This window comes from Pseudomonas sp. ZS1P83, from assembly GCF_054897825.1.
In genome coordinates this window covers 4,739,173-4,854,515 of sequence record NZ_CM142706.1, presented here as the reverse complement: position 1 = coordinate 4,854,515, position 115,343 = coordinate 4,739,173, and the positions used below count along the sequence as shown (strand labels likewise).

The following is a 115,343-nucleotide window of genomic DNA, read 5'->3' as shown; positions in this document are numbered from 1 at the left end:
ACTCATCTATACCCGTCGCGGCACCTATGCGCCGGTGGACAAGCTCGACCTGATCCTGGGCCGCATCAGCGGTCACCGTGACGGCTTCGGCTTCCTGGTTCCGGACGACGGCAGTGACGACCTGTTCATGAGCCCGGCGCAAATGCGTCTGGTGTTTGATGGCGACCGTGCGCTGGCCCGTGTTTCCGGCCTCGACCGTCGCGGTCGCCGCGAAGGCATGATCGTCGAAGTAGTATCCCGTGCCCACGAGACCATCGTTGGCCGCTACTTCGAAGAGGGCGGTATTGGTTTCGTCGTCGCGGACAATCCGAAGATCCAGCAAGAAGTGCTGGTCACGCCGGGCCGTAACGCCAGCGCCCAAATCGGTCAATTCGTCGAAGTGAAGATCACTCACTGGCCGACGCCGCGCTTCCAGCCGCAAGGCGATGTGGTCGAAGTCGTGGGCAACTACATGGCGCCGGGCATGGAAATCGATGTCGCGCTGCGCACCTACGATATTCCTCACGTCTGGCCTGAGGCTGTGCTGAAAGAAGCCGCCAAGCTCAAGCCTGAAGTCGAAGAGAAAGACAAAGAGAAGCGCATCGACCTGCGTCATCTGCCGTTCGTGACCATCGACGGTGAAGATGCTCGCGACTTCGATGACGCGGTCTACTGCGAAGCCAAACCGGGCAAGCTGCGCCTGTTCTCCGGCGGCTGGAAGTTGTACGTGGCCATTGCCGACGTCTCCAGCTACGTGAAAATCGGTTCGGCGCTGGACAATGAATCTCAGGTTCGCGGCAACTCGGTGTACTTCCCCGAGCGCGTGGTGCCGATGCTGCCTGAGCAACTGTCCAACGGCCTGTGCTCGCTAAACCCTCACGTTGATCGCCTGGCCATGGTTTGCGAGATGACCATCTCCAAATCCGGCGAGATGACCGACTACTGCTTCTACGAAGCGGTGATTCACTCCCACGCTCGCCTGACCTACAACAAGGTCAGCGCCATGCTGGAAACGCCGAAAGTCACCGAGGCTCGTCAGCTTCGTGGCGAGTACAACGACGTTTTGCCGCACCTCAAGCAGCTGTACTCGCTGTACAAGGTGTTGCTGGCGGCCCGTCACGTGCGTGGCGCAATCGATTTCGAAACGCAGGAAACCCGGATCATCTTCGGGACCGAGCGCAAGATTGCCGAGATCCGTCCGACCGTTCGTAACGATGCGCACAAGCTGATTGAGGAATGCATGCTGGCGGCCAACGTGGCCACCGCCGAGTTCCTGAAAAAGCACGAAATCCCTGCGCTGTATCGTGTCCACGATGGTCCGCCACCGGAGCGTCTGGAAAAACTGCGCGCTTTCCTTGGCGAACTCGGCCTGTCCCTGCACAAAGGCAAGGACGGCCCATCGCCGAAGGATTATCAGGCGCTGTTGGCAAGCATCAAGGATCGTCCGGATTTCCATCTGATCCAGACCGTCATGCTGCGTTCGTTGAGCCAAGCCGTGTATAGCGCCGATAACCAGGGCCACTTTGGTCTGAATTACGAAGCCTATACCCACTTCACCTCGCCGATCCGCCGCTACCCGGACTTGCTCACGCACCGGGCGATTCGCAGCGTCATCCATTCGAAAATGGACACGCCGCACGTTCGCCGTGCTGGCGCGATGACCATTCCGAAAGCGCGCATCTATCCGTACGACGAAGCGATCCTGGAGCAGCTCGGCGAGCAATGCTCGATGAGCGAGCGCCGTGCCGACGAAGCGACCCGCGACGTAGTCAACTGGCTCAAGTGCGAGTTCATGAAGGATCGTGTAGGCGAGTCGTTCCCGGGTGTGATTACCGCCGTGACCGGTTTCGGCCTGTTCGTCGAGCTGACCGACATCTACGTCGAAGGCCTGGTGCACGTCACCGCGCTGCCGGGCGATTACTACCACTTCGACCCTGTACACCACCGCCTGGCCGGTGAGCGGACCGGTCGCAGCTTCCGTCTTGGCGATACCGTTGAAGTGCGCGTTATGCGCGTTGACCTCGACGAGCGCAAGATCGACTTCGAGATGGCTGAAAAAACCATCAGTGCGCCGATCGGTCGCAAGAAGCGCGGTACTGAAGCGACTGCACCCGCTGTCCCCTCTACAAAAACAGCTGCAGAACCGGCCCCGGCTAAAACCGGTCGTCGTCCTGCCAAGGAAAAGGCTGCCGAAGCCTATCGCCCAAGCGATGCCGCGGCGAAAAATGCCGAGCTGCGCAAAAGCCGCGAAATGAAGCAGACGTTGCTGTCTGAAGCGAAAAGTGGCGGTAAAGCGGCGTCTGGGGGAAAGACCGGACGGTCGGTGCCTGACAAGGTCCCCGGCGGCAAACCAGCCAAACCGAGCAAACACCGTAAAGGCCCGCCAAAAGCGGGTTCCGCTCCTGCTGCCAAAAGTGGCGGGGCGCGTAAACCTAAGGCCAAGTCATGAGTCAGTTGGAAAAGATCTACGGCGTGCACGCTGTAGAAGCGTTGCTGCGTCACCACCCGAAACGCGTCAAGCAGATCTGGCTGGCTGAAGGCCGCAGCGATCCGCGGGTCCAGACGCTGATCGAGCTGGCGAACGAAAATCGCGTAGCCGTCGGCAACGCCGAGCGTCGCGAGCTGGATGCCTGGGTCGACGGCGTGCACCAGGGCGTGGTCGCGGAGGTGAGTCCGAGCCAGGTCTGGGGCGAAGCAATGCTCGACGAGCTGCTCGATCGCACCGAAGGCGCGCCGCTGCTGCTGGTGCTCGATGGCGTGACCGATCCGCACAACCTCGGTGCCTGCCTGCGTTCTGCCGATGCGGCGGGTGCGTTGGCGGTGATTGTTCCGAAGGACAAGTCAGCCACGCTGACCCCGACGGTACGGAAAGTCGCCTGTGGTGCGGCGGAAGTGATTCCGTTGGTCGCCGTGACCAACCTGGCGCGCACCCTGGAAAAACTCAAGCAGCGCGGCTTGTGGGTCGTCGGTACGGCGGGCGAGGCTGAGCAGAGTCTGTATCAGCAAGACATGACCGGCCCGACCATCCTGATCATGGGTGCTGAAGGCAGCGGGATGCGCCGCCTGACACGCGATCTTTGCGACTACCTGGTGCGCCTGCCGATGGCGGGCAGCGTCAGCAGTCTCAACGTTTCCGTGGCGACTGGCGTTTGTCTGTTCGAGGCCTTGCGTCAGCGCGGTGTAAAAGCTGCCGGAACCGCCAAGAAGTCCTGATCCTGCTCAATAGATCATTCCCATGCTCCGCGTGGGAATGCATCCATCGACGCTCCGCGTCATCCAATTGCTGATTGTTCAAATAATCACCAATTGCCTTGCACCTCTTCTGTCCCTTCTCTACAATTGCGCCCCTTGCTGTGACGGCAGGCACGCATGTGTCTATCGCAAGCAAGTCCATAAGTGTCATTCACTCCTTGTCTGACCGCTTTTGAGCGGCAGGCTACAACCCGTAAGGAGCATTCATGCGTCATTACGAAATCATCTTTTTGGTCCACCCGGATCAAAGCGAGCAAGTCGGCGGCATGGTAGAACGTTACACCAAGCTGATCGAAGAAGACGGCGGCAAAATCCACCGTCTGGAAGATTGGGGCCGTCGTCAACTGGCCTACGCAATCAACAATGTTCACAAGGCTCACTACGTGATGCTGAACGTTGAGTGCACTGGCAAGGCCCTGGCCGAGCTGGAAGACAACTTCCGCTACAACGATGCAGTGATCCGTAACCTGGTCATCCGTCGCGAAGAAGCCGTAACTGGCCAATCCGAGATGCTCAAGGCTGAAGAAAACCGCAGTGAGCGCCGTGAGCGTCGCGACCGTCCTGAGCACGAAGGCGCTGAAAGCGCTGACAGTGATGACAGCGACAACAGCGATAACGCTGACGAGTAATCCACGGACCTTTTGAGGAGCCTATTACATGGCACGTTTCTTCCGTCGTCGTAAATTCTGCCGCTTCACCGCTGAAGACGTGAAAGAGATCGATTACAAAGATCTCAACACTCTGAAAGCTTATGTATCCGAGACCGGCAAAATCGTTCCAAGCCGTATCACCGGTACCAAAGCACGTTATCAGCGTCAGCTGGCCACCGCTATCAAGCGCGCCCGCTTCCTGGCCCTGCTGGCCTACACCGACAGCCACGGCCGCTGAGACCGGGCAGTCGACACGTAGCAAAGGATTGAATGCATGCGCGCCTTAGCTGAGTTCATCATGCGCGGCCGTATGCAGGCCACTCTCGTAGTGGCCGGGTGCGCAACATTGCCGTTGTTGTATTGGTTGGGTGCTGCCGCTGGTTGCCTTGTGCTCCTGCGGCGCGGATTGAAGGACGCCATTGGTGTTCTTGCTCTGGGACTGCTACCGGCGTTGATCTGGTGGCTTTACTCCGACGACCCACGGGCACTTCTGGTGCTGCTGGGGTCTTCGAGCCTTGCGTTGGTTTTGCGCGCAAGCGAGTCCTGGAACCGCGTGCTGCTGGTCAGCATAGCGATGGGAGTGGTGTTTGCAGTGGTGCTGGGGACAGTTTTTGCTCCCCAAATCGAAATGCTGGCGCAGGCCTTGATAAAGGTCATGCCGTCGCTACTCGGTGATGTCTACCAGAAGTTGTCGGTAGACGAGCAAGCGCATTTTGCGTCCCTGATTGCACCGGTCCTGACCGGCCTGATTGCGGCTTTGTTGCAAATCGTCAGTGTGCTGAGCCTGCTTGTCGGGCGCTACTGGCAGGCGTTGTTGTACAACCCGGGTGGTTTTGGTCGCGAGTTTCGCGCCATCCGATTCCCGCTTTTGCCGGCGATGTTGCTGCTGGCGTGCATGCTTCTGGGGCCGAATATCGGTCCTCAGATGGCCATGTTGACGCCGTTGTGCAGTGTACCGCTGGTGTTCGCCGGGCTAGCCCTGATACACGGGCTGGTGGCGCAAAAGCGACTGGCCAGATTCTGGCTGGTGGGGTTGTACGTGACGCTGTTGCTGTTCATGCAGCTGATCTATCCGTTGCTGGTGGTCTTGGCCATCGTCGACAGCCTGATTGATTTTCGCGGTCGTTCGACGCCGAAAGACGTCGATAGCGCGAACGGTGAAGGTTAAAAGTTAAGAGGATTTTCACATGCAACTGATCCTTCTGGAAAAAGTCACCAACCTGGGCAACCTGGGTGACAAAGTGAACGTTAAGGCTGGTTACGGTCGTAACTACCTGCTGCCTTACGGCAAAGCTACCGCTGCGACCGCTGCCAACCTGGCTGCGTTCGAAGAGCGTCGCGCTGAGCTGGAAAAAGCCGCAGCAGACCGTAAAACTTCGGCTGAAAGCCGTGCCGCCCAACTGGCTGAGCTGGAAGTGACTATCACTGCCACCGCTGGTGACGAAGGCAAGCTGTTCGGTTCGATCGGTACTCACGACATCGCTGATGCACTGACCGCCTCTGGCGTTGAAGTTGCAAAAAGCGAAGTTCGTCTGCCGAACGGCACCATCCGCAACGTAGGCGAATTCGACGTAGCCGTGCACCTGCACGCCGAAGTTGAAGCCACCGTACGCGTTGTCGTGGTAGCAGCTTAAGCAGCACTTGTCGGCTGGCACCCTCGGGTGCTTGCCGGTAACATCGGGCACGATCCTGTTTACAGGTCGTGCCCTTTGTCTTTCTGAAACCCCTGCTTTTCTTAAATAATCCAAGTGGCCATGAACGATATCTCCGCTCCTGAGCAATACGATCTGCACACCGCTGCCCTGAAGGTGCCGCCGCATTCCATCGAGGCCGAACAGGCCGTGCTCGGTGGTTTGATGCTGGACAACAACGCCTGGGAACGCGTGCTTGATCAGGTCTCGGACGGCGATTTCTATCGGCATGACCACCGTTTAATCTTCCGCGCGATCGCCAAACTGGCCGATCAGAACTCGCCGATCGACGTCGTGACCCTTGCCGAGCAATTGGACAAGGAAGGTCAGACCTCGCAGGTCGGCGGCCTTGGTTACCTGGGTGAGCTGGCGAAAAACACGCCGTCCGTCGCCAACATCAAGGCCTATGCGCAAATCGTCCGTGCACGGGCAACGTTGCGGCAGTTGATCGGCATCGCCACCGAAATCGCCGACAGCGCGTTCAACCCGGAAGGCCGCACGGCTGAAGAGATTCTCGACGAAGCCGAACGCCAGATTTTCCAGATCGCTGAGGCCCGGCCAAAAACCGGCGGCCCGGTGAGAGTGAACGAACTGTTGACCAAAGCCGTCGACCGTATCGATGAGATGTTCAATAGCGATAATGCGATTACTGGCCTCTCCACCGGTTATACCGACCTTGACGGCATGACCAGCGGCCTGCAACAGTCTGACCTGATCATCGTCGCCGGTCGTCCGTCGATGGGTAAAACCACCTTTGCGATGAACCTGGTGGAAAACGCCGTGCTGCGCAGCGATAAGTGCGTGCTGGTCTACTCGCTGGAGATGCCAGGCGAATCGCTGATCATGCGTATGTTGTCGTCCCTCGGTCGAATCGATCAGACCAAGGTCCGGTCCGGTCGCCTGGACGAGGACGATTGGCCGCGCCTGACGTCGGCTATCAGCATACTTAACGAACGCAAGCTGTTCATCGACGATACGGCCGGTATCAGCCCGTCGGAGATGCGTGCGCGGACCCGACGCCTGGTGCGTGAGCACGGCGATGTGGGCCTGATCATGATCGACTACCTGCAATTGATGCAGATCCCAGGGTCGAGCGGCGATAACCGGACCAACGAGATTTCTGAAATCTCCCGCTCGTTGAAAGCTTTGGCCAAGGAATTCAACTGCCCGGTGGTGGCGCTGTCCCAGCTCAACCGCTCTCTGGAGCAACGACCGAACAAACGCCCGATCAACTCCGACTTGCGGGAATCCGGAGCGATCGAGCAGGATGCTGACGTAATCATGTTCGTGTACCGGGACGAGGTTTACCACCCGGAAACCGAGCACAAAGGCATCGCCGAGATCATCATCGGCAAGCAGCGGAACGGCCCGATCGGTACGTCACGACTGGCGTTCATCGGTAAGTACACCCGCTTCGAAAACCTGGCGCCGGGCAGCTATAACTTCGACGACGAGTAAGTTGCCGAGAGTCGCAATTTCCGACCATAGCCGTCGGAATTGGTTATTTTTTGTGCTATATTCCGCGCCCGCGATTTTTCATCTCAACACCGGTCATCGTCATGCAAACAGCCAAGCCGTTATTTGACTATCCCAAGTACTGGGCCGAATGTTTCGGTCCAGCGCCATTCCTGCCGATGAGCAGGGAGGAGATGGATCAGCTTGGCTGGGATTCCTGCGACATCATCATCGTTACCGGTGATGCGTACGTTGACCATCCGTCGTTTGGCATGGCGATCATTGGCCGGCTGCTGGAGTCGCAAGGCTTTCGCGTCGGGATCATCGCTCAGCCAAACTGGCAGTCCAAAGACGACTTCATGAAGCTCGGTGAGCCGAACCTGTTCTTCGGCGTCGCGGCCGGCAACATGGACTCGATGATCAACCGCTACACCGCCGACAAAAAAATCCGTTCCGATGACGCCTACACCCCCGGTGGCTTGGCGGGCAAACGTCCGGACCGCGCGAGCCTGGTTTACAGCCAGCGCTGCAAGGAAGCCTACAAGAACGTGCCGATCGTTCTTGGCGGCATCGAAGCTTCCCTGCGCCGCATCGCCCACTACGATTACTGGCAGGACCGGGTGCGCAACTCGATCCTGATCGACGCCTGCGCCGATATCCTGCTCTACGGCAACGCCGAGCGCGCGATCGTCGAAGTCGCCCAGCGCCTGTCCTACGGTCACAAGATCGAAGACATCACCGACGTGCGCGGTACCGCGTTCATCCGTCGCGATACGCCGAAAGACTGGTACGAAATCGATTCCACGCGCATCGACCGTCCGGGCAAGATCGACAAGATCATCAACCCGTACGTGAACACCCAGGACACCGCTGCCTGCACCATCGAGCAGGAAAAGGGTCCGGTTGAAGATCCAAGCGAAGCCAAGGTCGTTCAGATTCTGGCCAGCCCGAAAATGACCCGCGACAAGACGGTGATCCGTCTGCCGTCGGTTGAGAAAGTTCGTGGCGACGCGGTTCTTTATGCTCACGCCAACCGCGTGCTTCACCTTGAAACCAACCCGGGCAACGCCCGTGCACTGGTTCAGAAGCACGGCGAAGTCGATGTCTGGTTCAACCCGCCTCCGATTCCGATGACCACCGAAGAAATGGACTACGTGTTCGGCATGCCCTATGCGCGCATTCCGCACCCGGCGTACGGCAAGGAAAAGATCCCTGCCTACGACATGATCCGTTTCTCGGTGAACATCATGCGTGGCTGCTTCGGCGGCTGCACCTTCTGCTCGATCACCGAGCACGAAGGCCGGATCATCCAGAACCGTTCCGAAGAGTCGATCATTCGCGAAATCGAAGAGATCCGCGACAAGGTGCCAGGCTTTACCGGCGTCATTTCCGACCTCGGCGGCCCGACCGCGAACATGTACCGCATCGCGTGCAAGACCCCGGAAATCGAATCCGCGTGCCGCAAGCCTTCGTGCGTATTCCCCGGCATTTGCCCGAACCTGAACACTGACCACTCGTCGCTGATCCAGCTGTATCGCAGCGCTCGTGCCTTGCCGGGTGTGAAGAAGATTTTGATCGCGTCTGGCCTGCGTTACGACCTCGCAGTCGAGTCGCCGGAATACGTCAAAGAGCTGGTGACCCACCACGTTGGTGGTTACTTGAAGATCGCCCCGGAACATACCGAGGAAGGTCCGCTCAATCAGATGATGAAGCCGGGCATTGGCAGCTATGACAAGTTCAAGCGCATGTTCGAGAAGTACTCCAAGGAAGCCGGGAAAGAGCAGTACCTGATTCCGTACTTCATCGCCGCTCACCCGGGCACCACCGACGAAGACATGATGAACCTGGCCCTGTGGCTCAAGGGCAACGGCTTCCGTGCCGACCAGGTGCAGGCGTTCTACCCGTCGCCGATGGCCACCGCCACCGCGATGTACCACTCGGGCAAGAACCCGCTGCGTAAGGTCACTTACAAGAGCGACGCCGTGACCATCGTCAAGAGCGAAGAGCAGCGTCGTCTGCACAAAGCGTTCTTGCGTTATCACGACCCTAAAGGCTGGCCGATGCTGCGTGAAGCGCTGACCCGCATGGGCCGCGCCGACCTGATCGGGCCGGGCAAGAACCAGTTGATCCCGCTGCACCAGCCGGCGACCGACAGCTACCAGAGCGCCCGTCGCAAGAACTCGACACCCGCCGGCAGCCATAAAGTGGCAGCGGAAAAGACCACCAAGATTCTGACCCAGCACACTGGCTTGCCACCGCGCGCCAGCGATGGCGGCAACCCGTGGGACAAGCGTGAACAGGCCAAGGCTGCGGCATTTGCCCGCAACCAGCAGGCGGCCAAGGACCGTAAGGATGCGGCCAAAGGCAAGGGGCCAAAGCCTGCGCGTAAGCCGGTTGTGCCGCGTTAATCGCCGTACCGCATTGCAAGACGCCAGCCTCAGAGCTGGCGTTTTGCTTTCTAGCGAGGGGGCGGCCTGTTTGCTAAGGTGACGTGCACTTCAGTGGCAGCCAGGAAAACGGGTCTCCCGGCACACGCCAAACCCCGTGGGAGCCGGGCTCGCCCGCGATGATGGCGGCACAGGCAATAAAGATCTCACCCCCCGATTATCAAGGACGATTCACATGAGTAACCCCTTACCGGGCATCGGCATGGACTACAGCCCCTCCCAGTTCATGGCCCGCCAACGCATCGAAAGCCAGATCAACCTGCCACGCCTGTTCGCCGCCATCGACGCCGATCCCGGAATCGTCGGCGCGGGCGTGGTGTACATCGATGCCGAGTTCAACGTAGTGACCCTGCGCGAATTCAAGCCGATTTGCAGCATCAAGCCCAAGCGGATCATTTTGCGGGAGGCGCAGAAGTACATTGCGCCTGCGCAGTTTGTCCAACAGGTTCAGGACAATCCCAGAGAATCACGACTGGTCGCAGAGGCAATCAATACCACTTTGTCCTGCGCCGGAGCGGTGCTGGGTTGGATTGTCGTACTCAGTGGGTCGGTTGCGGTTCCCTTCAGCGCCGGGGCCAGCTCGGTGGTGGTGGCTCTGGGTTATACCGCTGCGACCGCCAGTTCGGTGCAGTGTTTTGTCGGTGCGATCCGCACGGTGGCAGAAGTGGCCAACCCGCAGTTCAACGACAAGCTGGACAGTGAGGCGTGGTACCAATACGCCTCGATCGGTCTGGACGCGGCCTCTCTGCTGGGCGTGGGGGCTTCCACCTTGACCACTATAAAACTGGTAAAAGTGGCTAAGGCCACCACCGGTAAAAGTCTGCGTGAAGTCTTGCGTGGGTTGACTCGCCAGGAAAGGTCGAAGTTGACCAAAGAGTTGCTGAGCATCAACGATCCGCGGCTGACGCCGAAGATGCTCAAGCTCAAGCAACTTGCCGGCGAGCTGCCCAAGCGCTTCACTCCGACCCAGCTGAAACACGCTACGGTTACCCAGATCAAGGATTCCCTGGGCGCGGCGATTGGCCTGACCGGCAGCAGCTTGTCGGGCAATGTCAAAACTATTGCCGTCGGCTTGTACGAAGAACTGGAGGAGTAATGGACGACTTGAGTCTGTCGCGTTTTCTGGCGCGTTATTTCCCAACCTTCATTGGCGGCATTTTCGCGGCGCTGTTCTCATTGGCCTGTGCTATTCCCTTGATGGCGGCGTCCTATTTCGCCAGGGCCTCAATCGGTGAACAAGCGACCTGGTCGGTGGTGGGAGGCGCAGCGGTCACAATGGTCGTGGTGCATTGCAATTTCATGGTGGTGCGCGGCAGGCCGCAGTGGGTGTGGGGATTGGTCGGGGTGCTGGTTCTATGTCTGCTGGGCGTATTGCCGACCATCGTGGATCGTCCGCATAAAGTCATCTATGTATTGGCCGTGTTGTTTCCGTTGCTAGGCCTACTGCTACTCAACAGCAAACGCCACCGAGAAATGCGCACCCAACTGGTTGAAATCCGCCGCCAGCGCGAGTTGATCAAGCACGCTTCCAAGGCATCGCGCACGCAACGTTGAGTCGATTCGCCCACCGATCCGCCACATTTATGTGCGCTCCTGCGCGCACGAAAGCGAGCAATGCGCGCTTTTAGTGCTCTACTGCCTTGAGTAACGGAAGAAAGGGTCCGACCTGCCTGCATGGCATAAGTCTTGCGCCGCTTTCGATAACGTCCAGGCTCGCAGGAGGCACGCCGTGTCGATCCATGTCGCATTGCACCACGTCACGCATTACCGCTACGACCGCGCCGTCGAGCTCGGTCCGCAGATCGTTCGTCTGCGCCCGGCGGCCCACAGTCGCACGCGGATACTTTCCTACGCGCTGAAAGTCTCTCCCGACCAGCACTTCATCAACTGGCAGCAGGACCCCCAGGGCAATTACCTGGCGCGGTTGGTATTCCCGGAGAAAACCGATGAGCTGCGGATCGAAGTCGATCTGCTGGCGGAGATGGCGGTCTTCAATCCGTTCGACTTCTTCCTTGAGCCCTACGCCGAAAAGATCCCTTTCGCTTACGCCGCGGATGAGCGCAAAGAGCTGGCGCCGTACCTGGAAACCTTGCCCCTGACGCCAAAGTTCAAGGCTTACCTGGACGGTATCGACCGCACACCGCTGCCCAGCGTCGATTTCCTCGTCGCGCTCAATCAGCGCCTGAGCGAAGACATCGGCTACCTGATCCGCATGGAGCCGGGCGTGCAAACGCCCGAACACACCCTCGAACAGGCTTCCGGTTCCTGCCGCGACTCGGCATGGCTCTTGGTGCAACTGCTGCGCAACCTCGGTCTGGCGGCGCGTTTCGTCTCCGGTTACCTGATCCAGCTCACCGCCGATGTCAAAAGCCTCGACGGCCCGTCGGGCACTGACGTGGACTTCACCGACCTGCACGCCTGGTGCGAGGTCTATTTGCCCGGTGCTGGCTGGATTGGCCTGGACGCGACGTCAGGGCTGTTTGCCGGTGAAGGACACATTCCGTTGGCCTGTAGCCCTGATCCGGGCTCTGCGGCACCGATCAGTGGCTTGGTTGAACCGTGCGAGTGCGAATTCACCCACGAAATGTCGGTGGAGCGGATATGGGAAGCACCGCGGGTGACAAAGCCCTACACCGAAGACCAGTGGCTGGCGATCCAGGCCTTGGGTCGGCAGATCGATGCCGACCTGCTCGAGGGTGACGTACGCCTGACCATGGGCGGCGAACCGACGTTTGTGTCCATCGACGATCCGGACGGCGCCGAGTGGAACACCGCTGCGCTCGGGCCGGACAAGCGGCGTCTGTCCGCCGAATTGTTCCAGCGCATGCGCAAGCACTACGCGCCCAAAGGTTTGGTGCATTTCGGTCAGGGCAAGTGGTACCCCGGCGAGCAATTGCCGCGCTGGTCGCTGAACTGTTATTGGCGCCGCGACGATGTGCCGATCTGGCACAACAGCGCGCTGATTGCCGATGAGCAGCAAGACTACGATGCTAATGACGAGTTGGCCGGGCGTTTTCTGGCGAGTGTCGCCGAGCGCCTGAAAATTCCCACACGGTTTGTATTTCCGGCCTACGAAGACAATTTCTATTACCTCTGGCGCGAAGGCACGTTGCCGCAGAACGTCAGCGCCGAAGACTCACGTCTCGAAGAACCGTTGGAGCGTGCGCGCCTGCGCAAAGTCTTCAGCCAAGGCCTGGACAAGGTCATCGGTCAGGTCCTGCCGCTGGCGCGCACCGCCAAGGGTGATCAGTGGCAAAGCGGCCGTTGGTATCTGCGCGACGAGCATTGCCGACTGGTGCCAGGGGACTCGCCGCTGGGCTATCGCTTGCCGCTTGGCTCGCAGCCTTGGGTGAAAGCGGCGGAGTACCCGTTCATTCATCCTGTGGACCCGAATCAGGATTTACCCGCACTGCCCGACACTGCGCAACTTCAGCGCCAAGGCGAGTCTGCGGTTGCTGATGAACGCACGCCAAAGATCGACGAATCCGCCGACTGGCTAACCCGCACGGCGTTCTGCGCGCAAGCACGAGAAGGGCGGTTGTACCTGTTCATGCCGCCGTTGGAGCGGGTCGAGGACTACCTGGAACTGGTCAGCGCCATCGAAGCCACCGCCGAGGAATTGCATTGCCCGGTGTTGCTGGAAGGCTATGAGCCGCCGAGCGATCCGCGGCTGAGCAACTTCCGCATCACGCCCGACCCGGGTGTGATCGAGGTCAACGTGCAGCCGTCTGCCACGTGGGATGAACTGGTCGAGCGCACCGAATTTCTTTACGAAGAAGCGCGCCAGACCCGACTCACCACCGAGAAATTCATGATCGATGGCCGGCATACCGGCACCGGCGGTGGTAACCATTTCGTACTGGGAGGCGCGACACCGGCTGACTCACCGTTTCTGCGCCGTCCGGATTTGCTGCGCAGCCTGATCAGCTACTGGCATAACCACCCGTCCTTGTCCTACCTGTTTTCGGGATTGTTCATCGGCCCGACGTCTCAGGCGCCACGGGTCGACGAGGCACGCAACGATGCGTTGTATGAACTGGAAATCGCCTTCGCCCAGATGCCTGAGCCGGGTGAGGAGTGCGCGCCGTGGCGGGTGGATCGGTTGCTGCGCAACCTGCTGATCGACGTGACCGGCAACACCCATCGTGCCGAGTTTTGCATCGACAAACTGTATTCACCGGACGGTGCTACCGGTCGCCTTGGATTGCTCGAATTGCGCGCGTTTGAAATGCCGCCCCATGCGCGCATGAGCCTGGCTCAGCAATTGTTGCTGCGGGCGCTGGTGGCTCGGTTCTGGCGCGAGCCTTATGCGCCGCCGAAACTGGCACGCTGGGGCACCGAGCTGCACGATCGTTTTCTGTTGCCGCACTTCATCGAACAGGATTTCGCCGACGTTATCGTCGACCTTAATGCCGCCGGTTATCCGGTGCGGGCCGAGTGGTTTGCGGCGCATCTGGAGTTTCGTTTTCCCAAGGTCGGCGATTACGCGGTCAGCGGCATAGCGCTGCAATTGCGTCAGGCGCTGGAACCTTGGCATGTGCTGGGAGAGGAGGGCGCGGTCGGCGGCACGGTGCGTTACGTGGATTCGTCGCTTGAACGCTTGCAGGTCAAACTCACTGGCCTGCCACCGCAGCGTTACGTGCTGACCTGCAACGGCATTGCGGTGCCATTGCAACCCACCGGGCGGGTTGGCGAATTTGTGGCTGGCGTACGATTTCGTGCCTGGCAACCGGCCAACTGCCTGCAACCGACCATCCCGGTCCATGCGCCGCTGGTGTTCGACCTGCTCGACACCTGGATGCAGCGCTCGCTGGGTGGGTGTCAGTACCACGTTGCCCATCCGGGCGGACGCAACTACGACAGCTTGCCGGTGAACGCCAATGAGGCGGAGAGCCGCCGAATGGCGCGTTTCTTCCGCATCGGACATACGCCGGGGAAACTTCCTATACCCAATATGGAAATTAACGACGAGCTACCGATGACTCTCGATTTACGACGTTTCTAAACCGTACGCGACGCTCGGATTTTTCGTATATCCGGGCGTCATGAGCCTGCGTTAGTCTGACCGTTCTTTGCTGTCTGCCGAGCTTTCCATGCCTGACCTGCTTGACCGCTACCCGCTGACGGCGGGCACCTATCACGAACTGCTCGACGACAGCGGCGCCGTGCGTCCGCATTGGCGTCGGTTGTTCGACCAATTGCAGCGCAGCACGCCAACACAATTGGTGCAGCGTCAGGCCCTGCTGACCCGGCAGATCCAGGAAAACGGCGTGACCTATAACGTGTACGCCGATCCCAAGGGGGCCGATCGGCCGTGGGAGCTCGATCTGCTACCGCACGTGATCGCTGCTGATGAATGGCAGCAGTTATCGGCCGGGATCGCTCAGCGGGCACGCTTGCTCAATGCGGTGCTGGCAGATTTATACGGGCCGCAACGGTTGATCGCCGAAGGTTTGCTGCCTGCCGAGCTGGTTTTCGGTCACAACAACTTCCTCTGGCCCTGTCAGGGCATCACGCCACCCGACGGGGCTTTTCTGCATCTGTACGCGGTGGATCTGGCGCGTACGCCTGACGGTCGCTGGTGGGTCACGGCGGACCGGACCCAAGCGCCGTCCGGTGCCGGTTACGCCCTGGAAAACCGCACCATCGTGTCCCGGGCCTTTCCCGAGCTGTACCGCGACCTGAAAGTGCAGCACCTGGCCGGGTTCTTCCGCACGCTTCAGGAAACCCTGGTGCGACAGGCACCAAGTGATGACGAAGCGCCGCTGATCGTGCTGCTGACACCGGGACGTTTCAACGAAAGTTATTTCGAACACCTCTATCTAGCGCGCCAGCTTGGTTATCCACTGGTGGAGGGCGGCGACCTGACGGTGCGCGACGCTACGGTCTACCTGAAAACCCTGAGTGGATTACGCCGGGTCCACGCGATCATGCGGCGGCTCGACGATGACTTCTGCGACCCGCTTGAGCTGCGCACCGACTCGGCCCTTGGTGTGCCGGGGTTGTTGGAGGCGGTACGCCAAGGGCGAGTGCTGGTGGCCAATGCCCTCGGCAGCGGTGTACTTGAGTCGCCGGGATTGTTGGGCTTCCTGCCGAGGATCAATCAATTCCTGTTCGGCGAAAAATTGATCCTGCCTTCCATCGCAACCTGGTGGTGCGGTGAAGCGCCGGTGCTGGCTCAGGCCCTGGAAAAATTGCCGGAGTTGTTGATCAAACCAGCTTTTCCGTCACAGAGCTTCGCTCCGGTGTTTGGTCGCGATTTGAGTGAAAAACAGCTTCAGGCACTGGCCGAGCGCATGCAGGCCCGGCCTTATGCTTATGTCGCGCAAGAATTGGCTCAGCTCTCTCAAGCCCCGATTTGGCAGGCTGAGGAGCGTCATCTGCAACCCCGGGCCATCGGCATGCGCGTGTACGCGGTGGCCAGCCGTGATGGCTATCGGGTGCTGCCCGGCGGCCTCACCCGCGTTGCCGCCGAGGCTGACGCTGAAGTGGTGTCGATGCAGCGCGGTGGCGCGAGCAAAGACACCTGGGTGTTGGGCGATCGCCCGCCGAGCGGTGAGCAATGGAAAACCCAGCGTACGATCGGTGTGTACGACCTGGTGAGACGCGATCCGTATCTGCCGTCGCGGGTGGTGGAAAATCTGTTCTGGTTCGGGCGCTACTGCGAGCGCTGTGATGACAGTGCGCGGTTATTGCGGATCATGCTGGCGCGTTATGTCGATGGCGATGACCCGCAAGCCCTGGAGGCGGCGGTGGATCTGGGCGAACGGTTGATGTTGTTGCCCGATGAAGGCGAGTTGCCGGAGCGTTTATTGGCGGCATTGCTCGGCGATGACTGGCCGTTCAGCCTGCGCTCCAACCTGCAACGTTTGCAGTGGGCGGCCTCGCAAGTGCGCGGCAAGCTCTCGCGGGAAAACTGGCAGGCGCTGGTGGAGTTGCAGCGCGAGGCCATGGAGCTGGAAACCGAAGAGCCGGATTTCGGCGAATTGCTGGATTTCCTCAACCGTCTGGTGATGTCCCTGGCGGCGTTGTCCGGTTTCGCCCTCGACGACATGACCCGGGACGAAGGCTGGCGCTTTCTGATGATCGGCCGCCGGATCGAACGTCTGCAATTTCTCAGCGCCAGCCTGGCGGCATTTCTGCGCGGTACCGGTGCTTTCGATCAGGCCGGACTGGAATGGCTGCTGGAACTGGGCAACAGCAGCATCACTTACCGTTCGCGGTATCTGGCGGTGGCGCAACTGATTCCGGTGCTCGACCTGTTGCTGCTCGACGAGCAGAACCCCCACGCCGTGTTGTTCCAGTTGAAACTGGTGACTCGTACCTTGAAACGCTTGAATGACGACTTCGGCGTGCCTCGTGAAGCGGGGTTGCCGCTGTTGGTGGAACGCTTGGCACAGTTCGATCTGGGATGCCTGGAGAACCCGCTGTTCGGCGCAGCCAGCGTTCGGGCGGCCATTGAGGGGCTGGCCGACCTGTTGCAAGAAATCGCCGACGCCAGCGGGCAAGTGTCGGATCGTCTGGCCTTGCGCCATTTCGCCCATGTCGATGACGTCAGCCAGCGCACGGTGTCCGTCTGATGGGCGCCCACTACCAGATTCTCCACGACACCCATTATCACTACGACAGCCCGGTCTCGCTGGCTCAGCAGCTCGCGCACCTGTGGCCGCGAGCGTGTGCCTGGCAGCGTTGCACCGAGCAGCAACTGCAGATCAGTCCCGACCCGACTTCGCGCCGCGATGAGTTGGATGTGTTCGGCAATCCGCTGACCCGGTTGGCGTTCGAGCGGCCGCACGATGAATTGCTGGTCAATGCCCGGCTCACCGTCGAAGTGCTGGCCCGGCCGGCGCTGGATTTCAATCAATCCCCCGCGTGGGAAGAAACCCGCAACGCGCTGACCTACAGCAGTCAACCGCTTTCCCCGCAATTGCTGGAAGCGTGTCGTTACCGGTTCGAATCGCCCTACGTGCATTTGAAGCACAACTTCGTCGAGTTCTCGCAAAGCTGCTTTCCACCGGGGCGGCCACTGATGCTGGGTGTACAGGCGCTGATGGAAAAGATTTTCAGCGAATTCACCTTCGATGCCGAAGCGACTCAGGTGGCAACGCCGCTGGTGGAAGTGTTGGAGCGCCGGCGCGGCGTTTGTCAGGACTTCGCTCACCTGATGCTCGCCTGCGTACGCTCCCGTGGGTTGGCGGCACGCTACATCAGCGGCTACCTGCTGACCCAGCCGCCACCGGGCCAGCCGCGACTGATCGGTGCCGATGCTTCACATGCCTGGGTTTCAGTGTTTTGTCCGGTGCTCGGCTGGGTGGATTTCGACCCGACCAACAACGCGCGACCAGCGCTGGAACACATCACTTTGGCCTGGGGCCGGGATTTCTCCGATGTCTCACCGTTGCGTGGGGTGATTCTGGGTGGCGGCAACCATGACCCCGAAGTCCGTGTCACCGTAATGCCACTGGATTAATCGAGATCCCACAGGGGAATGCGCGGTGATTTCTGGATGGGGTATTTCAGATTGGCCTGTGAGGGTCAGCAGCGTGACTGCTGACCCTGGACACAGATCCGGTGGGCCTGATCAGATCATCGGGCCCTGAGGGTCTCAGGCGTCGGGTGCCTGATCTTTCGGTGCTTCAACATCACTTTCTGCAGCCACTTCACTTTCTGCATCTGGGTTCAGTGCGGCGGCTTCTTCTTCAGCTGTAGCTTTCTTGCGCTGAAGCTTTTCCTCTTTCTTCTGCTCCTTTGCCAAGTCTCTCTGACGTTTGGCGAAGGAATAATTAGGTTTAGCCATGGGCGATCCTCTGGGGTCGAAGGTGAGGTTGAGCGGCGCATATTCTGCCCTGTATCGATGCCGAGCCGTTAGCTGGGTTTTTGCTCGGCCCATTTTGGCGGTACCGAGGGTTGCCAGGCGTCCAGTGCATCAAGCAGGGTTTGCGGCGATTCGCTCATTTGCAGCATGTCACGGTGCGGTTCGCGAACGAAGCCTTCGCCGACGATATGATCGAGAAAATCCGTCAATTTGCTATAGAAACCGTTCACTTCCAGCAGCCCCAGCGGTTTGCCGTGGTAACCGAGCTGGCCCCAGGTCCAGACTTCGAACAGTTCTTCCAGCGTGCCCAGGCCGCCGGGCAGGGCGATAAAGGCATCACTGAGCTCGGCCATCCGCGCCTTGCGCGCATGCATGCCGTCGACCACTTCCAGGCGAGTCAGGCCGCTGTGGCCGATTTCTTTGTCTTTGAGGCTTTGCGGGATGATTCCGATCACTTCACCACCGGCCGCCAGCGCAGCATCAGCGACAATTCCCATCAGCCCGACGGCACCGCCGCCATAGACCAGGGTCAGCTTGCGCTCGGCCAATGCTCGCCCCAAGGCGACAGCCGCTTCACGATAGGCCGGGTTGGTGCCAGTGCTGGCACCGCAAAATACACAAACGGACGCTAAAGGCATGCCTTACTCCATGGTCAGTATGGCCACAGAGTAAAGGCAGGCACGCGGCGTTCCAAGGTCTAAACTTCGCGTTCAGGTGTTTCATAGGTACCGCTGGCGCCACAGGCGTAGGCGGCGAGCAAACTGCACAACAGGCTATTAAGGGACATGACAGTTCCAGATAAGTGATGACGACCTGATGATAGGGCCGCCCCAGGCGTCTGGCTGGTAGATTGTTTCGATAGGTGTCATAGCCCGAAAGTTGTATACAATTTTTGATTCAGGTCATAGGAACTTGTGAAGATTTCAGGCAGTCTTCTGTCCATTAGCACTGTTGTTAACCCCGCCTTGGAGATTCACCATGTTTGCCAAACTTGTTGCGGTATCCCTCCTGACATTGGCCAGCAGCCAATTGATGGCTGCCGAGTGCAAGGTCACTGTCGACTCGACTGATCAGATGTCCTTTGACACCAAGGAAATCAGCATCGACAAGAGCTGCAAGACATTCACCGTGGAGCTGAAACACTCCGGCAATCTGCCGAAAAACGTCATGGGTCATAACTGGGTGCTGAGCAAAGAAGCTGATATGCAGCCGATCGCTACCGATGGTCTGGGGGCAGGTATCGACAAGAACTACCTGAAAGAAGGTGATGCCCGCATCATCGCTCACACCAAAGTCATCGGCGCTGGCGAAAAGGATTCTGTGACCTTCGACGTGTCGAAGCTCGATGCTGGCGAGAAGTACGGCTTCTTCTGCTCGTTCCCTGGCCACATCTCGATGATGAAAGGCACTGTTGTCCTGAAGTAATCAAACTGAACTCATAAAAAAAGCGTCCACTTGGGGCGCTTTTTTTGTGCCTGACGTTTGACCGAGTCATCGTTCTTCGCGGGCAAGCCTCGCTCCTACAAGTACGGAATTGTCCTTGTAGGAGCGAGGCTTGCCCGCGAAGGCGTCCGTACAGACCGCGCCCAATTCAAGGTGCAAACGGCATCACACGCTTGTGATGCGTCTTTTTGTACGTGTCGCAGATGATTTTGAATGCTTCCTCGCGCACCGGCTCGCCGTGCAGGAACGCGTCAATTTCGGCATACGTCACCCCGTGAGACGCTTCGTCCGGCTTGCCCGGCGACAGGTCTTCAAGGTCGGCAGTCGGGATTTTTTCCACCAGCGACTCCGGTGCACCGAAGCTGCGGGCGATGTCCCGGACCTGGTTTTTCACCAGACCGCTCAGTGGTGCCAGGTCGCAAGCGCCATCACCGAACTTGGTGAAGAAACCCATCACTGCTTCCGCCGCGTGGTCGGTGCCGATCACCAGACCCTGGGCCGCGCCGGCAATGGTGTATTGGGCGACCATGCGCATCCGCGCCTTGGTGTTGCCAAGCACGAAATCCACCGAGACCGCATGCTTGCCTTCAAACGCCGCGACTTTGTTCGCCAGGGCTTTTACTGCCGGGCCTATGTTCACGGTGTGGCGCTCATCCGGGGCGATGAAGTCCACCGAGGCCTGGGCGTCATGTTCGTCGAACTGGGTTTCGTACGGCAGGCGCACGGCGATGAACGTGTAGTTGTTGTCGCCGGTGCGCGTGCGCAGTTCGCGCAGGGCACGCTGGGCCAGCAGGCCGGCGGTCAGGGAATCGACGCCGCCGCTGATGCCCAGCACCAGGGTCTTGAGCCCGGAATTGACCAAGCAATCCTGGATGAAGGTAATCCGCCGGGCGACTTCAGCCTCGAGGGCGGCCTGGTCGGCGAACGGCGGCTGGACCTTGAGCTGTTCAGCAATCTCACGCTGTTCGGCTTGCATGAATTCACTCCTTGCTAGAAATGCTGGATGTACTGGAAAGGGCGGCAGGTACTTTGAAAACGTGTCGCAAATAGGCGACGAAATTCGGGTCTTTGCAGTGAGTCTTGCCAGGCTCATCGGAAATTTTTGCCACGGGCTGGCCGTTGCAGGCGGCCATTTTAAGCACGATGCTCATCGGTTCGACACCTGGAATATCGCACGTCAGGTGGGTGCCGATGCCAAAGCTGACATTGATCCGACCGCGCAATGCCCGAAAAATCTCCAGGGACTTGGGCAGCGTCAGGCTGTCGGAGAACACCAGCGTCTTGCTCATTGGGTCGATGCCCAGCTTGTGATAGTGAGCGATGGCCTTTTCCGCCCACAGCACCGGATCACCGGAATCATGGCGCAAACCGTCAAAGAGTTTGGCGAAGTACAGGTCGAAATCGCTGAGAAAGGCATCCGTGGTAATGCAGTCGGTGAGGGCGATCCCCAGCAAGCCGCGGTACTCGCGAACCCAGCAATCGAGGGCGGCAATCTGACTGTCGATCAGCCGTGGGCCGAGTTGCTGGTGGGCCATGATCCATTCGTGGGCCATGGTGCCCAACGGCTTCATGTCCAGCTCCCGTGAAAGGTGCACGTTGCTGGTGCCGACGAAGCGTCCGGGGAAGTCGTGCTTGAGCACGTTCACCACTTCTTCCTGCACGCGATACGAGAAGCGACGACGAGTGCCGAAATCGGCTACCTGCAGTTCAGACAATTCGTCTGCGCTGGCGTTGGCAGTCAGCCAGTCGAACTTTCGATAGAGCTGCTCGCGCGCCTGTTCCAGCACGACCTCACGGTAGCGATAGCGGTTGCGCACCTCGCTGACGATGGACAGCAGCGGCACTTCGAACAGGATCACGTGCAGCCATGGTCCGCGCAGGCGGATGAACAGCTCGCCGTTTTCGATGCCGGTGTGGACGTAGCGCAGATTGAAGCGGAACAATCCGAGAAAGCGCAGGAAATCCGGCTTCATGAAGCTGATGCGCTCCATGAAACTCAACTGGTCGGCGCTTAGGCTCAACTCGGCGAGGCGTTCGATCTGGAAACGAATCTCCGCCAGGTACGGGCGCAAATCTTCGCTGTTACGGCAACGAAATTCCCATTCGACTTCCACGTTCGGGTAGTTGTGCAGCACCGCCTGCATCATCGTCAGTTTGTAGAAGTCGGTGTCGAGCAGGTTCTGCACGATGCGATCGCCAAACACGCTCTCGCTCATTACGGGGTTCTCCAGGCTGGCCGCGGCCCGTGGCAGCGACGTTGCAGCTGTTTCAATGAATGGGCTAGTGGCGCATATCAGAGGTGGGGATTGCCAGCGATTTTTTTGGCTGCAGCAGATCCCACCGGGATTTTGTGTAGCTTCAAATTTGCGGTATGTCCGGATTATCGATTTGCTCCAGCATCCACTTCACAAAATCCCGCACTTTCGGCACTTCCGCCGAATGCTCTGGATACGCCAGGTAATAGGCATCGGTGCTGGGCATCGCGTGCTTCCAGGGGATGACCAGTTTGCCGTCGGCCAATTCCTCTTCCACCAGAAATCGCGGCAACAGCGCCACTCCGCAGCCGACCTGGGCTGCGCGGATGCACATATAAAAGGTTTCGAAACGCGGGCCGTGGTAGCTGTGTTCGGTGTGGTAGCCCTGACTGTCGAACCAGTCGTGCCAGGCCTGGGGCCGGGAGGCGTTTTGCAGCAGGACCAGGTCGGTGAGTTGCGTAGGATCGGTGAAAGGCGTGTCCGGCAGGCTGCCCGGTGCGCAGACCGGCACCAACTCTTCGCCGAACAGCTTCAGGCACTCAGTGCCGGGTCGAGAGCCTTGGCCGAAGTAGAATGCCAAGTCGCTGCGACCTTGCAGCAAATCGTCGGCTTCCTGCTCGCTGCACAAGTCCAAATGGATCGAGGGATGGCGTAAACGCCAACCCTTCAAGCGGGGCACGAGCCAGCGAGCGCCGAAGGTCGGAGGCGTCGAGACGCGCAGGACTTCGGTTTCACCGCCGTAGGAGCGCAGGTAGTGAGTCGACATCTCGACCTGTGTGAGGATTTTTCGTACCTCCACCAAGTACAAATCACCGGCCGGGGTCATTTGCAGGCGTCGACGCACCCGGCGGAACAGCAGGTGCTGCAATAATTCTTCGAGTTGCGCGACCTGTTTGCTGACAGCGCTCTGGGTCAGGTTCAGCTCTTCAGCGGCCCGAGTGAAGCTCAAATGCCGGGTCACTGCCTCGAAACACTGCAGTGCGGTGATCGACGGCAGGTAGCGTTTATTCAGCATGGGTTGTCCTTTTTCTTGTTTCTTTCTTATCAGCAATTCGCAGCATGAATAAACGGAATGATATCTCTCTTAAAGGTCGTTTGTTGGGTAACCTCCGGAGCGCTAAAACTACAGGTCTGATCAGTCGTGATTTTCCGGCTGCACACATTCTGTTTTTCGCTTGAGGAGTGACCCATGGTTGCCGCATTGCTTGATCGTCTTGGTGTGAACCCGGCCCTGTACCAGAACGGCAAAGTGCCGGTGCATTCGCCGATCGATGGCAGCCAGATTGCCGCCGTGAACTGGGAAGGTGCCGCTGAAGTCGAGCAGCACATCAGTCGTGCAGATCATGCGTTCGAACTGTGGCGCAAGGTCCCGGCTCCGCGTCGTGGTGAACTGGTGCGTCAACTGGGCGATATCCTGCGTGAATACAAGGCCGACCTCGGCGAGCTGGTGTCCTGGGAAGCCGGCAAGATCACTCAGGAAGGTCTGGGTGAAGTTCAGGAAATGATCGACATCTGCGATTTCGCCGTCGGCCTGTCCCGCCAGCTGTACGGTTTGACCATCGCTTCCGAGCGCCCTGGCCACCACATGCGCGAAACCTGGCATCCGCTGGGCATCGTTGGCGTCATTAGCGCCTTCAACTTCCCGGTCGCGGTCTGGGCCTGGAACACCACACTGGCGCTGGTCTGCGGCAACCCGGTGATCTGGAAACCGTCAGAAAAAACCCCGCTGACCGCACTGGCCTGCCAGGCCCTGTTCGACCGCGTACTGAAGAACTTCAGCGACGCGCCACCGCACCTGAGCCAAGTCATTATCGGCGGTCGCGATGCCGGCGAAGCCCTGGTCGATGACCCGCGTGTCGCGTTGATCAGCGCCACCGGCAGCACCCGCATGGGCCGCGAAGTAGCGCCGAAAATCGCCGCACGTTTCGCTCGCAGCATTCTGGAACTGGGCGGTAACAACGCAATGATCCTCGGCCCAAGCGCCGACCTGGACATGGCCGTACGGGCAATTCTGTTCAGTGCCGTCGGCACCGCCGGTCAGCGTTGCACCACGCTGCGTCGCCTGATTGCCCATGAATCGGTGAAAGAAGAAATCGTCACCCGCCTGAAAGCCGCTTACTCCAAAGTGCGCATCGGCAACCCACTGGAAGGCAACCTGATTGGCCCGCTGATCGACAAGCACAGCTTCGAAAACATGCAGGACGCGCTGGAGCAGGCCTTGAGCGAAGGCGGCCGGGTGTTCGGCGGCAAGCGCCAACTGGAAGACAAATTCCCTAACGCTTATTACGTCTCGCCGGCCATTGTTGAAATGCCGGAGCAGAGCGATGTGGTCTGCAGCGAAACCTTCGCGCCAATTCTGTACGTGGTCGGTTACAAGGATTTCGACGAGGCCCTGCGCCTGAACAATGCCGTGCCACAAGGCTTGTCGTCGTGCATTTTCACCACTGATGTGCGTGAAGCCGAGCAGTTCATGTCGGCCGTGGGCAGCGACTGCGGCATCGCCAACGTCAACATCGGCCCGAGCGGCGCGGAAATCGGCGGGGCGTTTGGCGGTGAGAAAGAAACGGGCGGCGGTCGTGAATCCGGCTCCGATGCATGGCGCGGCTACATGCGTCGTCAGACCAACACCGTGAACTATTCGCTGGAGTTGCCGTTGGCTCAGGGTATTACGTTCGACTAAAGGGCCTCTTCGCGGGCAAGCCTCGCTCCTACAGGACCGTGTTTGTGGCCACAATTTGCAACACAACACAAAAACCCGTAGGAGTGAGGCTTGCCCGCGAAGCTTTTGCTCTGTTTTTTGTTAGGTTTCTGTTGGAGTCTGGCAATGCCGTTACGCGAAGAGTGTCTGTGGGAAAAACTGACGCCGCAAAGGCCTGACAACGGGTTGCTCAAGGGCGAGGTGACGGTGGATGTCTGCGTCATCGGCGCCGGCTTCACCGGTCTGTCGGCGGCGGTGCATCTGCTGGAAAAAGGCAAAAGCGTCTGCGTACTGGAAGCCCATCGCGCCGGTCATGGCGGTTCGGGGCGCAACGTCGGGCTGGTCAATGCCGGAATGTGGATTCCACCGGACGAGATCGAAGCCGGGTTCGGCGAGGCGGTGGGCAGTCAGCTCAACCGCATGCTGGGTGCGGCACCGTCCCTGGTGTTCAGCCTGGTCGACAAATACAACATCGATTGCCAATTACGTCGCGAAGGCACGCTGCACATGGCGCACAACGCCCGTGGCGAAGCGGACTTGCGCAGTCGCGAAGCACAATGGAAACGTCGTGGCGCGCCGGTCGAACTGCTGACCGGTCAAGCCTGCGAACAAGCAACGGGCACCCAAAAGATTGCCGCTGCACTGCTCGATCGACGTGCTGGCACGATCAATCCAATGGCTTACACGACGGGGCTGGCCAAAGCGGCCATCGGACTCGGCGGTCAGTTGTTCGATCATTCCCCGGTGACCCGGCTCGAACGTCAGGGCCAACGCTGGTCGGTACAAACCGCTCAGGGTTCGGTGCTTGCCGAGCAAGTGGTGATTGCCTCGAATGCTTACACCGAAGGTGACTGGACGCAATTGCGGCGCAACTTCTTTCCCGGTTATTACTATCAAGTGGCCTCGGTCCCGCTGACCGAAGAGGCTGCGCAGCAAATTCTCCCTGGTGGCCAAGGCTCCTGGGACACCCGTCAGGTACTCAGCAGTATTCGTCGAGATAAAGACGGTCGTCTGCTGCTCGGCAGCCTCGGTAATGGCAATCAAAAGCCAACCTGGTTCCTCAAGGCCTGGGCCGACCGGGTTCAGCAGCACTATTTCCCTTACCTCAAACCGGTGGAATGGGAGTGCACCTGGACGGGTTGCATTGCCTTCACCCCCGATCATTTGATGCGTTTGTTCGAGCCGGCGCCCGGTTTAGTGGCAGTCACCGGCTACAACGGCCGGGGCGTCACGACTGGCACTGTGGTCGGCAAAGCCTTCGCCGATTATTTGTGTGACGGTAATCCTCAAGCGCTACCGATTCCCTTTGCACCCATGCAGCCATTGGCGGGCGCGGGATTGCGCAGCTGTTTGTACGAGGCCGGATTCTCGCTGTATCACGCAGGCCAGTGCTTGCGGATCGTTATTTGATTGTTGAAATTTGTTGCAGAAAGCGGCGCTTTTTCGCGCAGCGACTAGCCTGTAAAAGGTGCGGGTTGTAGCAGTCCCGCACCAGCAGTGTGCACTTCGGTGACGCACGTTGTTACAGGCTGGTTGCACGTCGTTTGGCGCCGCGGTTGCAATGATGGCGCGCTCGGGTTGCGCCTTTAAAAATAAATGGTTTCACCTTCCGCGGTTTAGACGGTTGCACGCCCAATGAAAATGGGATCAAAACAGTCGAAATAACAATAAAGCAGCGACTTTTTTCAGAATAAAAAACCGATGGCACGACCCTTGCTCTGAGCATTCAGTGAAGTCGCAGTGCCAACTAAAAAAAACCTTGGAGCACCACCTCATGTCCCAGACGTTTTACAAGAAAGGCTTTTTGGCCCTCGCAGTGGCAACTGCGTTGGGCGTGTCTGCGTTTGCACAGGCTGATGTGAAAATCGGTGTGGCGGGGCCGATGACAGGCGCCAACGCGGCATTTGGCGAGCAGTACATGAAGGGTGCACAGGCTGCGGCCGATGCGGTCAACGCAGCGGGCGGCGTAAACGGGGAAAAAATCGTACTGGTCAAGGGCGATGACGCCTGCGAACCGAAACAGGCTGTGACGGTCGCCAAGGACCTGACCAACCAGAAAGTCGCTGGCGTAGTCGGTCACTTCTGCTCCTCCTCGACGATCCCGGCTTCGGAGATCTACGACGAAGCGGGCATCATCGCGATCACTCCAGGCTCCACCAACCCAGCCGTTACCGAACGCGGCCTGGGCGCCATGTTCCGTATGTGCGGGCGTGACGACCAGCAAGGTATCGTGGCCGGCGACTACATCGTCGACGTGCTCAAAGGCAAGAAAGTCGTGGTTCTGCACGACAAAGACACCTACGGCCAAGGCCTGGCGGACGCCACCAAGGCTCAATTGGTCAAGCGCGGCGTAACGCCGGTGTTGTACGAAGGCCTGACCCGCGGCGAGAAAGACTTCAGCGCCGTGGTGACCAAGGTCCGTGCGGCCGGTGCCGATGTGGTCTACTTTGGCGGCCTGCACCCGGAAGCCGGTCCACTGGTTCGCCAACTGCGTGAACAGGGCCTCAAAGACGTCAAGTTCATGTCCGATGACGGCATCGTGACCGACGAGTTGGTGACCACCGCCGGTGGCCCGCAGAACGTTGACGGCGTGTACATGACCTTCGGCGCCGACCCACGCCTGCTGCCAGACAGCAAAACCGTAGTGGACGAGTTCCGCAAAAAAGGCACCGAGCCTGAAGGCTACACCCTGTACGCCTACGCTTCGGTCCAGACCCTGGCGGCTGCCTTCAATGGCGCCAAGTCCAACAAGGGCGAAGAGGCTGCCAAATGGCTGAAAGCCAACAAAGTTCAAACCGTGATGGGCGAGAAGACCTGGGACGCCAAGGGCGACCTGAAAGTCTCCGACTACGTGGTTTACCAGTGGGACAAGGACGGCAAATACCACCAACTGGAAAAACAGAAGTGATATGAATTGCTGATTACCCGGCGCCTTGTGCGCCGGGCAATCAATCAACATGTCCGTGCAGTACCTGTCTTTTCTCGTAGAGTTGCACAAACCGTGTTGCGTCGGCGGCTGAACCCCGGTCCGTCGTACCCGGCTTCTGTGCAGTCTCTCAAATGCGTGAGATTGCGTTATGGATGGTATTTTCCTGCAGCAACTGGTCAACGGCCTGACCCTCGGGTCGGTCTATGGCCTGATCGCCATCGGCTACACAATGGTCTATGGCATCATCGGCATGATCAACTTCGCCCATGGCGAGGTTTACATGATCTCTGCGTACCTCGCGGCGATCAGTCTGGCTCTGCTGGCTTACTTCGGTATTGAATCCTTCCCTCTGCTGATGCTCGGCACACTGGTCTTCACCATCATCGTCACGGCGGTGTATGGCTGGGTCATCGAGCGCGTCGCCTACAAACCGTTGCGCAACTCCACACGACTGGCACCGCTGATCAGCGCCATCGGTATTTCGCTGATCCTGCAAAACTATGCACAGATCGCCCAGGGCGCCCGTCAACAAGGCGTACCCACCCTGCTGACCGGTGCATGGCGCGTTGATGTAGGCACAGGCTTCGTCCAGCTCACCTACACCAAGATCTTCATTCTGATCGCAGCGTTTGCCGGGATGGCCCTGCTGACCTACGTCATCAAGTACACCAAGCTCGGCCGTATGTGCCGCGCCACCCAGCAAGATCGCAAGATGGCCTCAATTCTGGGGATCAACACCGACCGGGTGATTTCCTATGTGTTCATCATCGGTGCAGCGATGGCGGCCCTGGCCGGCGTGCTGATCACCATGAACTACGGCACGTTCGACTTCTACGCAGGCTTCGTCATCGGGATCAAAGCGTTCACTGCCGCGGTACTCGGCGGGATCGGTTCGCTGCCTGGCGCCATGCTCGGTGGGATTATTCTGGGGATCTCCGAATCACTGTTCTCAGGTCTGGTGAACTCGGACTACAAAGACGTTTTCAGCTTCTCGCTGCTCGTTCTTGTTCTGGTCTTTCGGCCTCAAGGCCTGCTCGGCCGTCCTCTTGTGTCGAAGGTGTAAGCGATGTCTTCAACCACTAAAAAAACCATTGATATCAAAAGAAGCCTGGTTGACGCGATTCTCGCCGGCCTTGTGGCCCTGATTGTGTTCGGCCCGATTGTCGGCATCGTCCTCGACGGCTATGGCTTCAACCTGCAGCCGACACGCGTGGCATGGATTGTCGCCATCGTCATGGCTGGCCGCTTTGCCTTGAGTCTGTTTCTGCAAACCCCGAAGGGTCTGAGAATTCTCGAAGGCTTTGAAAGCACCGGCTCCGGGGTTCATGTACTGCCGCCTGATTACAAATCCCGGTTGCGCTGGATCATCCCGCTGTTGATCGTCATTGCCGTGGTGTTCCCGTTTTTCTCCAACTCCTACCTGCTGGGTGTGGTCATCCTCGGGCTGATCTACGTTTTGCTGGGCTTGGGTCTGAACATCGTGGTCGGCCTGGCTGGCCTGCTCGACCTGGGTTACGTGGCGTTCTACGCCATCGGTGCCTACGGTCTGGCGCTCGGTTACCAATACCTCGGTCTGGGCTTCTGGACGGTGCTGCCGCTAGCGGCGATCACTGCTGGCCTTGCCGGATGCATCCTCGGTTTCCCGGTGCTGCGCCTGCACGGTGACTACCTGGCGATCGTGACGCTGGGCTTCGGTGAAATCATCCGGTTGATCCTCAATAACTGGCTGTCCCTGACCGGCGGCCCGAATGGCATGGCCGCTCCGTTGCCAACCTTCTTCGGCATCGAGTTCGGCAAAAGGGCGAAAGAGGGCGGGGTGCCGTTCCATGAGTTTTTCGGCATTGCCTATAACCCGGACGTGAAGTACTACTTCATTTATGCGGTGTTGTTCCTGGTGGTGCTGGCCGTGCTGTACATCAAGCACCGCTTGACCCGCATGCCGGTCGGTCGCGCCTGGGAAGCCTTGCGTGAAGACGAAATCGCTTGCCGCTCCATGGGCCTGAACCACGTACTGGTCAAACTCTCGGCGTTCACCATCGGTGCATCGACGGCCGGTCTGGCGGGCGTGTTCTTCGCCACCTACCAAGGCTTCGTCAACCCGACCTCGTTCACCTTCTTCGAATCGGCATTGATCCTCGCCATCGTCGTACTCGGCGGCATGGGCTCGACCATCGGCGTGGTGATTGCGGCATTTGTGCTGACCGTCGCCCCGGAACTGCTGCGTGGTTTCGCGGAATACCGCGTACTGTTGTTCGGCGTCCTGATGGTGTTGATGATGATCTGGCGACCGCGCGGCCTGATTCGGATCAGCCGTACCGGTGTGACACCGCGTAAAGGAGTAGCGCCATGAGCGAAGTCGTACTCTCGGTCGAGAAGCTGATGATGCACTTCGGCGGCATCAAGGCGTTGAACGATGTCAGCCTGAAGGTCAAACGCAACTCGATCTTCGCCCTGATCGGCCCCAACGGCGCCGGCAAAACCACCGTGTTCAACTGCCTGACCGGGTTCTACAAAGCCTCGGGCGGCAAGATCGAACTCAACGTGCGTGGCGAGCAGACCAACGTCATCCAATTGCTGGGCGAGTCATTCAAACCGATCGATTTCGTCTCGCCGAAATCCTTTGCCACTCGGCTGTTCTACAAGATGTTCGGCGGCACCCACTTGGTGAACCGTGCTGGCCTGGCGCGGACGTTCCAGAACATTCGTCTGTTCAAGGAAATGTCGGTACTGGAAAACCTGCTGGTGGCCCAACACATGTGGGTCAACCGCAACATGCTGGCCGGGATCCTCAACACCAAGGGTTATCGCAAAGCCGAAAGCGATGCGCTGGACCATGCGTTCTACTGGCTGGAAGTGGTGGACCTGGTGGATTGTGCCAACCGTCTGGCCGGTGAGCTGTCCTACGGTCAGCAACGCCGTCTGGAAATCGCCCGGGCCATGTGCACCCGGCCGCAGATCATCTGCCTCGATGAACCGGCCGCCGGCCTCAACCCTCAGGAAACCGAAGCGCTGAGCGCGATGATCCGGCTGCTGCGCGACGAGCACGATCTGACCGTAGTGCTGATCGAACACGACATGGGCATGGTAATGAGCATCTCCGACCACATTGTGGTGCTGGACCACGGCATCGTCATCGCCGAGGGCGGCCCCGACGATATACGCCATGATCCGAAAGTGATTGCAGCCTACCTGGGCGCCGACGAAGAGGAATTGGTATGAGTAAACCCATCCTCGAACTCAAGGAGCTGGACGTGTTTTACGGGCCGATCCAGGCCCTGAAGAAAGTCTCGCTGCACATCAATGAAGGTGAAACCGTCAGCCTGATCGGCTCCAACGGTGCCGGCAAATCTACCCTGCTGATGTCGATTTTCGGTCAGCCGCGGGCGGCTGACGGGCAGATCATTTATCAGGGTGTGGATATCACTCACAAGTCATCCCACTACATCGCATCCAACGGCATCGCTCAATCGCCGGAAGGCCGGCGGGTGTTCCCTGACATGACGGTCGAGGAAAACCTGCTGATGGGGACCATTCCTATCGGTGACAAGTACGCCAAGGAAGATATGCAGCGCATGTTCGAGCTGTTTCCGCGGCTCGAAGAACGGCGAACCCAGCGGGCCATGACCATGTCCGGCGGCGAGCAGCAAATGCTCGCCATCGCCCGTGCGCTGATGAGCCGGCCCAAATTGCTGTTGCTCGATGAGCCGAGCCTGGGATTGGCGCCGATCGTGGTGAAACAGATCTTCGCGACCCTGCGGGAACTGGCGAAAACCGGCATGACCATCTTCTTGGTGGAGCAGAACGCCAACCACGCCCTCAAACTGTCGGACCGGGCGTATGTGATGGTCAACGGCGAGATCCGCCTCACGGGCACCGGCAAGGAACTGCTGGTTAACGAGGAAGTGCGTAACGCCTATCTCGGCGGTCACTAAACGGCTGAGCGCATAAAAAACGCCCTGACGAATCCACGTCAGGGCGTTTTTTTATGCCGGTCGTAAAGGGTTTTTGAAATTGTGGAAAACAATATTCACAAGCTCTCAAAGCGCGACATAAAGCCGCTGCAAATAGTTGTTTTATCACGGTTTTGACTTGTCCCCGTTTGCTGTGGAGCTGGCTGTGAATAAGGTGGGAGTAGCTGGCTGAAAGCCTTTGAAACCGTGGCTTGCAGAGTTGTGGTTGTTTTTTGATCAGGCGTTTTTGCGAGACCGTGAGCGGGCTTTGTCAACCTTTTTGTTGATGACGAAAGTAGGCCGAAATGCGCTGACGCTGCCTGTGGATAAGTCTGTGGTTAAACTCTGGAAGGACTCGGCTGAAGGCCGTAGTTACTGGCTTCGCGCCATCGTCGGTACGGCCGGTCAATCGTGCAAAATGCCATGGGCTACACAGCCGGCGCTCCAGGGTCAAGCAAAAAAATTTCCAATTTGCCCGCAAAGCCTTGTGCACAGCGGCTTACAGCTTTTCCAGTTGCCCCCGGAAACTGTGGACCGGCCTGTGGATAAGGTGCGCGCACATGGCTGAAAGCCACGGTGTGTAAGGTGTGGCAAAGCTTGGTCGTTTTTTGTACAGCGTCTACGGTAGTTGCCGCTGCGGGCAAGGCCGGGCATGCTGCCTGCTGATTTTCTATTCCAGTGGCTGCCGATCAGCCGAAGCAAGGAGAACACGATGTCCAACACCCTGTTTATTACCGGCGCGACCTCCGGTTTTGGTGAAGCCTGCGCCCGTCGTTTTGCCGAGGCTGGCTGGAAACTGGTGCTGACCGGCCGTCGTGAAGAGCGCCTCAATGCGCTGTGCGCCGAGTTGTCGAAGCAGACCGAGGTCCATGGCCTGGTGCTCGACGTGCGTGATCGCAAGGCCATGGAGGAGGCGATTGCCAACCTGCCGCCGTCCTTTGCCAAACTGCGCGGGCTGATCAACAACGCCGGCCTGGCCCTGGGCGTTGACCCGGCGCCCAAGTGCGACCTTGACGATTGGGACACCATGGTCGATACCAACATCAAAGGCCTGATGTACAGCACTCGTCTGTTGTTGCCACGCCTGATCGCTCACGGTCGCGGCGCCGGCATCGTCAACCTTGGCTCCATCGCCGGCAACTACCCGTACCCGGGCAGCCACGTGTATGGCGCGAGCAAAGCATTCGTCAAACAGTTCTCCCTGAACCTGCGCTGCGACCTGCAAGGTACGGGCGTGCGGGTCAGCAACATCGAGCCGGGCCTGTGCGAAAGCGAGTTCTCGCTGGTGCGTTTCGCCGGTGATCAGGAGCGTTATAACGCCACCTACGCCGGTGCGGAGCCGATTCAGCCGCAAGACATCGCCGACACCATTTTCTGGGTGCTCAATGCCCCGGCGCACATCAACATCAACAGCCTGGAACTGATGCCGGTGAGCCAGACGTGGAGCGGGTTTGCGATTGAGCGTAATGCCAAGGCTTAAGACCGCGTAACGGCCATCGCGGGCAAGCCTCGCTCCTCCATGTCCACGGTGATTCTGTAGGAGCGAGGCTTGCCCGCGAAGGAGATTTCTCGGTCAGCGAAGATAGTCGACCAGCCCGCGATAGCAGGTTGCCAAGTGATAAGGCGTGGTCGATGGCATGTCCCGACGGGTCACGTCGCCGTTCTCATCACGACATTCATGCCAGCCACCGGCATGCAGAGAATGTTGCTGCAACGCCTGCAACTGGCGCAGAACCGCGGTCTCGCTGTCTGGCCGTAAGGTCAGGGCGCGCAGGTATTCAGCCTGGGCCCAGATGCGTTGGGTGCCATCTTTGGAGTGGCCATCCAGATCGAGCATTGCCCGCACGGCGCCGGTCCGTTGATCGACGCCCAGTTGCTCGGTGTACGCAAATGCACGCTCCAGCGAAACATGCAGTGTCGAACCGCGCAGCAACGAAGACGACTCCAGCAGGAAATACCACTCGAACTGATGCCCCGGTTCAAACCAGTTATCCACAGCACCCAGCGGTTTCTCCATCAACACACCGTGTTGCGGATCGATAAAACGCTTCTGCATGGCTGTGCATAACTCGACGAGCGCGTCTTGCACGACAACGTCTTCTCGCACCGACAGCGTGGCGAGGAAGGCTTCGGCCAAGTGCATCAGGGGATTTTGCAGCGGCCCGGTCTTGAGCGAGGACCCGTCACGGTCGAGGCTGGCTTCGTACAGGCCGTCGCCTGTGGCAAAGCGCTGTGCGACCACTTCCAGTGCGGCGTTAAGCGCCGACTCCACCCGCGGCTCGCGGACTTTATCCCAGTAATGGGCGCAGGCGAACAGGATGAAGGCGTGCGTATAGAGGTCTTTGCGCTGATCCAGCGGCGCGCCCTGCGGGTCGATGCTGTAGAACCAGCCGCCATGCTCGGCATCGTGGAAATGCTGCTGCAAGGAACGGAACAGCGCTGCGGCGCGCTCTTCGGCGGCGGGTACCTGGCCGATCAGGCTGGAAAACAGGTAGAGCTGCCGCGCGCAGGCCATGGCCCGGTAGCGTTGGGGAGGCAACGGTTGATGCTCGGCGTCTAGCGCCTCATAGGGCAGCGCCATGTCGGCATTCCAGCCGGGGCCTTGCCAGAGCGGCACGATCACGTCCAAAAAGTGCTGTTGCACCGCGGCAAACAGAGCGGTCAATTCAGGCTGGGAGGCGGAGCGGGAAACAGGCGGCATTGGCTGGCGTCGTCACGGCAGGGTTAATTGCGCGACATGTTAGCAGAGTGAACGCGTCGATCGTTCCCACGCTCTGCGTCACTAGTGTCCGGTAAAAAACGAGGGGGGAGCTTGCTCCCTCTTGCTGTTGGCGGCTGTGAGGCATAATCGGTTTTTTCAGACTCGATTTTGACTTATGTTTTCCAGCACCCGTTTAAGCCAACTACTCAGTGCGATCCCGCGCCAGTTTTTCCAGCAATCCATCGAAACACACCAAGCTGATCGCTACGTCAAACGCTGCACGACCTGGCAATTGCTGGTGACACTGATCAGCGGCCATTTGACCCGAGCCTCAAGCCTGCGATCCTTGGCGACTATCTCCGAAAATTTCGGCCCGCATAGCTACCATCTTAATGCCGGCCCTATTGCCCGCTCGACAATGTCCGATGCCTTGAACAAGCGTGACTACCGGCCATTACAGGACCTTTGTGGGTACCTGATGAGCGCCGTCAGCCGCCAGCAGCGCAAGGAGGTCGGGGCCATGGTTAGCCTGATTGACTCCACGTCGATCACCTTGCGCGGACCTCACTTCGATGGCTGGACAGCCGCGACGAAAACCCGCATCACCCAAGGCCTCAAAGTGCATGTCGGGCTGGATCTGGCGCAGCTGGCCCCGGTGTACGTGAACATTACGCCTGCCAACGTCAACGACCTGAGCGATGCACTGGAAATGCCGATCCAGACCGGCATGACGTATGTTTTCGACAAGGGCTACTGCGATTACAACTGGTGGCACGAGTTGCAGACCAAAGGTGCTTTTTTCGTCACCCGCCTGAAGAAAAACGCCAATATCAAAGTGCTGCATGAGCACTCGACCGTGACTGAGCAAAGCTCGGTCATGACCGATGAAGTCGTCCAGTTTGGCAAAAAGCATTTGGCCGGCAAACGCCTGAACGACTATTGGGAAAAGTCGGTAAGACGCGTCGTGGTTGAGCGCGAGGGGCATGCGACGCCGTTAGTTCTGGTGACCAACGACTTCACGAGGACAGCTGAAGAAATCGCGTCCTTGTACAAAGATCGTTGGCAGATCGAGCTATTTTTCAAGTGGATCAAACAACATCTGAAGCTCAAACGCTTTTATGCCTACTCCGAAAATGCGGTGCGTTTGCAGATTTACAGTGCCTTGATCAGCTATCTGTTACTGCAAATACTCCATCGTCGCTCAGGATTTACCGGCTCGTTGTTCGAACTGACGGTTCGCATAGTTCATGTCCTGTTTGAACGGCCCGGAACCCCAGTATTGAGGGATCGACGAAGGCAGGAGCGAGAAAAGTTGAAGGCTGCCCAAGGCAGCCTTCAACTATGAAGCATGTTTACCGGACACTAGTGACGCTCTGCGTGGGAATGCAGCCCGGGACGCTCCGCGTCCCTTTCGAAGCGGACGCGGAGCGTCCAATGAGGCATTCCCACGCGGAGCGTGGGAACGATCACGGTCGGCTTAGCCCGCCAGCAACCACACGCCAGTCGCTGCCGAAGCTGCACCCGCCAGTCGAACCAACGGCGCCGCTGCTCGAGGCAACACCCGCACTACGGCGTAACCCAATCCATGCAACGCAGCCGTCGCTGCCACAAAACCTGCGGCATACGCCCAGGGGCTCGACATGTCCGGCAATTCCAAACCATGGGCCACGCCGTGGAACAGCGCAAATAACGCCGTCGCCAGCACCCCCAGGCTCAACGGTGGACGCACTGCCAACGCCACCGCCAGACCCAGCGCCAGCACCGACGCCGCAATCGCGCTTTCCAGCGCCGGCAGGTTCAACCCTTCAAACCCCAGCAACCCGCCGATCAGCATGATGCCGACGAACGTAGATGGCAGCGCCCAGCGTGCAGCGCCTTTCTGCTGCGCGGCCCACAAACCGACCGCAACCATCGCCAGCAAGTGATCAAGGCCACCGATCGGGTGGCTGATGCCGGCGATCAAACCGTTGTCGCCGTGCCCCGGGTGGGCGAAAGCGATGGCTGGGGTCAGCAGCAGGGCCATGGCGCCCAGAATGCGTTTAAGTGTCATGGATAAGCGTCCTTGTTGATAAAAGTTGATCGTGTTCACGCCGCTGTCAGCAGGCCCTGGCGTTCGATGAAGGCGATGATCTCTTCCAGGCCCAGACCGGTTTTCTGGTTGCTGAAGACGAATGGCTTGCCGTTGCGCATGCGTTGGGTGTCGCTGTCCATCAACGCCAGCGACGCACCCACCAGTGGCGCGAGGTCGACTTTGTTGATCACCAGCAGATCCGATTTGCAGATGCCCGGCCCACCCTTGCGCGGCAGCTTGTCGCCGGCCGAGACGTCGATCACGTAAATGGTCAGGTCGGACAGTTCCGGGCTGAAGGTCGCCGACAGGTTGTCTCCACCGGACTCCACAAGGATCAGGTCCAGTCCCGGAAAGCGGCGGTTCAGTTGATCCACGGCTTCGAGGTTGATCGAGGCGTCTTCGCGAATCGCCGTGTGCGGGCAGCCACCGGTTTCCACACCGATGATTCGCTCCGGCGCCAGGGCTTCGTTGCGCACCAGAAAGTCGGCGTCTTCGCGGGTGTAGATGTCGTTGGTGACCACCGCCAGGTTGTAGCGGTCGCGCAGCGCCAGGCACAGGGCCAACGTCAGTGCGGTTTTGCCGGAACCGACCGGGCCGCCGATGCCGACGCGCAGAGGTTGTGTGTTCATGTGATTCTCCAAAATAAAAGGCCCTAGGAACGGAACAGACGGCTGTACTGGCGCTCATGGGCCATGCACGCCAGGGACAGGCCGAAAGCAGCGCTGCCATAGTGTTCGGGGTTGATTCGGGTGGCGTTCTGCTGAGCCTCTTGCAGCAGCGGCAGCAGTTCGCTGGTCAGGCGTTGAGCGGCTTGCTGGCCCAGCGGCAGGGTTTTCATCAGCACCGCCAGTTGGTTTTCCAGCCAACTCCAGAGCCACGCCGCCAGCGCATCCTGCGGGCTGATAGTCCACGCGCGAGCGGCCAGTGCCCAGCCGAGGGCGAGGTGCGGCTCTGGGCGTTGTGCAAGAAAGGCGCGGGCCGGCGCATCAAGCTCCGGCAAACCGTTGAGCAGTTGTTGCAAGGAATAGCCCATCTGCCGACTCTCCTGATGCAGCTCCCGGGTTTCTCGGCTGGCGCGATGTTCTTCGCAGCGTTGCAGCAGTTCGCCCCAGTTTTCCTCGGCTGCGGCCACGCAATGAGCGAGCAGCAGTGGCGCCTCGAAGCGTGCCAGGTTCAACAGCAACTGATCGCTGATCCAGCGCCGCGCACTGTCGGAATCGCTGACGCGGCCGTTATCCACCGCCATTTCCAGGCCCTGGGAATAGCTGTAGCCGCCAATCGGCAGCTGTGGGCTGGCCAGACGCAACAGCGCCCAGGCTGGGTTCATAAACGTACGCCGAACTGGTGCAGTTTCGGCGGGTAGTTGAAGTCTTCATCGCCGTGGCGCGAATGGTGATGGCCGCCGCCATAGGCGCCGTGTTCCGGCTGAAACGGCGCTTCGATGTTTTCGACCTTGGCATCAAGCTGTTCGAGCATGGCCTTGAGCACGTAGTCGTCGAGCAGGCGCAACCAGCCATCACCGACTTGCAGGGCGACGTGGCGGTTGCCGAGGTGATAGGCCGCGCGAGTCAGTTCGAAAGCATCGGCGCAGGTGACGTGCAGCAGTTGTTCGGCTCGGGCGCAGACGCGGACGATGCGCCCGTCTTCGGCTTGCAGGTACTCACCGTCGTACAGCGGTGGCTGACCGCGCTCCAAAAACAACCCGACGTCTTCACCCTCGGCACTGAAGCAGCGCAAACGGCTTTTGCTCCTGGCTTCGAAGGTCAGGTGCAACTCGGCGGCCCAGACGGGTTGAGGGTCGATTCTGCGATGAATCACCAGCATCGGAAAGCTTCCAGCAATGGACAATGCTTAGGCTAGAGCAAGGGGCTTGCCAACCGGGTGATACGTAGGAAATGCCTGTCGGAGCTCAGCAAGTGCTTCAGGACGCTGCGGCGATTTGGATGAATTTGGTGCGTACCTTTTTCGGCTGCACCAAGTTGAGGCTAGGGTTTCAAGATCGTTCCCACGCTCTGCGTAGGATGCGAGCCAGTGACGCTCCGCGTCACATACCGGAGCGGACGCAGAGCGTCCATTGAGGCGTTACCACGCGGAGCGTGGGAACGATCATCAGTGACAAAGGTGGTTACTCAGTACTACCGAGCCCTTGCCAATGCTTGAGGCCGATAAAGATGAAGCGCAACTGCTGAGTGATTTTCGCCTGCGGCGTCAAGTGCTCAGGCAATGCCTGCGCCGGTGGATCAATGATGTCGGGCAAGGTCGCGAACACGCTTTTGACGATCAGGTCGGCCATGACGCTCAGGCCCGCGATGTCCAGGTGTTGCAGTTTCGGCATCAAGGACAAGTCGGCCGCCAGGTCCGAGCTGATGTCTTCGCGTAAACGGCCGATGGCCAGCCGCACCGGCAGCGAACCACCGTACTGCTCGCGGGCGAGGAACAGGAACTGCGATCGATTGGCCGTGACCACGTCGAGAAAGATCCGCACCGAGGCGTCGATGATGCCGCCCATGACGAATTCGTTGTGGCGCACCAGGCGAATGGTTTCGCGGAAGGTCTGACCGACTTCACTCACCAGTACCAGGCCGAGTTCATCCATGTCGGCGAAATGCCGGTAGAAACCGGTGGGTACGATCCCGGCGGTTCTGGCGACTTCGCGCAGGCTCAGGCTGCCGAATCCTCGGCCGCATTCCATCAAGTGGCGGGCAGCCTCCATCAGGGCGTTGCGGGTCTGTTGTTTCTGTTCGGCGCGGGGCAGCATCGCAAGGGTGTTTTCTGAATAGGACAGCGGCGCACTCTAGCAAATCGGCTTTGCCGGCGTCGAACGACTATCGGGGGATCAAGCGGGGAAGTGAGGCATCTATAACGTTAAAAGCCCAATCCGGGGATTGGGCTTTTTTTCAGGGCCGCCATGGGCTTAGCTCAAAGCGCTGTTACGTTCGATGACACGGTCACCACCACCTTCGGCTAGAGTTTGACCTTGTGGGGTACGGTCGGAACCGTCAGCAGCCAGGGTTTGGCCTTGTGGAGTACGATCGGAACCGTCAGCAGCCAGGGTTTGGCCTTGTGGGGTACGGTCGGAACCGTCAGCAGCCAGGGTTTGGCCTTGTGGAGTGCGATCGGAACCGTCAGCAGCCAAGGTTTGGCCTTGTGGAGTACGGTCCGAACCATCTTGGGTGATCAGACCTTTTTCTTTCAGGCGATCATTGCCACCTTCGGCAACGGTTTGGCTAAACACCGAGTGGCTGGACTTCACTTGCGGAGTAGCCTGGTCAACAGCTGGCAGGGCAAAAGCTGTGCTGGCCAGCATCGAGAGGGTAAGGCTAAGCAGTAATTGGCGTTTCATGATTGGGTGCTCCGTAGGAGGGCGATAAAATGGGTACGAGGGCAATGCTACTCTCGATAAGTTGATATAAAAGTTCATAAACGCAATGGTAATAATCAACGGAATTGATTGTTCCGCTGTAGCGCTCTAGAACGGGCGTTTCCGTCGAACGTTTTTGCACTGAGATGGGTATTTTCGACCCCACCTTCGGCTCGCAAAAGTGCGGGTCGGTAACGCCGGATGAGGGAGCAGTGTGTCCCCGACCGATTATTTGAGCGTTAAGCGGCATTTCGGTTAAACCTGCGCGCCATTTCCCAGTCCTAGATTCCATGGCAGGCCGGTTCTGGCCTAACGTTTCAAACGTGCGTCGCAGTCAGGGCGCTCAGTCGTATCAGGAGCCCTGTGCAATGACGCGCACTCGTAAAATATTTATCTGGACCATCGCCAGCCTCGTTGTCCTGCTGGCCGTACTGGTTCTGATCATCGTGTTCTTCGATTGGAACCGGATCAAACCACCGCTTAACGCCAAAGTTTCCGAAGAGCTGCACCGCCCGTTCGCCATCAACGGCAACCTCGCGGTGGTGTGGCAGCGTGAGCCCGACGAGGGCGACTGGCGCGCCTGGGTGCCGTGGCCGCATGTCGTGGCGCAAGACTTGAGCCTGGGTAATCCGGACTGGTCGAAGACACCGCAGATGGTCACCCTCAAACGCGTCGAGCTGCGCATCTCGCCCCTGGCCTTGCTGGCGCAGCGCGTGGTGATCCCGCGTATTGACCTGACCGAACCGAATGCCGACCTCCAGCGCCTGGCCGACGGCCGTGCAAACTGGACGTTCAAGTTCGATCCGAAAGACCCGAACGCCGAGCCTTCAAACTGGGTACTGGATATTGGTGCGATCGGCTTCGACAAGGGGCACGTCACCCTCGACGACCAGAGCCTGAAAACTCAGCTCGATGTGCTGATCGACCCGCTGGGCAAACCGATTCCGTTCAGCGAAATCGTCGGCAACAAAGCGGCGAAAACCGCGCAGGAGAAGGGCGCTACGCCTCAGGATTACGCGTTCGCCCTAAAGGTCAAAGGCCAGTACCACGACCAGAAACTCGCGGGCGAAGGCAAGATCGGCGGCCTGCTGGCCTTGCAGGACGCGGCCAGACCGTTTCCGCTTCAGGCTCAAGTGAAGATCGCCGACACCAGCGTCGAACTGGCCGGCACCCTCACCGATCCACTGAACCTCGGTGCCTTGGATTTGCGCTTGAAACTGGCCGGCACCAGCTTGGGCAATCTTTACCCGCTGACCGGCGTGACCCTGCCGGACACACCGCCGTACGCGACCGACGGGCACTTGATCGCCAAGCTTCATGAAGCGGGCGGCGCGGTGTTCCGTTACGAAGAATTCAACGGCAAGATCGGTCAGAGCGACATTCATGGCAGCCTGGCCTATGTCGCCAGCCAGCCGCGACCGAAACTCAGCGGCTCATTGCTATCCAATCAACTGCTGTTTGCCGACCTGGCCCCGCTGATAGGCGCCGATTCCAACGCCAAACAAAAGGCCCGCGGCGGCGAGAGCAAGCAGCCGGTTGACAAGGTGTTGCCGGTCGAGGAGTTCAAAACCGAGCGCTGGCGCGACATGGACGCCGACGTCGAACTCACCGGCAAGCGCATCGTCCACAGCGAAAAACTGCCGTTCAACGATCTTTACACTCACTTGGTGCTCACCGACGGCGTCCTTAGTCTTGAACCCCTGCGTTTCGGCGTGGCCGGCGGCAACCTGGATGCTCAGATTCGCCTCAATGGCCGAACCGAACCGTTGGAAGGCAAGGCCAAGCTCACCGCACGCAAATTCAAACTCAAGCAGCTGTTCCCGACCTTTGAACCGATGAAAACCAGCTTCGGCGAGCTCAATGGTGATGCTGACATCGCCGGTCGTGGCAACTCGGTGGCCAAACTGCTGGGCAGTGCCAATGGCAATTTGAAAATGCTGATCAACGATGGCGCCATCAGCCGCGAGTTGATGGAGCTGGCCGGGCTCAACGTCGGCAACTATGTGGTGGGCAAGATCTTTGGCGACAAGGAAGTGAAGATTAACTGCGCCGCCGCCGACTTCGACATCAAGACTGGACTGGCGACCACACGTCTGTTCGTCTTCGATACCGAAAACTCGATCATCTACATCGATGGCACGGCAAACATGGCGACTGAGCAACTGGACCTGACCATCACCCCGGAATCCAAGGGCTGGCGATTGATTTCGCTGCGTTCGCCGCTTTATGTGCGGGGCAAATTCATCAAGCCTGATGCGGGTGTGAAGGCGGTGCCGCTGATTTTGCGTGGAGCGGGAATGGTGGCGTTGGGTGTGATTGCCGCACCGGCGGCAGGATTGCTGGCGCTGGTGGCACCGAGCGGTGGCGAACCGAATCAGTGTGCGCCGTTGCTTGAGCAGATGAAGGCCGGCAAGGCGCCCGTTACCGTCAAACCAACCAAGTAATTCGTTGGTGGAGATCGTTCCCACGCTCTGCGTGGGAATGCCTCAATGGACGCTCCGCGTCCGCTCTTGGGACGCAGAGCGTCCCGGGCTGCATTCCCACGCAGAGCGTGGGAACGATCAGTCACAGGGACTAAAGGCCTTTCAGAAGGTCGGCCATGTCATCGGCATGCTCTTCTTCCTGCGCCAGGATGTCTTCGAAGATGCGCCGTGTGGTCGGGTCTTTCTCGCCGACGTACTGAATGATCTCGCGATAGCTGTCGATGGCAATTCGCTCGGCGACCAGGTCTTCGTAGACCATCTCTTTAAGTGAATTGCCGGCCACGTATTGAGCGTGGGAGTTTTTCGACAGCAGGTCAGGGTTGAACTCCGGCTCGCCACCCAGTTGCACGATACGCTCGGCCAGTCGGTCGGCGTGTTGGGCTTCCTGGGTCGCGTGTTCGAGGAATTCGTCGGCGGCGACCTGGGCTTTCAGGCCGCTGGCCATAAAGTAGTGGCGCTTGTAGCGCAACACGCAGACCAGTTCGGTGGCCAGCGATTCATTGAGCAGGCGCAGCACTTCTTCACGGTTGGCGCTATAGCTTTCGGTCACCGCGCCGTTCTCGACGTTCTTGCGGGCACGTTCGCGAAGGGTAGTTACATCGGACAAATGCATGTCGCTCATCTCGATCTCCTGGAGGCTAATCCGGTTTGCGTCACCCTCTATAGCAGTGATCGCTACCTAGGGTGTGAGTGATGAGCACAGCGAAAAGTTTTATGTAATTTGGCAATCGCCAGCCTGGCGCGAAGCAATCACGCCAGGGCATGCCTGGACAGCAACGCCTCCTCGCGCAGCCAGGCAAAAAACGCCCGGACCGGCGGATGTCGTTCACGTCCCGGCACGCAGAGGGCGCTGTATCCGGCGCCATCAACCTGGATTTCGCCCCGATACGCCACCAGCAAACCGCTGGCCACGCTCTCGGACACCAGAATATTGCTCGCCAGTACCAGGCCTTGCCCGGCAATCGCCGCTTGCAGGGCGTAATGTTCCTCGTCGTATTCACGGACCGCTGGCTGCCCCGCAAGCCAGGACTCGCCGGACTGCGCGCACCAGGCCTCCCAGCCATGGGCGTACAGCTTTGAGTTATGCCAGCGCACGCTGATCAGCGTCGGCGCTCGACTGGCGGCGAGGGTAACTTGCTCGGGTGAGCCATAGACGCCGAAGGATTCGTCGAATAGACACAGGCCATAAAGGTTCGGGTAATCATCGAGGCTGTAGCGCAGCACCAGATCGACGCTGGCGTCCTGATGCAAATCGATGACTTCGCAATGGGTATCGAGCCGCAGGCTGATGTTCGGGTGCCGGGCGTAGAACCGACCCAGCCGCGGCACCAGCCATAACGCGGCGAACGCGGCGGTCGTGGAAATCGTCAGGCTCGCGCCGCTGCGTTGCGGGCGCAAGGTGTCGACACTTTGCGCCACTTCAAGCAAAGCACCGTGCAAGCTGTGGAACAGCCGTTCGCCACAGTCAGTCAGGCGAACTTGCCGTGGTAACCGCTCGAATAATGGCACGCCGAGCCAGGTCTCCAGCGAACGAATCTGATGGGAAACCGCCGTCGGCGTCACCGAGAGCTCTTCGGCGGCTGCCTTGAAGCTCAGCAGGCGCGAGGCGGATTCAAAGGCGCGCAGGGCAGTCAGCGGCAGTGAAGCAAACATTGAAAACTCCATGGATGAAATGAATTCATCCAGACTGATTTTTGCTCATTTGAAGAGGGTCGGCCACGCGATTCAAGCTGCAAGCCACAAGCAGTTTGAGTTTAGTCCTTGAGGAGATACAGATGAGTACAATTCTTGCCGTGCACGCCAGCCCCCGGGGCGACCGCTCTCACTCCCGGCGCTTGGCCGAGGTATTTCTGTCAGCCTGGCAGGCGGCCAATCCGCAGTCGCACCTGACCCGTCGCGAAGTCGGTCGGGCGTTGATTCCGCCGGTCAACGAGGCTTTTGTGGCCGCCGCGTTTTACCCCGAGCCCGATGCGCGGCCGCTGTCGATGCAGGCCGACCTGGCGTTCAGCGATGAACTGGTGGGCGAATTGCTCGGTCACGATTTATTGGTGATCTCAACGCCCATGCACAACTTCAGCGTGCCCAGCGGCCTCAAGGCCTGGATCGATCAGATTGTGCGGTTGGGGTTGACCTTCAATCACACCCTGGACAACGGCGTGGCCCAATACGAGCCGTTGGTGCAGGGCAAAAAGGCGTTGATCGTCACCAGTCGCGGCGGGTTCGGTTTCGGGCCCGGTGGGGAGCTTGAGGCGATGAACCATGCCGATCCATTGTTGCGAACGGCGCTGGGGTTCATCGGCATCACCGACATTACGGTCGTGGCCGCCGAAGGCGAAGAATCCGAGGCGCGCACCTTCCAGATCTCCGCAGCCGAGGCCGAGCAGCGTTTGCTGGCGCTGGCCAGGGAGTTCTAGATGGCCTGGTTGTTTTTGCTGATCGCCGCTGGCTTCGAAATTACCTTTGCCATGGGCATGAAGTACGCCGAAGGCTTCACCCGGCTCTGGCCGTCGATGATCACCGTGGTAGCCGCGGTGGCCGGGATTTATTTCCTGACCCTGGCCATACGCGAGTTGCCGGTGAGCATCGCTTACCCGATCTGGACCGCCATCGGCTCACTGGGCACGGTGTTTCTCGGGTTTGCGCTGCTCGGCGAAAGCCTGACGGCAGTCAAGTTGGTGTCGGTCGGGTTGATTGTGGCGGGGGTGGTGGGGCTTAAGTAGGGCGGGATGTCATAGACTGGTCGTCGAGTTGTCATCTTCGATGCCGATGCTTGGCTGATCTCTTGCTTTCAGCCTTGCGTCACCTCATCGATCACAAGGAAGTTCGCCCATGTCGCAAGGTTCCGCCACGCGTTACCCGTTAGTGCTGGTTCCGGGAATGCTCGGGTTTATCCGTCTGCTGCTCTATCCGTACTGGTACGGGATCATTTCGGCGTTGCGCCGCGGTGGGGCGACGGTCATTGCGGTGCAGGTCTCGCCGCTCAATTCAAACGAGGTACGTGGCGAGCAATTGCTGGCGCGGATCGAGGAGATTCTGCGCGAAACCGGGGCCGAGAAGGTCAACCTGATCGGCCATAGCCAGGGCTCGCTCACCGCCCGTTACGCCGCCGCCAAGCGCCCGGATCGGGTGGCTTCGGTGACGTCGGTGGCCGGGCCCAATCACGGTTCAGAACTGGCGGATTACCTGCACACACACTCTCCGGGAGACAGTGCCAAGGGACGTTTGCTCACCGTTTTGCTGCGGTGGATCAGTGCGCTGATGAGCGTGTTGGAAACCGGTTATCGCGGTCCGAAATTGCCGGTTGATATCCATGCCTCCCATCATTCACTGACGACTGAAGGCGTGGCGCTGTTCAATCAGCGTTATCCACAGGGCTTGCCTGAAACCTGGGGCGGGCACGGGCCGGAAGAAGTCAACGGGGTGCGGTATTACTCCTGGTCCGGGACCTTGCAGCCGGGGAAAACTGATCGGGGACGTAACCTGTTCGATGGGACTAATCGCAGTTGCCGGTTGTTTGCCAAGACCTTCGTTAGAGAAGTCGGGCATTGCGACGGGATGGTCGGGCGTTACAGCTCGCATCTGGGAACGGTGATTGGTGATGAGTATCCGATGGATCACTTCGATATCGTCAATCAGTCATTGGGTTTGGTGGGGAAGGGCGCGGAGCCGATTCGGTTGTTTGTCGAGCATGCGGCGCGGCTGAAAGCGGCCGGGGTTTAGACCGCGTTATCGTTCTTCGCGGGCAAGCCTCGCTCCTACATGACATCGATCCCTTGTAGGCGCGAGGCTTGCCCGCGAAGACGTCGTCTCAGGCAACACTAACCTTACGACCGAGCACGGCGGTCCAGCGCTCGGAAAGAATCACCCCACCCAGCGTCAACATCCCGCCTACCAAGTGATACATCGCTAACTGCTCATGCAGCACCACCGCCGCAATCAGCGCGGTAATCAACGGCAGCAGATTGAAAAACAACGTGGTCCGGCTCGGCCCCAGGCGGATCACGGCCTGCATCCACGCCAATGGCGCGAGCATCGAGGCCAGCAGGCAGGCGTAAAGCACCAGCGGAATGTTCTGCAGCGTCGGGCCGATCTTCGGTGAGGCGAGGAATAGCGGAAACAGCACCACCACGGCCACCCATACCTGCAAATACAGCAACACCAGCGGCGGCAACCGCAGCTGCCATTTTTTCAGCAGCGTGCTGTAGATCGCGTAGGCCAACGTGGCGATCAGCATCATGGCGTCACCCAGGTTCACCCCGTGCTCAAGCAGCGCGCCGAGGCTGCCGGACGAGACGACCACCAAAACCCCCGCGAACGACAGCACTGCACCGGCCAGTGCTCCAGCGGTCAGGCGCTGGCCGAGGCTGACAATGGCCATGGTCAGTGACATCAACGGCATCAGCGACAGGATGATCCCCATGTTGGTGGCCGAGGTCAGGGTTGCGGCGAAATACGCGAGGCTTTGATAAACCGCCATGCCGAGCACGCCGAGGATGAAAATCTTGCCCAGGTTCGGGCGGATCGCCGGCCAATGGTCGATTACCGGTTTGAGCATGAACGGCGTGAACAGCAATCCGGCCAGTAGCCAGCGGTAAAAACCGATCTCGGCGGGGAAGATTGCCCCGGCTGACATTTTGGTGATCACGGTGTTGCCGGCCCAGATGAAAATGGCCAGCAGGGGATAAGCGTATTGCATGGGAAAAACCAGAGCGTTAATGAGGGGTGATTATCGCCTGTCTGGATGCAAGCTTATACTTCGATCCAGACAACCTGCCCCTGATGACGGACATAACCGCCCCTTGGCGGAGTGGGCCGCGCAGATTCATGTCAGCGAACGCACGCTGGCGCGGCGGTTCGTGCGTGAACTGGGCATGAGTTTTGGCGAGTGGCGGCAGCGGTTGCGGTATCTGGCAGCCATCGAAGCACTGGACAGCCACCGCAGCATTCAGGACATCGCTTTCGACACGGGTTACAGCACCGGTTCAGCGTTTATCGCGATGTTTCAACGCCAGGCAGGGTGCACGCCGGAACAGTATCGACGCAGCCACCTTGAGAGCAGGAAGGTGTAACAGGCGTTGTCTACACTCCAGAGCGAGGCCGTGCTCCTCGGTGCGGCAACAAGGAGAAAACTCCATGAAGATGTTGCGTGTCCCTTTGTTGATGATGGGTTTGCTGCTCTGCTCCCAAGGATTTGCCGCCACTGCTCAACAGAACAAGATGACCACCTGCAATGCCGACGCTACCGCAAAAACCCTCAAGGGCGATGAACGTAAAGCCTTCATGAGCACGTGCCTGAAAGCGACGCCGGCGGCCAACGACGCAAAAGCGTTGACCCCGCAGCAGGAGAAGATGAAAACCTGTAACGCCGATGCGGCGACCAAAGCGCTCAAGGGTGACGAGCGCAAGACCTTCATGAGTGATTGCCTGAAGAAAAAATAAGCACCGGGAAGGGGATATGTGGGGGCTGTGAGGGCCGCTTCGAGAGCAAGCCCGCTCCCACATTTGACCGGCGTACGCAGTTCCACTGTGGGAGCGGGCTTGCTCGCGAAGAGGCCGGCAAGGACGCTGAAAAAAGTCGCCAGCGCCCCCACTAAAGTCGGCCTACACAATCCCTAGTGCTGGCATCAGAACGCTGGCAGACTGCCAATCCTTTTACGCCGTTTGTTTTGAGGCTGTATGCCAACGTTTTCTCAACGCCAAGTCTTGCTGTTAATCAGTTGGGTCATCATTTTCGGCGGTTTGTTGCTGGTGATACCGCTGCGGTTGCTGCCCAGTCTGCTGGCCGGGTTGCTGGTGTTCGAGCTGGTCAACATGCTCACCCCGCAATTGCAGCGGCTGATCGAAGGTCGGCGTGCGCGCTGGCTGGCGGTGGCGTTGTTGGGGACGTTAGTGGTCAGTGTGTTGACGCTGATCTTTGCCGGTGCCATCAGTTTTCTGCTGCACGAAGCGGAAAACCCCGGCGCTTCTCTCGACAAATTCATGGGCGTAGTTGATCGCGCGCGCGGGCAACTGCCGCCGTTCATCGACGCCTATCTGCCCGCCAGCGCCGCCGAATTCCGCGTGGCAATTGGCGAGTGGATGAGCAAGCACCTCAGCGACTTGCAGTTGGTGGGCAAGGATGCGGCGCACATGTTTGTGACGCTGCTGATCGGCATGGTACTCGGGGCGATCATTGCCTTGCAGCGCGTGCCGGACGTGACCAAACGCAAGCCATTGGCCGCCGCGCTGTTCGACCGCTTGCACCTGGTGGTCCAGGCGTTTCGCAACATCGTGTTCGCCCAGATCAAGATTTCCCTGCTCAACACCTTCTTCACCGGAATTTTCCTGGTGGTGGTTCTGCCGATGTTCGGGATCAAGCTGCCGCTCACCAAAACCCTGATCGTACTGACCTTCCTGCTTGGCTTGCTGCCGGTGATCGGCAACCTGATGTCGAACACGCTGATCACCATCGTCGGCTTGTCGCTGTCAATCTGGGTCGCCCTGGCGGCGCTGGGTTACCTGATTTTTATCCACAAGCTCGAATACTTCCTCAACGCGCGCATTGTCGGCGGGCAGATCAGTGCCAAGTCGTGGGAGTTGCTGCTGGCGATGCTGGTGTTCGAGGCCGCGTTCGGCCTGCCGGGGGTGGTGGCAGGGCCGATTTATTACGCGTATCTGAAGAGTGAGTTGAAGCAGGTGGGGATGGTTTGATCAGGTAGGTATCGATCGTTCCCACGCAGAGCGTGGGAACGATCACTGCGGGATCAGTCCATGTTGCCGTAACGCTTCATCGCCTCAATCGCCAAGCCACTGCCGATACTGCCGAAGATGTTCCCTTCCACATGCTGCGCGTTCGGCAACATCGCCGAGACGCTGTTACGCAGTGCAGGAATTGCGCTCGAACCACCGGTGAAGAACACCGTGTCCACCTGATCAACGCGTACGTTAGCGTCGTTCAGCATTTGCGTGACGCTGTTGCGTACGCGCACCAGCAGGTTGTCGATGGCCGACTCGAACAGTGCACGGCTCAACTCCACGCTCAAACCCGGTTCGATGCGGTCCAGCGGTACATGGCGGCTATCGGCGTGGGTCAGCTGGATCTTGGTTTCTTCCACTTCCATGGCCAGCCAGTGACCGGCGCGTTGGTCGATCAGCTTGAACAGGCGATCGATGCCGCCGGTGTCTTCGATGTCGTAGCGCATGCTGCCCAGCGACAGGGTCGACTTTTGCGAGTACACCGAGTTGATGGTGTGCCAGGTCGCCAGGTTCATGTGGTGGCTGGTCGGCATGTAAGCGCCGCTCTTCATCCGGCTGCCGTAGCCGAACAGCGGCATCAGGCCTTGCAGGCTCAGCTGCTTGTCGAAATCGGTCCCGCCAATGTGCACGCCACCGGTGGCGAGGATGTCATCGTGGCGGTTGTCGTGGGTACGGCGTTCAGGGGACAGGCGCACCAGCGAGAAGTCGGACGTACCACCGCCGATGTCGACGATCAGTACCAGCTCTTCTTTTTCGATGGTCGACTCATAGTCGAATGCCGCCGCAATCGGTTCGTACTGGAACGAAACGTCCTTGAAACCGATGGCCCGGGCCACGTCCACCAGGGTGTTTTCGGCTTCCTGGTCGGCCATTTCATCGTCATCGACGAAGAACACTGGACGACCCAGCACCACTTCCTCGAACTCCCGACCGGCGGCGGTTTCGGCGCGTTTCTTCAGCTGGCCGATAAACAGCCCGAGCAAATCCTTGAACGGCATCGCGGTGCCGAGGACGCTGGTGTCGTGCTTGATCAGCTTGGAGCCCAGCAGGCTTTTGAGCGAGCGCATCAACCGGCCTTCATAGCCTTCCAGGTACTCGTGCAGCGCCAGGCGGCCGTACACCGGGCGGCGTTCTTCCATATTGAAGAAGACCACCGAAGGCAGGGTGATCTTGTCGTCCTCCAGCGCGATCAGCGTTTCCATGCCGGGGCGCAGCCAGCCGACGGTGGAGTTGGACGTGCCGAAGTCGATACCACAGGCACGGGCTGGAGATGCGTTTTTCATGTCTTTCGAGTTCCGGTTAAAAAACGGCCGCGCAGTGTATGTCAGTGCGGCGCAGATTCGAAGGCCGACTATCCGCTAAATCTCAGCTATTAGCGCCTTGAAAGACTATCCTTCGCCCCAAACTTGTCTGCAGTGGGCCTGGCAGCCACAGGACGGTCGCAAGAACCGCCCACCGCTGCCGATAAACTTCTGATGCGCTGCCCGGTCTCAAGCTTGAGATCGGTCAACCTGGCGGCGGGCAATGAGCGCATGCTGCCAGTGGTGGCGTGATTTTGATAACGGATGGTGATTCCCGCGATGGACTTCAAAGATTATTACAAGATTCTCGGTGTGGAGCCGACCGCGGACGATAAGGCGATCAAGGCCGCCTATCGCAAGCTGGCGCGCAAATACCACCCCGACGTCAGCAAGGAAAAGGACGCCGAGGCCAAGTTCAAGGACGCCTCGGAAGCCTATGAAGCATTGAAAAACGCCGACAAGCGCGCCGAATACGACGACTTGCGCAAATACGGCCAGCACGGCCAACCGTTCCAGGGCCCGCCGGGTTGGCAGGGGCGTGGTGCAGGCGGTTTCGGTGGTGGTCAGGATACGGGCGATTTTTCGGACTTCTTCAGTTCGATCTTCGGCAACCGTGGCCCTGGTTTTGGTGGTGGACAGTCGGGCCGTAGCGCCGGGCGTCGAGGGCAAGACGTGGAAATGGAACTTGGGATCTTTCTGGAAGAAACCCTCTCGAACGAATCGAAGAAGGTCACCTTCCAGGTGCCGCAGTACAACGCTGCCGGCCAACATGTGAGCAACACCAGCAAAAGCCTGAACGTGAAAATCCCGGCCGGTGTGAGCGATGGCGAGCGCATCCGCCTCAAGGGCCAGGGTGCACCGGGCGTTGGTGGCGGGGCCAATGGCGACCTGTTCCTGATCATTCGCTTTGCGCCGCACCCCAAGTTTGACGTCGAAGCCGAAAACCTGATCATTACCTTGCCATTGGCTCCGTGGGAATTGGCCTTGGGCGCCGAAGTTGCAGTGCCGACCCTGACGGGCAAGATCAATCTCAAGATTCCGGCCGGCAGTCAGAACGGCCAGCGCATGCGTGCCAAGGGCCATGGATTGCTGAACAAGGCCGGTCATCGCGGTTTTTTGTTTGTACAACTCAAGGCCGTCATGCCTAAAACCTCGGACGACGAGGTCAAGGCGTTGTGGCAGGAGCTGGCCAAAAAATCGGCTTTCAACCCGAGAGAACACTTCTGATCCCAGAGACGGAGTAGCCCATCATGAGCAACCCCCTGATCGTTCAACTGGACATGGCAGAATTCTGTGAGGCGACCGACCTGTCGGACGTCTACGTGATCGAAATCGTCGAACACGGCATCCTCGAACCTCAGGGCAACCACCCCAAGGATTGGCGTTTCAACGATTATGAGCTGGCACTGGCCAAGCGCGCCGCCAAGCTGCGTCGCGAACTGGAACTGGAGTGGGAAGGCGTCGCCCTGGCGCTGGACCTGCTTGAAGAAGTCCAGCAACTGCGGGCCGAGAACCGCATGCTCAAGCAGCGGCTGGGGCGGTTGGTGGTGGAGTAATCGTTCTGATGTTTTTGTGGCGCCTGCCAGGTCGCTTTCGCGAGCAGGCTCGCTCCCACAGGGGAATGCGATCAACTGTGGGAGCGAGCCTGCTCGCGATGAACGATGACGCGGTCTCCCGCTGTCAGACCTTCCTGGGTAACACCACGGTAAACAGCGTGCCATCCGCCTCACTGGAACTGACCTCGATCGTCCCGGAATGGGCGTTGACCACTTCCTTGACGATAAACAGACCCAAACCGAGGCTGGTGGATGGCTGGCCGATTTCTTCGTCGGCGCTACGCACCAGTGGATCGAAGATCGTACCGATAGCGTCCTCGGAAATCGGCGTTCCGTAGTTATGCACCGTCAGGCGAACCGTGTCGGGTTCGCCGCTGAGGGTGACCGTCACATCGCGCTTGTTCAAACCATGCTGTAACGCATTGCCGATCAGATTCTGCAACAGTTGATCAAGCCGCCCGGCATCCCAGACGCCTCGGGTATCTCCCAGCACGTTCACTGTCGGATCGCACTCGGGGTTGCCCGCGCAGGCTTCAGCTATCGCGGCATGCACCGCATCGGCCAGGTCCATGGGCGCCGGTTCGATTGGCAGGTTCTTGCCCAGGCGACTGCGCACAAGCTCCAGTAAATCGCTGACCATCACCGCCATGTGCCGCGCGCCGCGCTTGATATTGATCGCGCAAGTCAGCGCATCGCCTTCGAGCGGCGCTTTGCGCAGCAGCAACTCTGTGGACATGCTGATCGCTTGCAGCGGCGCGCGCAGATCGTGGCCGAGGATTGCCAGGAAGATATCCCGTGAGCGATTGACCTGCTCGGCATAGGCCGCCGTCGATTCGGCGAGGGCTTCGTCGATCGCTTCGTTGAAACGGATCATGTCCTGGAGGTACGCCAGGTCCGGCGAGTCCAGGCTGTTGACCCACAGACGAATCACACAAGCCCGCAGGTGGCGGAATTCGCTGGTCATCTGCACCAGGTCGAAGCCCACGGTATGCCGCAGTTCGCCATGGCTGGCGCCAGCCTCATCCAGACTCGGGGTTTTTTCCGGGCCTTCACCCTTGGCCTTGGCGAGTTGTTCGCTGGCGGTTTGCGCGGTGCTCATGTCCCGCGCGGCGGCCAGCAGAATTACCTTGGCGTGATCGCGCAAGGCGGCTTGATCCATATTCTCGGCCGCCGGGGTGATCGTTCTGGCGAACTGCTCCCATTCATCGACGATACGGTCTACATGTTGCCGGATGAATTCGGGTAGGCGCATGACCGGGTTCCTGGGCATTTTGGAGGCTAGACGTATCGCATAGTAGCGTCTTTTGGGCGGAAAAAAACTACCGCTGACGCAGAGGCATACCCAAGGTTTTCAGGGGCTGTATATATGTGTTTTTAGTACTTTGATTTTCGAAAGAATGGCGCCTGTTCAGGTGTTTAACCAACCGTTATTCGGTCTTTTTTTTTTTGAGCGTGTGCATAGTCTAGTGGTTCTCAAATTCATTTTAAGGTTGTTGAACCATGTCTGATTTGCAAGGAAGCCAGAGGCCTGAATCTCCATCTGTTTCAAGTACGGAGGATAAAGGTGTTCATTATCATCGAGTGATGCAGGTCATTCCCCAAGCGATACGTAACGCATCGCCGACACGACTCAACTCCCTCATGAATCTCAAGGCTGATATACCCGAGTGGTACATGAGTGCACGGGATATTGACCGTGATTATCTAAAGGAACTGCTAAAAGATCGTTGGCGATTGCAGGGTGAGCTGGATCAGGTCCTGAATGATCTACAGCATGATATCAATGCCTTTGCCCAACCTCTGCTCAGGTCAGCATTGAAAGCCAGCTTCGACATTGACGAAGACCCGAATAGCCTTTCGCTGCATCTAAATGTACCGAGCAAAATTATCTTTGATATCGATACCGGTGCCAGTGTTATCAGGCGTTCGTCGTTGCTCGCCGCAGCGCTGCATAATTTCGAGGAGGCAGAAACCAAGGAAGGGGCTTTTCGAAGCGATTCGGGTGTTTACCGCAAAGATTCGCGCGGCGTACTTTTACAGGACAACACCATGACGCCGCAAAAGTTTGCTTCGCTGTGTCGCACCCTGGACATCGGCGCACACTATCAAACCCATATCAAAGCGCGGTTGCAACCGCAGGACCCCAATGCCAAGCGCGTACTCCAGGAACGCTCAATCGCCAGTGAAAAAGCGGCGTTCAACTTATCGGCCCTCGTTTCCCATTTAAAAGGTGATCTAAATGCTAGCGCCTATGGTTGCCTTCGCGAAATGGTGGAGGGTAATCGAACTGTCAAATTATACGGTCGTCCCCTGCTGAATCATCGTGTGTCCCTGATGGGTTTCAAGTTGACGGGGATTGTATTGTTCAGTGCCGTGAGCGAACCCTCTGAAATAAAGAAAGCGATAGAGGCGCTGACGCCGCAGAGTTTGAAGTTCTGGACTGACTGGTCTCGTCGACTACCTGTTTTGCCGGGACACGTGTATGAGCAATACAAATTACTTCAGAACTTTTTTGCCAACGGACCTCAAGGCGTCATTGATGAAACTTTGCGTAACGAAGATATTTATCAACAGAGCCGTTTGAGCGGTCCGTTGATTGCTTACCTACCCGACGATCCAAACCATCCGCTGAAAGAGTACGCCTCGTTGGCGGACTTTATGATGATGCTGATCAGCCAGCTGCGCACTTCGGACTACCAGGCCTTTTTCAGCCGGTTCGTGGAGCAGAAGGACAAGGAGCGATTTTTCGCTCGGGTCAACGAGCGTCTCAAGACCTTCACCTGGCAGCAACGTGAACCTTTGGACATGGGACCATGGTGGCGGGAAACCGCAATCGAAAACCCCAACGCAGAGCCCATCACCAACCTCATTGCCGACGATCTGTGGGGCACGTTGTTCCGGCAGCGGCGGGACAAGGCAATAGCCGACGCCCGGCTGATTGCAGTGCCGACCGGCGATGAAGACGCAGCAGCGCGCTGGAAGCGCTTGACCAGCGTTCTGGATATCGCTTGGAACATCTTCAACTTTGCCGCGATGCTGGTGCCCGGTTTCGGCGAAGCGATGCTGGGCATCATGGTCGGGCAAATGCTTGCGGAGCTGGCCGAGGGCATCGAGGACTGGAGCAATGGCGACAAGGAGCAAGCAGCGGCCTACATCAATGGCGTATTGATCAACTTCGCCCAGCTGGCGTTGATGGGTACTGGGCATGTGTTACCGGCGAAAGTCATACCGATCAAAACATCGTCTTTCGTCGATCAGCTTAAGCCCGTGCAAATCAACGGTAAGGAACGGCTCTGGAATCCGGACCTGACGGCTTACGAACATCCCGCGATATTACCGGGAACAGCTCAGGCGAACGATTTGGGTATTTATCGTCATGAAGGTCAGGATTTGCTGCCGCTGGATGGCAAAAATTATGCAATGACCCAAGACGCTGACACCGGGCAATATCGCTTGCGACATCCAACCCGGCCTGGGGCGTATCAGCCAGTAGTTGAGCAGAATGGCGCGGGGGCCTGGAAAACCGAACTCGACCAACCGCTGGCTTGGGACAAAACACGCTTGTTGCGCCGACTGGGCGCTTCAGCACGGGACTGGCCGGATGAGACGCTGGAGCAAATCCTGACCGTGGCTGGCGTTTCGGAGGACGCCTTGCGACGGTTGCATGTCGAGCTCGACGCGCCGCCGGTCATGCTGGCCGATACGCTCAAGCGTTACAGGCTGTATGCCGAAGCAAGTGAGGTGGGTCAGCAAATACTGGCCAATCAGGTACCCGAGGCGTTGATGAGAGAAATAACGAGCCTGATGACCGATTTGCCTCGCTGGCCAGAGCAGAGGGCCGTGGAGATCTTCGATGGTCCTGAGTTGAAAGGAGCATCGACCGTCGTTGGCAGTATCGAGGCAACGAGCGCGGACCGCATCAAGCTGACCCGTGCCGAGTTCCGCTCCGGTCAGTTGCCCCAGCGCACCCTCGAAACCCTGGGTGAACAGGAAATCCATGATCTGCTTGGCCAATCAATACCCAGTTCTAACGAGGTGCGCGTCCAGGCATTGAAGGAAAGGCTGGCGAGCGAGGCTACGAAAAAACGCAAGCGGCTGTTCGAATCCTTGTACAAGCAGCACGACGTCGCCGACGGGGCGCTGGTGCATGTGTTGACCGACGCCTATCCAGAGCTACCAAACGCTGCCGCTGCAAAACTGATGCTGGAGGCTACCCCGGCCGACCTGAAACATGTGTCACAAAAGCAGGCTCTTCCGTTGCGCTTGCGCGAACGGGCACGCCAGGCTCGACAAAGTGTGCGCGTGAGTCGCGCCTATGAAGGGATGTATCTGGAAGATCTGGAGAACAACGACACGCGACGGTTACAACTGGCGTCGTTGGCTACCCTGCCGGGTTGGTCCAACGATGTACGCATCGAAATTCGTGAGTTCTCCTTCAACGGCAAGCTTAACGCCAGTGTCGGTCCCGAGGACGCCCCCCTCCGCAAAGTGTTGATTCTTGAGGATGAAGGCGGTTATCAGGCACGCGATGAAAAGAATCGACATTTGCACGGTATCGATGATTTTTTTGCTTCGCTATTGCATGCGTTGCCGGACACCGAACGTAAAGCGCTGGGGTACGACATCTTCGAGGGCGAGCGGCTCAGGCTTGACCTGCAGCGCTCGCCGCTTGATCGCGAGCGATTCGAGTCGGCTTTGAATGAGTACCCTGTGCGTAAACCGGTTTATGACCCTGAAACGATGCGTCTGCGTGGCGGCATGCAAGGCTATCGCCAGATCGCCAACGATTCCTTGTTGAAACGACGGGTTCACGCGCTCTATCCGGGATTTTCCGACGAACACATCCTCTCCTTGCTCGGAGAATTCGCCGACGCGGCCCCTTTGCGTGTCAGTGCCCTGGAAGACGAATTCGACCAGTTGAACACCACGATGCGACGCTGGCTGAACTCTTTGACGACCTCTTTCCGCTTCAGTCCTGCGGGGATTGCAGAGTGGGATCTGCGGAACAAACTCTACAAGGCGATCAGGCAATGCTGGCAAAGGACCGGGCCATCGGGTGTCGACGCCCCAGGTATCGTCCGCCCGCAGCACCTTGATCTGACGGGTTTGCCAATGGGCCGGTACCTTGAGAGTTTTCCCAGGCTGATTGCCAATTTTGATCACGTCACGAGCCTGAACATGCGTGAAACCGGTTTGCTCAGCAGCCAGGAGCCGTTTCTCGAGCCTTTGCGCGGGCTTCGCTTTCTGGACTTGGGCGATAACCTGTTGAACCGCTTGCCGCCGGTCATAGGCGACATGCGCTACCTCGATAATCTGTCGCTGGGTAACAATCAAATCGTGCTGACTCAGCAGGCGGTGGCGCACTTGAGAGGATTGACCCGACTCAGGGCACTGGGGTTACGAGGAAATCCGTTAAGGCTTGCGCCTGACATCAGCCAGATGCCCAATCTGGAAATACTCAATCTTGAGCGAACAGACCTGGACCGATGGCCCGTCGGCCTGTTCGCCATGCCGCGTCCGCGCCACCTCTACTTGAATCTTCAATTCAACCGTTTGATCGACATTCCAGACGTTGCCCCCGGTTCGTTCCGTGCCGAGTTACTGGCACGGACCATCGTGAGTCGCGAACCTGAGTGGATGCCGGCAAGTGTTTTGGAACAGCTGAAACGCTATACGGAATCGGTAGGTCTGGACCCGGAGCGCCCTTATCCGCCGTTGGGCTTGCTGGACAGCATCAACTGGGGGCAGGGCCTGCCTGAATCGTTGTTCAGGAGGAGGCTGGTTTTGTGGGACGAGGTTGAAGATGAGTTCGGCTCCGAACCGTTCTTCAACGAGATTGGAAAGCTGACCCAGTCGGCAGACTTCACCGCCGCGGAGACATCCTACCGCACCGAATTGACCGCCAAGGTGTGGCGAATGCTTGAGGCCATGAACGAGAATACGGCGCTGCGCGAAGAGATTTTCACCGAAGCCTCGGCAACGACGGCCTGTTCCGATGGCGGTACCCAGCTGTTCAACGCGCTAGGGCTCAGGGTTTTGATTCATGAGGCTTACGCTTTGCAGAACCCGGCACTGGTCGAGGCCGAATTGCTGGAACTGGCCCGAGGCAAGTCTCGCCTGGATGAATTGGGCGCTATCGCACGCAGCCGTGTGGCCGATCGCTTGGCGAACGGAGAAACCTTCAGGCGTGTCGATGCCAGTGGCCGCGTCACCGGGACGATCGATGAAGTGGAGGTTCACCTGGCCTATATGACGGATCTGGCGGAGCGTCTGAATCTGCCCTGGCAATCGCGTGGCATGCTCTTCAGAAATATGGCCAGGGTTACCCAAGCGATGATCGAAGCCGCTGGTGTGAGGGTGCTGGCGCTGGAGGAAGGGGACCTGCTGGTGGAGAGAATTCTGGAGCAGCCTTTCTGGAAGATTTACCTCGAAAACATCTATCGCCAGGCGTTCGACAGCCTGGCGCTTGAGCTGCAGGACGGAGATGAAATGACCCACTTCAACGCGATCAAGGCGCTGGAAAAAACCTTGACGAAGCAGGCTGTGGAGCGTGCAAGGCTGCAAAGGACGGAATTACCGTTCTCGGTGCAGTCAGCCGGTTGACTGATGTTGTGATGAGCCCCGAATGCGCTGCCGCATTCGGGGCTTTTTATTGAGAAGACCGTCAGAACAGAAAATAACGCTGTGCCATGGGTAAGGTTTCGGCCGGCTCACACCACAACAAAACCCCGTCGGCTTTCACTTGATAGGTCTGCGGGTCGACGTCGATATTCGGCAAATAATCGTTGTGAATCAGGTCGGTTTTCTGCACGTCGCGACAACCTTTGACCACCGCGATCTTCTTCTTCAAACACAATGCCTCCGGCAAGCCTGCCTCCTGCGCCGCCTGACTGATAAAGGTCAGGCTGGTGGCGTGCAGCGAACCACCGTAACTGGCAAACATTGGGCGGTAATGCACCGGTTGTGGCGTCGGGATCGAGGCGTTGGCATCGCCCATCAGGCTGGCCGCGATGGCGCCGCCCTTGAGGATCAGCGTCGGTTTGACCCCGAAAAATGCCGGGCGCCACAGCACCAGGTCCGCCCATTTACCCACTTCGACCGAGCCGACTTCATGGCTGATGCCATGGGTGATTGCCGGGTTGATGGTGTACTTGGCGATGTAGCGTTTGGCGCGGAAGTTGTCGTTGCCTTCGCCATCACCGGGCAACGGGCCGCGCTGTTTTTTCATCTTGTCGGCGGTCTGCCAAGTGCGCGTGATGACTTCACCGACACGGCCCATGGCCTGGCTGTCGGAGCTGATCATCGAGAACGCGCCGAGGTCGTGGAGGATGTCTTCGGCGGCGATGGTTTCACGACGGATGCGGCTTTCGGCGAAGGCCACGTCTTCGGCAATGCTTGGGTCCAGGTGGTGGCAGACCATCAGCATGTCGAGGTGTTCGTCGATGGTGTTGCGGGTGAACGGCCGGGTCGGGTTGGTCGAACTCGGCAGCACGTTGGCAAAGCCGCAGGCTTTGATGATGTCCGGGGCATGCCCGCCGCCGGCGCCTTCGGTGTGATAGGTGTGGATGGTGCGGCCCTTGAAGGCGGCGAGGGTGGTTTCGACGAAGCCCGATTCGTTGAGGGTGTCGGTATGGATCGCCACCTGCACGTCGTATTGGTCGGCGACGTTCAGGCAGTTATCGATGCTCGCCGGCGTGGTGCCCCAATCCTCGTGCAACTTCAGGCCGATGGCGCCGGCCTTGACCTGCTCGATCAACGGCTCCGGCAGGCTGGCGTTGCCCTTGCCGGTGAAGCCGATGTTCATTGGGAACGCATCGGCGGCCTGGAGCATGCGCGCCAGGTGCCACGGTCCGGACGTGCAGGTGGTTGCATTGGTGCCAGTGGCCGGGCCGGTGCCGCCGCCGATCATGGTGGTCACGCCGCTCATCAGCGCCTCTTCGATCTGCTGCGGGCAGATGAAGTGGATGTGCGTGTCGATGCCGCCCGCAGTGAGGATCATGCCTTCGCCGGCGATGACTTCGGTGCTGGCACCGACCGCAATGGTCACGTTCGGCTGGATGTCCGGGTTACCGGCCTTGCCGATGGCGGCGATGCGGCCGTCCTTGAGGCCGACGTCGGCCTTGACGATGCCCCAGTGGTCGATGATCAGTGCGTTGGTGATCAGGGTGTCGACGACCTCTGCGGCGAGTAATTGGCTTTGGCCCTGGCCGTCGCGGATGACTTTGCCGCCGCCGAATTTCACTTCTTCGCCGTAGGTGGTGAAGTCTTTTTCCACTTCGATCCACAGTTCAGTGTCGGCCAGACGGACTTTGTCACCGACGGTGGGACCGAACATGTCGGCGTAGGCCTGACGGGAAATCTTCATTGCAGTTCCTTCATTGATCGTTCCCACGCTCTGCGTGGGAATGCCGCCATGGACGCTCTGCGTCCGCCGTTATGTGACGCGGAGCGTCACGGGATGCATTCCCACGCAGACGGTTCGACGCCTCGACGTGGGAACGATCAGCTAGTCGAGATCCCCCATGATCCGCCCGGCAAACCCGAACACCCGACGATGCCCCGCCAGGTCTACCAACTCGACTTCGCGGCTTTGCCCAGGTTCGAAGCGCACGGCGGTGCCGGCGGGGATGTTCAGGCGCATGCCTCGACTGGCGGTGCGGTCGAAGGTCAGCGCATCGTTGGTTTCGAAAAAGTGGTAATGCGAGCCGACCTGGATTGGACGATCGCCACTGTTGGCCACCTTCAGGCTGAGGGTGCGGCGGCCCACGTTGAGTTCGATGTCGCCGGGCTGGATCTGGTATTCACCGGGAATCATCAATGGGCTCCCTGGAGAATCTTGTAGTAGAGCGCGGTCGGTTTGTAGCGGCCGCTCGGGTCGCAGGCATAGTCGGGGATTTCACCCGCGCGGGTGTAACCCAGAGCCTTGTAGAAGTCTTCGGCGGGAGAGCCAGCTTCGGTGTCGAGGTAGAGCATGCCGCGCTTGTGCTGGAGGGCGGCCGTTTCCAGCGCGCTCATCAATTGTTGGCCCAGACCTCGGCGACGCGCATGTTCACGCACCAGCAATTTTTGCACTTCGGCGCGGTTCAGGCCATTGGCCTTCTGGCACAGGGTCAGTTGCACACTGGCCTGCACTTGCTCGTCCTTGACCACCACCCACAGCAGCACGTTGCCCTTGTTCAGGTTCTCCTGGACATCATCGAAATAGGCTCGGGCCTGGGTCGCGTCCAGATTGGCCATGAACCCGACGCTGGCGCCATAGCCGACGGCGTCGAGCAGCAGATCAATCAAACCCTGACGATAGTGCGCAAAGCTTTCAACATTGACGCGGCGCAGTTGGGCGGCGTTCATGGGCAATTACTCCTTGTTGGCGGTCGGCGGTTCCGCGCCAGGATTGAGGGTCAGTTGCATGAAGGTCAGGTCCAGCCAGCGACCGAATTTGGTGCCCACCTGAGGCATCTGGCCGGTCGTCACGAAACCGGCTCGTTCATGCAGGCGAATAGAGGCGGCATTGCCGCTTTCGATGGCGGCGACCATGACGTGCTTGTCGCAACCTTTGGCACGCTCGATCAATGCGGTCATCAGTTGCGGGCCGAGACCATTGCCACGCTGGTCGCTGCGCACGTAAACCGAGTGCTCAACGGTGTGGCGGAACCCGTCGAACGGGCGCCAGTCACCAAATGAAGCGTAGCCCAGGACAGTGTTGTCGCTGTCGACGATCACCAGAATCGGGTAACCCTGGGATTGCCGGGCGCTGAACCAGGCCTGGCGGTTACCCAGGTCCACGGCCTGTTCGTTCCAGATTGCCGTGGTGTTAAGCACGGCGTCGTTGTAGATATCGCGGATCGCCGGCAAGTCGGCATGCGCTGCATCGCGAATGGGGTAAGTCATGGTGCGGCCTCAGGCGATCGGTTGGTGAACGGTGACCAGTTTGGTGCCGTCGGGAAAGGTCGCTTCGACCTGGATCTCCGGAATCATTTCCGGGATGCCTTCCATCACTTGTTCGCGACTGAGCAGTGTGGTGCCGAAGTGCATCAGTTCGGCCACGGTACGGCCGTCACGGGCGCCTTCCAGCAGCGCTGCGGATATGTAGGCCATGGCTTCCGGGTAGTTGAGTTTCACGCCGCGAGCCAAACGCCGCTCGGCCACGAGGCCAGCGGTGAAGATCAGCAGCTTGTCTTTTTCGCGTGGGGTCAGGTCCATCGTTTGGAATCCATCTGGGCAGTAAAAAAAGATACTCGGAACTGTGAATACATAATCTGTAGGAGCGAGGCTTGCCCGCGAAAGCGGTGTGTCAGACAACGCAAATGTGAATGTAAGTTCGCTTTCGCGGGCAAGCCTCGCTCCTACAGGGGATCGGTGTTCAGGTGTTCCATATTCTTGGGGGCAGGGCTTCTCGTCCCAATAACGCAGGCCTGAGCAATCGCCACAAATCGATCAGCCAGCCGCGGGCCAACAGCGCTTCACCAGCCAGGCACCGAGCAACCAAAAGCCCCGGCAACTGCGTCAAATCCCCCCGCACGTCATGGGTCAACGAACGGCATCTCTCCAGCAATTCACGATCAACCTCACCAGTCACCCACAACGTCGCAAACACCGGTTGCCCATCCATCCCGATCGGCGAATCAAGCAAACCGTCATTCCCGACAATGCGCTGGCGTTCATGCCAGAGCAACTGGCCGTCGCGGCGGATGTCCAGCCGCGCCTGAAAATGTCCGAGGTCGAAACGCTCGCCGCTGGCCGGACGCCCCAGCGCCACCACGTCCCAGTAAAACAATCGGGCATCGCCTTCAAGGTCGATGGACGTGCTGAGTTCAGCCTGCGCGGCGCTGAAAATGATCGTCTCTTGTGGCAACCATTCCAGTGTCGCACCGCTCGCCACATTCAAATCCAGCTGCTGATAGGCGGGGCCGGCAGCGCGATACCACTTGGCCGCGCCAGGACTGGTGATTTGCGCCCAGGCGTCCGTGCCAACACTGGCCGAGATGTCCAGCCGATCACCCCCGGCAATCCCGCCCGGCGGGTGCACGATGATGTGCTGGCAAACCTCCGGCCCTTCGGCATACAGATGCTTCTGCACCCGCAGCGGGCCTTTGTGGCGGCGCTGAACCGGGCGCGTGCTGTCGCCGAATCGGGCGTAGCCGAGTTCCAGCTCGGCGTGCCAGCTGGGGGTAAACAGGACAGTGGGAAGAGGTAAATTCATGGTTTCTAATTATCGTTGGGACGCTACAGATTAGATCGTAGCCTTATATCGTAACCAAGCCGCGCACACCCTCGGCTTGCATATTTTCTCCGCGACCTTGCTGCACGATCTCGCCACGCGACATCACCAGGTATTGATCAGCCAGTTCGGCGGCGAAATCGTAGAACTGCTCCACCAGCAAAATCGCCATGTCGCCGCGCGCCGCGAGCTGCTTGATCACCGCGCCGATTTCCTTGATCACCGACGGCTGGATGCCTTCGGTGGGCTCGTCGAGAATCAGCAGGCGTGGACGACTGGCCAACGCTCGGCCGATCGCCAATTGCTGCTGTTGGCCACCGGACAAATCACCCCCGCGCCGTTGCTTCATTTGCAGCAGCACCGGGAACAGCTCATAGATGAACGCCGGGACTTCCTTGGCTTCAGCGCCGGGAAATCGCGACAGGCCCATCAGCAGGTTTTCTTCCACGGTCAGCCGGCCGAAAATTTCCCGCCCCTGAGGCACATAAGCGATTCCGGCATGCACCCGCTGGTGTGGCTTGAACGTGGTGATCGGTTTGCCTTCCCAGCTCACCGCGCCCTCTTTGGCTGGCAGCAACCCCATCAAACACTTGAGCAGCGTGGTCTTGCCCACACCATTACGCCCGAGCAGGCAGGTGACTTCACCGACCTTCACCTCAAACGTCAGGCCCCGCAGGATGTGGCTACCGCCGTAATACTGGTGCAGCTTGTCGACTTGCAGCATTCTCAACTCTCCTCAAATCCCCTGTGGGAGCGAGCCTGCTCGCGAAGGCGTAGGCACATTCAACATATGAGTCGCCTGATGCACCGCATTCGCGAGCAGGCTCGCTCCCACAGGGTCTGTATTCGCAATTCTATCGACCGAGGTATACCTCGATCACGCGCTCGTTATCCTGCACCTGTTCCAGCGACCCTTCGGCCAGCACGCTGCCCTGGTGCAACACGGTGACGTGGTCAGCGATGGAGCCGACGAAGCCCATGTCGTGTTCCACCACCATCAGCGAATGCTTGCCCGCCAGGCTCTTGAACAGTTCGGCGGTGAACTCGGTTTCGGCGTCGGTCATGCCCGCCACCGGCTCGTCGAGCAGCAACAGTTGTGGGTCTTGCATCAGCAACATGCCGATTTCCAGAAACTGCTTTTGACCGTGGGACAACAAGCCCGCCGGGCGATTGACCGAGCTGGTCAGGCGAATGGTGTCCAACACCTCGCTGATGCGATCTTTCTGTTCGCTGCTCAGGCGAGCCCGCAGGCTGGCCCACACCGATTTGTCGGTTTTTTGCGCCAGCTCCAGGTTTTCAAAAACGCTCAAGGCTTCAAACACCGTCGGCTTCTGGAACTTGCGACCGATGCCGGCCTGGGCGATTTGCACTTCGCTCATCTGCGTCAGGTCGAGGGTTTCGCCGAACCAGGCTTTGCCGTGACTGGGGCGGGTCTTGCCGGTAATCACGTCCATCAGCGTGGTCTTGCCCGCGCCGTTGGGGCCGATGATGCAGCGCAGTTCGCCGACGCCGATGTACAGGTTCAGATCGTTCAGCGCCTTGAAACCATCGAAGCTGACGCTGATGTCTTCCAGGGTCAGGATCGTGCCGTGGCGAGTGTCCAGGCCGGGGCCGACACGCTGGCCGAGGCCGATGGCGTCGCGGCTGCTGCCCTGATCCCTGTTCGGTTCCAGGGGCGGAAAAAAGGCCGGTTCGAGCATGAATTCAGCCGTTGCAGTCACTCTCATTGCTCACCCCTTTTTTTCAGCAAACCGATCACGCCTTTGGGCAGGTACAAGGTCACGACGATGAACAGCGCGCCGAGGAAGAACAGCCAGTATTCCGGGAAGGCCACGGTGAACCAGCTCTTCATTCCATTGACCACACCGGCGCCGAGCAGCGGACCGATCAGCGTGCCGCGACCACCCAGCGCCACCCAAACCGCGGCTTCAATGGAATTGGTCGGCGACATCTCACTGGGGTTGATGATCCCGACTTGCGGCACGTACAGCGCGCCGGCCAGGCCGCAGAGCACTGCGCTCAGCACCCAGACAAACAGCTTGAAACCACGCGGATCGTAGCCGCAGAACATCAAGCGGTTTTCCGCATCCCGCAGCGCGGTCAGCACCCGGCCGAACTTGCTTTGCGCCAGGCGCCAACCGATGAACAGGCTCGCCACCAGCAACACCACGGTGGCGAAAAACAGCACCGCGCGGGTGCCCGGTTCGGTGATGCCAAACCCGAGAATGGTGCGGAAGTTGGTGAAGCCGTTGTTGCCGCCAAACCCGGTTTCGTTGCGGAAGAACAGCAGCATCCCGGCGAAGGTCAGGGCCTGGGTCATGATCGAGAAATACACGCCCTTGATCCGCGAGCGGAAGGCGAAGAAGCCAAACACCAGCGCCAGCAACCCCGGCGCCAATACCACCAGACACATCGACCAGAGGAAGCTGCTGGTGCCGGTCCAGTACCACGGCAATTCAGTCCACGACAGGAAGGTCATGAACGCGGGCAAGCCATCGCCCGAGGCCTGGCGCATCAGGTACATGCCCATCGCATAGCCGCCGAGGGCGAAGAACAAACCGTGACCAAGGGACAGCAGACCGGCGTAACCCCAGACCAGATCGAGGGCCAGCGCGACAATCGCGTAGCAAAGAATCTTGCCCACCAGCGTCAGCGTGTAAGCCGAGACGTGAAACGCGCTGTCCGGCGACAACAACGACAGCAGCGGCAACGCCAGCAACAGACCGAGGATTACCGCGCCGACGGCGATCGTTACCTTGGGGCCGGCTTTTTGCGTGGCCGTGAGCATCAGAGGCTGGTTCATCAGTCGATCACCCGTCCTTTCAGTGCGAAGAGGCCTTGCGGACGTTTCTGAATGAACAGAATGATCAGCGCGAGGATCAGGATCTTGCCGAGCACGGCACCGATCTGCGGTTCGAGAATTTTGTTGGCGATGCCCAGGCCGAACGCAGCCAGCACGCTACCGGCCAACTGACCGACACCGCCGAGCACCACCACCAGGAACGAATCGATGATGTAGCTCTGTCCAAGGTCCGGGCCGACGTTGCCGATCTGACTGAGGGCTACGCCACCGAGCCCGGCAATGCCCGAGCCGAGGCCGAAAGCGAGCATGTCCACGCGACCGGTAGGTACGCCGCAGCAGGCGGCCATGTTGCGGTTTTGGGTAACGGCGCGAACGTTCAAACCGAGGCGAGTCTTGTTCAGCAGCAACCAGGTCAGCGCCACCACAAACAGCGCGAACGCGATGATCACGATGCGGTTGTACGGCAGCACCAAGTTGGGCAGTACCTGAATCCCGCCCGACAGCCAGGCCGGGTTGGCCACTTCGACGTTCTGCGCGCCGAACATCAATCGGACCAGCTGAATCAGCATGAGGCTGATGCCCCACGTGGCGAGCAGGGTTTCCAGCGGACGGCCGTAGAGGTGGCGAATCACCGTGCGTTCCAGCGCCATGCCGATAGCGGCGGTCACGAAAAACGCCACCGGCAAGGCGATCAGCGGGTAGTACTCGATGGCTTGCGGGGCGAAGCGTTGGAACATCAGCTGCACCACGTACGTTGAGTACGCGCCGAGCATCAACATTTCGCCGTGAGCCATGTTGATGACGCCGAGCAGACCGAAGGTGATCGCCAGACCGAGTGCGGCCAGCAGCAGGATCGACCCCAGGGACATGCCGCTGAAGGCCTGACCGAGGATCTCGCCAATCAGCAGTTTGCGTTTGACTTGAGCGAGGCTGGTTTCGGCAGCGGTACGCACATTAGTGTCGGTTTCGACACCGGGTTGCAGCAGGGTTTCGAGGCGAGTGCGAGCCAGTGGATCACCGGTTTCACCGAGCAGACGGACAGCGGCAAGGCGCACGGCCGGGTTGGTGTCCACCAGTTGCAGATTGGCCAGCGCCAGGCTCAAAGCCGCGTGGACACTTTGGTCTTTTTCGCCAGCCAGTTGCTGGTCGAGGAATGCAAGCTGCGCAGGTTTAGCGCTTTTCTGCAATTGCTGCGCCGCGGCCAGACGGAGGTTGGCGTCGGGGGCGAGCAATTGGTGGCTGGCCAGCGCGGTGTCGATCAGACCGCGCAGGCGATTATTCAGGCGCAGGGTTTTCGGTTGGCCTTCGATGGTCAGCGCGCCTTGTTGCAGGGCATTGATCAGTTCGATACGAGCCGGATCGGGCTGTGCCGCCCAGGTTTCCAGAAGCTTGGCTTGCTGCACGGGATTGGCCGCGACGAAGTCTTCGGCGTCGCCGGCGTGAGTGGCCATCGGCAGTAGCAGCGCGAGGGCGAGGATGACGCGGTAAATGGCAGTGAGCATGTCATTGGCCTTACGTATTGATCGTTCCCACGCTCCGCGTGGGAATGCCGCCACGGACGCTCCGCGTCCGCTTTGGAAGTGAAGCAGAGCGTCACGGGATGCATTCCCACGCAGAGCGTGGGAACGATCAGGCTGGGCGGGGTGAATCAGTTGCTCTTCACCGCATAATCCGGCTTCTTGTCGTTACCCGAGATAAACGGGCTCCAAGGCTCTGCACGGATCGGCCCTTCGGTCTGCCACACCACGTTGAACTGACCGTCCGCCTGAATCTCGCCGATCATCACCGGTTTGTGCAGGTGGTGGTTGGTCTTGTCCATGGTCAGGGTGTAACCGGACGGTGCGGCAAAGGTCTGGCCGGCGAGGGCCTCGCGGACTTTGTCGACGTCGGTGGACTTGGCTTTCTCAGCCGCTTGCGCCCACATGTGGATGCCCACGTAGGTGGCTTCCATCGGGTCGTTGGTCACCGCTTTGTCGGCGCCCGGCAGGTTGTGTTTCTTGGCGTAGGCTTTCCAGTCAGCCACGAACTTCTTGTTCGCCGGATTCTCGACCGACTCAAAGTAGTTCCACGCCGCGAGGTTGCCCACCAACGGTTTGGTGTCGATGCCGCGCAGTTCTTCTTCACCGACCGAGAACGCCACGACTGGAACGTCGGTGGCTTTCAGGCCCTGGTTGGCCAGTTCTTTATAGAACGGCACGTTGGAGTCGCCGTTGACGGTGGAGATGACCGCAGTCTTGCCACCCGCCGAGAATTTTTTGATGTTGGCCACGATGGTTTGATAGTCGCTGTGGCCGAACGGGGTGTAGACCTCTTCGATGTCTTTGTCCGCCACCCCTTTGGCGTGCAGGAACGAACGCAGGATCTTGTTGGTGGTGCGCGGGTAGACGTAGTCGGTGCCCAACAGGAAATAGCGCTTGGCGCTGCCGCCTTCTTCGCTCATCAGGTATTCCACCGCCGGAATCGCCTGCTGGTTCGGCGCGGCGCCGGTGTAGAACACGTTCGGCGACATCTCTTCGCCTTCGTATTGCACCGGGTAGAACAGCAGGCCGTTGAGTTCCTCGAACACCGGCAATACCGACTTGCGCGACACCGACGTCCAGCACCCGAACACCACCGCAACCTTGTCCTGGGTCAGCAACTGACGACCCTTTTCGGCGAACAGCGGCCAGTTCGACGCAGGGTCCACGACCACGGGTTCGAGCAGCTTGCCGTTCACGCCACCCTTGGCGTTGATCTCGTCGATAGTCATCAATGCCATGTCTTTGAGCGACGTTTCGGAGATCGCCATGGTGCCGGACAACGAATGCAGAATACCGACCTTGATGGTCTCGGCGGCCTGGACAGTCCAGGTCATGCCCATCGCGGCAATGCTTGCCGATAGTGTGAAAGCCTTGATCAAGCTGCGACGCTTCATTGTGCGATCTCCATGAACTTATGAATTTTCTGGGTGGCAGATGCGGACTACTGAAGGGTCTTTAGCAAGGGCTGTGCCTGGTCGGCAAAAGGCAGGGAAATGTCGCATTAGAGCAGTTGCGCGGTTTGGACGGCGCACCATGAAGGATCGCGCCTGGCGCGTTGGTGCGAAGAGGTGCGCTAGATTGGTGCCTTGAAATTTTGAGGTCACCAAAAGATCGCAGCCTGCGGCAGCTCCTACCGGGAATGCATTCCAAATGTAGGAGCTGCCGCAGGCTGCGATCTTTTGATCTTGTTTACGATGACGATGAAGCCGATTCAGTTTGCCGGTTGAGGCGCGAAAACAGCACCCGGTCGAGCAGCCAGACCACCACCAGCGAAGCGCCTACCAACGGAAACGCCACTGCCAGTGCGAACATGATGACCATCGCGGTTTTCCATTTCGGCAGGTCGTGGCGCAGCGGTGGAACGCCGAACTTGCCCTGTGGACGGCGCTTCCACCAGATCACCACACCGCTGAGGGCGCTGAGCAGAATCATCAGGCAGATCAGCAGGATGATGATCTGATTGAGCGGGCCGAACATTTTGCCTTCGTGCAGCATCACGCCGATTTCCGTCGCGCGGGCGACGGCGCCGTATTGTGCGTAGCGCACGTCGGCGAGGACGTCGCCGGTGTACTGATCGACATGCAAGGTGGCGTCGTTGCGCGGGTCGTCGGCGAACACCGCGATGGTGAACACACCGGTGGCGGTCGTCGGCAAGGTGATGCTGTAACCCGGTTCGACCTTGCGTTGCACAGCGATGTTCTGCACGTCCTGCAAGCTGATGGTCGGTGCAGCGGGGCCGGTTTGCGCGCCGCCGTGGGCCATGTGTTCGGCGTGGTCGCCGGACATCGGCATTGGCGTGTTTTCCATCGCCCACGGCACGGTCTGGCGGGTGGCGGTGTTGAGACTGCGGGCCTCGACATCGGACTTGGGCACGTCATCCCACATTGCTGCCGGAAAGGCATTCCAGACTTCGGCGTATTGCTTGCCCCAGAACCCGGTCCAGGTCATGCCGCTGAGCAGCATCACCAACAGCAACGACGCGCCCCAGAAACCGGTTACCGCGTGCAAGTCACGCCAGAGCACTCGACCGCGACTGCTCAACCGTGGCCACAAAACGCCGGCCGCCTGGCCACGCGGCCACCACAGAAAGACACCGGAGACCACCAGCACCACGCCCCAACCGGCGGCCAATTCGATCAGTCGATCACCGACGGTGCCGATCATCAACTCGCCGTGAATCGCTCGCGCAACCGCTTGCAGATTCTTCTTCGCGTCTTGCTCGCCGAGGATGTCGCCCTGGTAGGGATCGACGAACACGTTCAGCTCATTGCCGGCATTGAGCACGACGAATTGCGCGCTGCGGTCAGCGTTGACCGGCGGCAGGTACTGCTTGATCTGACCCTGTGGATACGCCGCTTTTACCCGCTTGAGCAGGTCGTCGGCCGGGACGCTGTGATGCCCGGCCGGGACGTTCAGCAGGCTGCCGTACATCAACGGGTCGAGTTGCGGTTTGAACAGGTAAATGATGCCGGTCAGGGCCAGCATTACCATGAAAGGCGCGACGAACAGACCGGCATAAAAATGCCAGCGCCAGGCCAGGTTGTAGAAATTCACTGTGGGCTGTTTCATCGGTTGTGCTCCGCTTGGCTTGGTTCTTTTGTTGTTGTCCGGTGACTGCTGCGCAGTCATTCGCGAGCAGGCTCGCTCCCACAGGTATTGCGCTGCCCTTGTGGGAGCGAGCTTGCTCGCGATGCTTTTTAAAAACTCATGTCCACTTTGGTCCAGAGCGTGCGCCCCGGTTCTTTAATGGCTTGCGGGTCATTGGCCGGGTAGCCGAAACCGGCGTTGCCGGCCAGGTTCAAATGCTCGGCATACGCCTTGCCGAACAGGTTGTCGACGCCGGTGCTGACCTTCCAGTTTTTGTTAATTCGGTAGGCGCCATTGAGCGAGAACACGCCAAAGCCCGAGGTCTCGTCGAAGTCCTTGCCGACGACGTTGCCCTTGTTCTGGTCGATGCGGTTTTGCGCCGCAACCACCCGCCACAAGGCACCGGCGCTCCAGTTGTCTTCGCTGTAGGTCAGGCCAAAACGTGCGTCCAGCGGCGGCATTTGCGGCAGTGCGTTGCCGTCGCTGCTGTTCTTGCCCCAGGCGTAGGCCAGGGTCGCGTCGGCTTTCCAGTTGTCGGTCAGCTTGTAGGCCGCACCCAATTCGCCGCCCATGATTCGTGCGTCGATGTTTTGTGCTTGCGAGGTCATGCCCATCCTTGCTGGCGTGTAGTTGAACAGGATGTAGTCGCGCACCTGCCCGACGTATCCCGAGGCCCAGGCTTCCAGGTCTTCGGTCTTGTATTGCAGGCCGAAGTCGAGCTGGGTGGTTTTCTCAGGCTTGATCGAATCGAAGGCATTCACCGATCCGGCGGGCCCCGATTTGGGCGAAAACAGCTCCCAGTAATCCGGGAAACGCTGGGTGTGACCGAGGCCGGCATACAGCGTGGTCGGGCTGTCCTCCAGATCATGCTCGTAACGGACGAAGCCGCTTGGCAGGGTGTCGGCGCGGGTATCGTCGGCGGTCGGGTTGGCGCGAGTCATCATCCCCGAGCCAGTGGTCTGCCGATAATCCTTGGCTGAGGCGCGGTCCAGGCGTGCACCGGTAATCAACCGATCACGGTCGGCGGCGTACCAGGTCAATTCGCTGAACACGCCGTAGTTGTGGAAGTCGGCATCCTTGTTGCGCGGCAGATCCTTGTAGACGTCGATGCCCATGGCGCTGCGTTGGCGATGTTCGTTGGTTTGCGCATCGATGCCGCTGATCAACTGCACATCGGCCCAGCGCCAGGTGGCTTTGATCCGTGCGCCGAGGGTTCGACGGTCGACGTTGGAAGCCATGGGGCCGGCCATCATCCCGGTGCCGGACGGCCTGCGCAGGGTGTAGTTGTCCATTACGTGGTCGGCGTAGTTGTAGTAAATCTGCGCTTCGACCTTATCCAGCACGTCGCCGATGTTCGACTTCTCGAAACGCAAGCCGAGGCTTTCGCGCTTGAACTGCGAGCCGTCCATGCCGCGCCCGGCGTAACGGGCTTCGCCATCGCCCTTGCCGGCGGTCAGTTCCAGCAGAGTGTCAGCGTCCGGCGTCCAGCCAACCGCGACATCGCCGTTCCATTTGTCATAGCGCGACGGTACGGAGTCGTAGTTACCGTCCTTGTAGTCGTCGGAATGCGCGGTGTTGCCGATCACTCGCACGTAACCCAGTGACCCGCCGGCAGCGGCGTCCACCACTTTGTCGAAACGCCCGTTGGAACCGGCCAGCACGCTGGCGTTCACCCGGGTGCCGAGTTCGCCGAAGCTTTCCCGCTCACGGTCGAAGAGGATGGTCCCGGCTGACGCACCCGGTCCCCAGAGCACGGTTTGCGGGCCTTTGATCACGGTCAGTTTGTCGTAGGTTTCCGGCGAGATGTACGAGGTGGGAGCGTCCATTCGGCCGGGGCAGGCGCCAAGCAACTGGCCGCCGTTGGTGAGGATGTTCAGCCGCGATCCGAACATACCGCGCAGCACCGGGTCGCCGTTGGTGCCGCCATTGCGCACCAGGGCGAAGCCGGGGATGGATTTCAGGTAGTCGCCACCGTCGCTGGCCGGCACCGGTTGGCGCGGGTCCTTGGGGTTGGTGACGATGGTCAGCGGCGAACTCGGCGCGATGGCGGTGATCACCGTTGGGCTCAGTTCTTCACTGTGACCGACGTGTTCATCGGCCAGCACCGTCGGTGTCAGCAGTGCTGCGCAAAGGAAGGCGGTAGCGTGCCTGAAACGAATACTGGATTCGTTCGGGGCAAAAGAAGCTTGGGCAGGGCTCAAGCGTGTGTCAGCAGAAAACCTGGACATGACAATTTCCATCGAACAGTCGTAAACGACACGGCCGACAGCCTGGGGCTGTCTTCTAAACCGTGTGAGAGCGGATGTGGGTGTTTACGCGTCGATGGGTGGGGCGCGAGTGCGGGCGCCGGGGAAGAAGGTTTGTCGGGCGTGGCCCAGTCGGGGGGACGGGGTGGTGAAAGTGGTGGCTTTTGGCGTGTCGTATGCGATGAAGGACTGGCCACCGGTCAGCGCCGGGCAATTGAACAGCAGGCTGCAATAGCCGCATTTTTCCCAGAGCGCGTGGTGCGAGGCTTTGGGCGGACAGTGCTCGGCGGCGGGTTGTGCGCCGTGGCCGGCGTGCTCCATCGCCGACATGTCCATGCTCATGTCCATCGACATGCTCATCGACATCGACGAGGCGCGTTGATCCATCGGCATCGACTGAGAAATCAGCGGGCCGATAAAGATCATCAACATGGCGAACAGGCTGATCCAGCTGCCGCGGGTCAGGCTCAATGGCTGACGGCGGTGTGCGGATGACCTGGCGCTAAGCGGGCGCATGGGCGTTTTTGCTCAGTCGATTACTGGGCGTGGGCGTGCATCTGCATGTCTTCCGGCGGCTTCCTTTGCACAGCAACTTCGATCGTCACGTCACCGGATTTTTCGAAATGCATCGTCAGCGGGAAACGCTTGCCGTCGCTCAGCAGGCTGCGATCTTTCAGCTCCAGCAGCATCACGTGGTAGGCCATAGGCGCAAAAGTGACGTTGCCACCGGCAGGGATTTCGACGCTCAGCACCTGTTGCATTTTCATCAGGTCGTTTTGCATGACGTGCTCATGCAGTTGAGCAATGCCTGCAATCGGCGAGTCGACGCTGAGCAGGCGGTCAGAGGTTTTGCCTGTGTTCTGAATGACAAAATAGGCCGCTACGGTTGGCGCGTTGGGCGGCAACTCTTGTGACCACGGGTGAGCGATTTCCAGCTCCCCGACCTTGTACTCGTGGGCATTGGCAAAGCAGGCAGGCAACAGCAACGCGGCCAGAACGATGAGTTTGTTCAACATGGCAGTTCTCCAGAACGATTCAAAACGCAGGTCAATTGCGAGAAGGAATCACACCAGAGGGGAAGCACGGGGATTGAGACTTGGCCATTGCTGGCGCGGTGTCGGTGTATCAAGAGAGGCGTGAGGCAGGCTTCGATTGGCATCGAAATGCGCGAAATATAGCTGCGGCATATGCCCGGGCAACGCCACCAACGGCGCGGAACCTGAACAGCACCCGCAATGCTGCATGTTGGAATGATCGTCGTTCTGCGGGGCTTTCTGCTCGATATCGCCCAGGGAGATTGCCACCATCTTCGTGCCGCTGGACGAACAGAAACTGCCCCACAATAACTGTTCGGCGGGTGATTTCGCCGTCTGCGCCATCGCTCCGGACATCGGCATGGCGAGCATGTTGAACAGCACTGCGAAGCAGGCGATCCAGGCAAATGCGAGCCGTTGTCGGGACATGGGACAAAATCCGGTTGGGTGGGCGATCAGGCGTGGCCATTTAGCCTGATCGGGGCCGATAAGTAAAAAAGCGGCGTGCGGTGTGGTGTCGCAGCGCCTTGTGCAACAGGGCGATAAGACTGTGTGCTAGCTCCGTCTCGCCTTCATGGAAGAGTGTAGTGACTTCGATTCGGAATGCCTGAGCAAATTGTGGGTCACTTTGGATCCGTGCGCGGAGGATGTGTTTGACGTCTCTGAAAGCCAAACGAATGAAATCTCCATCTCCCGAATCTTCCTCTTCACTGGCCTTGAGGTAGTTCCACATATCGGCAGGTGTGCAGAGAAACTCCGCAATATCGAAACGAGAGAATTTTTCAGTCATTCGGTGCTCCGAGCGCTGCATTCGTGGGACTCGGAAATATAGGGGCGGTGTTATGACCGGACTAGTCAGCCGTTTTGGATGATGTTGTGGGTGAGGTCCGATAGATACGTAGGGCGTTGCTCTTTTTTTGTAGCAGCTGCCGAAGGCTGCGTTCGGCTCGGGCCGCGTTCGGACGAAGCGGTCGTAAATCAAACGCCTCGGTCTTTCAGGTTAATCGTGGATACAGGATTTACGACTGCTGCGCAGCCGGACGCAGGCTTCGCCAGCTGTTACAGGTTATGTGGTGGATTCTGTTGTTAGGGCGGCCAACACGTCTGTCACCGACCCAAACTCCCGATCAACCCCCGGCAACACCGGCCGCTGCAAAACAATCACCGGCACCCCACGTTCCCGTGCCACTTCCAATTTCGGCTCGGTCGCGGTGCTACCGCTGTTCTTGCTGATCAGTACATCAATCTGCCGACGTTCAAACAGCGCTCGCTCATCCTCAATCACAAACGGCCCACGCGCGCCGATGACTTCGCAACGCTCATTGCCCGGGTAAACGTCCAGTGCACGCAAGGTCCAGAATTGCTCTGGCGGGATTTCACGCAAGTGCTGCAACGGTTCGCGGCCGAGGGTGAACAGCGGTCGGCGAAAGGGTTTCAGTGCTTCGATCAGTTCGGCCCAATCGCTGACATCCCGCCAGTCATCGCCGGCCTGTGGCTGCCAGGCAGGACGCCGTAACGCCCAGCACGTAATGCCGCTCAATTGCGCGGCGGTGGCGGCGTTCTGGCTGATGTGTGCGGCGTAGGGGTGGGTTGCGTCCAGCAGCAGGTCGATCCCTTCATCGCGGATGAACTGCGCCAGACCTTGGGCACCGCCGTAGCCGCCAACGCGAACCTGACAGGTCAAATCCGTCGGTACGCGACCGACACCGGCCAGGCTATAAATGTGTTCCGGCCCCAGGGTACGAGCGATGGCCAAGGCTTCTGTCACGCCGCCAAGCAGCAATATGCGCTTCATTGAAAAGCTCCCGCATGGCCGACAATCCCGCCTTGGCGATCGATGGCAAACACTTCGACCTGAACTTGCGCCGGCACCACGCTGCGAGCAAAGTCCAGGGCGTGCTGACACACCGCATCGCCCAGGGCGATACCCGCAGCGCTGGCCATCGCCAACGCTTGCTGGCTGGTGTTGGCCTCGCGAATCCCTGATTGCAACGCTTCATCCGCCCCGACCGCCGCCGCCCACTCGGCCAGTTGCGGCAGGTCGATGCTCGAATGCCGACTGTGCAAATCCATGTGCCCGGCCGCCAGTTTGCTGATCTTGCCGAAGCCGCCGCACAGGCTGAGTTTATCCACCGGTACTTTGCGCAGATGTTTGAGCACGGCGCCGACGAAGTCGCCCATTTCAATCAGGGCGATTTCCGGCAAGTCGTAGACCCGGCGCATGGTGTCTTCGCTGGCATTGCCGGTGCACGCGGCGATGTGCAGGTAACCGTTGGTTTTGGCGACGTCGATGCCTTGGTGGATCGAGGCGATATAGGCCGCGCAGGAAAACGGCCGGACGATGCCGCTGGTGCCGAGGATCGACAGCCCGCCAAGAATTCCCAGTCGCGGGTTCATGGTTTTCAGCGCCAGGGCTTCGCCGTCCTCGACGTTGACGGTAACCTCAAAGCCACCGCTGTAGCCGAGTTCTTCCGCGAGCAGGGTCAAGTGATCGGTGATCATCTTGCGTGGTACCGGGTTGATCGCGGGCTCGCCGACACCCAGCACCAGCCCCGGTCGGGTCACCGTGCCGACGCCGTGACCGGCATTGAAGCGAATACCCGGTCGGGCATTCAGGTGCACGTGGGAGTAGAGCAGGGCACCGTGAGTCACGTCCGGGTCGTCGCCCGCGTCCTTGATCGTTCCGGCTTCGGCACCGTCGTCCTTCAATCGACAGAATTCCAGGCGCATTTGCACCCGTTTGCCTTTGGGCAGAATGATCTCGACGGCGTCCGCTTCCACGCCACTGAGCAACAGACGAGCCGCCGCAAGGCTGGTGGCGGTGGCGCAGCTGCCGGTGGTCAGGCCACTGCGTAGCGGTGCGGGTTGTTCGGCGGTTTCGTCACGCATCTAAAGGCTTCGTCACTTCCAGCAAGGTAATCGGCAACGCCTGGCGCCACGTATCAAAGTCCCCCAACGGTTGCGCCTGAGCGATATGAATGCGCGTCAGCTCGCCGCCGTGCTGCTCACGCCAGGCCATCAAGGTCATTTCACTTTGCAACGTGACGGCGTTGGCGATCAGTCGGCCGCCGGGTTTTAGTTCGGCCCAGCACGTGTCGAGCACGCCCTCGCGGGTGACGCCGCCACCGATGAAAATCGCGTCTGGACGCTCGAGCCCAGCCAAGGCCTGCGGCGCACTGCCGCGAATCAATTGCAGGCCGGGGACGCCGAGGGCATCGCGGTTGTGTTCGATCAACAACTGCCGCCCTTCATCGGCTTCGATGGCCAGCGCCCGGCAATTTGGATGGGCGCGCATCCATTCAATGCCGATCGAGCCGCTGCCGGCGCCGACGTCCCACAGCACTTCGCCGGGGATGGGGGCGAGACGCGCGAGCGTGATGGCGCGCACGTCGCGTTTGGTCAGCTGGCCGTCGTGCTTGAAGGCTGAGTCCGGCAGACCGGCCAGTCGGGAGAGGCGCTGCGTGTTGGGTTCAGCGATGCACTCGATGGCGATCAGGTTCAGGTCGGCGATCAGAGGATCGCTCCAGTCAGTGGCGACACCCTCGATGCGTCGTTCGGCTGCACCGCCCAGATGTTCGAGCACAGTAAGTCGACTCGCCCCGAAACCGCGTTCACGCAGCAGCGTCGCGATAGCGGCCGGGCTCTTGCCGTCGTTGCTCAACACCAGCAGGCGAACTCCGCTGAACAACTGCGCATTGAGGGCGGCGATGGGCCGCGCAACCACCGAAAGCGTGACCACATCCTGCAATGCCCAGCCCATTCGCGCCGCCGCCAGAGAACAAGAGGAGGGCGCCGGCAGTACCTGCATTTCATCGCCGGATACCTGCCGGGCGAGACTGGCGCCCACACCAAAGAACATCGGATCGCCGCTGGCCAGCACGCAGACCGGTTCGCCGCGCAGCGCCAATACCGGTTCAAGGGAGAAAGGGCTGGGCCACAACTGCCGCTCGCCACGGATGCACGCCGGCAGCAAATCCAGTTGCCGCTGACCGCCAATGATCCGCGAAGCGCGCAGCAGAGCGTGCCGGGCGGTTTTGCCCAGGCCCTTGAAGCCGTCTTCACCAATTCCCACTACTGTCAGCCAGGGAGACATCTGCAGTCCTCAAAAAAAGTCCTCAAACGGACTGTTCCGACGGGCAGGCTTTTCATGCCGTCGAACAAAGCAGGCATAATACCGCGCCTTCACCCGCGAAGTGCCTTTCCCACACTGCCGGTCGCCCCCTTGAACAAACGCCCGATGTCTACTGCCTTTCGCCCCTCGGCCTGTCCGGGGTTGCTGCGTATCGTCCAGGCGCTGGACGGCGGTATCTGCCGGATCAAGTTAAATGGCGGTTCGATCAGTGCGGTTCAGGCCGAGGCGGTGGCCCATGCAGCTGAACGCTTTGCCGGCGGCGTGATCGAGGCGACCAACCGCGCCAACCTGCAAATTCGCGGGATTGGCAGTGAACAGGGTGCTTTGATCGATGGCCTGATGGCTGCCGGGTTGGGCCCAAGCACCGCCGCTGGCGACGATGTGCGCAATCTGATGCTCAGCCCGAGTGCGGGAATTGATCCGCAGATGCTGTTCGACACGCGTCCGCTGGCTGAACAGATCCTCGTTACGCTGCAAAGCCATGAACGCTTCCACGACCTCAGCGCCAAGTTCGCCGTGCAACTCGATGGTGGCGAAGGTTTGGCGATGCTCGAACATCCTCATGATGTGTGGCTGTGCGCCACTGAACGCGAGGGCGAGCTGGTTTTTGCATTCGGTCTGGCGGGGTGTCCCGTGGACTCGCCTGTGGGTGCGGTGTCACTGGAGCAGGGCCACGCGCTGGTGGTCGCGGTGCTTGAGTTGTTTCTTGAGCTGGCGCGTCCCGACCAGACGCGCATGCGGCATTTGTTCGCTGATTCCTCGCTCGACGGGTTTCTCGCTCGTCTGTCCGAACGTGTGCCGTTGATGCCCATCAAGGGTTGGCAGCGCAAAGTATGTCCGAGTGTCTTGCACATCGGTGCTCATCCACAGCGTGAGGCCGAGCATGTGTATATCGGCGCGGTGCCGCCGCTGGGTCGCCTCAATCCCGCGATGCTCAGAGGCGTCGCACACCTGGCACGTGACCAGGGTGACGGCAGCCTGCGTTTCACACCCTGGCAAAACCTGTTGTTACCCGGTGTTCATGTCGACGATGCTCGCGAAGTTATCCACAGTCTTGAACAGCTCGGCCTGCGTTGCTCGGCCGACGATGCCTTGGCGCACCTGATCGCCTGCACCGGCTCGACGGGTTGCGGCAAAGGCCTGGCCGACACCAAGGGCGATGCCCGACAACTGGCGGCGCTGCTGCAACGTCACGGACAGACACTGAACGTGCACCTGTCCGGCTGCCAGCGTTCCTGCGCCGCCGCGCACAGTGCTCCGGTCACTTTGCTGGCGGTTTCTCCCGGTCACTACGACCTCTATTTTCGCGACGCCGCGCAGCCAGGTTTCGGCGCGCTGCATGCACGCAACCTTACTATTGAAGCGGTCGCAGCCTTGCTCGACGCCCGCTCACGGAGCCCCCTTGATGCTTGATTACATCCGCGACGGTCAAGAGATCTATCGCAACTCCTTCGCGATCATTCGTGCCGAGGCCAACCTCGACCGTATTCCGGCCGACCTGGAAAAACTCGCGGTCCGTGTGATCCATGCTTGCGGCATGGTCGACGCCATCGACGGGCTGCAATTTTCCGAAGGTGCGGGCAAGGCCGGGCGTGATGCGCTGGCCGCCGGCGCACCGATTCTGTGCGACGCGCGGATGGTCAGCGAAGGTGTGACCCGTGCGCGTTTGCCAGCCAACAACCCAGTGATTTGCACCCTGCGCGATGAAAGCGTTCCTGACCTGGCTCGTGAGTTGGGCAACACCCGTTCCGCTGCTGCGCTGGAGCTATGGCGCCCGTACCTGGAAGGCAGCGTGGTGGTGATCGGCAACGCGCCGACCGCACTGTTTTATCTGTTGGAAATGCTCGACGCCGGCGCACCGAAACCGGCGCTGATTCTCGGCTTCCCGGTGGGCTTCGTCGGCGCCGCTGAATCTAAGGCAATGCTCGCGGCGGACAGTCGCGGCGTGCCTTTCGTCATCATGCAAGGCCGGCTGGGCGGCAGCGCCATGGCCGCCGCTGCCGTCAATGCCCTCGCTACGGAGATCGAATGATGCAGCAACCTGGACGTTTGATCGGCCTTGGCGTCGGCCCCGGTGATCCGGAACTGATTACCGTCAAAGCCCTGCGCCTGCTGCGCGAATCGCCGGTGGTAGCGTACTTCGTCGCCAAGGGCAAAAAAGGCAACGCCTTCGGCATCATCGAGGCGCATTTGCAGGATGCGCAAACGCTGCTGCCGCTGGTGTATCCGGTGACCACCGAGGCGTTGCCGGCGCCACTGTCGTATGAACAAGTGATCAGCGATTTCTACGATGCGGCCGGCGAACAACTGGCCGCGCACCTGGACGCTGGCCGTGACGTGGCGGTGATCTGCGAAGGCGATCCGTTCTTCTACGGCTCCTACATGTACCTGCACGATCGTCTGTCTGAGCGCTATGAAGCCGAAGTCGTGCCGGGTGTCTGCTCGATGCTCGGCGGTGCTTCGGTGCTGGGCGCGCCGCTGGTGTATCGCAATCAGAGTTTGTCGGTCCTGTCGGGTGTATTGCCCGCCGACGATCTCAAGCGTCGTCTGGCCGATGCCGATGCCGCCGTGATCATGAAACTGGGGCGCAACTTTCCCAAGGTCCGTCAGGTGCTCGAAGAACTCGGGCTGGCGGAGCGTGCGCTGTACGTTGAACGCGCGACCATGGCCAACCAGAAAATTGTCCCGCTGGAGCAGGTCGAGCCGATGTCCTCGCCCTATTTCTCGCTGATCATTGTGCCCGGCGAAAGGTGGCAAGGCTGATGTCCCGTCCAGTTCCGGCGATTGTCATTCTGGGCAATGGCAGCCTCGCGACCGCGCGCAAGATTGCGCAGCTTTACCCCGGCGCGCTGATCCATGGGTTGGCCGAACGGGTCGAAGGCGCGGACCGTGTTTATCACGAGTTCGGCGCGACCCTGCGTGAGCTTTATCAACAGGACACGCCGATTATCGCGCTGTGCGCGGCCGGGATCGTGATCCGTACCCTGGCGCCGTTACTGCTGGAAAAAGGCGCCGAGCCGCCAGTGCTGGCCGTGGCTGAGGACGGCAGCGCGGTGGTGCCGCTGCTCGGTGGCTTAGGCGGGGTGAACGTCATGGCGCGAGAGATTGCTGCCGGTCTTGAGGTAGCCGCCGCGATCACCACCAGCGGCGAATTGCGTTTCGGCACCTGCCTGCTCAATCCGCCCAGCGGTTACGCGCTGGGCGATCTGGAGTCGGGCAAGCGTTTCGTTTCCGATCTGCTCGCCGGACACAGCGTGCGCATCGAAGGCGCCGCGCCGTGGTTGGATCAGGCGCAGTTGCCGGAAGATCCGCAGGCGCAGCGCTCGATCCATGTCGGCAGCGACGCGCGCGAGGCGAGCACCCATGAGTTGCTGATCTACCCGCGTAGCGTGGCGTTGGTGGTGAGTGCCGAAGTGGCGGATCTGCCGAGCACCGTTCGTGCGGCATTACGGCAGGCGAATGTCGCACTGCCAGCGTTGGCCTGTCTGGTGGCGGCTGACACTGAGATGGCCTCTGCGAGCTTGCATGAAGCGGCCATTGAACTCGGCGTGCCGTTGCGTTTTGTCGCGGCGGCGAGTGATATCGGTGACTTGGCGCGCTGCGCATTGCCGCATGCCGCGATCATCGCAACGGCCCACAACATTGCCATCGCCGTGACCGAACGCCCCTTGGACGTATCGCAAATTGGCCGTCCGCGCGGACGTCTGGCGGTGATCGGCCTCGGACCGGGCGCTGCCGAACTGATGGTGCCAGCGGTGAAAGCCGAACTGGCACGGGCCACCGACGTGCTCGGCTACGAAACCTACGTGCGCATGGCCGGCCCGTTCCGCGAAGATCAAGTGCTGCATTGCACCGACAACCGCGAAGAAATGCAGCGCGCCCGTCACGCCTTCGAACTGGCGGCGCAGGGCCGTTCGGTGATCGTGGTCTCGTCCGGCGACCCGGGCGTATTCGCGATGGCGGCGGCGGTGCTCGAAGCGTTGCACGAGTCCAGCGAGCCGGCCTGGCACAACGTCGATCTGGAAATCCTGCCGGGCGTATCCGCCTCGCTCGCCACCGCCGCCCAGGCCGGTGCGCCGCTGGGCCACGATTTCTGCGTGATGTCGCTGTCGGACAACCTCAAACCCTGGTCGATCATCGAGAAGCGCCTGGATCTGGCCGCCGAAGCCGACCTGGCGCTGGCCTTCTACAACCCGATTTCCCGCTCGCGACCGTGGCAACTGGGCCGTGCTCTGGAGATCGTCGCACAGCACCGAACGCCTGAAACTCCAGTGGTTCTGGGACGTGACATCGGTCGGCCGGGCCAGACGCTGCGGGTCACCACACTCGGGGCGCTCACACCGGAACAGGTGGACATGCGCACCATGGTGCTGATCGGCTCTTCCACCACCTGCGTGTTCCCTCGCGCCGAGGGTGGAAGCTGGGTGTACACCCCGCGCTGGTATGGCGTTAAACCCGCCTCCTGAAATCGAGCGGCCCTTTTAGGGCCGCCGCACTGGATCGTTTTCCGTCGATTCTTGAATCTCTCTGATTCACCCGTTTGGCAGCAGTTTCCTACTGTTGTTGTGGGTTTGTTCTTTCCGTAAGTTTCAATTCTTATAATTGGACATACAAAGGCATGCGCTGTAATGCGCGAAACATAAAGCGCTCGCACCCTGATGCCGTTGGGTTAAGTCTTGTTTATGGGGTTGTAGTGTAATGGGTTGATATAGGTGTCTCCCGGGTTCTGACATTAATTGAATTCCTTGCGAGTTGATGGGTTGTGCAAGTTGACGTTATTTTTTGAATAACAAGTTTGCTCAATGAAAAGGATATTCAATTGAAAAGTGCACAGGCAGGGGGGCTGGTCGGTCAGGATTTTTCTAAATCTGTTGATAGAACCAAGTTAGAGTTCGTCCTAACGCGCCAGTTAAATGCGGAATATCAAGGCAAGGCGCTGCGTTACTACGAAGGTGCTGTCACGGCATCCAGTCTGTCCGAACAGCTGACGGCGGTCAGTTTGCTCAAGGAAGTTATCGAAACAATTCCACCGAATGCCTCGAAGGTCCAATTGCAACAACTTCGAGCAACTCTGGCGGATTACCATACTCGCTTGACCACCACCGTGGAGTTGTTGAGTACTGCCAAAGCCGTACCCAAAAAACTGCACTTTGTCTGGGTGGGAGGAGGTATAGGTGCAATCCAGGGTGATTACATCAATGTCTGGAAGCAGATGGCGGGACCTGATGGGTACAGCCTTAATCTCTGGTACGACAGTGACGCGCTGCTGGCCCATGAAACCAATCGAGTCATCGTCGAATCGGCCAAGGCCCTCGGGGCCATGTCTGTCCCTGAAGGCAAGGCAAATACCCCCGCTGCGCTGGCTGATCGTTATATCGAACGGGCGCGCGTACTGCGTCAGCAGATGTTCGAACATATCCAACAGGTCACTGGCGCGGGAGGAAGTGCCGACCAGGCGCGAATCGATCTTTTGGTGAGCGCCTATGGCCAGGATGAAGAGGTGCTCAAGGCACTCAAGTCACGCAATGTGCAGTCCCTGGAAGCTGTAGAGCGCCACGGAATTTTGCTTCGCGACATCCGCACGCGGTTATCCGATCAACCGTTGTTCGATATTTATGAGCGCGAAATCTCCTTTCGCGCCAATTTGGCAGCGGCATCGGATATCACGCGTTTGCAGGTTGTGAATCTCGAAAGCGGTACCTACCTTGATGCGGATCTGCTGCCGTCCTTGCATAAAAAAATCGGTGGCGTGGATCTCACCGGTTTCGATGCCGAGGAGCGCATCGGCGTTATGCAGGTCTTGCTTGATCATAATCCGCACATCCTTCCGAACCGCGGCTCGCCCTATGCAGATCTACGTCACCAGATACCTGAGCAGCACAGAGGGGTGCTAGTAGACTTCGCTAAAAACGTATCTTCAGTGCGAGATGTTTTTGCACCGTTCGGTGACGTCATGGTCTCTGAAGGTGGGCTGCGTGTTGGTAACAAAAACAGTCCTGATCTGGCGGCAAATTCAATCGTCCCCTTCAACGGTCTTTCCAATGCAATGTTGAGCGGCCACGCAGGCTCTGCAGCGATTGCCGGGGTCATGGAAAAGATCCGCAAGAACTACGCGTTCAGAGACCGTGTGCTGGAGCAAGCACAGACAGCTTACCTATCGCTTCAGGATCACCAGGCATTTACCGATCTGATTATTGGTGAGTGGGAGAAGCAGCACGGTCCGATATCAGGCTGGGAGGGAGAGCTGCATACACTCAACAGCTTTTTACGAGCGGTCGCTGGCTACGATGCCGATGGCATCAAGTTCGGCGCCCAGTCGGCCATTGCCATGAGCGGGCCAAGTGCGGTGTCGAGCGGATTGAGTGATTTCGTCATTGACCATGGCGTTGCGGGTGCGCGCCAACTAGTCAGTGACAAGGTCAATCTGTTTGACGGTTTTAACCTGGCAACCGAAGAGGAAACCCACCACAGCTGGAAAGACAATGCCAAGACGGAACCCGCATGGTTCGAACTTGAAATAAAAAGGATCAAGGAAGGCGCCTACCATCCACATTTCAAGGGCAATGTGAATGAGTTGCTTAAAGGTCAAACCCTTACTCTCGAAAAAGGCTGGCCCGTCATAGAAGGCCGGCCGGTGTTGATGACGGCTGTACTGCAACAGTTGATGGATGAACTGGGCGAGCCGTTGATCCAGGCGATGCGAAACAAGATTAGCGGCGAGATGGTGCTCAACAAACCGTTGAGCCTCAGCTTCGACCAGCGCCAGCAGATCCTCGCCCAACCCGTCAGCGAACTCCCGCCGTCCCTCGGTGCAGAGCAAGCCGCAAACCTCAACGAGTTGTTCGCCCGTCTCGAACACGGTTCGCTTCCTATCGAACAATTGAGCCCGCTGCAGCGCGTTGTGCTGGGTGGTCTGTTCGGCGCCCGAAGCCTCGATGCCACGGGTTTTGCCAACGCTTGGCAAGACGCACTCAGGCTGGCCCGGGAAACTGCCGATGGCGGTGTGTTTGCCCGTTACGCGATGATCGAAAAAACCCTGCACCAACACAAGGCTGCGGCATTCGAAGCAGGCCTTGCGCAGGGTGGCGTCCCCGGCCTGCAAACGGCGCGGGAGCTGAAGGTGCTCGCGTTGATCGAACCCCTGAGCTTGAACCAGTGGGGGCGGCGTGTCGCGCAAGTCAACGGCACCGCGCAACGGGAATATCACACACACATTCTCAAGCGAGCTGCGCAGGTTCGTGGACAGTTTCTCCAGGCCGGCGCCATCTCTGCGCGGCAGTTACCTCAGGATTTGCTGGCGCGCACACTGGGCGACCCGAGCCGCCGGTGCTACCCACTGGTGTTGCTCATGGCTGTGGCGCTGAGCGGGGGCGCGAGCGCCGAGCGAACGCTGGTCGGCCGGGTGGCCAGTGCCAGTCTGATGCCGGATGACGCCGATTCCCGGGTGTTGATGCAGGCTCTGGATGAGTTGCCCGGAGTTGCCATGACCGACGCCGGAACGCCGCTGGGAACCAACAGCCTGGAAAAGATCCTGCAGACGCTGGAAGCAAAAACCACCACGAGCGTGCTGCTGCTCGATACCGGCAATCATGCGCTGCTCCTGGCGAAAGTCGTCGTCGGCGACAGCAGTACCTATCGTTTCTTTGATCCCAATTTCGCCGTATATGGGTTTGACCAGGTGCAGTCGCTGAAGGAGGGCATTCAGCGCTACCTGAGTCATGGCAACGCCGAGTTGGCCAGGTTGTACGGCCTGTCTGCCACCCCGTCATTCAACGTCATCGAACTGAACCCTGCGGCCATTGCCGACAGGATTCTGCCATCAAAAGTGCAAGTAGGCAGCTTGCTGAATGACGGACCGGTTGCGTCCGGTCACACCGCCACAGCATGGGAACGACAGGCTGTTCAGCGCACGCGCTCGTTGTCGGAAAACGCCCGGATGGGTGCCAGCCTGGCGCAATTGGACGGACGTTACTGGGCACGTGAATTCGACGAGGCGAGCAGCCGTTTGCGCAGCGAACATGAACTGGGGCGTGAATTTTTGCCATTGCTGGAGACGGTTCAGGGCAGTCCGGAGGCAGGTTATACGCTGACGTTGGCAAATGCCCGCAATCCACACGAAACCATCAACGTCACGACAGCCGACTCGAGGTTTATCAAAGTCAAAAAACACATTCAACGTCTGGTGAAGACACTGGCAGGCAACAACACCGGCCCGGTGGAAGCCGATGGTGGCAGCCGCTTGAGTTTTGCCTTCGCCATCCAGACCTTGATCACCGAAATGCGCAACCGTGAGTATCAGGCCGGGGAAGGGCAAATACCGGCATTGTCCGTCGCCCTCCAGGTTCAGGTGTATGTGAGTTATGCCCAGCTGGGCTATGGCGTGGTGAGCGATTCAGTGCAGATAATCAGCCTTGTTCGTCAGGTCGCGGCCAGTGAGCAGGCCCTGGCGATACGCCAGTCGTCTCTGTCAGGGCGACTGTTGGGTCGTGCGTCCACGGGGGCAGGAATCGGATTTTCCGTGGTCAACATTGGCTTCGACCTCTATGGCCTGGCGGTGGCGAACAACCAGGAGCAACGTTCGCGGCTGGCCACGCAATTGGTGTTCGATGTGGCGGCGCTGGGGCTGGATGTCGTTGCACTGGCCGTGGGCGGAACCGTCGGCGCGGCAGCGGCCATCCTGTCGGTGCCTTTGCTGGGCGTGGGCATCGGTGTGACGGCCATCGCCAGTAACCTGGGGCAGATCAGCGACAAGGCCAAGGCCGTGGGCGAGCATTTACGCAAGATCCAGGATGCTTACGGGGTCGCCGCTTACACGCGCAAGGACGGAGTGTTGCGCTTCGAACCGGAGGCGGTCATCACTCATCTGGACATGCCGAAAAAACGCATCGGGTTCGACAGCCAGAAATTTTACCCAATGGTACGCGGAGGTCTGGAACTGCCGCAGCCCGACACGAATCCCAGGCAGTTGCACCGGGCCATCGACATCCGCCAAGCGTTGGAGCTGCCAGATTTCGTCGTGCTGGATCCCGGGGTTCCACCGATCCGGACAGTGGTATTGCCGTGTACGCCGATTTGTTACTACGGTTATGAGTACCAACTGGGGTCGGCAGGGTTCGTTTATGTACCAAAGGAAGGCGAGTCCGACGTCGAGGCGTCAGCCCCTTTTCCTGTCACCTGGTACCCAAGCCTGCGCAATAGCACGGTGAGCAAACTGGAATACGACGAGGAGGGCGAGCGCCGTTTTTACTTCTTTGCCAATACCCCGATCCCGCACATCCTCTATAAGCTCAACCCGGTCTACAAACCGACGAAGATTGTCGTGACGCTGGACACCCATGTCCGGCAATTGCTGGTGCCCGAGTTGCCGAGGGAATGGAAAAAATGCATTTCCTACGTAATCAGCGCTCACTCTGGCCTCTATCAGCTCTGCCTGACTCCCGGGATCGTGGCGGTTGCCTTGAGGAACAGCACTTTCGGCGAGTCGGTCAGCTGGATGATTCGTGCACCCTGGGTCAGTGAGGAACAGGTGACGTTGGAGCATTCTGTCCTGACCGTCGACGGCATCGGGATCGAGGGTTTCGCGGGCTCCGAAGTTTTCCTCGAACTTGCGCACGGGGAGCTATTGCGGCTCGATCAAGACCTTAAACACTGGGTGTTGGTGTCCGTCACACTGGACACCGGAACGAGCGCTCGGAGCACTGATAAAGATGCAAGGGACGTTGTGACGAATGAGGCTGCACTGACGGCGACCCTGGCCCGGATTCGCGCGCGGGCGCACGAGAAGCGGCTGGCCTCTGCGTATATGCCGTTGCACAACTACGAAATCCCGTTCAACGACCGCTCCACACCGGTGTACACCACCGGATACTACGATGTGGCGCAGGATCGGGTGCTCTACGCACGCAATCTTCCGGCTGCCGTCAACGACGGGATCCTTCTGGGTGGCGCCAGTGGTCAACACGCCTGGTTCTATCATCCTGACCATCCGACTCTCTGGCGTGTCGATGCGACCACCGGAACGGTCAACCATCGCTATCGCCTGATGAACCCGCCAAGCGGTTCGACAATCATCGGTTGCGAGCAGACCGCTGACGGGAAACTGCGCGTGGTGCAGAAAATGAAGAGGAGACGTATCTACGACCATACGTTGGAGTACCTGATCTGCGATCAGTCCCTGACGTTTGTTGGTATCAACAGTTGGGGAACGTTCCGTCACGACCACTTTTTTGGCACCGACGCGCAGGACTGGAGGGATCCGATCGACGCCTTCGGTCAGCCTCATTCCTTTGCGGATGAGACAACCGGTATGGCTGCATCGGTTGCCAACTGGACATCCGCTCCATTCATTTGCGGGCGTATGTATCTGTGGGAGGAGTTTCAGTATTCGGTCTGGATTCGTCTGCATGACAACCAGTATTTTCGCGATGGAATAGGACTCACTCAGAGAATCATGCTGATGTGGGATCAAGCCGATAATGGCGCCATGCTTTTCTACGACAAAGAACGCAACGTTCTCTCCCGAGGGTTCAGGGATCCGGACGAGCCTTCTACTTTCCGTGACGAAATTATCGAGAGCGATGTTGTAGAGGTCTCATCCACTGCCGGCCGCTACATCGCCACCAAGGCCGATGGCCGGATGTTCGAGATCGAGATGGACGGCGCACTGAAGTTTGTCGGCGTCGGCCGGAGCTGGCTCGAGCAGCGTCCAGACTGGCTCGCGGCGTTACCTGAGCGGGTGAAAGAACATTCGGACGGGCCGATTCCGATCATTGGCTTGGGCAACGGTTCCGACAGCGCCTTCCTCGCGGCGTGGTGCATCGGCGGGCACCTTTTGCTGGCGGATATAGGTCATGGCAAAGAGCTGGCGTTGCTCGGACTGACTCCCGACAGGCAAGCGGCCTGGCTGCTCGATGTTGCACCAGGGCAGATCTATCGCCAGAGGCTGATCCGGTTCGAAGCCGTTCGGCCGGCCTTTGCCAATGGCGCCCGCGTGCTGCATCCCGAACACTTGCCAGTCGCGCAAAAAGTCTGGTCAGGCTGGTCGTTTGCCGAGGTGCTGACCGACGGGCAAGGGCTACAGGGGCGAACCCGTGAAGGCGTGAATCTGGAGTTACTGGACAACCGGCCTGCACGGATCGTGAGCGTGGAAAATCAATGGTCTTACGTTCGCGGCGAGACGACAGATCAGTTGCAGGCGCGTTTGAAAGCACTGGTGTCGAGTAATGCCCATGCCTCGGTTCTGCAAGTCGAAAGTTCTCTGAATCGCTACAAGTACTTTGTACCCGAGCTCAACCGTGTGTTCGATGTCTCCGGGCGAGCCGATGGACAGTGGGCGGTGTTCCTTGGAACCCGAAACGAATCGGTGCCGATGCTGTTCGACCCGGTGGACGGATTGATTTTCGACCGCGGTACGACAAATGGCATCTGGTTGGCGGGCAGTCATGCCAGCAGGGAGGGCGAGGTACTGGTGCTTGAGACGACCGCTGAGGTCACTGACCTGCTGCCCCTTATTCCGGATGGCGTCGACAAATTGATTCTGGCCTTCGGTTCGCAGGTGCAGACCTATTGCGTGTCCGAGCAGACCTGGCAGCGGCTGGACTGCATTGTCATCGATAACCGGCCTCATCAGGAGGATCAACCGGCGACCGTGTGTACGCTGGCCTTGGACATGGCCGACAACCAGCGTTTGTTGCTTTGTGTGGCTGAGGGGCATCTGGTGGTTACCGATCCGGACAACGCTCATAGCCTGATAGTGCGTGATGCGGATCCGCAGGATGGAGAATCAAGGATGCCATTGGAGGTCAGCATCAAGCTCCAGGGGCATGACCACAGGTTTGGCCTTGAACGATTGCTGGAGATGTTGAAGGACGCCCAGGGCGATGCGGGGTATGTCGTGTTGGGCGAAATGATCAAGAAAGCCGCAACCCCTCAATAGCCGGCACTTTCGGACTGCGGGTCTTTTTATCGTATTGATGCACTATCAAGTAAAACAAACTTTTAAGTTTGCGTTTTATTAATCATGTTTTTAGTGGTGTCTTTGGCATGAGTGAAAGGGTCGCTGGGCTCCACGTCCGGCGGCGGTGTTTTTATGTGTCTGCTTGTTGGCATATTAATTAATAGACCCAATACAGGAGTGTGTTTTCCATGCAGGAAGCGAAAGTTAAAAACAATGACGGCTATGTCAAGTTCGTCAATCTTTTCAAACTGACTGACCTTGAGCGGGCGCTGTTGCCGCACAAGAATAGCGAGCAATACGATGCGGTAATCCGTTACTACTTTGCCTGTATCGGTTTGCTGGAGTCGCCCAGATTGCTCGAGCCATTGGGGCTCTTAAAACAGACGTTGGTACAGTTACTGGAAAACCATCGAGTGAAGCGCAGCCTCGAAGCGCAGACGTCTCGCGTTGCTGACGCTGCCGTGGATTTGTCGCAGATATATGACAAAGTCGAGCGTTATGAGTCGCGCCTTCAGTTCAGTGTCGAGCAGATGAAAGCGGTGGCAACGGAAGTTCCAAAGACGTTGCACTTTGTCTGGCTCGGCGGAGGTCTTGGCGTCATTCAGCGCGATTACCTCAATGTGTGGAAACAGGTGTTGGCCGAGCATGGCTACACCCTCAATCTCTGGTTTGACAGCGATGCGCTGCTGGCGTGGCAAACCAACAAACTGATTGTTGAAGCCGCCAAGGCAGATGCCCTGTTGCAGGTCGCGGATAAGAGCATCTCCGAAGACGAGCTGGCTACCCTGTTCGAGGAGCGCGCCATTGTTCTGAAACAACAGATGTATGCGCACATCAATACGGCGGTGGCGAAAGGGGGATCCGCCGATGACGCCCGGATGGATTTGCTGAGCCGGGCCTATGGCCAGAATATGGCGGAGCTGGAAGCATTGAAGGAAGGCAATCGTCGCAGCATGTTGGAGATGGCCGAGGGTGGCTTCCAGTTGCGCAATCTCGATGCGGGCGCAGTACCGCTGCAACTGCGGGACATCTACGATCGGGAGATGCGTTTGCGTGGCAATCTGGCGGCGGCGTCCGATGTGGTGCGCGCCGAAGTCCTGTATGCCGAAGGTGGCAGTTATGCCGATGTCGACCACCTTCCACCGTTGTCGAAAACCCTGGGCGCAGTCGACCTCAGCGGTCTGGCCCCCGATGCCCGTCTGGGAATTCTGCAGTTGTTGCTGAACAACAATCCTGAATGGATGCCTGGGCGTCAGGCATCCTCAAGATATTACGAGAGCATTCCTCTTGAACATGTGCCGACACTGGAGGCTTTTGCGCAAAAAAGACCAAGCCTGAGCGAGGTGTTCCAGGCCCCGGCGGATCAGCTGGCTCGACCTTTCATGCTGCGCGCACTCCCCAAAGACACTACGTTAACCAATGCATTTCTGATGGCTCATCCCGGCTCGGCGGTATTGAAAACCGTGATCGAGCGGTTCCGTTTCAACTATGGAGTGATTGATGCGTCGACTCGGCTGGCCGCGCAGCGAGGTATTGCATTGAGCGATTTTGACCTCATGGCGCCGCTGGCGCAGGACGTGCTGGAAAAAACCTATGGGCCGCTGATTGGACTGCAAATGGAAGAAGAAATAACCGCAGCCTTTCTGGCGAGTGCTGTAGCGTCCTACTTCCGCGACGGCATTCGCCTTCAGAGCGAAGGGACAATCTATCTGACCGGTCCGGGTGCCCTACGTGACGGCATGACCGATTACGCCAAAGCGCACTTGACACCCTCGGTTGCCGAGGCTGTGCGCAAAGAGGCAGCCATTGCGACGCACTCGACGGTCAACCGCGATACCGAAGAGGAGTTGGACCATTCCTGGAAGGACAATGAAACCGACGGAGTGAAGTGGGTCAGCGACGAGCAGCAACGTTGGCGCGAAGGCCGATACACGACCCGTTACAAGGGCGATCTCGCGCAACTTCTTCAGTCTTCGACGATTGAGTTCGAACAAGGCTGGCCTTTGATCGAAGGACGAGCGGTGCTGCTGACCGACGTGTTGCAGCGATTGGTCGACGGACTTGGTGAGCCGTTCATCGAGGCGATGAGGCAGGGACACAATGGCGCAATCCGCTTCGAGGAACCGCTGCCGCTGAGTTTTGATGATCGCCAGGCAATCAGGAGCCAAGCTTCCGAAGCGCACCCTCCAGCCTTCCTGTGCGATGAAAAAGTTCGGAACCAAGGGGTGGATGAAGTGCTGAGCGATATCGCCAGTGGCTCCCGTCACTTCATTGATGCAAGCCCTTTGCAGAGGCTGTCGCTGGGCGTGTTGTTAGGGCTGGATTCATTGCATAACCAGCGCTTTGTGGCGTCCGCCAGCGAACTGGACAATTTGGCCAATAGCGTTGCCGAACAGGGCGCTTCCGGCCGTTACGCCGTTATTGAGCGGCAACTGTACAAGCGCAAGGCAGCGGGGTTCATAGCCGGCCTGGCCAGCGATCTGGATCAGGCACCGATGTTGTCCGACAGCGCGCTGGAACTGAAAAAAGCAGCCTTGAAACAGGCGCAGACGCAGTTTCAGTGGGGCCGTCGTGTGGCGCGGATCCAGCAAGTGGCCACCCTTGAACATCGCATTCAGCTCGGCGAACGGTTGGCGCAGGTACTCGATGATTTCGAGGCCAGCAGCGTTCAACTGGTTCCCCAGGATCTGCTGCTGCATAGCGGTGGCGAGGCGATTGGCGGGCGTTGTTTTCCGCTGGCGCTGGTGATGAGCGCGGCCCTTGCGCAGGATGATATGGCCTCCAGGCGCTTGCGCGAGCGTTTCTATCTGGCGGTGATCGAACCTGGGCAAGATGATTCGGCAGCTTTTTTGCAAGCACTGGAAGAGCTGCGGGACGTGCAACTGAGCGAGGTCGGGACGCCGCTTGAGCGCGCGGATCTGGATCAGGTCACTGCCGCACTTGAGAAACACACTGGCACCCGTACGCTGATGCTTAACTCTGATAATCATTCGATGCTGGTGGCCAAAACCGTCAACGCAGGACTCGTTACTTATCATTTTTATGACCCCAACTTTGGTCTGTGCGAATTCGAGCATCCGGCCATGTTCAAGCGGGCACTGGAGCACTTCTTCCAAAAACAGGGCATGGCCCGCTATTACGCAGCCTATGGTTCTGAAGCCCGGGCGGTGTTTGATCTGATCGAACTGCAAGGTGAAAAGGTGGCCGCCTTGAAACTGTCGGCCGGATTCAAGGTGGCGCATCTGCTCAAGCCCGAACCTTTGCTGGGAAAACCGGCGCATGCGATTCGCCAGCGTCTGAACAGTGCCCATGGGAAATCGCTGGTCGACAATTCGCACCTGGGCAGCAGTTTGCTGGCGCTGGACAGCCACTGGTGGGGACAGCAGATCGCGCTCGCTGCAGCCTCCTTGCAGGATTTGCATCCGTCGGCAACGCCGTTGGTGCCGTTGTTCGAGACGCTGGAGATCACGCCCGAGGGCAACTACCGGGTGAGTCTGATCAATCCGTCAGACCCGCTACACGTAGTTCAGGTGCTCAGCGACGATCACCGGCTGTTGCGGATCAAGAACTGGCTGTCGGAACAGTTTTCGACCCTGGCGCGTAAACCGGTCGAGACGGGCGGCGTCCTGGATCCGACTGAAGCCGGCAGTGTCCACACCCTTAACGCTGGCTTCACCATCCAGGCGTTGATGAACGCCTTGCGAGGGCGGGAAGGGGATGGCCGGACATTGACCACCGCCGTGCGCCTGCACGCGTACGTCAACTATGCCCAGTTGGTGCATGGCAATGTCGTGGATGTGGTGGGCCTGGTGCAATTGGTTCGCACCGCGCTGGGCGAAGAAAAGATCATCGCCCGCACGTGCGCTCCGGTAGTCGGTGAGGCGCTGGGGCATGCGGCCAACGAAGGTGTCGGCGCGGTGCTGGGGCTGGCCAATGTTGGCTTTGATATCTATCAGGTGACGACGGCGCAAACCGAAGTCGAGAAAGCTCAGTTCGGCACTCAGCTGACATTCGATTCCGCCAGCCTGGTGTTAACGGCGGGCGGCATCGGTGCCGGGTTGGTCGGCGCATCGACCGCCGCGGCGGTGCTCGGTGGCGCTGGTGTGATTCTCGGTGGATTAGCCATTGGTGTGGCGGCATTGGCCCAAGGATTTGCCAATATCGCGCGCGAGGCGCAGGAGGTCGGGAAGTTTTTCGACGACATGGAGCGGGCCTATCGCGGGGACGGCTACCATTTCGATGACGCTCTGGTCGCGTGGGTTGCGCAGCCCTCACTGATCGTAAAAAGCATCGACCTGAATACCGGAAAAGTGATGCTCGACAGTCCGAAGTTATATCCCCTTCGCGACCATTTCGGCGTGCCGGACTTCGACCCCGACTACGCGCGGGCGATCGATATCCGCCGACAACTGAGACTGCCCCCACAGATCGGATTTGCACCGCCCGGCGGACAAACTATCGTGCTGCCGTGTACGCCGCAAACCTGTTACGGCTATGAGTACAAGGCTCTGCCCTTTGCCAACTTACGTCATGATCGCGGTTTCGACACGGCGCGACGCCTGGAGAAAAAGCAATCGGACGGCCAGTGGCTGTTTCGGTTTTCGTTCTATTCCTTTCCTTCCGATTACATTCTTTATCGCCTGAATCCGGTGTATCGCGAAACGGTCATCGAGGTGCAACTGGATGCGGTGGAACGTGCACTGGTGATCCCCGTTTTGCCGAAAGTCTGGCACGGCAAATTGTCCTATCAGCTGACAGGCGCAGACGCCTCCTGTTCAGTGACGCTCAATCCCGGGGCAAACATCAGCCTCGTCTCACCGAGCCTGAAGCGTTGCCGCTGGGTGTTGCACGCAAGCTGGGCCAGTGAACGTGATATCCGGATCGAGTCTTCGGGCGAACTGTACGTAGGCACCGTCCACGTGACGTTTTTCGGCAAAGGTCTCCACGAGGTGGTGATCAGGACAGCTGACCAGCTGTTCAAGGTCAATCGCGGCAGGCGCCAGTTGGATATTCTCGAGCAGACGGCGCCAAACGGACTCGATGAACAGGCGATACTGGAACACTACAAGAGCCTCGCGCGGGAGCATCGATTGGTGCTGCCATATACGCCGGTCCATCACTATCTGATCCCGTTCGACGATCCGCAGGAACCGCGTTACACAACGGCTTGGTATGACTCCCGTGAAGATCGCTTCCTCTATGTCCGCAACGAGGAAGTGCTTGATATCAGCGAGCCGCAGCTGTCAGTAGTCGTCGATGGATCTGCCTATTTTCACGATCCTGAGGATTTCGCGATCTGGCAAGCCGATGCCACCACAGGCTTAATCAAACATCGGTATTGGTTACTGCTTCAGGATGGAAAAAGCACCATTCGCAGTATCGAAGCGGATGCCCAAGGTGTGATTCATGTCGTGCAGGAATACGTCGTGGGCAATCAAGCGGTCAGGCAATACCGTTACTTGATTCATGACGGGCAACTGCTGTTGAGTTCCGTCACTCACGACATGGCGCCGGAACTGCAGGCGCTGGTGTTGGCTAACGATGCGCTGGCCGACTGGTCAACGGTACTGGGCAAGTTTCTGCGGCTGGAAGCCCGTCCCTTGAACACCGGTGCCACAACGGTCGACTGGCAGCCGGCACCTTACGTTTCGATCTGTTGGAAGATTGAACCGCAGGTCCGGGACATGGTGTGGGTGCGCAGCCGCGATCGACTTCTCATCGTTCCGCAGCCCGGTCGGCTGCACGCTCGTGGCTGGGACGATTCGATCAAGAACCTGAACGGTCTAATGCTGTTGACGATGGCCGATGACAGCGATGTGTTCCTCATTTATGAGCGGCTCTACCGCAACCAGTCATTAAGCCGACTGCAACGGAGCGTGAAAAACGGCAAAGGGCAATGGACACACCGATGGGTGCAGCCCGCCGGGCTCAAACAGGTCGTGGCCATTGAGGGCGGCTATGTGGCACTCGATGAAAACGGGCTGTTTTTCAACCTGACCTCGCAAGGCGAGGTGCAACTGGGCGGTTTGAGCGAGCAGTGGCTCAAGGATCGTGCTCAATGGTGGCGGGCGCTGGAGCCGATTGCCGAGCAATATCCGGGCAAGGATTTTGCGATTGTCGGTTTGCGCAATTTCACAGGGAGCGGCAACTTGTGCGCCTGGTACGTGAATAACCGTTTGTTGCTGTGCGATCCAGGACTCGACAAGGAAGTTCGCTTGCTCGGCGTAACCCCGGACAATCAAGCAGTCTGGCTGTTTGATCTATCGAGCGGTGAGATCTGGACCCAGAATTTCATCGATCCACAGCTGCTCGATCAAGTATTCGGCGCAGGCTTGCAATTGTTGCTGAGCGACAGGCTGCGGGCTTATCAACGGGAGTGGGGAGACTGGCGGTTCGCCGACGTGACGATTGAGGCCGCCGGATTGCGCGGGATAACCGTTGACGGCGTATCACTGGAGCTTCGCCATCAAGAGTCGGAGATCATCACCGGGGTCAGCCACGATTGGGTGAGCGCGCATGGCGAACACTGGATCGAAGATCTCCAATGGTTATTGGAAGCGGCGGAACATCCTGAGTTTGTGTCTGTGGAGTCCGAACCTGGCAGCTTGCAATGGTATGACGTACAAAGTGCCCGGCTGATCCGGATTGCGGGTAAAAATCTGCCCACGGATTTTGCGCTGCTGGGCACTCAAGACCAGGTCAACGTGATGCTGCATGAGCGCCAGGATGGATGGGTGCATATCTATCCGGACATGCGAAGCATCGGGCCGTTCGATTATGTTCAGCGCAACGGCGAAGTGCTGGTCGTCGAAGGACAGACGGCCCAGCGCGTTCTCTTGCCGCTGATTCCCGATGACGTCAATACGTTGATTCTGCGATTGGGGCAGGGTGCCGTGACGTGTCACCTGACGAAGGCAGTCTGGCGGAAACTGGACTCAGTCGTCGTCGACTGCCGGCATGCTCTGGGTGAAACTCCGGCCATTGCGGGCAAGTTGATCTGGGCGTTCGATGCGCCTGAAAAACTGTTGTTCGAGATTGTCCAGGAGCATCTGGTCATTGTTGACCCGGACAGCGAGCACTGCCTGATCTTCCGTGATGTGTGTTCCGCCGACCCGGCATTACGCGGTGAAGTGTTCCTCGCGTTTGAAGCATTGCAGTCACATCCGATATCGATGTTCGTGGCGCGGTTACGGGACAGAAAAAGCAAGGTTGGCAGTGCAACCCTGCAAGAGCTGCTGACGGAATCGGCAGTTGCAGGGTAAGCGGCCGCCACTCAGGGCACCAGATACCCCTTCACCCCGGTAAAAATGATCTGCGCCGCCAGGGCGCAGACGAACAGCCCCATCAACCGGCTGACAATCTGCAAACCCTGGTCACCGAGAATGCGCTCGATACGGTTGGACAGGTAAAGCACCACGCCCACCGTGAAACTGGCCAGCGCAATACTGAGAATGGCCGTGAGTTTGTCGTCCCAATGAGGCTGACTCACGCCCATGACCAGCAGGGCACCGATGGTGCCGGGGCCGACCGTCAAGGGAATCGTCAGTGGGACAATGGTTACGTCCTGCTGCACATTGTCTGTCTGCACCGCCGACTTGCCCTGGGCCATGCCCAGCGCCGAGATGAACAACACACTGCCAGCACCGATGCGGAACGCGTCCACGGTGATGCCGAAAACACTGAAAATCACCCGCCCAAACAGGTACAGCAAGACGCTGGAAACCAGGGTGGCGGTTGCCACTTTCCAGGCCAGGCGACGCTGTTCCTTGCGCGAATAACCGCGGGTCAGACTGATGAAGCAGGACAACACGAAGAACGGGCTGTAGAGCACCAGCATCTTCAGGTAAACGCTGAACAACACGTGGAGCATGGTGCAAGCTCACTGGCGAGGGAAGTCGTGGGGGAGTCTATCAGGCGCTACAAGATCTGTCGGCTCGCTCAATGGCGACAGTTTCAGCGGTTGGTCGTTTGCCCGTCTATGGCGCCCACTCTGGCTCCAACGCGGGCGGACATCAGATGTTGTTCATCATAGGTTGAGTGGGCAAGTTTTTCCTTGTTACGGTGGTGGATCAATAAGTCTTCTGCGGACAAGACCGCGGATATCAAGAAATCAATAAATGCCAGACAGGCAGGAATTTAAAATGGAATTTGAGTTGAAAGAAAACGCCAAAACGATTGCGCTGCAAGACGATGCCTCGGTTTTAGACAATAGTTTGTTGGGCTTCAGTGCCAAACTTTCTAGTCAGGACAGACAGTTCGTCAAAAACAGTGTTCGATATGCCAAAGCCCGAGCGAACAAAAAATACAATAGCGTCAAACAGACTGCTGACTGGTTCGAATATTACTCAGGCGTACTCTGGTCTATCGGCTGGGGACTTGATCAGCCACTCGTGGAAGTTATCGACAGGGGATTTTCCGGAAGTGTCACGGGGGCCTACCTGGATGTCATGTCCAGGAAGGTCGGGCGTAATAAGGCTGCGACTCTTGCAAACGCTTTAACCATGCTAGGAAGCGACGATCTGTTGCAAGATGCCTTCGCCGCAAGAGTGAGAGAGTCTGGCGAGCTTGAGATTTTGCCCGCCGAGCTTAATCCGGATGGCACGTTGGGAATATTCTTGAGTCATGTGCGTCTGCTGAAACTTGACTGGTCGACAGGCTTTTGGGGTGTGGGCCACTCGATGGCACAACTGGATATCAGGGTGCGTGAATTCACTATTCGGCAACGAGACATCGCCAATAACCGTCAGGCATTGCAGGACGCACTGGATGAGTTGGAGGATCGGGACTTTATCGATCTGATATCGCGCAACTGATCTAAGGATGTTTGAGGTGGTGTGTTTTAATAAGGTTTAAGTTGTTTGATTGTGCGTTGTAATTTTTTGTATGTGTTAATTGTTTGATGTTTTTAAGTTGGTTTTGGTAGTGTTGTTGCTGAGCCAAGTTGGCTCGTATTAATAACAATGGAATGTTTAAAAATGAATCAAGTTGATAGTGTAGATGATGCGGAACAAGCAGCCCTTATTACTGGCCTGATCCAGCGTTATCCCGCCTCTCGGGCGAAGTTGCGTATTGCGGGTTTTTCGGCGAAGTCGGGGTCGAGCCTGATCGACCTGGACGATATTCAAGCGGTGGTCGATGGCCCTAACGTCGTCGGGTTGATGGATGGCATGAGCCGACGCAACAAGAAAGTTGCGCTCAATACTTATCGGTTTGCCGAGCTCATGGCCACCAACGAATACCCTGAAAAAAACCAAATGGAGGAGCGGTTTCAATTTCTGATAAAAGTTCTTGCGACGTTGAAATGGACCAAAATCGTTCAGGTTTCCAAGGAATATGAAAAGACAACGCAAAGTCTGACCATGGAGAATGTAGTGATCGATATTGTTGGCGGTATCGTCAAAGGTGTCGCCGGAGGCATTGGCATCCCCTCTCTGGTTTCCGATACCCTTGGCTCTCTCAAGCAGGACGAAAAAGCGCTCAACCTTTTCAATCGTTCTGTAGAAAAAAACAAGGGCCGCCGCTTTGGAATGGCCTCCTGCGTACAGGACAAGGAAGGTTACGTAAACATGGCTGTCGCGGCTGTCAATTATTCCGCGGAGCCTGGCAACGACGGTGGTGTGCTGTTCTTTGAATGGAAAAGTTCTGCAGTCAGTGTTTACCAGGACACTGCGTACATGGTCATCCATGAGGAGGATTACCCTGCCAAAAGGGAGGAGGCAGTAAACACCTACCTGGATGAACTGGATGAACGAGCGTTCCAGGCCATTTTGCCCGGTAAGTAACAATTGAGCCGGAGGCGTTTGCCTCCGGCTTTTTTTTTGAGTCCAAGAAGTAACGCTTATGTTGAATTTAAACTACGACATATTTATTGATGGCGGGAGCATTTTGTTGCTGTCGCATGAGCTGAGTCAGAGTGCACGGGATGATGTACTGGATTCGACTTTATATATGCAACTTGCTGCAGCGGCCAAGCACCCTTCATTGGCCGAGTATGAACAGTGGTGGAAGCTATACCACTCACAACTTAATCAGTTTGGCTGGGCGCGTCTTCAGAACTTTGGTGGTTCGTTCGAACCTGATCCCGGGCAGCCAGGCCAGACAATAAGTGAAATAGTGGCAACCCAGGCCAGTCTTTATCTTTCCAGCACCTATGTCGAAGCCATTGACTGTGCGCTGATCGAATTGTCCAGACTCCCGCCAGACAGTGCGGTACGCGCTCAACTGCGCCAGTATTCGGTCGCTGGGGATCGGGCCTCGAACCTGACCAGAGTTCGATTGCAGGTTGGTGTTGTCTTGGCAGGTACGCGCTTAATCTATTTGACTTTCAGTTTCGCAACCCGTGAAACGCTCCCGAACTCGATCATTGAACACATCTTTCTAACGAACGATATCGTCGGGGATATCGAGTTCAATGGGTGTATTACGGTGCTGGATTCGACGGCCTTTGAGCCGTGGCGCAAGAGAGTTGCTATGGCCGTTGCATCTGCTCGTGAGGATCTGATAAAGGCCGTGCATTCGACAAAGCCCAATGAGTAGTCAGTTATTTTGGAGTGGTGATCTCGCCGGTGGTTTGGGTGTTCAGCCCGGTATCTGTCGGTTCATGATGGTTGAGTCGTGGCGCGATTCTGTTGATCACGCTGGGCCACCCAATGCTCGATCAGGTCGCGCAGTTGCGACAGCTCGACCGGTTTGGCCATGTGCCCGTCCATGCCGGCCTGGCGCGCACGTTCTTTGTGCTCGGCGAGAATGTGTGCGGTCAGCGCCACCACCGGCGTGCGAATCCGCTGATTACCGACTTCCCAGGCCCGCAATTGCTGAGTCGCGGAAAAGCCGTCGAGGATCGGCATTTCGCAGTCCATCAGGACCAGGTCATAGCGCTGGGCTTTCATCGCCTGCAGGGCTTCTTCGCCATTGCTGGCAGTGTCCGGTTGCAGGTTGAGCTTACCCAGCATGCCGCGAATCACCTTGGTCGAAATGCTGTTGTCTTCGGCCACCAGGATGCGGAAATCGCTCGGCACCTTCACCGGTAAAGTCGGGCCGACGGGCAGGTGCTGTGAGATGCAAAGGCCCTTGTTTCGCTGATTCAGCTCATCGGCCAGCGTCGTCTTGAGGGTGTAGCCGGCCACGGGTTTGGCGAGGATGCGTTTGATCCCGGAGTTGCGCGCGATGATCTTGCTGGGTGCGTTGCTGATGCCGGTGAGCATGATCAGCAGGATGTCGTGGTTCAGGCTCGGGTCTTCCTTGATCTTGGCGGCCAATTGCATGCCGGTCATGCCGGGCATGTTCTGATCCAACAGAACCACGTCGAAGTAATCACGCAAGTGGGCCTTGGTGCGCAGCAGCGCCAACGCTTCCTTGCCGGACGGTACGGCGCTGACATTCAGGCCCCAGGCGCTGCACTGCTGCACCAGCACCTTGCGGCAAGTGTCGTTGTCGTCCACCACCAACACCCGTGCACCCTGCAGTGGGCCATCAAGGTCGGACGTCGGGTGTTCGAGGCGGTCAGGGTCCAGCGGCAGGGTCAGCCACAAGGTGCTGCCCTGGTTGGCGCCGCTCTTGACGCCGAACTCCCCTTGCATCAAGCGAATCAGCTGGCGGGCGATCACCAGCCCCAGATTACCTCCCAAACGTGTGGCCGAGAGGAAGTGCTTGCTGTGCAGTTCGGCGTGCATCAATGCGTCGCGCTCTTCGGCGTCCATCGGCTCGCCGCTGTCCTGCACGGCAATGCGCAAGCGCGGTTTGGCACTGCGCTCATCGAGCGCGACGACGATCAGGATCTCGCCCTCATCGGTTTTCTTCAGGGCGTTTTCCAGCAGGCTCAGCAGGGTCTGGCGCAGACGCGTCGGGTCACCGCTGATGACGCGCGGCACTTGCGGCTGGATAAAGCTGATCAACTCGACGTTCTGCTGTTCGGCCTTGGCGCGGAAGATACTCAGGCAGTCTTCAATCAACGCGTTGAGATCGAACTGCACATCGTCCAGTTCGATCTGCCCGGATTCGAGCTTGGAAATGTCGAGGATCTCGTTGATCAGCGTCAGCAGTTCGTTGCCGGCACTGTGGATAGTCTGCACATAGTCGCGCTGCTTGACCGAGAGCGGCGTGCCCAGCAGCAGCTCGGTCATGCCCAGCACGCCATTCATCGGGGTGCGGATTTCGTGGCTGATTTTTGCCAGGAATTCGGCCTTGGCGTTGATCTCGGCGTTGCTGGCGGCCAGGTCGCGGCTGACGCTGAAACGGTCTTCGGTGATGCTGCGCTGACGTTCACTCAAGGCAATGCTCATCAACAGGCCACTGATGCAGATGAACACCAGCAAAGTGATGATCAGACCTTGAGGCTCCACCAGGGTCAGCCCCAGCAGGGCGGGCAGGATAATCAGCGTACCGGCGTTGAACACCACCATTGCCGCCACGAAAAGACGTGCCGGGCGATAGCCTTTTTGCCAATGGTAGGCGCTGACGAACAACATGGTCAGGCCCGCGAGGGCGACCAGCGCGTACGTGATGATGTTTAGCGGCAGCGTATTGACGAACAACAGCAGCAAGCCGCAGACACTGATGAACAGGATGTCGCCCAGCAGCAACTTGTTCAGCGGGTGCGGGCCGAGCGGGGCGAAGAAGCGATAGGCGAACATCAGACCGCAGGGCGCTGTCAGCAGCAGCGCGAGGTAAGCCCCCGGCGTCTGGACCGCATGCCAGTCCGGCAACCAGGGTCCGGCTACATTCAGCAGCAGGACCAGGCTGAGCATCAACAGCCCTTCGCAGCCAGCTAGCCAGATACTGCTGCGCGAGCGGGTGTAGGCATAACGAATGACGTTGTGCAGGATCAGCATCGCGATACAGCCGAGCAACAGACCGTAGATCAGCGTCTGATTCTGATTGGCTGCGGTCATGACCGCCGACTGCAGGGTGATGTAAGGCCTCAACTGATGGTCGGAGACCAGTCGCAGGTAAACGTCGAGGTTTTTTTCGCTTTGCGGCAGCGGCAACATGAAGTCACTGCTGGGCAATGGCCTTTCAGCCTGGGGCTGTCCGGTACCAGTGTTCAATTGCTCGATCAGCGTGTCGCCGTCCAGCACATAGAGATTGAGGTGCGACAGGTCGGGAGCGAACACCCGCAGCAACTGTTCGTGCTTGCCAGGCGCGAGTCTGAAACGCAGCCATAAAGCGCCATCGGGCTCGGCGGCGGTGAGGCGGTCGAGTTCAATAGGGCTGAATTGATTGGTGTAGCGAGTGGAACGGATGTCGCTTAGCTGCAGGTCCCCCTGTTCGTCGAGCAATACCGCCCAGCCACTGCCTTGCGCGGCCTGGGCCGGGAGCATGCAGAGCAAGGTCAGCAGAGTGACGGTGAGACCTATGGCAATCCTGAGCCAGCGCACGGCGAAATCCCTTCGTAGGTTGATGCCAGAATATAACTATGCGCGGCGCCGGAATAGCCCGGCAAGCGCCCGAAGCCCTTGCCTGGCCGAATGGTGCTCTTATTCCTGATTTTCGCCACGCTCGCGGGCAATGGCACGGTAGCCAATGTCGTTGCGATAGAAGCAGCCTTCCCAGTCAATCCTTGCCGCCAGCTTGTAAGCTTGCTGCTGAGCGGCATCGACGCTGGCACCCATTGCAGTGGCGCAGAGTACCCGACCACCGGCCGTCACCACTTGACCGTCCTTGAGCGCAGTACCGGCGTGGAAGACTTTGCCTTCCAGTGCTGCGGCTGCATCGAGGCCGTTGATGGCAACGCCTTTAGCGTAGTCACCAGGATAGCCGCCAGCGGCCAGCACGATGCCGACGCTCGGACGCGGATCCCATTGTGCTTCGACCTTGTCCAGGGCTTGTGCCAGGGCTGCTTCGACCAGCAACACCAGGCTCGACTGCAAACGCAGCATCACCGGTTGGGTCTCAGGGTCGCCGAAACGGCAGTTGAATTCGATGACTTTTGGGTTACCAGCTTTGTCGATCATCAGACCGGCGTACAGGAAGCCAGTGTAAACGTTGCCTTCTTCGGCCATGCCACGCACGGTCGGCCAGATCACCAGGTCCATGACACGCTTGTGAACTTCAGCGGTCACGACCGGGGCAGGGGAGTAAGCACCCATGCCGCCAGTGTTCGGTCCGGTATCGCCGTCGCCGACGCGTTTGTGGTCCTGGCTGGTGGCCATCGGCAATACGTTCTTGCCGTCGACCATGACAATGAAGCTGGCTTCTTCGCCGTCCAGGAACTCTTCGATCACCACACGCGAACCCGCGTCGCCGAATGCGTTGCCAGCCAGCATGTCGCGCACGGCGTCTTCGGCTTCGGTCAACGTCATGGCAACGATCACGCCTTTACCGGCAGCCAGGCCATCGGCCTTGATCACGATCGGCGCACCTTTCTCACGCAGATAAGCCAAGGCTGGCTCGATCTCGGTGAAATTCTGGTAGTCGGCAGTCGGGATCTTGTGACGCGCCAGGAAGTCCTTGGTGAAAGCTTTCGAACCTTCCAGCTGGGCAGCGCCAGCGGTCGGACCGAAGCAGTCCAGGCCACGGGAGCGGAACAGATCGACGACGCCGGCGACCAGCGGCACTTCCGGGCCGACGATGGTCAGGGAAACGTTTTTCTCGGCAAAGTCGGCCAGTTGTTCAAGGGCCAGCACGTCGATCGCCACGTTCTCGCACTTGGCTTCAATGGCGGTGCCGGCGTTGCCCGGAGCGACGAAAACTTTCTGCACGCGCGGATCCTGAGCCACTTTCCAGGCCAGGGCGTGTTCACGGCCACCGCTGCCAATGATCAAAACATTCATTTCAAAAACCTCGGATGACGCTAATTCTGTGGGGACTGATCGTTCCCACGCTCTGCGTGGGATTGCCTCTACGGACGCTCTGCGTCCGAGGGACGCGGAGCGTCCCGGGCTGCGTGCCCACGCAGAGCGTGGGTACGATCAAGCAAAAATCAGTGACGGAAGTGGCGCATGCCAGTAAAGACCATGGCGATGCCGGCTTCATCAGCAGCTGCAATCACTTCGTTATCACGCATCGAGCCGCCTGGCTGGATCACCGCAGTGATACCGACCTTGGCCGCGTTGTCGATGCCGTCGCGGAACGGGAAGAATGCATCCGATGCCATGACTGCACCTTGCACCTGCAAGCCAGCGTGCTCAGCCTTGATCGCCGCAATACGCGCGGAGTTCACGCGGCTCATCTGGCCAGCGCCGACACCGATGGTCTGGCGATTCTTGGCATAGACAATGGCGTTGGACTTAACGTACTTGGCGACTTTCCAGGCGAAGATCAGGTCGTGGATCTCTTGCTCGGTCGGGGCGCGTTTGGTCACGACTTTCAGGTCGTCGGCGCCGATCATGCCGATGTCGCGGCTCTGCACCAGCAGGCCACCGTTGACGCGTTTGTAGTCCCAGGCAGCGGCGCGATCAGCCGACCACTCGCCGCAGGCCAACAGGCGTACGTTGGCTTTTGCAGCCACGATGGCGCGGGCTTCTTCGCTGACGCTTGGGGCAATGATCACTTCGACGAACTGACGCTCGACGATGGCCTTGGCCGTTTCAGCATCCAGCTCGCGGTTGAAGGCGATGATGCCGCCAAAGGCGGACTCGGTGTCGGTGGCGTAGGCCAGTTCGTAAGCCTGACGGATACCGCCTTCGGCGTCCGGGCTGACGGCAACGCCGCATGGGTTGGCGTGCTTGACGATCACACAGGCCGGTTTGACGAAGCTCTTCACGCATTCCAGCGCGGCGTCGGTGTCGGCCACGTTGTTGTACGACAGCTCTTTGCCTTGCAGTTGGGTCGCGGTGGCGATACCGACTTCCGCAGGCTTGGTTTCAACGTAGAACGCCGCGCTCTGATGCGGGTTCTCGCCGTAGCGCATTTCCTGAGCCTTGACGAACTGGCTGTTGAAGGTGCGCGGGAATTCGCTGCGACCTTCGGTGGTGAGGGTGTCAGCCGCCTGGTTCACGGTGCCCATGTAGTTGGCGATCATGCCGTCATAGGCGGCGGTGTGTTCGAAGGCCTTGAGCATCAGGTCGAAACGCTGAGCGTACGTCAGGCCGCCGGCCTTGAGGCTTTCGAGGACGCTGGCGTAGTCGCTGGCATTCACCACGATGGCCACGTCTTTGTGGTTTTTTGCAGCCGAACGGACCATGGTCGGGCCGCCGATGTCGATGTTTTCGATGGCGGTCGGCAGGTCGCAGCCTGGCTTGTTGATAGTGGCTTCGAACGGGTACAGGTTGACCGCTACCAGATCGATCGGCTTGATGCCGTGCTCGTTCATGATGGCGTCGTCGATACCGCGACGACCGAGGATCCCGCCGTGGATTTTCGGGTGCAGGGTTTTCACCCGGCCGTCCATCATTTCCGCAAAACCGGTGTAATCCGCGACTTCCACTGCGGCAACGCCGTTGTCGCGCAGCAGCTTGAACGTTCCGCCAGTGGAGAGGATCTCGACGCCCAGGGCTTCAAGCTCTTTGGCGAATTCGAGGATCCCGGTCTTGTCGGAAACGCTGATCAAGGCGCGGCGGATCGGCAGGCGGGTAGTCTGGTCGGTCATTTCAATTTCCATCAAAAGCAAAGGAGTCAGCAAAAAAGGCGACCGTTTTTACGCGGGCGCCTTTCTGGTTTGATTGAATGCTTACAGCAAATCGTACTGCTTGAGTTTCTTGCGCAGCGTGCCTCGGTTCAGTCCGAGCAGCTCACTGGCCTTGGTCTGGTTACCCTTGACGTAGTTCATCACGCACTCGAGCAGGGGAGCCTCGACTTCGGAGAGCACCAGGTTGTACACATCCGTAACGGCAGCGCCTTCAAGGTGGGCGAAATAATTGTGCAGCGCTTTCTCGACACTCCCGCGAAGGGTCTGACCTTCTTCGCTCGGCGTATTGAGGTGCTGTTTCAAATTCACGTTGTCGCTCACGGGTGTTGTTCCACTCACTAAAGTCTCGGTCATCATCGTCATGCGGCCACCTCGTCTCCGTCCCCTGTCAGGCTCTTGTTACGTTCGGCGAAGAAGCCCTGAACGTTGGCGCATTGTGCTTCCGTATCTTCCAAACGATTGAAGTGGGCGCGAAACTCCCTGGCGCCCGACAAGGTCGCGAGATACCAGCCCACATGCTTTCGAGCAATGCGTACGCCCATGACGTCTCCATAGAAGACGTGCAGCGCAGCCAGATGCTCTAGCAGAATGCGTTCCACCTCGATCAGTTCCAGTGCCGGGAGTTTCTCGCCGGTGCGCAGAAAATGATCGATCTCACGAAAAATCCATGGCCGCCCCTGGGCGGCCCGGCCTACCAGCAGGCCATCGGCACCGGTCGCATCGAGCACGTACCGGGCCTTCTCTGGCGAATCGATATCGCCATTGGCAAAGACCGGAATCGACACGGCCTGCTTGATCGCGGCAATGGTGTCGTACTCGGCTTCGCCGGTGTACAGATCGGCACGGGTGCGGCCATGAACCGCCAACGCCGTAATGCCTGCCTGCTCGGCGATCTTCGCCACGGTCAGGCCATTCTTGTTGTCCCGGTCCCAGCCGGTGCGGATCTTCAGGGTGACCGGCACATCAACCGCAGCCACGACGGCCTGCAGGATCTCGGTCACCAATGCTTCATCCTTCAACAGTGCGGACCCCGCGGCCTTGTTGCAGACCTTCTTCGCCGGACAACCCATGTTGATATCAATAATCTGTGCGCCCAGTTCGACGTTGGCCCGGGCCGCATCCGCCAGCATCTGTGCATCACCACCGGCGATTTGTATCGAGCGGGGCTCGGGATCACCTTCGTGGATCATGCGCATCCGCGATTTGCGGGTGTTCCACAAGCTCATGTCGCTGGTGACCATTTCCGAGACTACAAGCCCTGCGCCCAGTCGCTTGCACAGCTGACGAAAGGGCTGGTCGGTGACCCCCGCCATTGGGGCGAGAATCAAGCCGTTGTGCAATGTGTATGGACCGATGCGTACCGCCGACATAGGACTTCCCTGTTGTGGGGCCGGATCATGAGAGTTCGAAAAAGGGTTGGCATGATACCCGCTCTCGATGACTGGATAAAGGCTGAATTGAACAAAATCTGAACAGTAATTTTGTTATCGCCAGCGGTTTGGTACGAGCGGTCAAAGTCAGAAATATGCCGTCAAAGCCGTAACACTGAACCGTTTCACTCGGGCGAATGAAAACTCAGGCTGTAATTCACCGCTTTTGAGCCTGGATCGAGGATATCCAGTGCGATGTGGATGGGTGTTTGCGGAGGCATCTCCACCATCCCTTCGAGATCGCCGTTGAGGTACTCGCCAGGTTTGAAGCGACGGCTGGCGATCAGGTGACCGTTGAGGTCGGCAAAACGCAACTCCAGCAGCGGGAAAGGTTGGGAGAAGGGCGCGCGGTTGTAGATGATCGCGTCGACCACCAGTGCACCGCTGAAGTCCGGATGGCTGCGGACCACCAGGTTGCTGCTTTTGATTTTGGCGATGTCGACTTTGGACGGCACCGTGCAGCCGATCTGGGGGCACAGTTGCTGGAACCACGGACGGTACTGATCCTGGCGCGCCAGTTCATCGAAATGGTAGGCGATGTACTGGCCGGCGAGCGCCGCCGCGCCGAGCAGGGTCAGCAGCAGCCAGAAAAGTCGGCGACCCCAGGGTGAGCGGCGTTTTTGCCAGTCCAGTTGCAGTGGGTCATCGGTCAGATCGTGCAGCGCTTCTGCGCGGACAGCCGGCTCACGCTTTTTGCGCAGGGGCTCGATCGAGGGCAGGTCGTCGTCGATCTCATCGGTCGCCGACAGGCGTTCGTGATGCATCGGCGCGTCGAGCGGATCGTGCAGGCGCAGCTGGGGCGGCTGATGTTCGTCGTCCAGTTCCACCGGTTCCAGGGACAGCGAAGGTTCGGTGCGCGAGTGTTTGCTTGGCTCGAGTTCCAGTTCCGGCAAGTCGGCTTCAGCGGTCTGCGCACGATCGGCAGCCGATTCGCTGAACAGGCTGTCGGGCCACGGCGCTTCTTCGTGCTCGACGGTATCGCGGCTAGCGCTCAGGTTGTCTTCGCGGGGCCGGCCGAATTCCGTGGTTGGCTGGATCTCCCGTTGTTCGAGGCGGGCGAGCTCTTCGTCCAGGTCCAGGCTGTCCAGATCCAGCTCGGCGGCGGTCCATTGCTTTTGGCTGATGGCCCGCGGCTCCGGTGGTTCGACGATGGCCGGGGCAATCGGCGTGATCGCGTCCTTGCCGGACCGTTGCTCAAGCAGCTGCTTGGCGGCGTTGAACACCTGCAAGCACGAGCCGCAACGAACCACTCCGCGGGCCACGCTCAACTGAGTATGGCTGACGCGGAAGCTGGTTTGGCAATGCGGGCACTGGGTGACGAAGCTGTCGGTCATGCGGCGATCCGGTTTATGCAGGCGCTCATTCTAGCGCCGACGGCCAGTGATGCGCACCCAGCCATCGCGATTGGCGATCGGGTCCAGATCGAAGTCCTGCGCGTAGGCTTTGGCGACGTCTTCACCTTGCTCGGCGAGGATGCCGGACAGCGCCAGACGGCCGCCCGGCTTGACCAGGCTGGACAATTGCGGCGCCAGGGAAACCAGTGGGCCGGCAAGAATGTTGGCCACCAGCACGTCGGCCTGAACCTGCGGCAGATCTTCCGGCAGATACAGTGGAAAGAGCGCTTCGGCAATGTTGTTGCGCCCGGCATTGTCGCGAGAAGCTTCCAGCGCCTGGACGTCGATGTCGGTACCGACAGCTTCCTTGGCGCCCAGCAGCAGGGCCGCAATCGCCAGAATCCCCGAGCCGCAGCCGAAATCCAGCACGTCGCAGTCTTTCAGGTCCTGACCGTCGAGCCATTCCAGGCACAGTGCGGTAGTCGGGTGAGTGCCGGTGCCGAACGCCAGGCCCGGATCCAGCAGCAGGTTTACGGCGTCAGGCTCGGGTGCGGCGTGCCAGCTTGGGACGATCCACAGGCGCTGACCGAAACGCATCGGCTGGAAACCATCCATCCAGCTGCGTTCCCAGTCCTGGTCTTCGATGATTTCGCTGTGATGCTCGGGCAGCGGGCTGCCGGTCAGCAACTCAAGGTGGGCCAGTACGCTGGCGGCTTCGGTGCCGCCTTCGAACAGGGCCAGCAGGTGCGTGTGGGACCACAGCGGCGTGGTGTTGAGTTCTGGCTCGAAGATCGGTTGATCTTCGGCGTCCATGAAGGTCACCGATACGGCGCCCACTTCAAGGAAAGCGTCTTCGTAGGTTTCGGCTTGTTCTGGGCTGATGGCGAGACGGACTTGCAGCCAAGGCATGGCGGGCACCTTTGAAAAATGTTGATTGCAGCCTAGCGGGCTGCGCGAAGCGCGCAAGTTTACGCGAGCGCGGAGCTTTTGTGGGAGTCCGCTGTACCTGTGGGAGCGAGCTCCCACAGGGGGGCATAGCGACAGGTCGGAAGAAATCTCCAGAAACAACAAAGCCGCTCGGAAGCGGCCTTGTTGGTCCGGATCACATCTTAATGCTGGCCAGCCAGCTTGTGTTCCAGGTAGTGGATGTTGACTCCACCTTTGCAGAAGCCTTCATCGCGGACCAGATCGCGGTGCAGCGGGATGTTGGTCTTGATCCCGTCGACAACGATTTCGTCCAGCGCATTGCGCATACGCACCATGGCTTCTTCACGGGTTGCGCCGTAGGTGATCAGCTTGCCGATCAACGAATCGTAGTTCGGCGGAACGGCATAGCCACTGTACAGGTGCGAATCGACGCGAACGCCGTTGCCGCCTGGGGCGTGGAAATGCTTGACCGTGCCTGGGCTCGGCATGAAGGTTTTCGGGTCTTCGGCGTTGATTCGGCATTCCAGTGCATGACCGCGGATAACCACGTCTTCCTGGGTGTACGACAGCTTGTTGCCAGCGGCGATGCTGAGCATCTCCTTGACGATGTCGATGCCGGTAACCATTTCAGATACCGGGTGCTCAACCTGAACGCGGGTGTTCATTTCGATGAAATAGAACGCACCGTTCTCGTACAGGAACTCGAAAGTACCCGCGCCACGGTAGTTGATGTCGATGCACGCCTTGACGCAGCGAGCGAGGACTTCAGCGCGTGCTTTCTCGTCGATGCCCGGTGCCGGCGCTTCTTCGAGAACCTTCTGGTGACGACGTTGCAGCGAGCAATCGCGGTCGCCCAGATGGATGGCGTGGCCCTGGCCATCGGAAAGTACCTGAACTTCCACGTGACGTGGGTTAGTCAGGAATTTCTCCAGATAGACCATCGGGTTGCCGAACGCTGCGCCCGCTTCGGTGCGGGTCAGTTTTGCGAAGGAGATCAGGTCTTCTTCTTTATGCACGACGCGCATGCCGCGACCACCGCCGCCGCCAGCGGCTTTGATGATCACCGGGTAACCGACTTCGCGACCGATGCGCAGAGCGGTTTCTTCGTCTTCAGGCAACGGGCCGTCAGAACCCGGAACGGTTGGAACACCTGCAGCGATCATGGCGTGCTTGGCCGAAACCTTGTCGCCCATCAGGCGAATGGTGTCGGCTTTCGGGCCAATGAACGCGAAGCCGGAATTCTCGACCTGTTCAGCGAAATCAGCGTTTTCCGCAAGGAAACCGTAGCCAGGGTGAATGGCGGTAGCGCCGGTCACTTCAGCCGCGGCGATGATTGCCGGGATGTGCAGATACGAGTGCGCGGCCGAGGCCGGGCCGATGCAGACGGATTCGTCTGCCAGACCCAGGTGCATCAGCTCTTTGTCGGCCTTGGAGTAAACGGCGACAGTCTTGATGCCCATCTCTTTGCAGGCACGCAGAATCCGCAGGGCGATCTCACCGCGGTTGGCGATCAGAACTTTTTCCAACTTCGCAGTCATCAAAGTCTCTCCGCGGTTCAAACGATGGTGAACAGCGGTTGGTCGTACTCAACCGGCTGGCCGTCTTCGACGAGGATGGATTCGATCACACCGCTGGTTTCAGCTTCGATGTGGTTCATCATCTTCATGGCTTCGACGATGCACAGGGTGTCGCCTTTCTTCACGGTCTGGCCGACTTCAACGAAGGATGGCGAGCCTGGCGAAGATTTGCGATAGAACGTGCCGACCATCGGCGAACGGGCAACAGCGCCGTTCAAAACAGGCGCGGCCGGAGCAGCGGGAGCGGCAGCGGCAACCGGGGCAGCAGCAACAGGCGCCGGCGCCGGAGCGTGCATTGGCGCTGGAGCGTAGTACTGCTGAGCCGGGGTCTTGCTGTGACGGCTGATACGTACGGACTCTTCGCCTTCCTTGATCTCGAGCTCGTCGATGCCGGACTCTTCCAGCAATTCGATCAGTTTCTTAACTTTACGGATATCCATGAATCATCAACTCCCAAGGGTCGGTCAGGGGCGTTACGCTTGTTGTTCAAGCTGTTGCCTGTCTTTCAAGCTGCTCTAGGGCGGCCTCCAGGGCCAGTCGATAACCGCTGGCGCCAAGGCCGCAGATCACTCCCACCGCTACATCGGAGAAGTAAGAGTGATGGCGGAAAGGTTCGCGTTTGTGCACGTTAGACAAATGCACTTCGATGAATGGGATGCTCACCGCCAGCAGCGCGTCACGTAATGCGACACTTGTGTGCGTAAAAGCTGCTGGGTTGATCAGAATGAAGTCCACACCTTCGCTGCGGGCAGCGTGGATGCGGTCGATCAATTCGTACTCGGCGTTGCTTTGCAGGTGCAGCAAATGGTGGCCGGCTTCACGGGCGCGGCGTTCCAGGTCCTGGTTGATCTGCGCCAGTGTCGTAGCGCCATAGGTGCCCGGTTCACGGGTGCCGAGCATGTTCAGGTTGGGTCCGTGCAGAACCAGTAGCGTCGCCATCTGCTGTTCCTTGTTATCTGTGTGCAATTGTTAGAACTCGGCGACTATGCCGCAAAGCCTTTGTGACTGTCCAGTTCTATGCAATAGCCAGCACGATGGCCGATGTTTGCGCGAAATATGTGACCGGGTTAATAAATCCGGTCATTTGCTTTCGCGACACGTTCGGCGAAGTCCCTGGCGTTAATCTCGCCGATTACCCGCACATCGGTGTGTTCGACCCCGTCCTTGCCGAAAAACATCAGCGCTGGCGGGCCGAACAGTTTGTAGCGGTCGAGCAGGGCGCGTTGCTCGGCGTTGCTCGCGGTGATGTCGAAGCGGATCAGTCGATAGCCTTTGAGGCGTTCGACGACTTTGGTGTCGTTGAGCACTTCATGTTCGATGACTTTGCAGCTGATGCACCAGTCGGCGTACCAATCGAGCAGCAGCGGGGTGCCCGAAGATTTGGCTTCGGCGAGGACGCGGTCCAGTTCCGCCGGGGTGCTGATGGTTTGCCAGGCGCTGGTGTTTTTCGATTGCTCGGTGCCCGTGGTGATGCGCGGTTGGCCAATCGGATTGAGCGGATCGGTCTGGCCGCTGAAGGCGCCGTACCAACACGCTAGTGCATAAAACAGCAGGAACACTCCCAGTAATTGGCCCAGGCGTTTTCTCGGCGATTTGTAGACGAGCTCCAGCGCACCCATGAACAACCCGACACCACCGGCCAGCAAGCCGATCAGCAGCAACGTGATCTGGCCCGGCAGTACTCGACTGAGCAGACCGATCGCCAGCCCCAGTAACAAAACGCCAATCGCGTTTTTCACATAAATCATCCAGGGTCCGCTTTTCGGCAGCCAGGCGGCGCCACCGGTGGCGACCAGTAACAGCGGTGCGCCCATGCCGAGACCAAGCATGAATAATTTCAGGCTGCCGCCCAGTGCATCGCCGCTGGCGCTGATGTACAGCAGCGCACCGGCCAGTGGCGCCGAGACGCAGGGCGAAACCAGCAGGCTGGAAACCACGCCCAGCACGGCGGCGCCCCACAATGAACCGCCTTCGGTGCGACCGGCGATACGGTCCAGGCGACTGCTGATGGCGTGAGGCAGCTTGAGTTCGAAGACGCCAAACATTGCCAGGGCAAACAGCGCAAAAAACATCGCGAACGGCACCAGCACCCACGCCGATTGCAGTCGCGCCTGAAGATTGAGCTGGGCGCCGAACATCCCCATCAACGCGCCGAGCAGCGCGAAGCAGGCGGCCATTGGCAGCACGTAGGCCAGGGACAGATTGAAGCCGCGCAAACCACCCACTTGACCGCGCAACACCACGCCAGACAGGATCGGCAGCATCGGCAGCACACACGGTGTGAACGTCAGGCCTAAACCTGCGAGGAAAAACAGCGCCAGTTCGCGCCAGCTCCAGGCGGCTGTCGTGCCTACGCTGCCATCAATACTCAGGCGTTCCGTTTCGGGTGGGTAGCACAACCCTTTGTCGGCGCAACCCTGATAGGTCACGGCCAGGGTGAAAGCGCGTTGATCGGTGCGCGGCAGCTCTACATCGAGAACCCCGTGGTAGACCTCGACATCGCCAAAGTACTCATCGTGTTTCTGTTCGCCCTTGGGCAGTTGCGCGGCGCCCAGGCCAATATCGGCCGGGACTGCGCGAAACTGAAAACGATGCCGATAGAGGTAGTAACCCTCTGTAGCGATGAAACGCAGCTTGATTGATTGCGGCGTGCTTTCGACCAGTCTCAGTTGAAAGGCTTCACGCACCGGCAGGAAGTCGGCGCTGTTGTTGATCGAGCCCAACGTCGAACTGGGTCGACTGTCCAGCAACCCGGCGGCAGAGGCCGGGAGGGCGAGCACTAAAAACAGCAGGCAGAGCAAACGGCGCATGACAATCTCGCGTATCGAAAGTGAGGGCATCATAGCGGACAGTGAAGGGGCATGCAGGTCCGTGAGACTGATCGTTCCCTCGTCGAACCGTCTGCGTGGGAGTGCCTCAATGGACGCGCCGCAATCGCTTTTGGGACGCGGAGCGTCCCGGGCTGCATTCCCACCCAGAGCGGGGGAACGATCATTACGTAAGAGAAACTATCAGACGCGGAAGGCTTGGACGGCGGTATGCAGTCGTCCACCCAGCACCAACAAATTCTCCCCTTGCACGCGTCCCTCACCAATCCTCAGCAAGTTATCCCCGCCCAATTGGTGAATCCGTTCGCTGTGATCGCGGATTTCGCTGACGGCACCGCTCTGCTGGGCGGTGACATCGGCGATGCGCACGGCGGTGTCGGAAATGGTCTGGATCGCCCCGACGATTTTATCCAGTGCGCCGTCGGCGGCCTGGGCCTGATTGGCGGTGGCTTCGGCGTGTTCGACCTGGGCGCGCATGCCTTCTACTGATTGTCGTGCGGCGGTTTGCAGTCCTGCGATCAACGTCTGGATCTCTGCGGTGGCGCCCGCGGTGCGTTGTGCCAGTGAGCGAACTTCTTCGGCCACCACCGCAAATCCTCGACCCATTTCCCCGGCTCGGGCCGCTTCGATGGCGGCGTTCAGGGCCAGCAGGTTGGTCTGGTCGGCGATCGAACGGATCACCGTCAGCACGCCGCCAATGGTCGCCGACTCCTCGGCCAAGTGCTCGATCATCTGTGCATTGCCTTGCACTTCACCCACCAGCGCATGCAGGCCGGTGAGGCTCAAACCGATGACTTTCTGCCCATGCTCCACCGCCAGTCCGGCATGGCGGCTGGCGTCGGCAGCCTGGCTGGCATCGCCGGCGACTTGTTGAATGGTCGCTTCCAGTTCGCCGAGAGAATCGCGGATCAG

90 protein-coding genes and 2 pseudogenes (1 of these 92 running past the window's edge) are annotated in these 115,343 nt (G+C 59.2%); 42 read left to right on the top strand and 50 right to left on the bottom strand.

Annotation, left to right across the window (positions count from 1 at the left end; translation table 11 throughout):
• The 13 genes from rnr to ACYZT0_RS22820 form a co-directional block, all read left to right on the top strand.
• Positions 1-2,428, top strand: partial view of a ribonuclease R gene (rnr, locus tag ACYZT0_RS22880; RefSeq protein ID WP_462043113.1) — the 3' portion only. The gene continues 212 nt to the left of window position 1, outside the view; 2,428 of the gene's 2,640 nt are visible here — the last part of the coding sequence; the start codon falls outside the window, past its left edge; the stop codon is at positions 2,426-2,428.
• The gene (rlmB, locus tag ACYZT0_RS22875) at positions 2,425-3,192 is read left to right on the top strand and encodes a 23S rRNA (guanosine(2251)-2'-O)-methyltransferase RlmB (RefSeq protein ID WP_462043112.1); all 768 of its coding nucleotides are present in this window, start codon (positions 2,425-2,427) and stop codon (positions 3,190-3,192) included. The genes rnr and rlmB overlap by 4 nt, the downstream gene beginning before the upstream one ends.
• Positions 3,193-3,437: 245 nt before the next feature.
• Positions 3,438-3,860 carry a 30S ribosomal protein S6 gene (gene rpsF / locus ACYZT0_RS22870; RefSeq protein ID WP_003217491.1) on the top strand — a complete coding sequence of 141 codons (423 nt, stop codon included), beginning with the start codon at positions 3,438-3,440 and terminating at the stop codon, positions 3,858-3,860.
• Positions 3,861-3,888: 28 nt separating this feature from the next.
• Positions 3,889-4,119 (top strand): 30S ribosomal protein S18, encoded by a 231-nt coding sequence (rpsR, locus tag ACYZT0_RS22865; RefSeq protein WP_002551829.1) that lies wholly within the window; start codon positions 3,889-3,891, stop codon positions 4,117-4,119.
• Between the two features lie 36 nt (positions 4,120-4,155).
• The gene (locus ACYZT0_RS22860; RefSeq protein WP_462043111.1) at positions 4,156-5,049 is read left to right on the top strand and encodes a hypothetical protein; all 894 of its coding nucleotides are present in this window, start codon (positions 4,156-4,158) and stop codon (positions 5,047-5,049) included.
• Positions 5,050-5,068: 19 nt separating this feature from the next.
• Positions 5,069-5,515: a 50S ribosomal protein L9 gene (gene rplI / locus ACYZT0_RS22855; RefSeq protein WP_003197251.1), complete on the top strand. Its 447-nt coding sequence runs from the start codon at positions 5,069-5,071 to the stop codon at positions 5,513-5,515.
• Positions 5,516-5,635: 120 nt separating this feature from the next.
• Positions 5,636-7,030 (top strand): replicative DNA helicase, encoded by a 1,395-nt coding sequence (dnaB, locus tag ACYZT0_RS22850; RefSeq protein ID WP_462043110.1) that lies wholly within the window; start codon positions 5,636-5,638, stop codon positions 7,028-7,030.
• 101 nt (positions 7,031-7,131) lie between these two features.
• Positions 7,132-9,435, top strand: coding sequence for a YgiQ family radical SAM protein (locus tag ACYZT0_RS22845; RefSeq protein WP_462043109.1), 2,304 nt, complete (start codon positions 7,132-7,134; stop codon positions 9,433-9,435).
• 214 nt (positions 9,436-9,649) lie between these two features.
• On the top strand, positions 9,650-10,570 hold the full coding sequence (locus tag ACYZT0_RS22840; RefSeq protein ID WP_462043108.1) for an NAD synthetase: 921 nt from the start codon (positions 9,650-9,652) through the stop codon (positions 10,568-10,570).
• Positions 10,570-11,028, top strand: coding sequence for a hypothetical protein (locus tag ACYZT0_RS22835; RefSeq protein WP_462043107.1), 459 nt, complete (start codon positions 10,570-10,572; stop codon positions 11,026-11,028). The genes ACYZT0_RS22840 and ACYZT0_RS22835 overlap by 1 nt, the downstream gene beginning before the upstream one ends.
• 175 nt (positions 11,029-11,203) lie before the next feature.
• The gene (locus ACYZT0_RS22830; RefSeq protein ID WP_462043106.1) at positions 11,204-14,479 is read left to right on the top strand and encodes a transglutaminase family protein; all 3,276 of its coding nucleotides are present in this window, start codon (positions 11,204-11,206) and stop codon (positions 14,477-14,479) included.
• Between the two features lie 88 nt (positions 14,480-14,567).
• A complete protein-coding gene (locus tag ACYZT0_RS22825) occupies positions 14,568-17,054 on the top strand; it encodes a circularly permuted type 2 ATP-grasp protein (protein WP_462043105.1) in 2,487 nt (828 codons plus the stop codon).
• A complete protein-coding gene (locus ACYZT0_RS22820; protein ID WP_462043104.1) occupies positions 17,054-17,944 on the top strand; it encodes a transglutaminase family protein in 891 nt (296 codons plus the stop codon). The genes ACYZT0_RS22825 and ACYZT0_RS22820 overlap by 1 nt, the downstream gene beginning before the upstream one ends.
• A gap of 135 nt (positions 17,945-18,079) precedes the next feature.
• On the opposite strand, the gene ACYZT0_RS22815 is transcribed toward ACYZT0_RS22820, so the two are convergent.
• Positions 18,080-18,271, bottom strand: coding sequence for a hypothetical protein (locus ACYZT0_RS22815; RefSeq protein WP_462043103.1), 192 nt, complete (start codon positions 18,269-18,271; stop codon positions 18,080-18,082).
• Between the two features lie 68 nt (positions 18,272-18,339).
• A complete protein-coding gene (locus tag ACYZT0_RS22810; RefSeq protein WP_462043102.1) occupies positions 18,340-18,927 on the bottom strand; it encodes an LOG family protein in 588 nt (195 codons plus the stop codon).
• A 340-nt stretch (positions 18,928-19,267) separates the two neighbouring features.
• Between ACYZT0_RS22810 and azu the strand changes: the two genes are divergently transcribed.
• On the top strand, positions 19,268-19,714 hold the full coding sequence (gene azu, locus ACYZT0_RS22805) for an azurin (protein WP_462043101.1): 447 nt from the start codon (positions 19,268-19,270) through the stop codon (positions 19,712-19,714).
• A 166-nt stretch (positions 19,715-19,880) separates the two neighbouring features.
• On the opposite strand, the gene nadE is transcribed toward azu, so the two are convergent.
• From nadE to ACYZT0_RS22790, 3 genes are all read right to left on the bottom strand, one after another.
• Entirely contained in the window at positions 19,881-20,708 is an 828-nt protein-coding gene (gene nadE, locus ACYZT0_RS22800; protein WP_462043100.1) for an ammonia-dependent NAD(+) synthetase, read from the bottom strand.
• A 4-nt stretch (positions 20,709-20,712) separates the two neighbouring features.
• Complete coding sequence (gene pncB / locus ACYZT0_RS22795; RefSeq protein WP_462043099.1) at positions 20,713-21,948, bottom strand: nicotinate phosphoribosyltransferase; 1,236 nt, start codon at positions 21,946-21,948, stop codon at positions 20,713-20,715.
• 142 nt (positions 21,949-22,090) lie between these two features.
• Positions 22,091-23,002, bottom strand: a complete 912-nt coding sequence (locus tag ACYZT0_RS22790) for a LysR family transcriptional regulator (protein WP_462039993.1) — start codon at positions 23,000-23,002, stop codon at positions 22,091-22,093.
• A gap of 174 nt (positions 23,003-23,176) precedes the next feature.
• Between ACYZT0_RS22790 and amaB the strand changes: the two genes are divergently transcribed.
• From amaB to ACYZT0_RS22750, 8 genes are all read left to right on the top strand, one after another.
• On the top strand, positions 23,177-24,667 hold the full coding sequence (gene amaB, locus ACYZT0_RS22785; RefSeq protein ID WP_462043098.1) for an L-piperidine-6-carboxylate dehydrogenase: 1,491 nt from the start codon (positions 23,177-23,179) through the stop codon (positions 24,665-24,667).
• Positions 24,668-24,811: 144 nt separating this feature from the next.
• On the top strand, positions 24,812-26,095 hold the full coding sequence (gene amaA, locus ACYZT0_RS22780; protein ID WP_462043097.1) for an L-pipecolate oxidase: 1,284 nt from the start codon (positions 24,812-24,814) through the stop codon (positions 26,093-26,095).
• Between the two features lie 364 nt (positions 26,096-26,459).
• The gene (locus ACYZT0_RS22775) at positions 26,460-27,593 is read left to right on the top strand and encodes a branched-chain amino acid ABC transporter substrate-binding protein (RefSeq protein WP_462043096.1); all 1,134 of its coding nucleotides are present in this window, start codon (positions 26,460-26,462) and stop codon (positions 27,591-27,593) included.
• A gap of 169 nt (positions 27,594-27,762) precedes the next feature.
• The gene (locus tag ACYZT0_RS22770) at positions 27,763-28,677 is read left to right on the top strand and encodes an ABC transporter permease subunit (RefSeq protein WP_462043095.1); all 915 of its coding nucleotides are present in this window, start codon (positions 27,763-27,765) and stop codon (positions 28,675-28,677) included.
• Positions 28,678-28,680: 3 nt separating this feature from the next.
• Positions 28,681-29,964 (top strand): high-affinity branched-chain amino acid ABC transporter permease LivM, encoded by a 1,284-nt coding sequence (gene livM / locus ACYZT0_RS22765; RefSeq protein WP_462043094.1) that lies wholly within the window; start codon positions 28,681-28,683, stop codon positions 29,962-29,964.
• Positions 29,961-30,833: an ABC transporter ATP-binding protein gene (locus ACYZT0_RS22760; RefSeq protein ID WP_462043093.1), complete on the top strand. Its 873-nt coding sequence runs from the start codon at positions 29,961-29,963 to the stop codon at positions 30,831-30,833. The genes livM and ACYZT0_RS22760 overlap by 4 nt, the downstream gene beginning before the upstream one ends.
• Positions 30,830-31,546 carry an ABC transporter ATP-binding protein gene (locus ACYZT0_RS22755; RefSeq protein WP_462043092.1) on the top strand — a complete coding sequence of 239 codons (717 nt, stop codon included), beginning with the start codon at positions 30,830-30,832 and terminating at the stop codon, positions 31,544-31,546. Before ACYZT0_RS22760 ends, ACYZT0_RS22755 begins: the two co-directional genes overlap by 4 nt.
• A 730-nt stretch (positions 31,547-32,276) precedes the next feature.
• Positions 32,277-33,044: an SDR family oxidoreductase gene (locus ACYZT0_RS22750; protein WP_056746308.1), complete on the top strand. Its 768-nt coding sequence runs from the start codon at positions 32,277-32,279 to the stop codon at positions 33,042-33,044.
• A 93-nt stretch (positions 33,045-33,137) separates the two neighbouring features.
• On the opposite strand, the gene ACYZT0_RS22745 is transcribed toward ACYZT0_RS22750, so the two are convergent.
• Positions 33,138-34,265, bottom strand: coding sequence for an AGE family epimerase/isomerase (locus ACYZT0_RS22745; protein ID WP_462043091.1), 1,128 nt, complete (start codon positions 34,263-34,265; stop codon positions 33,138-33,140).
• A 175-nt stretch (positions 34,266-34,440) separates the two neighbouring features.
• Here ACYZT0_RS22745 and ACYZT0_RS22740 point away from each other — a divergent pair, with 175 nt between their 5' ends.
• A complete protein-coding gene (locus ACYZT0_RS22740) occupies positions 34,441-35,610 on the top strand; it encodes an IS4 family transposase (protein WP_462041955.1) in 1,170 nt (389 codons plus the stop codon).
• A 132-nt stretch (positions 35,611-35,742) separates the two neighbouring features.
• Here ACYZT0_RS22740 and ACYZT0_RS22735 read toward each other — a convergent pair whose 3' ends face one another.
• From ACYZT0_RS22735 to ACYZT0_RS22710, 6 genes are all read right to left on the bottom strand, one after another.
• Complete coding sequence (locus ACYZT0_RS22735; protein ID WP_462043090.1) at positions 35,743-36,315, bottom strand: HupE/UreJ family protein; 573 nt, start codon at positions 36,313-36,315, stop codon at positions 35,743-35,745.
• A 35-nt stretch (positions 36,316-36,350) separates the two neighbouring features.
• Complete coding sequence (gene ureG, locus ACYZT0_RS22730) at positions 36,351-36,965, bottom strand: urease accessory protein UreG (protein WP_449645011.1); 615 nt, start codon at positions 36,963-36,965, stop codon at positions 36,351-36,353.
• Positions 36,966-36,988: 23 nt separating this feature from the next.
• A complete protein-coding gene (locus ACYZT0_RS22725) occupies positions 36,989-37,663 on the bottom strand; it encodes an urease accessory protein UreF (protein ID WP_462043089.1) in 675 nt (224 codons plus the stop codon).
• A complete protein-coding gene (ureE, locus tag ACYZT0_RS22720) occupies positions 37,660-38,160 on the bottom strand; it encodes an urease accessory protein UreE (RefSeq protein ID WP_462043088.1) in 501 nt (166 codons plus the stop codon). The genes ACYZT0_RS22725 and ureE overlap by 4 nt, the downstream gene beginning before the upstream one ends.
• 301 nt (positions 38,161-38,461) lie before the next feature.
• A complete protein-coding gene (locus ACYZT0_RS22715; RefSeq protein ID WP_462043087.1) occupies positions 38,462-39,094 on the bottom strand; it encodes a TetR family transcriptional regulator in 633 nt (210 codons plus the stop codon).
• A gap of 156 nt (positions 39,095-39,250) precedes the next feature.
• Positions 39,251-39,679: a hypothetical protein gene (locus ACYZT0_RS22710; RefSeq protein ID WP_462043086.1), complete on the bottom strand. Its 429-nt coding sequence runs from the start codon at positions 39,677-39,679 to the stop codon at positions 39,251-39,253.
• Between the two features lie 386 nt (positions 39,680-40,065).
• Between ACYZT0_RS22710 and ACYZT0_RS22705 the strand changes: the two genes are divergently transcribed.
• Positions 40,066-42,141, top strand: a complete 2,076-nt coding sequence (locus ACYZT0_RS22705) for an AsmA family protein (protein ID WP_462043085.1) — start codon at positions 40,066-40,068, stop codon at positions 42,139-42,141.
• Positions 42,142-42,271: 130 nt separating this feature from the next.
• Here ACYZT0_RS22705 and ACYZT0_RS22700 read toward each other — a convergent pair whose 3' ends face one another.
• Together ACYZT0_RS22700 and ACYZT0_RS22695 are read right to left on the bottom strand one after the other, a co-directional pair.
• Positions 42,272-42,802 (bottom strand): ferritin-like domain-containing protein, encoded by a 531-nt coding sequence (locus ACYZT0_RS22700; protein WP_462043084.1) that lies wholly within the window; start codon positions 42,800-42,802, stop codon positions 42,272-42,274.
• Between the two features lie 128 nt (positions 42,803-42,930).
• Complete coding sequence (locus tag ACYZT0_RS22695) at positions 42,931-43,845, bottom strand: LysR substrate-binding domain-containing protein (protein WP_462043083.1); 915 nt, start codon at positions 43,843-43,845, stop codon at positions 42,931-42,933.
• Between the two features lie 110 nt (positions 43,846-43,955).
• On the opposite strand from ACYZT0_RS22695, the gene ACYZT0_RS22690 reads away from it, so the two are divergent.
• The 3 genes from ACYZT0_RS22690 to ACYZT0_RS22680 all read left to right on the top strand — a co-directional run bounded on the left by ACYZT0_RS22690 (position 43,956) and on the right by ACYZT0_RS22680 (position 45,900).
• Complete coding sequence (locus ACYZT0_RS22690) at positions 43,956-44,594, top strand: FMN-dependent NADH-azoreductase (RefSeq protein WP_415773054.1); 639 nt, start codon at positions 43,956-43,958, stop codon at positions 44,592-44,594.
• Positions 44,595-44,900, top strand: a complete 306-nt coding sequence (locus tag ACYZT0_RS22685; RefSeq protein ID WP_462043082.1) for a DMT family transporter — start codon at positions 44,595-44,597, stop codon at positions 44,898-44,900. It abuts the gene before it with no gap.
• A gap of 109 nt (positions 44,901-45,009) precedes the next feature.
• Positions 45,010-45,900, top strand: coding sequence for an alpha/beta fold hydrolase (locus ACYZT0_RS22680; protein WP_462043081.1), 891 nt, complete (start codon positions 45,010-45,012; stop codon positions 45,898-45,900).
• Positions 45,901-45,988: 88 nt separating this feature from the next.
• Here ACYZT0_RS22680 and ACYZT0_RS22675 read toward each other — a convergent pair whose 3' ends face one another.
• Positions 45,989-46,876: a DMT family transporter gene (locus ACYZT0_RS22675; RefSeq protein WP_462043080.1), complete on the bottom strand. Its 888-nt coding sequence runs from the start codon at positions 46,874-46,876 to the stop codon at positions 45,989-45,991.
• Between the two features lie 88 nt (positions 46,877-46,964).
• On the opposite strand from ACYZT0_RS22675, the pseudogene ACYZT0_RS22670 reads away from it, so the two are divergent.
• The 3 genes and pseudogenes from ACYZT0_RS22670 to ACYZT0_RS22660 form a co-directional block, all read left to right on the top strand.
• Positions 46,965-47,249, top strand: a pseudogene (locus tag ACYZT0_RS22670) (helix-turn-helix domain-containing protein); the annotation flags it as partial.
• A gap of 64 nt (positions 47,250-47,313) precedes the next feature.
• Entirely contained in the window at positions 47,314-47,619 is a 306-nt protein-coding gene (locus ACYZT0_RS22665) for a PsiF family protein (protein ID WP_462043079.1), read from the top strand.
• 237 nt (positions 47,620-47,856) lie between these two features.
• Positions 47,857-48,870, top strand: a complete 1,014-nt coding sequence (locus tag ACYZT0_RS22660) for an AI-2E family transporter (RefSeq protein ID WP_462043078.1) — start codon at positions 47,857-47,859, stop codon at positions 48,868-48,870.
• Positions 48,871-48,923: 53 nt separating this feature from the next.
• Here ACYZT0_RS22660 and ACYZT0_RS22655 read toward each other — a convergent pair whose 3' ends face one another.
• Positions 48,924-50,198, bottom strand: coding sequence for an Hsp70 family protein (locus ACYZT0_RS22655; RefSeq protein WP_462043077.1), 1,275 nt, complete (start codon positions 50,196-50,198; stop codon positions 48,924-48,926).
• A 297-nt stretch (positions 50,199-50,495) separates the two neighbouring features.
• Between ACYZT0_RS22655 and ACYZT0_RS22650 the strand changes: the two genes are divergently transcribed.
• Both ACYZT0_RS22650 and ACYZT0_RS22645 read left to right on the top strand, forming a co-directional pair.
• Positions 50,496-51,443: a DnaJ C-terminal domain-containing protein gene (locus ACYZT0_RS22650; protein ID WP_462043076.1), complete on the top strand. Its 948-nt coding sequence runs from the start codon at positions 50,496-50,498 to the stop codon at positions 51,441-51,443.
• A gap of 23 nt (positions 51,444-51,466) precedes the next feature.
• A complete protein-coding gene (locus tag ACYZT0_RS22645) occupies positions 51,467-51,772 on the top strand; it encodes a chaperone modulator CbpM (protein ID WP_462043075.1) in 306 nt (101 codons plus the stop codon).
• Between the two features lie 124 nt (positions 51,773-51,896).
• Here the strand turns inward: ACYZT0_RS22645 and ACYZT0_RS22640 are convergent, their stop codons facing one another.
• Positions 51,897-53,024, bottom strand: coding sequence for a sensor histidine kinase (locus tag ACYZT0_RS22640; protein WP_462043074.1), 1,128 nt, complete (start codon positions 53,022-53,024; stop codon positions 51,897-51,899).
• 248 nt (positions 53,025-53,272) lie between these two features.
• Here ACYZT0_RS22640 and ACYZT0_RS22635 point away from each other — a divergent pair, with 248 nt between their 5' ends.
• A complete protein-coding gene (locus ACYZT0_RS22635; protein ID WP_462043073.1) occupies positions 53,273-58,375 on the top strand; it encodes an NEL-type E3 ubiquitin ligase domain-containing protein in 5,103 nt (1,700 codons plus the stop codon).
• A gap of 61 nt (positions 58,376-58,436) precedes the next feature.
• Here the strand turns inward: ACYZT0_RS22635 and ureC are convergent, their stop codons facing one another.
• The 20 genes from ureC to cbiE form a co-directional block, all read right to left on the bottom strand.
• On the bottom strand, positions 58,437-60,137 hold the full coding sequence (gene ureC / locus ACYZT0_RS22630; protein WP_462043072.1) for an urease subunit alpha: 1,701 nt from the start codon (positions 60,135-60,137) through the stop codon (positions 58,437-58,439).
• Positions 60,138-60,278: 141 nt separating this feature from the next.
• Positions 60,279-60,587, bottom strand: coding sequence for an urease subunit beta (locus tag ACYZT0_RS22625; RefSeq protein WP_282376746.1), 309 nt, complete (start codon positions 60,585-60,587; stop codon positions 60,279-60,281).
• Complete coding sequence (locus ACYZT0_RS22620) at positions 60,587-61,120, bottom strand: GNAT family N-acetyltransferase (protein ID WP_095127352.1); 534 nt, start codon at positions 61,118-61,120, stop codon at positions 60,587-60,589. Before ACYZT0_RS22620 ends, ACYZT0_RS22625 begins: the two co-directional genes overlap by 1 nt.
• 6 nt (positions 61,121-61,126) lie before the next feature.
• Positions 61,127-61,660: a GNAT family N-acetyltransferase gene (locus tag ACYZT0_RS22615; protein WP_462040018.1), complete on the bottom strand. Its 534-nt coding sequence runs from the start codon at positions 61,658-61,660 to the stop codon at positions 61,127-61,129.
• 9 nt (positions 61,661-61,669) lie between these two features.
• On the bottom strand, positions 61,670-61,972 hold the full coding sequence (gene ureA / locus ACYZT0_RS22610; protein WP_033055605.1) for an urease subunit gamma: 303 nt from the start codon (positions 61,970-61,972) through the stop codon (positions 61,670-61,672).
• 160 nt (positions 61,973-62,132) lie between these two features.
• Positions 62,133-62,972: an urease accessory protein UreD gene (locus tag ACYZT0_RS22605; protein ID WP_462043071.1), complete on the bottom strand. Its 840-nt coding sequence runs from the start codon at positions 62,970-62,972 to the stop codon at positions 62,133-62,135.
• Between the two features lie 43 nt (positions 62,973-63,015).
• Positions 63,016-63,714: an urea ABC transporter ATP-binding subunit UrtE gene (gene urtE / locus ACYZT0_RS22600; RefSeq protein ID WP_462043070.1), complete on the bottom strand. Its 699-nt coding sequence runs from the start codon at positions 63,712-63,714 to the stop codon at positions 63,016-63,018.
• Positions 63,715-63,844: 130 nt separating this feature from the next.
• Entirely contained in the window at positions 63,845-64,717 is an 873-nt protein-coding gene (gene urtD, locus ACYZT0_RS22595; protein ID WP_462043069.1) for an urea ABC transporter ATP-binding protein UrtD, read from the bottom strand.
• Entirely contained in the window at positions 64,714-65,793 is a 1,080-nt protein-coding gene (gene urtC, locus ACYZT0_RS22590) for an urea ABC transporter permease subunit UrtC (RefSeq protein ID WP_462043068.1), read from the bottom strand. The genes urtD and urtC overlap by 4 nt, the downstream gene beginning before the upstream one ends.
• Positions 65,793-67,295, bottom strand: coding sequence for an urea ABC transporter permease subunit UrtB (gene urtB, locus ACYZT0_RS22585; RefSeq protein ID WP_462043067.1), 1,503 nt, complete (start codon positions 67,293-67,295; stop codon positions 65,793-65,795). Before urtB ends, urtC begins: the two co-directional genes overlap by 1 nt.
• Before the next feature lie 146 nt (positions 67,296-67,441).
• Positions 67,442-68,707, bottom strand: a complete 1,266-nt coding sequence (gene urtA, locus ACYZT0_RS22580; RefSeq protein ID WP_462043066.1) for an urea ABC transporter substrate-binding protein — start codon at positions 68,705-68,707, stop codon at positions 67,442-67,444.
• Between the two features lie 295 nt (positions 68,708-69,002).
• On the bottom strand, positions 69,003-70,382 hold the full coding sequence (locus tag ACYZT0_RS22575) for a PepSY-associated TM helix domain-containing protein (RefSeq protein WP_462043065.1): 1,380 nt from the start codon (positions 70,380-70,382) through the stop codon (positions 69,003-69,005).
• A 128-nt stretch (positions 70,383-70,510) separates the two neighbouring features.
• Positions 70,511-72,628 (bottom strand): TonB-dependent copper receptor, encoded by a 2,118-nt coding sequence (locus ACYZT0_RS22570; protein ID WP_462043064.1) that lies wholly within the window; start codon positions 72,626-72,628, stop codon positions 70,511-70,513.
• An 84-nt stretch (positions 72,629-72,712) separates the two neighbouring features.
• Positions 72,713-73,162 (bottom strand): DUF2946 domain-containing protein, encoded by a 450-nt coding sequence (locus ACYZT0_RS22565; RefSeq protein ID WP_462043063.1) that lies wholly within the window; start codon positions 73,160-73,162, stop codon positions 72,713-72,715.
• A gap of 20 nt (positions 73,163-73,182) precedes the next feature.
• Positions 73,183-73,662: a copper chaperone PCu(A)C gene (locus ACYZT0_RS22560; protein ID WP_462043062.1), complete on the bottom strand. Its 480-nt coding sequence runs from the start codon at positions 73,660-73,662 to the stop codon at positions 73,183-73,185.
• Positions 73,663-73,710: 48 nt separating this feature from the next.
• Positions 73,711-74,109 carry a DUF2946 domain-containing protein gene (locus ACYZT0_RS22555; RefSeq protein WP_462043061.1) on the bottom strand — a complete coding sequence of 133 codons (399 nt, stop codon included), beginning with the start codon at positions 74,107-74,109 and terminating at the stop codon, positions 73,711-73,713.
• Between the two features lie 40 nt (positions 74,110-74,149).
• Positions 74,150-74,470, bottom strand: coding sequence for a hypothetical protein (locus ACYZT0_RS22550; RefSeq protein ID WP_462043060.1), 321 nt, complete (start codon positions 74,468-74,470; stop codon positions 74,150-74,152).
• 276 nt (positions 74,471-74,746) lie between these two features.
• The gene (locus ACYZT0_RS22545) at positions 74,747-75,475 is read right to left on the bottom strand and encodes a cobalt-precorrin-6A reductase (protein ID WP_462043059.1); all 729 of its coding nucleotides are present in this window, start codon (positions 75,473-75,475) and stop codon (positions 74,747-74,749) included.
• Positions 75,472-76,569: a cobalt-precorrin-5B (C(1))-methyltransferase gene (locus tag ACYZT0_RS22540; protein ID WP_462043058.1), complete on the bottom strand. Its 1,098-nt coding sequence runs from the start codon at positions 76,567-76,569 to the stop codon at positions 75,472-75,474. The genes ACYZT0_RS22545 and ACYZT0_RS22540 overlap by 4 nt, the downstream gene beginning before the upstream one ends.
• Positions 76,562-77,773, bottom strand: coding sequence for a precorrin-6y C5,15-methyltransferase (decarboxylating) subunit CbiE (gene cbiE, locus ACYZT0_RS22535; RefSeq protein WP_462043057.1), 1,212 nt, complete (start codon positions 77,771-77,773; stop codon positions 76,562-76,564). The genes ACYZT0_RS22540 and cbiE overlap by 8 nt, the downstream gene beginning before the upstream one ends.
• Positions 77,774-77,917: 144 nt before the next feature.
• On the opposite strand from cbiE, the gene cobG reads away from it, so the two are divergent.
• From cobG to ACYZT0_RS22505, 6 genes are all read left to right on the top strand, one after another.
• Positions 77,918-79,225 (top strand): precorrin-3B synthase, encoded by a 1,308-nt coding sequence (gene cobG / locus ACYZT0_RS22530; RefSeq protein ID WP_462043056.1) that lies wholly within the window; start codon positions 77,918-77,920, stop codon positions 79,223-79,225.
• The gene (locus ACYZT0_RS22525; RefSeq protein WP_462043055.1) at positions 79,218-79,844 is read left to right on the top strand and encodes a precorrin-8X methylmutase; all 627 of its coding nucleotides are present in this window, start codon (positions 79,218-79,220) and stop codon (positions 79,842-79,844) included. The genes cobG and ACYZT0_RS22525 overlap by 8 nt, the downstream gene beginning before the upstream one ends.
• On the top strand, positions 79,844-80,575 hold the full coding sequence (locus ACYZT0_RS22520) for a precorrin-2 C(20)-methyltransferase (RefSeq protein WP_462046623.1): 732 nt from the start codon (positions 79,844-79,846) through the stop codon (positions 80,573-80,575). Before ACYZT0_RS22525 ends, ACYZT0_RS22520 begins: the two co-directional genes overlap by 1 nt.
• Positions 80,575-82,278, top strand: a complete 1,704-nt coding sequence (gene cobJ / locus ACYZT0_RS22515) for a precorrin-3B C(17)-methyltransferase (RefSeq protein WP_462043054.1) — start codon at positions 80,575-80,577, stop codon at positions 82,276-82,278. The genes ACYZT0_RS22520 and cobJ overlap by 1 nt, the downstream gene beginning before the upstream one ends.
• A gap of 353 nt (positions 82,279-82,631) precedes the next feature.
• On the top strand, positions 82,632-89,747 hold the full coding sequence (locus ACYZT0_RS22510; RefSeq protein WP_462043053.1) for a TcdA/TcdB pore-forming domain-containing protein: 7,116 nt from the start codon (positions 82,632-82,634) through the stop codon (positions 89,745-89,747).
• Between the two features lie 209 nt (positions 89,748-89,956).
• Positions 89,957-97,030: a TcdA/TcdB pore-forming domain-containing protein gene (locus ACYZT0_RS22505; RefSeq protein ID WP_462043052.1), complete on the top strand. Its 7,074-nt coding sequence runs from the start codon at positions 89,957-89,959 to the stop codon at positions 97,028-97,030.
• A gap of 11 nt (positions 97,031-97,041) precedes the next feature.
• Here ACYZT0_RS22505 and ACYZT0_RS22500 read toward each other — a convergent pair whose 3' ends face one another.
• Positions 97,042-97,638 carry a MarC family protein gene (locus ACYZT0_RS22500; RefSeq protein WP_007937197.1) on the bottom strand — a complete coding sequence of 199 codons (597 nt, stop codon included), beginning with the start codon at positions 97,636-97,638 and terminating at the stop codon, positions 97,042-97,044.
• A 271-nt stretch (positions 97,639-97,909) separates the two neighbouring features.
• On the opposite strand from ACYZT0_RS22500, the gene ACYZT0_RS22495 reads away from it, so the two are divergent.
• The 3 genes from ACYZT0_RS22495 to ACYZT0_RS22485 all read left to right on the top strand — a co-directional run bounded on the left by ACYZT0_RS22495 (position 97,910) and on the right by ACYZT0_RS22485 (position 100,304).
• The gene (locus ACYZT0_RS22495) at positions 97,910-98,581 is read left to right on the top strand and encodes a hypothetical protein (protein WP_462043051.1); all 672 of its coding nucleotides are present in this window, start codon (positions 97,910-97,912) and stop codon (positions 98,579-98,581) included.
• 162 nt (positions 98,582-98,743) lie between these two features.
• On the top strand, positions 98,744-99,550 hold the full coding sequence (locus ACYZT0_RS22490; RefSeq protein WP_462043050.1) for a hypothetical protein: 807 nt from the start codon (positions 98,744-98,746) through the stop codon (positions 99,548-99,550).
• Positions 99,551-99,608: 58 nt separating this feature from the next.
• Complete coding sequence (locus ACYZT0_RS22485) at positions 99,609-100,304, top strand: hypothetical protein (RefSeq protein WP_462043049.1); 696 nt, start codon at positions 99,609-99,611, stop codon at positions 100,302-100,304.
• Positions 100,305-100,366: 62 nt separating this feature from the next.
• On the opposite strand, the gene ACYZT0_RS22480 is transcribed toward ACYZT0_RS22485, so the two are convergent.
• The 12 genes and pseudogenes from ACYZT0_RS22480 to ACYZT0_RS22425 form a co-directional block, all read right to left on the bottom strand.
• Positions 100,367-103,144 carry a hybrid sensor histidine kinase/response regulator gene (locus tag ACYZT0_RS22480; protein ID WP_462043048.1) on the bottom strand — a complete coding sequence of 926 codons (2,778 nt, stop codon included), beginning with the start codon at positions 103,142-103,144 and terminating at the stop codon, positions 100,367-100,369.
• A gap of 99 nt (positions 103,145-103,243) precedes the next feature.
• Positions 103,244-104,539: a phosphoribosylamine--glycine ligase gene (gene purD, locus ACYZT0_RS22475; RefSeq protein ID WP_462043047.1), complete on the bottom strand. Its 1,296-nt coding sequence runs from the start codon at positions 104,537-104,539 to the stop codon at positions 103,244-103,246.
• Between the two features lie 149 nt (positions 104,540-104,688).
• On the bottom strand, positions 104,689-106,296 hold the full coding sequence (purH, locus tag ACYZT0_RS22470; RefSeq protein ID WP_462043046.1) for a bifunctional phosphoribosylaminoimidazolecarboxamide formyltransferase/IMP cyclohydrolase: 1,608 nt from the start codon (positions 106,294-106,296) through the stop codon (positions 104,689-104,691).
• An 81-nt stretch (positions 106,297-106,377) separates the two neighbouring features.
• Positions 106,378-106,698 carry a DNA-binding transcriptional regulator Fis gene (gene fis, locus ACYZT0_RS22465; protein ID WP_007907419.1) on the bottom strand — a complete coding sequence of 107 codons (321 nt, stop codon included), beginning with the start codon at positions 106,696-106,698 and terminating at the stop codon, positions 106,378-106,380.
• Positions 106,695-107,705, bottom strand: coding sequence for a tRNA dihydrouridine synthase DusB (gene dusB / locus ACYZT0_RS22460; protein ID WP_462043045.1), 1,011 nt, complete (start codon positions 107,703-107,705; stop codon positions 106,695-106,697). Before dusB ends, fis begins: the two co-directional genes overlap by 4 nt.
• 185 nt (positions 107,706-107,890) lie before the next feature.
• A complete protein-coding gene (locus ACYZT0_RS22455) occupies positions 107,891-109,099 on the bottom strand; it encodes a DUF3426 domain-containing protein (RefSeq protein ID WP_462043044.1) in 1,209 nt (402 codons plus the stop codon).
• 30 nt (positions 109,100-109,129) lie between these two features.
• Positions 109,130-110,008: a 50S ribosomal protein L11 methyltransferase gene (prmA, locus tag ACYZT0_RS22450; RefSeq protein WP_462043043.1), complete on the bottom strand. Its 879-nt coding sequence runs from the start codon at positions 110,006-110,008 to the stop codon at positions 109,130-109,132.
• A gap of 200 nt (positions 110,009-110,208) precedes the next feature.
• Positions 110,209-111,564 carry an acetyl-CoA carboxylase biotin carboxylase subunit gene (gene accC / locus ACYZT0_RS22445; protein WP_462043042.1) on the bottom strand — a complete coding sequence of 452 codons (1,356 nt, stop codon included), beginning with the start codon at positions 111,562-111,564 and terminating at the stop codon, positions 110,209-110,211.
• A gap of 17 nt (positions 111,565-111,581) precedes the next feature.
• Positions 111,582-112,043 (bottom strand): acetyl-CoA carboxylase biotin carboxyl carrier protein, encoded by a 462-nt coding sequence (accB, locus tag ACYZT0_RS22440; protein WP_462043041.1) that lies wholly within the window; start codon positions 112,041-112,043, stop codon positions 111,582-111,584.
• Between the two features lie 46 nt (positions 112,044-112,089).
• Complete coding sequence (aroQ, locus tag ACYZT0_RS22435) at positions 112,090-112,542, bottom strand: type II 3-dehydroquinate dehydratase (protein ID WP_017336343.1); 453 nt, start codon at positions 112,540-112,542, stop codon at positions 112,090-112,092.
• 128 nt (positions 112,543-112,670) lie between these two features.
• Complete coding sequence (locus ACYZT0_RS22430; protein WP_462043040.1) at positions 112,671-114,413, bottom strand: protein-disulfide reductase DsbD; 1,743 nt, start codon at positions 114,411-114,413, stop codon at positions 112,671-112,673.
• A 201-nt stretch (positions 114,414-114,614) separates the two neighbouring features.
• Positions 114,615-115,121: pseudogene (locus ACYZT0_RS22425) on the bottom strand (methyl-accepting chemotaxis protein); the annotation flags it as partial.
• Positions 115,122-115,343 lie beyond the last annotated feature (222 nt).

Coding starts and splice junctions, on each gene's coding strand:
- ureE (WP_462043088.1), bottom strand. CDS start 38,160: ATGCTGGTGATTCATCGCAGAATCGACCCTCAACCCGTCTGGGCCGCC.
- urtE (WP_462043070.1), bottom strand. CDS start 63,714: ATGCTGCAAGTCGACAAGCTGCACCAGTATTACGGCGGTAGCCACATC.
- purD (WP_462043047.1), bottom strand. CDS start 104,539: ATGAATGTTTTGATCATTGGCAGCGGTGGCCGTGAACACGCCCTGGCC.
- ACYZT0_RS22760 (WP_462043093.1), top strand. CDS start 29,961: ATGAGCGAAGTCGTACTCTCGGTCGAGAAGCTGATGATGCACTTCGGC.
- ACYZT0_RS22575 (WP_462043065.1), bottom strand. CDS start 70,382: ATGAAACAGCCCACAGTGAATTTCTACAACCTGGCCTGGCGCTGGCAT.
- ACYZT0_RS22505 (WP_462043052.1), top strand. CDS start 89,957: ATGCAGGAAGCGAAAGTTAAAAACAATGACGGCTATGTCAAGTTCGTC.
- ACYZT0_RS22640 (WP_462043074.1), bottom strand. CDS start 53,024: ATGCGCCTACCCGAATTCATCCGGCAACATGTAGACCGTATCGTCGAT.
- rpsR (WP_002551829.1), top strand. CDS start 3,889: ATGGCACGTTTCTTCCGTCGTCGTAAATTCTGCCGCTTCACCGCTGAA.
- ACYZT0_RS22700 (WP_462043084.1), bottom strand. CDS start 42,802: ATGAGCGACATGCATTTGTCCGATGTAACTACCCTTCGCGAACGTGCC.
- ACYZT0_RS22645 (WP_462043075.1), top strand. CDS start 51,467: ATGAGCAACCCCCTGATCGTTCAACTGGACATGGCAGAATTCTGTGAG.
- ACYZT0_RS22860 (WP_462043111.1), top strand. CDS start 4,156: ATGCGCGCCTTAGCTGAGTTCATCATGCGCGGCCGTATGCAGGCCACT.
- accC (WP_462043042.1), bottom strand. CDS start 111,564: ATGACTGCGAAGTTGGAAAAAGTTCTGATCGCCAACCGCGGTGAGATC.
- rlmB (WP_462043112.1), top strand. CDS start 2,425: ATGAGTCAGTTGGAAAAGATCTACGGCGTGCACGCTGTAGAAGCGTTG.
- cobJ (WP_462043054.1), top strand. CDS start 80,575: ATGTCCCGTCCAGTTCCGGCGATTGTCATTCTGGGCAATGGCAGCCTC.
- ACYZT0_RS22560 (WP_462043062.1), bottom strand. CDS start 73,662: ATGTTGAACAAACTCATCGTTCTGGCCGCGTTGCTGTTGCCTGCCTGC.
- ACYZT0_RS22835 (WP_462043107.1), top strand. CDS start 10,570: ATGGACGACTTGAGTCTGTCGCGTTTTCTGGCGCGTTATTTCCCAACC.
- ACYZT0_RS22725 (WP_462043089.1), bottom strand. CDS start 37,663: ATGAACCCAGCCTGGGCGCTGTTGCGTCTGGCCAGCCCACAGCTGCCG.
- fis (WP_007907419.1), bottom strand. CDS start 106,698: ATGACGATGATGACCGAGACTTTAGTGAGTGGAACAACACCCGTGAGC.
- ACYZT0_RS22680 (WP_462043081.1), top strand. CDS start 45,010: ATGTCGCAAGGTTCCGCCACGCGTTACCCGTTAGTGCTGGTTCCGGGA.
- dusB (WP_462043045.1), bottom strand. CDS start 107,705: ATGTCGGCGGTACGCATCGGTCCATACACATTGCACAACGGCTTGATT.
- ACYZT0_RS22705 (WP_462043085.1), top strand. CDS start 40,066: ATGACGCGCACTCGTAAAATATTTATCTGGACCATCGCCAGCCTCGTT.
- ACYZT0_RS22775 (WP_462043096.1), top strand. CDS start 26,460: ATGTCCCAGACGTTTTACAAGAAAGGCTTTTTGGCCCTCGCAGTGGCA.
- ACYZT0_RS22690 (WP_415773054.1), top strand. CDS start 43,956: ATGAGTACAATTCTTGCCGTGCACGCCAGCCCCCGGGGCGACCGCTCT.
- ACYZT0_RS22550 (WP_462043060.1), bottom strand. CDS start 74,470: ATGACTGAAAAATTCTCTCGTTTCGATATTGCGGAGTTTCTCTGCACA.
- prmA (WP_462043043.1), bottom strand. CDS start 110,008: ATGCCTTGGCTGCAAGTCCGTCTCGCCATCAGCCCAGAACAAGCCGAA.
- ACYZT0_RS22750 (WP_056746308.1), top strand. CDS start 32,277: ATGTCCAACACCCTGTTTATTACCGGCGCGACCTCCGGTTTTGGTGAA.
- urtA (WP_462043066.1), bottom strand. CDS start 68,707: ATGAAGCGTCGCAGCTTGATCAAGGCTTTCACACTATCGGCAAGCATT.
- amaA (WP_462043097.1), top strand. CDS start 24,812: ATGCCGTTACGCGAAGAGTGTCTGTGGGAAAAACTGACGCCGCAAAGG.
- cbiE (WP_462043057.1), bottom strand. CDS start 77,773: ATGTCTCCCTGGCTGACAGTAGTGGGAATTGGTGAAGACGGCTTCAAG.
- ureA (WP_033055605.1), bottom strand. CDS start 61,972: ATGGACCTGACCCCACGCGAAAAAGACAAGCTGCTGATCTTCACCGCT.
- ACYZT0_RS22635 (WP_462043073.1), top strand. CDS start 53,273: ATGTCTGATTTGCAAGGAAGCCAGAGGCCTGAATCTCCATCTGTTTCA.
- ureC (WP_462043072.1), bottom strand. CDS start 60,137: ATGAAGATTTCCCGTCAGGCCTACGCCGACATGTTCGGTCCCACCGTC.
- urtB (WP_462043067.1), bottom strand. CDS start 67,295: ATGCTCACTGCCATTTACCGCGTCATCCTCGCCCTCGCGCTGCTACTG.
- ACYZT0_RS22495 (WP_462043051.1), top strand. CDS start 97,910: ATGGAATTTGAGTTGAAAGAAAACGCCAAAACGATTGCGCTGCAAGAC.
- urtC (WP_462043068.1), bottom strand. CDS start 65,793: ATGAACCAGCCTCTGATGCTCACGGCCACGCAAAAAGCCGGCCCCAAG.
- ACYZT0_RS22820 (WP_462043104.1), top strand. CDS start 17,054: ATGGGCGCCCACTACCAGATTCTCCACGACACCCATTATCACTACGAC.
- ACYZT0_RS22710 (WP_462043086.1), bottom strand. CDS start 39,679: ATGAAACGCCAATTACTGCTTAGCCTTACCCTCTCGATGCTGGCCAGC.
- rpsF (WP_003217491.1), top strand. CDS start 3,438: ATGCGTCATTACGAAATCATCTTTTTGGTCCACCCGGATCAAAGCGAG.
- ACYZT0_RS22675 (WP_462043080.1), bottom strand. CDS start 46,876: ATGCAATACGCTTATCCCCTGCTGGCCATTTTCATCTGGGCCGGCAAC.
- ACYZT0_RS22455 (WP_462043044.1), bottom strand. CDS start 109,099: ATGACCGACAGCTTCGTCACCCAGTGCCCGCATTGCCAAACCAGCTTC.
- ACYZT0_RS22740 (WP_462041955.1), top strand. CDS start 34,441: ATGTTTTCCAGCACCCGTTTAAGCCAACTACTCAGTGCGATCCCGCGC.
- ACYZT0_RS22660 (WP_462043078.1), top strand. CDS start 47,857: ATGCCAACGTTTTCTCAACGCCAAGTCTTGCTGTTAATCAGTTGGGTC.
- rplI (WP_003197251.1), top strand. CDS start 5,069: ATGCAACTGATCCTTCTGGAAAAAGTCACCAACCTGGGCAACCTGGGT.
- ACYZT0_RS22490 (WP_462043050.1), top strand. CDS start 98,744: ATGAATCAAGTTGATAGTGTAGATGATGCGGAACAAGCAGCCCTTATT.
- aroQ (WP_017336343.1), bottom strand. CDS start 112,542: ATGGCGACGCTACTGGTTCTGCACGGACCCAACCTGAACATGCTCGGC.
- ACYZT0_RS22815 (WP_462043103.1), bottom strand. CDS start 18,271: ATGGCTAAACCTAATTATTCCTTCGCCAAACGTCAGAGAGACTTGGCA.
- ureG (WP_449645011.1), bottom strand. CDS start 36,965: ATGAACACACAACCTCTGCGCGTCGGCATCGGCGGCCCGGTCGGTTCC.
- ACYZT0_RS22755 (WP_462043092.1), top strand. CDS start 30,830: ATGAGTAAACCCATCCTCGAACTCAAGGAGCTGGACGTGTTTTACGGG.
- ACYZT0_RS22790 (WP_462039993.1), bottom strand. CDS start 23,002: ATGCTGAATAAACGCTACCTGCCGTCGATCACCGCACTGCAGTGTTTC.
- ACYZT0_RS22845 (WP_462043109.1), top strand. CDS start 7,132: ATGCAAACAGCCAAGCCGTTATTTGACTATCCCAAGTACTGGGCCGAA.
- ACYZT0_RS22715 (WP_462043087.1), bottom strand. CDS start 39,094: ATGCTGCCCCGCGCCGAACAGAAACAACAGACCCGCAACGCCCTGATG.
- purH (WP_462043046.1), bottom strand. CDS start 106,296: ATGACCGACCAGACTACCCGCCTGCCGATCCGCCGCGCCTTGATCAGC.
- ACYZT0_RS22570 (WP_462043064.1), bottom strand. CDS start 72,628: ATGTCCAGGTTTTCTGCTGACACACGCTTGAGCCCTGCCCAAGCTTCT.
- ACYZT0_RS22625 (WP_282376746.1), bottom strand. CDS start 60,587: ATGATTCCCGGTGAATACCAGATCCAGCCCGGCGACATCGAACTCAAC.
- ACYZT0_RS22545 (WP_462043059.1), bottom strand. CDS start 75,475: ATGAAGCGCATATTGCTGCTTGGCGGCGTGACAGAAGCCTTGGCCATC.
- ACYZT0_RS22500 (WP_007937197.1), bottom strand. CDS start 97,638: ATGCTCCACGTGTTGTTCAGCGTTTACCTGAAGATGCTGGTGCTCTAC.
- ACYZT0_RS22695 (WP_462043083.1), bottom strand. CDS start 43,845: ATGGAGTTTTCAATGTTTGCTTCACTGCCGCTGACTGCCCTGCGCGCC.
- amaB (WP_462043098.1), top strand. CDS start 23,177: ATGGTTGCCGCATTGCTTGATCGTCTTGGTGTGAACCCGGCCCTGTAC.
- ACYZT0_RS22840 (WP_462043108.1), top strand. CDS start 9,650: ATGAGTAACCCCTTACCGGGCATCGGCATGGACTACAGCCCCTCCCAG.
- ACYZT0_RS22605 (WP_462043071.1), bottom strand. CDS start 62,972: ATGAATTTACCTCTTCCCACTGTCCTGTTTACCCCCAGCTGGCACGCC.
- ACYZT0_RS22735 (WP_462043090.1), bottom strand. CDS start 36,315: ATGACACTTAAACGCATTCTGGGCGCCATGGCCCTGCTGCTGACCCCA.
- ACYZT0_RS22665 (WP_462043079.1), top strand. CDS start 47,314: ATGAAGATGTTGCGTGTCCCTTTGTTGATGATGGGTTTGCTGCTCTGC.
- nadE (WP_462043100.1), bottom strand. CDS start 20,708: ATGCAAGCCGAACAGCGTGAGATTGCTGAACAGCTCAAGGTCCAGCCG.
- livM (WP_462043094.1), top strand. CDS start 28,681: ATGTCTTCAACCACTAAAAAAACCATTGATATCAAAAGAAGCCTGGTT.
- urtD (WP_462043069.1), bottom strand. CDS start 64,717: ATGAGAGTGACTGCAACGGCTGAATTCATGCTCGAACCGGCCTTTTTT.
- ACYZT0_RS22770 (WP_462043095.1), top strand. CDS start 27,763: ATGGATGGTATTTTCCTGCAGCAACTGGTCAACGGCCTGACCCTCGGG.
- ACYZT0_RS22620 (WP_095127352.1), bottom strand. CDS start 61,120: ATGAACGCCGCCCAACTGCGCCGCGTCAATGTTGAAAGCTTTGCGCAC.
- ACYZT0_RS22810 (WP_462043102.1), bottom strand. CDS start 18,927: ATGCCTTTAGCGTCCGTTTGTGTATTTTGCGGTGCCAGCACTGGCACC.
- ACYZT0_RS22520 (WP_462046623.1), top strand. CDS start 79,844: ATGCAGCAACCTGGACGTTTGATCGGCCTTGGCGTCGGCCCCGGTGAT.
- ACYZT0_RS22685 (WP_462043082.1), top strand. CDS start 44,595: ATGGCCTGGTTGTTTTTGCTGATCGCCGCTGGCTTCGAAATTACCTTT.
- ACYZT0_RS22555 (WP_462043061.1), bottom strand. CDS start 74,109: ATGTCCCGACAACGGCTCGCATTTGCCTGGATCGCCTGCTTCGCAGTG.
- ACYZT0_RS22565 (WP_462043063.1), bottom strand. CDS start 73,162: ATGCGCCCGCTTAGCGCCAGGTCATCCGCACACCGCCGTCAGCCATTG.
- ACYZT0_RS22655 (WP_462043077.1), bottom strand. CDS start 50,198: ATGAAAAACGCATCTCCAGCCCGTGCCTGTGGTATCGACTTCGGCACG.
- ACYZT0_RS22650 (WP_462043076.1), top strand. CDS start 50,496: ATGGACTTCAAAGATTATTACAAGATTCTCGGTGTGGAGCCGACCGCG.
- ACYZT0_RS22485 (WP_462043049.1), top strand. CDS start 99,609: ATGTTGAATTTAAACTACGACATATTTATTGATGGCGGGAGCATTTTG.
- ACYZT0_RS22745 (WP_462043091.1), bottom strand. CDS start 34,265: ATGCCGCCTGTTTCCCGCTCCGCCTCCCAGCCTGAATTGACCGCTCTG.
- ACYZT0_RS22615 (WP_462040018.1), bottom strand. CDS start 61,660: ATGACTTACCCCATTCGCGATGCAGCGCATGCCGACTTGCCGGCGATC.
- ACYZT0_RS22825 (WP_462043105.1), top strand. CDS start 14,568: ATGCCTGACCTGCTTGACCGCTACCCGCTGACGGCGGGCACCTATCAC.
- pncB (WP_462043099.1), bottom strand. CDS start 21,948: ATGAGCGAGAGCGTGTTTGGCGATCGCATCGTGCAGAACCTGCTCGAC.
- ACYZT0_RS22430 (WP_462043040.1), bottom strand. CDS start 114,413: ATGCGCCGTTTGCTCTGCCTGCTGTTTTTAGTGCTCGCCCTCCCGGCC.
- ACYZT0_RS22525 (WP_462043055.1), top strand. CDS start 79,218: ATGCTTGATTACATCCGCGACGGTCAAGAGATCTATCGCAACTCCTTC.
- cobG (WP_462043056.1), top strand. CDS start 77,918: ATGTCTACTGCCTTTCGCCCCTCGGCCTGTCCGGGGTTGCTGCGTATC.
- azu (WP_462043101.1), top strand. CDS start 19,268: ATGTTTGCCAAACTTGTTGCGGTATCCCTCCTGACATTGGCCAGCAGC.
- accB (WP_462043041.1), bottom strand. CDS start 112,043: ATGGATATCCGTAAAGTTAAGAAACTGATCGAATTGCTGGAAGAGTCC.
- ACYZT0_RS22540 (WP_462043058.1), bottom strand. CDS start 76,569: ATGCGTGACGAAACCGCCGAACAACCCGCACCGCTACGCAGTGGCCTG.
- dnaB (WP_462043110.1), top strand. CDS start 5,636: ATGAACGATATCTCCGCTCCTGAGCAATACGATCTGCACACCGCTGCC.